The sequence below is a fragment of the Phragmitibacter flavus genome (assembly GCF_005780165.1).
GTDB lineage: Bacteria > Verrucomicrobiota > Verrucomicrobiia > Verrucomicrobiales > Verrucomicrobiaceae > Phragmitibacter > Phragmitibacter flavus.
Window position 1 is genome coordinate 1 of record NZ_VAUV01000017.1, and the last position, 115343, is coordinate 115343.

At 56.6% G+C, this 115343-nt stretch carries 101 protein-coding genes (1 of these 101 running past the window's edge); 45 read left to right on the plus strand and 56 right to left on the minus strand.

All coding sequences use genetic code 11. The annotated features are described in order from the left end of the window. Nucleotides 1-182: 182 nt before the first annotated feature. The 4 genes from FEM03_RS19745 to hisG form a co-directional block, all read right to left on the minus strand. Nucleotides 183-1619 (minus strand): alkaline phosphatase D family protein, encoded by a 1437-nt coding sequence (locus FEM03_RS19745; protein ID WP_138088031.1) that lies wholly within the window; start codon nt 1617-1619, stop codon nt 183-185. A gap of 58 nt (nt 1620-1677) precedes the next feature. Then, complete coding sequence (locus tag FEM03_RS19750; protein ID WP_138088032.1) at nt 1678-4176, minus strand: MFS transporter; 2499 nt, start codon at nt 4174-4176, stop codon at nt 1678-1680. 214 nt (nt 4177-4390) lie between these two features. Next, complete coding sequence (locus tag FEM03_RS25855; protein WP_009965996.1) at nt 4391-4495, minus strand: AURKAIP1/COX24 domain-containing protein; 105 nt, start codon at nt 4493-4495, stop codon at nt 4391-4393. A 70-nt stretch (nt 4496-4565) separates the two neighbouring features. Next, on the minus strand, nt 4566-5453 hold the full coding sequence (hisG, locus tag FEM03_RS19760) for an ATP phosphoribosyltransferase (RefSeq protein WP_138088033.1): 888 nt from the start codon (nt 5451-5453) through the stop codon (nt 4566-4568). A gap of 217 nt (nt 5454-5670) precedes the next feature. Between hisG and tkt the strand changes: the two genes are divergently transcribed. Both tkt and FEM03_RS19770 read left to right on the plus strand, forming a co-directional pair. Beyond that, entirely contained in the window at nt 5671-7647 is a 1977-nt protein-coding gene (gene tkt, locus FEM03_RS19765; protein WP_138088034.1) for a transketolase, read from the plus strand. A gap of 94 nt (nt 7648-7741) precedes the next feature. After that, on the plus strand, nt 7742-8644 hold the full coding sequence (locus tag FEM03_RS19770) for a hypothetical protein (protein WP_138088035.1): 903 nt from the start codon (nt 7742-7744) through the stop codon (nt 8642-8644). Nucleotides 8645-8679: 35 nt separating this feature from the next. On the opposite strand, the gene FEM03_RS19775 is transcribed toward FEM03_RS19770, so the two are convergent. The 5 genes from FEM03_RS19775 to FEM03_RS19795 all read right to left on the minus strand — a co-directional run bounded on the left by FEM03_RS19775 (nt 8680) and on the right by FEM03_RS19795 (nt 14723). After that, nucleotides 8680-9711: a metal-dependent hydrolase gene (locus FEM03_RS19775; protein WP_138088036.1), complete on the minus strand. Its 1032-nt coding sequence runs from the start codon at nt 9709-9711 to the stop codon at nt 8680-8682. Nucleotides 9712-9791: 80 nt separating this feature from the next. Further along, nucleotides 9792-10193 carry a VOC family protein gene (locus tag FEM03_RS19780; RefSeq protein ID WP_138088037.1) on the minus strand — a complete coding sequence of 134 codons (402 nt, stop codon included), beginning with the start codon at nt 10191-10193 and terminating at the stop codon, nt 9792-9794. A gap of 5 nt (nt 10194-10198) precedes the next feature. Then, nucleotides 10199-13129, minus strand: coding sequence for a M16 family metallopeptidase (locus FEM03_RS19785; protein ID WP_138088038.1), 2931 nt, complete (start codon nt 13127-13129; stop codon nt 10199-10201). 36 nt (nt 13130-13165) lie between these two features. Continuing rightward, nucleotides 13166-13750: an LURP-one-related family protein gene (locus tag FEM03_RS19790; RefSeq protein ID WP_138088039.1), complete on the minus strand. Its 585-nt coding sequence runs from the start codon at nt 13748-13750 to the stop codon at nt 13166-13168. Between the two features lie 100 nt (nt 13751-13850). After that, entirely contained in the window at nt 13851-14723 is an 873-nt protein-coding gene (locus FEM03_RS19795) for an alpha/beta hydrolase (RefSeq protein ID WP_138088040.1), read from the minus strand. A 242-nt stretch (nt 14724-14965) separates the two neighbouring features. Here FEM03_RS19795 and FEM03_RS19800 point away from each other — a divergent pair, with 242 nt between their 5' ends. After that, complete coding sequence (locus FEM03_RS19800) at nt 14966-15949, plus strand: ThuA domain-containing protein (protein ID WP_138088041.1); 984 nt, start codon at nt 14966-14968, stop codon at nt 15947-15949. A 189-nt stretch (nt 15950-16138) separates the two neighbouring features. Here FEM03_RS19800 and FEM03_RS24550 read toward each other — a convergent pair whose 3' ends face one another. Continuing rightward, on the minus strand, nt 16139-16780 hold the full coding sequence (locus tag FEM03_RS24550) for a DcrB/PsbP domain-containing protein (protein WP_166443015.1): 642 nt from the start codon (nt 16778-16780) through the stop codon (nt 16139-16141). Nucleotides 16781-16798: 18 nt separating this feature from the next. Between FEM03_RS24550 and dusB the strand changes: the two genes are divergently transcribed. Further along, nucleotides 16799-17839: a tRNA dihydrouridine synthase DusB gene (dusB, locus tag FEM03_RS19810; RefSeq protein WP_138088042.1), complete on the plus strand. Its 1041-nt coding sequence runs from the start codon at nt 16799-16801 to the stop codon at nt 17837-17839. 12 nt (nt 17840-17851) lie between these two features. Here the strand turns inward: dusB and FEM03_RS19815 are convergent, their stop codons facing one another. After that, a complete protein-coding gene (locus FEM03_RS19815) occupies nt 17852-18394 on the minus strand; it encodes a hypothetical protein (RefSeq protein WP_138088043.1) in 543 nt (180 codons plus the stop codon). Between the two features lie 97 nt (nt 18395-18491). Between FEM03_RS19815 and FEM03_RS19820 the strand changes: the two genes are divergently transcribed. The 4 genes from FEM03_RS19820 (at nt 18492) to FEM03_RS19835 (ending at nt 23707) form a co-directional block, all read left to right on the plus strand. Next, nucleotides 18492-19733, plus strand: a complete 1242-nt coding sequence (locus FEM03_RS19820; RefSeq protein WP_138088044.1) for a M48 family metallopeptidase — start codon at nt 18492-18494, stop codon at nt 19731-19733. A gap of 55 nt (nt 19734-19788) precedes the next feature. Next, nucleotides 19789-21042 (plus strand): hypothetical protein, encoded by a 1254-nt coding sequence (locus FEM03_RS19825; protein WP_138088045.1) that lies wholly within the window; start codon nt 19789-19791, stop codon nt 21040-21042. A 98-nt stretch (nt 21043-21140) separates the two neighbouring features. After that, the gene (rpoN, locus tag FEM03_RS19830) at nt 21141-22544 is read left to right on the plus strand and encodes an RNA polymerase factor sigma-54 (RefSeq protein ID WP_138088046.1); all 1404 of its coding nucleotides are present in this window, start codon (nt 21141-21143) and stop codon (nt 22542-22544) included. Between the two features lie 104 nt (nt 22545-22648). Then, the gene (locus FEM03_RS19835) at nt 22649-23707 is read left to right on the plus strand and encodes an Mrp/NBP35 family ATP-binding protein (protein WP_138088047.1); all 1059 of its coding nucleotides are present in this window, start codon (nt 22649-22651) and stop codon (nt 23705-23707) included. A gap of 76 nt (nt 23708-23783) precedes the next feature. On the opposite strand, the gene FEM03_RS19840 is transcribed toward FEM03_RS19835, so the two are convergent. Continuing rightward, the gene (locus FEM03_RS19840; protein WP_138088048.1) at nt 23784-24380 is read right to left on the minus strand and encodes a J domain-containing protein; all 597 of its coding nucleotides are present in this window, start codon (nt 24378-24380) and stop codon (nt 23784-23786) included. 103 nt (nt 24381-24483) lie between these two features. On the opposite strand from FEM03_RS19840, the gene FEM03_RS19845 reads away from it, so the two are divergent. The 7 genes from FEM03_RS19845 (at nt 24484) to FEM03_RS19875 (ending at nt 31667) form a co-directional block, all read left to right on the plus strand. Beyond that, a complete protein-coding gene (locus tag FEM03_RS19845; RefSeq protein ID WP_138088049.1) occupies nt 24484-25494 on the plus strand; it encodes a DUF6807 domain-containing protein in 1011 nt (336 codons plus the stop codon). 199 nt (nt 25495-25693) lie between these two features. Then, a complete protein-coding gene (locus FEM03_RS19850; protein WP_138088050.1) occupies nt 25694-26239 on the plus strand; it encodes a hypothetical protein in 546 nt (181 codons plus the stop codon). 74 nt (nt 26240-26313) lie between these two features. Beyond that, a complete protein-coding gene (locus FEM03_RS19855) occupies nt 26314-27630 on the plus strand; it encodes an efflux RND transporter periplasmic adaptor subunit (protein WP_138088051.1) in 1317 nt (438 codons plus the stop codon). Next, the gene (locus FEM03_RS19860) at nt 27627-28334 is read left to right on the plus strand and encodes an ABC transporter ATP-binding protein (RefSeq protein ID WP_138088052.1); all 708 of its coding nucleotides are present in this window, start codon (nt 27627-27629) and stop codon (nt 28332-28334) included. Before FEM03_RS19855 ends, FEM03_RS19860 begins: the two co-directional genes overlap by 4 nt. Before the next feature lie 16 nt (nt 28335-28350). After that, a complete protein-coding gene (locus tag FEM03_RS19865) occupies nt 28351-29565 on the plus strand; it encodes an ABC transporter permease (RefSeq protein ID WP_138088053.1) in 1215 nt (404 codons plus the stop codon). A 24-nt stretch (nt 29566-29589) separates the two neighbouring features. Continuing rightward, nucleotides 29590-30240 carry a response regulator transcription factor gene (locus tag FEM03_RS19870; protein WP_138088054.1) on the plus strand — a complete coding sequence of 217 codons (651 nt, stop codon included), beginning with the start codon at nt 29590-29592 and terminating at the stop codon, nt 30238-30240. Continuing rightward, nucleotides 30237-31667, plus strand: a complete 1431-nt coding sequence (locus FEM03_RS19875; protein ID WP_138088055.1) for a sensor histidine kinase — start codon at nt 30237-30239, stop codon at nt 31665-31667. The genes FEM03_RS19870 and FEM03_RS19875 overlap by 4 nt, the downstream gene beginning before the upstream one ends. A gap of 228 nt (nt 31668-31895) precedes the next feature. Here FEM03_RS19875 and FEM03_RS19880 read toward each other — a convergent pair whose 3' ends face one another. Beyond that, nucleotides 31896-32462: a GNAT family N-acetyltransferase gene (locus FEM03_RS19880; protein WP_240772849.1), complete on the minus strand. Its 567-nt coding sequence runs from the start codon at nt 32460-32462 to the stop codon at nt 31896-31898. Between the two features lie 132 nt (nt 32463-32594). Then, complete coding sequence (locus FEM03_RS19885; protein WP_425501966.1) at nt 32595-35069, minus strand: Amuc_1098 family type IV pilus outer membrane protein; 2475 nt, start codon at nt 35067-35069, stop codon at nt 32595-32597. A 148-nt stretch (nt 35070-35217) separates the two neighbouring features. On the opposite strand from FEM03_RS19885, the gene FEM03_RS19890 reads away from it, so the two are divergent. The 3 genes from FEM03_RS19890 to FEM03_RS19900 all read left to right on the plus strand — a co-directional run bounded on the left by FEM03_RS19890 (nt 35218) and on the right by FEM03_RS19900 (nt 38656). Next, the gene (locus tag FEM03_RS19890) at nt 35218-36045 is read left to right on the plus strand and encodes a response regulator transcription factor (protein ID WP_240772851.1); all 828 of its coding nucleotides are present in this window, start codon (nt 35218-35220) and stop codon (nt 36043-36045) included. Further along, the gene (locus FEM03_RS19895) at nt 36042-37502 is read left to right on the plus strand and encodes a sensor histidine kinase (protein WP_138088057.1); all 1461 of its coding nucleotides are present in this window, start codon (nt 36042-36044) and stop codon (nt 37500-37502) included. The genes FEM03_RS19890 and FEM03_RS19895 overlap by 4 nt, the downstream gene beginning before the upstream one ends. A 275-nt stretch (nt 37503-37777) precedes the next feature. Beyond that, entirely contained in the window at nt 37778-38656 is an 879-nt protein-coding gene (locus FEM03_RS19900; RefSeq protein WP_138088058.1) for a PEP-CTERM sorting domain-containing protein, read from the plus strand. Nucleotides 38657-38898: 242 nt separating this feature from the next. Here the strand turns inward: FEM03_RS19900 and FEM03_RS19905 are convergent, their stop codons facing one another. Genes FEM03_RS19905 through FEM03_RS19920 form a run of 4 tightly spaced genes read right to left on the minus strand, consistent with a single transcriptional unit; the run spans nt 38899 to nt 44015 of the window. Continuing rightward, nucleotides 38899-41886 carry a hypothetical protein gene (locus FEM03_RS19905; RefSeq protein WP_138088059.1) on the minus strand — a complete coding sequence of 996 codons (2988 nt, stop codon included), beginning with the start codon at nt 41884-41886 and terminating at the stop codon, nt 38899-38901. Next, nucleotides 41883-42842 carry a PulJ/GspJ family protein gene (locus FEM03_RS19910; protein ID WP_166443016.1) on the minus strand — a complete coding sequence of 320 codons (960 nt, stop codon included), beginning with the start codon at nt 42840-42842 and terminating at the stop codon, nt 41883-41885. The genes FEM03_RS19905 and FEM03_RS19910 overlap by 4 nt, the downstream gene beginning before the upstream one ends. Then, a complete protein-coding gene (locus FEM03_RS19915) occupies nt 42820-43344 on the minus strand; it encodes a hypothetical protein (RefSeq protein ID WP_206171087.1) in 525 nt (174 codons plus the stop codon). The genes FEM03_RS19910 and FEM03_RS19915 overlap by 23 nt, the downstream gene beginning before the upstream one ends. After that, a complete protein-coding gene (locus FEM03_RS19920) occupies nt 43344-44015 on the minus strand; it encodes a pilus assembly FimT family protein (RefSeq protein ID WP_138088062.1) in 672 nt (223 codons plus the stop codon). Before FEM03_RS19920 ends, FEM03_RS19915 begins: the two co-directional genes overlap by 1 nt. Nucleotides 44016-44307: 292 nt before the next feature. Between FEM03_RS19920 and FEM03_RS19925 the strand changes: the two genes are divergently transcribed. After that, a complete protein-coding gene (locus FEM03_RS19925; RefSeq protein ID WP_138088063.1) occupies nt 44308-45606 on the plus strand; it encodes a LysM peptidoglycan-binding domain-containing protein in 1299 nt (432 codons plus the stop codon). A gap of 78 nt (nt 45607-45684) precedes the next feature. Here FEM03_RS19925 and FEM03_RS19930 read toward each other — a convergent pair whose 3' ends face one another. Continuing rightward, nucleotides 45685-46887, minus strand: coding sequence for an alginate lyase family protein (locus FEM03_RS19930; RefSeq protein ID WP_166443017.1), 1203 nt, complete (start codon nt 46885-46887; stop codon nt 45685-45687). A gap of 251 nt (nt 46888-47138) precedes the next feature. Here FEM03_RS19930 and FEM03_RS19935 point away from each other — a divergent pair, with 251 nt between their 5' ends. From FEM03_RS19935 to FEM03_RS19960, 6 genes are all read left to right on the plus strand, one after another. Continuing rightward, the gene (locus FEM03_RS19935) at nt 47139-47621 is read left to right on the plus strand and encodes an MSMEG_0572/Sll0783 family nitrogen starvation response protein (protein ID WP_138088065.1); all 483 of its coding nucleotides are present in this window, start codon (nt 47139-47141) and stop codon (nt 47619-47621) included. Between the two features lie 126 nt (nt 47622-47747). Continuing rightward, complete coding sequence (locus tag FEM03_RS19940; protein WP_138088066.1) at nt 47748-48773, plus strand: Nit6803 family nitrilase; 1026 nt, start codon at nt 47748-47750, stop codon at nt 48771-48773. Beyond that, entirely contained in the window at nt 48709-49854 is a 1146-nt protein-coding gene (locus FEM03_RS19945) for an MSMEG_0568 family radical SAM protein (RefSeq protein ID WP_138088067.1), read from the plus strand. The genes FEM03_RS19940 and FEM03_RS19945 overlap by 65 nt, the downstream gene beginning before the upstream one ends. A gap of 130 nt (nt 49855-49984) precedes the next feature. Further along, nucleotides 49985-50260: an MSMEG_0570 family nitrogen starvation response protein gene (locus tag FEM03_RS19950; protein ID WP_138088068.1), complete on the plus strand. Its 276-nt coding sequence runs from the start codon at nt 49985-49987 to the stop codon at nt 50258-50260. A gap of 75 nt (nt 50261-50335) precedes the next feature. Continuing rightward, nucleotides 50336-51724, plus strand: coding sequence for an MSMEG_0569 family flavin-dependent oxidoreductase (locus FEM03_RS19955; protein WP_138088142.1), 1389 nt, complete (start codon nt 50336-50338; stop codon nt 51722-51724). Between the two features lie 209 nt (nt 51725-51933). Beyond that, nucleotides 51934-52500: an MSMEG_0567/Sll0786 family nitrogen starvation N-acetyltransferase gene (locus FEM03_RS19960; protein WP_138088069.1), complete on the plus strand. Its 567-nt coding sequence runs from the start codon at nt 51934-51936 to the stop codon at nt 52498-52500. A 335-nt stretch (nt 52501-52835) separates the two neighbouring features. Here FEM03_RS19960 and FEM03_RS19965 read toward each other — a convergent pair whose 3' ends face one another. Genes FEM03_RS19965 through FEM03_RS19975 form a run of 3 tightly spaced genes read right to left on the minus strand, consistent with a single transcriptional unit; the run spans nt 52836 to nt 54238 of the window. Then, nucleotides 52836-53078, minus strand: a complete 243-nt coding sequence (locus FEM03_RS19965) for a hypothetical protein (protein WP_138088070.1) — start codon at nt 53076-53078, stop codon at nt 52836-52838. A gap of 30 nt (nt 53079-53108) precedes the next feature. Further along, nucleotides 53109-53648: an STAS domain-containing protein gene (locus tag FEM03_RS19970; protein ID WP_138088071.1), complete on the minus strand. Its 540-nt coding sequence runs from the start codon at nt 53646-53648 to the stop codon at nt 53109-53111. Nucleotides 53649-53677: 29 nt separating this feature from the next. Then, a complete protein-coding gene (locus tag FEM03_RS19975; RefSeq protein WP_166443018.1) occupies nt 53678-54238 on the minus strand; it encodes an ATP-binding protein in 561 nt (186 codons plus the stop codon). Between the two features lie 160 nt (nt 54239-54398). Here FEM03_RS19975 and FEM03_RS19980 point away from each other — a divergent pair, with 160 nt between their 5' ends. The 3 genes from FEM03_RS19980 (at nt 54399) to FEM03_RS19990 (ending at nt 55446) form a co-directional block, all read left to right on the plus strand. Next, nucleotides 54399-54776, plus strand: coding sequence for a VOC family protein (locus FEM03_RS19980; RefSeq protein ID WP_138088073.1), 378 nt, complete (start codon nt 54399-54401; stop codon nt 54774-54776). A 48-nt stretch (nt 54777-54824) separates the two neighbouring features. After that, nucleotides 54825-55106, plus strand: a complete 282-nt coding sequence (locus FEM03_RS19985) for a BrnT family toxin (protein ID WP_138088074.1) — start codon at nt 54825-54827, stop codon at nt 55104-55106. 70 nt (nt 55107-55176) lie between these two features. Next, entirely contained in the window at nt 55177-55446 is a 270-nt protein-coding gene (locus FEM03_RS19990) for a CopG family antitoxin (RefSeq protein WP_138088075.1), read from the plus strand. Nucleotides 55447-55515: 69 nt separating this feature from the next. Here FEM03_RS19990 and FEM03_RS25700 read toward each other — a convergent pair whose 3' ends face one another. The 3 genes from FEM03_RS25700 to FEM03_RS20005 form a co-directional block, all read right to left on the minus strand. Further along, the gene (locus tag FEM03_RS25700) at nt 55516-58236 is read right to left on the minus strand and encodes a PVC-type heme-binding CxxCH protein (RefSeq protein ID WP_166443019.1); all 2721 of its coding nucleotides are present in this window, start codon (nt 58234-58236) and stop codon (nt 55516-55518) included. A gap of 124 nt (nt 58237-58360) precedes the next feature. After that, complete coding sequence (locus tag FEM03_RS20000; protein ID WP_138088077.1) at nt 58361-59179, minus strand: metallophosphoesterase family protein; 819 nt, start codon at nt 59177-59179, stop codon at nt 58361-58363. A gap of 2 nt (nt 59180-59181) precedes the next feature. After that, a complete protein-coding gene (locus FEM03_RS20005; RefSeq protein WP_166443020.1) occupies nt 59182-60153 on the minus strand; it encodes a diacylglycerol/lipid kinase family protein in 972 nt (323 codons plus the stop codon). A gap of 72 nt (nt 60154-60225) precedes the next feature. Here FEM03_RS20005 and FEM03_RS20010 point away from each other — a divergent pair, with 72 nt between their 5' ends. After that, a complete protein-coding gene (locus FEM03_RS20010) occupies nt 60226-60789 on the plus strand; it encodes a hypothetical protein (RefSeq protein WP_138088079.1) in 564 nt (187 codons plus the stop codon). A 101-nt stretch (nt 60790-60890) separates the two neighbouring features. Here the strand turns inward: FEM03_RS20010 and FEM03_RS20015 are convergent, their stop codons facing one another. The 3 genes from FEM03_RS20015 to FEM03_RS20025 all read right to left on the minus strand — a co-directional run bounded on the left by FEM03_RS20015 (nt 60891) and on the right by FEM03_RS20025 (nt 65368). Beyond that, nucleotides 60891-62156, minus strand: a complete 1266-nt coding sequence (locus FEM03_RS20015; protein WP_138088080.1) for a DUF1552 domain-containing protein — start codon at nt 62154-62156, stop codon at nt 60891-60893. A gap of 25 nt (nt 62157-62181) precedes the next feature. After that, nucleotides 62182-64647, minus strand: coding sequence for a DUF1592 domain-containing protein (locus FEM03_RS20020; protein ID WP_166443021.1), 2466 nt, complete (start codon nt 64645-64647; stop codon nt 62182-62184). 379 nt (nt 64648-65026) lie between these two features. Beyond that, complete coding sequence (locus FEM03_RS20025) at nt 65027-65368, minus strand: DUF2917 domain-containing protein (protein WP_138088082.1); 342 nt, start codon at nt 65366-65368, stop codon at nt 65027-65029. Nucleotides 65369-65516: 148 nt separating this feature from the next. Between FEM03_RS20025 and FEM03_RS20030 the strand changes: the two genes are divergently transcribed. The 6 genes from FEM03_RS20030 to FEM03_RS20055 all read left to right on the plus strand — a co-directional run bounded on the left by FEM03_RS20030 (nt 65517) and on the right by FEM03_RS20055 (nt 72527). Beyond that, nucleotides 65517-66971, plus strand: a complete 1455-nt coding sequence (locus FEM03_RS20030) for an aminotransferase-like domain-containing protein (protein ID WP_138088083.1) — start codon at nt 65517-65519, stop codon at nt 66969-66971. A 600-nt stretch (nt 66972-67571) separates the two neighbouring features. Then, nucleotides 67572-67988 (plus strand): hypothetical protein, encoded by a 417-nt coding sequence (locus tag FEM03_RS20035; protein ID WP_138088084.1) that lies wholly within the window; start codon nt 67572-67574, stop codon nt 67986-67988. A 33-nt stretch (nt 67989-68021) separates the two neighbouring features. Beyond that, complete coding sequence (locus FEM03_RS20040; protein ID WP_138088085.1) at nt 68022-68399, plus strand: N-6 DNA methylase; 378 nt, start codon at nt 68022-68024, stop codon at nt 68397-68399. 25 nt (nt 68400-68424) lie between these two features. Continuing rightward, nucleotides 68425-69414, plus strand: coding sequence for a HamA C-terminal domain-containing protein (locus tag FEM03_RS20045; RefSeq protein ID WP_138088086.1), 990 nt, complete (start codon nt 68425-68427; stop codon nt 69412-69414). Beyond that, complete coding sequence (locus tag FEM03_RS20050) at nt 69398-71962, plus strand: DEAD/DEAH box helicase (RefSeq protein WP_138088087.1); 2565 nt, start codon at nt 69398-69400, stop codon at nt 71960-71962. The genes FEM03_RS20045 and FEM03_RS20050 overlap by 17 nt, the downstream gene beginning before the upstream one ends. Nucleotides 71963-72287: 325 nt before the next feature. Then, nucleotides 72288-72527, plus strand: coding sequence for a hypothetical protein (locus tag FEM03_RS20055; protein ID WP_138088088.1), 240 nt, complete (start codon nt 72288-72290; stop codon nt 72525-72527). 304 nt (nt 72528-72831) lie between these two features. On the opposite strand, the gene FEM03_RS20060 is transcribed toward FEM03_RS20055, so the two are convergent. The 6 genes from FEM03_RS20060 to FEM03_RS20085 form a co-directional block, all read right to left on the minus strand. Continuing rightward, on the minus strand, nt 72832-73233 hold the full coding sequence (locus FEM03_RS20060) for a DUF1398 domain-containing protein (protein ID WP_138088089.1): 402 nt from the start codon (nt 73231-73233) through the stop codon (nt 72832-72834). Between the two features lie 111 nt (nt 73234-73344). Beyond that, nucleotides 73345-74196 (minus strand): RNA polymerase sigma factor, encoded by an 852-nt coding sequence (locus FEM03_RS20065; RefSeq protein ID WP_138088090.1) that lies wholly within the window; start codon nt 74194-74196, stop codon nt 73345-73347. Between the two features lie 3 nt (nt 74197-74199). Next, nucleotides 74200-74988, minus strand: a complete 789-nt coding sequence (locus tag FEM03_RS20070; RefSeq protein WP_138088091.1) for a hypothetical protein — start codon at nt 74986-74988, stop codon at nt 74200-74202. Nucleotides 74989-75000: 12 nt separating this feature from the next. Continuing rightward, on the minus strand, nt 75001-76128 hold the full coding sequence (lpxB, locus tag FEM03_RS20075) for a lipid-A-disaccharide synthase (RefSeq protein WP_138088092.1): 1128 nt from the start codon (nt 76126-76128) through the stop codon (nt 75001-75003). Then, nucleotides 76125-77087 (minus strand): Gfo/Idh/MocA family protein, encoded by a 963-nt coding sequence (locus FEM03_RS20080; protein WP_138088093.1) that lies wholly within the window; start codon nt 77085-77087, stop codon nt 76125-76127. The genes lpxB and FEM03_RS20080 overlap by 4 nt, the downstream gene beginning before the upstream one ends. A 73-nt stretch (nt 77088-77160) precedes the next feature. Beyond that, nucleotides 77161-77925, minus strand: a complete 765-nt coding sequence (locus FEM03_RS20085) for an ion transporter (protein WP_138088094.1) — start codon at nt 77923-77925, stop codon at nt 77161-77163. Nucleotides 77926-78070: 145 nt separating this feature from the next. On the opposite strand from FEM03_RS20085, the gene FEM03_RS20090 reads away from it, so the two are divergent. Genes FEM03_RS20090 through FEM03_RS20100 form a run of 3 tightly spaced genes read left to right on the plus strand, consistent with a single transcriptional unit; the run spans nt 78071 to nt 80931 of the window. Continuing rightward, a complete protein-coding gene (locus FEM03_RS20090) occupies nt 78071-79405 on the plus strand; it encodes a WD40 repeat domain-containing protein (RefSeq protein WP_138088095.1) in 1335 nt (444 codons plus the stop codon). Nucleotides 79406-79453: 48 nt separating this feature from the next. After that, nucleotides 79454-80254: a fumarylacetoacetate hydrolase family protein gene (locus tag FEM03_RS20095; protein WP_138088096.1), complete on the plus strand. Its 801-nt coding sequence runs from the start codon at nt 79454-79456 to the stop codon at nt 80252-80254. Between the two features lie 11 nt (nt 80255-80265). Next, on the plus strand, nt 80266-80931 hold the full coding sequence (locus FEM03_RS20100) for a phytanoyl-CoA dioxygenase family protein (RefSeq protein WP_138088097.1): 666 nt from the start codon (nt 80266-80268) through the stop codon (nt 80929-80931). Here the strand turns inward: FEM03_RS20100 and FEM03_RS20105 are convergent. Continuing rightward, a complete protein-coding gene (locus tag FEM03_RS20105; protein ID WP_138088098.1) occupies nt 80928-81293 on the minus strand; it encodes a VOC family protein in 366 nt (121 codons plus the stop codon). The two genes, FEM03_RS20100 and FEM03_RS20105, sit on opposite strands and share 4 nt — an antisense overlap. A gap of 21 nt (nt 81294-81314) precedes the next feature. Then, a complete protein-coding gene (locus tag FEM03_RS20110; RefSeq protein WP_138088099.1) occupies nt 81315-84032 on the minus strand; it encodes a PVC-type heme-binding CxxCH protein in 2718 nt (905 codons plus the stop codon). A 113-nt stretch (nt 84033-84145) separates the two neighbouring features. Between FEM03_RS20110 and FEM03_RS20115 the strand changes: the two genes are divergently transcribed. After that, nucleotides 84146-84676, plus strand: a complete 531-nt coding sequence (locus FEM03_RS20115) for a hypothetical protein (RefSeq protein WP_138088100.1) — start codon at nt 84146-84148, stop codon at nt 84674-84676. Here the strand turns inward: FEM03_RS20115 and FEM03_RS20120 are convergent, their stop codons facing one another. Further along, nucleotides 84677-85087 (minus strand): arsenate reductase family protein, encoded by a 411-nt coding sequence (locus tag FEM03_RS20120; RefSeq protein ID WP_240772853.1) that lies wholly within the window; start codon nt 85085-85087, stop codon nt 84677-84679. Between the two features lie 61 nt (nt 85088-85148). Here FEM03_RS20120 and FEM03_RS20125 point away from each other — a divergent pair, with 61 nt between their 5' ends. Together FEM03_RS20125 and araD are read left to right on the plus strand one after the other, a co-directional pair. Continuing rightward, complete coding sequence (locus tag FEM03_RS20125; RefSeq protein ID WP_138088101.1) at nt 85149-86834, plus strand: ribulokinase; 1686 nt, start codon at nt 85149-85151, stop codon at nt 86832-86834. A 105-nt stretch (nt 86835-86939) separates the two neighbouring features. Continuing rightward, nucleotides 86940-87653 carry an L-ribulose-5-phosphate 4-epimerase AraD gene (gene araD, locus FEM03_RS20130; RefSeq protein WP_138088102.1) on the plus strand — a complete coding sequence of 238 codons (714 nt, stop codon included), beginning with the start codon at nt 86940-86942 and terminating at the stop codon, nt 87651-87653. Between the two features lie 201 nt (nt 87654-87854). Here araD and recR read toward each other — a convergent pair whose 3' ends face one another. From recR to FEM03_RS20155, 5 genes are all read right to left on the minus strand, one after another. Continuing rightward, nucleotides 87855-88466 carry a recombination mediator RecR gene (gene recR / locus FEM03_RS20135; protein WP_138088103.1) on the minus strand — a complete coding sequence of 204 codons (612 nt, stop codon included), beginning with the start codon at nt 88464-88466 and terminating at the stop codon, nt 87855-87857. 18 nt (nt 88467-88484) lie between these two features. After that, nucleotides 88485-89789 (minus strand): adenylate/guanylate cyclase domain-containing protein, encoded by a 1305-nt coding sequence (locus FEM03_RS20140; protein ID WP_138088104.1) that lies wholly within the window; start codon nt 89787-89789, stop codon nt 88485-88487. Nucleotides 89790-89791: 2 nt separating this feature from the next. Further along, nucleotides 89792-91450, minus strand: a complete 1659-nt coding sequence (locus tag FEM03_RS20145; RefSeq protein WP_138088105.1) for an AAA family ATPase — start codon at nt 91448-91450, stop codon at nt 89792-89794. A 138-nt stretch (nt 91451-91588) separates the two neighbouring features. Next, entirely contained in the window at nt 91589-92053 is a 465-nt protein-coding gene (locus FEM03_RS20150) for a hypothetical protein (RefSeq protein WP_138088106.1), read from the minus strand. 99 nt (nt 92054-92152) lie between these two features. Then, nucleotides 92153-94057, minus strand: a complete 1905-nt coding sequence (locus FEM03_RS20155; protein ID WP_138088107.1) for an ABC-F family ATP-binding cassette domain-containing protein — start codon at nt 94055-94057, stop codon at nt 92153-92155. 123 nt (nt 94058-94180) lie between these two features. Here FEM03_RS20155 and FEM03_RS20160 point away from each other — a divergent pair, with 123 nt between their 5' ends. Together FEM03_RS20160 and FEM03_RS20165 are read left to right on the plus strand one after the other, a co-directional pair. Further along, entirely contained in the window at nt 94181-94408 is a 228-nt protein-coding gene (locus tag FEM03_RS20160; protein WP_166443023.1) for an addiction module protein, read from the plus strand. A gap of 3 nt (nt 94409-94411) precedes the next feature. Continuing rightward, nucleotides 94412-94726 (plus strand): type II toxin-antitoxin system RelE/ParE family toxin, encoded by a 315-nt coding sequence (locus tag FEM03_RS20165; RefSeq protein WP_138088109.1) that lies wholly within the window; start codon nt 94412-94414, stop codon nt 94724-94726. Nucleotides 94727-94746: 20 nt separating this feature from the next. On the opposite strand, the gene FEM03_RS20170 is transcribed toward FEM03_RS20165, so the two are convergent. After that, the gene (locus FEM03_RS20170) at nt 94747-97146 is read right to left on the minus strand and encodes a serine/threonine-protein kinase (RefSeq protein ID WP_138088110.1); all 2400 of its coding nucleotides are present in this window, start codon (nt 97144-97146) and stop codon (nt 94747-94749) included. Nucleotides 97147-97643: 497 nt separating this feature from the next. On the opposite strand from FEM03_RS20170, the gene FEM03_RS20175 reads away from it, so the two are divergent. Beyond that, a complete protein-coding gene (locus FEM03_RS20175) occupies nt 97644-98552 on the plus strand; it encodes an RluA family pseudouridine synthase (RefSeq protein WP_138088111.1) in 909 nt (302 codons plus the stop codon). Nucleotides 98553-98641: 89 nt separating this feature from the next. Here the strand turns inward: FEM03_RS20175 and FEM03_RS20180 are convergent, their stop codons facing one another. After that, nucleotides 98642-101734, minus strand: a complete 3093-nt coding sequence (locus FEM03_RS20180; RefSeq protein ID WP_138088112.1) for a galactosyltransferase-related protein — start codon at nt 101732-101734, stop codon at nt 98642-98644. A 336-nt stretch (nt 101735-102070) separates the two neighbouring features. On the opposite strand from FEM03_RS20180, the gene FEM03_RS20185 reads away from it, so the two are divergent. Next, on the plus strand, nt 102071-102517 hold the full coding sequence (locus tag FEM03_RS20185; RefSeq protein WP_138088113.1) for a universal stress protein: 447 nt from the start codon (nt 102071-102073) through the stop codon (nt 102515-102517). A 67-nt stretch (nt 102518-102584) separates the two neighbouring features. Here FEM03_RS20185 and FEM03_RS20190 read toward each other — a convergent pair whose 3' ends face one another. From FEM03_RS20190 to rsmH, 12 genes are all read right to left on the minus strand, one after another. Continuing rightward, complete coding sequence (locus tag FEM03_RS20190; RefSeq protein WP_138088114.1) at nt 102585-103355, minus strand: hypothetical protein; 771 nt, start codon at nt 103353-103355, stop codon at nt 102585-102587. Nucleotides 103356-103396: 41 nt separating this feature from the next. Continuing rightward, nucleotides 103397-104110, minus strand: coding sequence for a hypothetical protein (locus tag FEM03_RS20195; protein ID WP_166443024.1), 714 nt, complete (start codon nt 104108-104110; stop codon nt 103397-103399). Nucleotides 104111-104220: 110 nt separating this feature from the next. Continuing rightward, on the minus strand, nt 104221-105348 hold the full coding sequence (murG, locus tag FEM03_RS20200) for an undecaprenyldiphospho-muramoylpentapeptide beta-N-acetylglucosaminyltransferase (RefSeq protein ID WP_166443025.1): 1128 nt from the start codon (nt 105346-105348) through the stop codon (nt 104221-104223). Further along, a complete protein-coding gene (locus FEM03_RS20205; protein ID WP_138088117.1) occupies nt 105335-106510 on the minus strand; it encodes an FtsW/RodA/SpoVE family cell cycle protein in 1176 nt (391 codons plus the stop codon). Before FEM03_RS20205 ends, murG begins: the two co-directional genes overlap by 14 nt. A 48-nt stretch (nt 106511-106558) precedes the next feature. After that, a complete protein-coding gene (locus FEM03_RS20210) occupies nt 106559-107293 on the minus strand; it encodes a LysM peptidoglycan-binding domain-containing protein (RefSeq protein WP_166443026.1) in 735 nt (244 codons plus the stop codon). Between the two features lie 146 nt (nt 107294-107439). Then, nucleotides 107440-108813 (minus strand): UDP-N-acetylmuramoyl-L-alanine--D-glutamate ligase, encoded by a 1374-nt coding sequence (gene murD / locus FEM03_RS20215; RefSeq protein ID WP_138088119.1) that lies wholly within the window; start codon nt 108811-108813, stop codon nt 107440-107442. Between the two features lies 1 nt (nt 108814). Further along, nucleotides 108815-110065: a phospho-N-acetylmuramoyl-pentapeptide-transferase gene (mraY, locus tag FEM03_RS20220; protein WP_138088120.1), complete on the minus strand. Its 1251-nt coding sequence runs from the start codon at nt 110063-110065 to the stop codon at nt 108815-108817. After that, nucleotides 110062-111447 (minus strand): UDP-N-acetylmuramoyl-tripeptide--D-alanyl-D-alanine ligase, encoded by a 1386-nt coding sequence (locus FEM03_RS20225; RefSeq protein WP_138088121.1) that lies wholly within the window; start codon nt 111445-111447, stop codon nt 110062-110064. Before FEM03_RS20225 ends, mraY begins: the two co-directional genes overlap by 4 nt. Continuing rightward, nucleotides 111444-112973 carry a UDP-N-acetylmuramoyl-L-alanyl-D-glutamate--2,6-diaminopimelate ligase gene (locus FEM03_RS20230; RefSeq protein ID WP_138088122.1) on the minus strand — a complete coding sequence of 510 codons (1530 nt, stop codon included), beginning with the start codon at nt 112971-112973 and terminating at the stop codon, nt 111444-111446. The genes FEM03_RS20225 and FEM03_RS20230 overlap by 4 nt, the downstream gene beginning before the upstream one ends. Beyond that, nucleotides 112970-114907: a peptidoglycan D,D-transpeptidase FtsI family protein gene (locus FEM03_RS20235; RefSeq protein ID WP_138088123.1), complete on the minus strand. Its 1938-nt coding sequence runs from the start codon at nt 114905-114907 to the stop codon at nt 112970-112972. Before FEM03_RS20235 ends, FEM03_RS20230 begins: the two co-directional genes overlap by 4 nt. Nucleotides 114908-114916: 9 nt before the next feature. Next, nucleotides 114917-115267, minus strand: coding sequence for a hypothetical protein (locus FEM03_RS20240; RefSeq protein ID WP_138088124.1), 351 nt, complete (start codon nt 115265-115267; stop codon nt 114917-114919). Next, nucleotides 115264-115343: the 3' portion of a 16S rRNA (cytosine(1402)-N(4))-methyltransferase RsmH gene (gene rsmH, locus FEM03_RS20245; protein ID WP_240772854.1), read on the minus strand. The gene runs 1000 nt beyond the window's last position; only the last 80 of its 1080 coding nucleotides appear in the window; its start codon lies beyond the right edge, outside the window; the stop codon is at nt 115264-115266. Before rsmH ends, FEM03_RS20240 begins: the two co-directional genes overlap by 4 nt.

Consider the following 115343-nt stretch of genomic DNA (forward strand, 5'->3'; position numbering starts at 1 on the left):
CATCCAAGTTTTCAGGAAGAAAGTGCCGCAGCACCTCCCACTCATCCTCGACCAAAGTTCGCGGTTGCATCAGCCAACATAGCCAGCTCAATGCATACTTCAACCTTTAGGTATATGCTTATGGGCTTGCAGCCTGTGGGTGAGACAGGCTTGTAGCCTGTCGCTTCATCGTCCCGGTCCCCTCACCCCTCCCCCCGCGCCGCCAAAATTTCCCGCACGAACGGCGATCTCTCCATCACCGTCTTCTCGCCCCTAACTACCTCAGGCGGAAGCTCCCTCGATTCAATTAGTCCCTCGCTGGCCTCCCAAATTTCGTAACTGACCTTTGCTGGCTGCATCGAGGCATCCACATCGAGCACCATCCACATCTTCCCATCGTAGCGAACGGTGAATGTCTCCGCATTCACCACCGCCTTTCCATTCCGCTCATTCGGACTCCCCAACGGTCCCGCCGTAAACTCCGGCCAGCGGTTTCGAATATGATACCCTCCGGAAAAATGCCGGTCGCCAGACACGAATACCACCCCTTCAATCTTCTCCGCCTCCAGCCAGTCAAAAAACGGCTCCCTCTCGTGCTTGAAACTCGTCCAGCTGTCCTTGTGTCCATTTGACTGCCACTCACTCCCACTCGCCAGCACCTTCACCGCCGCCTTGCTCGCCTTCAGCCTCGTTTTCAACCACGCCAGTTGCGTTGCTCCCAGCATCGTCTTGTCCGGTCCATCCTCCATCCTGTTTGGACTCCGATGCCAACGCACATCCAACATAAAAAACTCCACCCCTGAGCGCTCAAACGCATAATAAATCGCCGGATCTTCCGCCTCCTCCACCCTCACCGGATTCCGCCAATACTCTCGAAACGCCTGCAACGACTGTTCCTTGCCCTCGGCGGTCGAATCACTGTCGTTCGGCCCATAATCGTGATCATCCCAGATCGCATAAATCGGACACCGCGCCGTCAGCTCCCGGAATCCTGCCAACTGCCGGTGCGCCGTGTAATACAATCTCAATCGTTCCAGATCCGTGCTGTCCGCATAATGATTGTCCCCCAGCATCAACAGCAAATCAAAATCCGCCCGCGCCGACATCTCTCCAAAAGTCGCCGCTGAATCCACCGGCATCCGCCCTGCGCAAGAACTAAAAGCGATCCGCAACTTTCCTCGTTCCCCCTCCGGCAATGCCGTGACAAAACTCGCTGCAGGCAAAGCACTCACCTCCCGACCATCAAAAAGCACCCTATAAAAATACCGCGTCGAAGCTTTCAATCCCTTCACACACACACCTGACGTGAATGCCGTCGACTCATCAATCAAACCTCCCTCGACCTCAATCGCTCCAACAAAATCCGCATTCTCACTCACCAATACCTTCCACGAAGCTCCCTTCGACGCCCTCACCCAGATCCACGCCTCCGAAGCGCCCAAATGACCCAACATCGGCCCCGCAACAAGACAAGGCGGTCCCTCAATCTTCACCAACGGCGGGATCTCCGGCTTCGGTTTCTTCGCCGCCACCGCAATCGGATTCACCTTTTCCTTCTTCGGTTCCTTCCCCTGCGCTGACCCCACCGCCATCGGCAATGCCGAACCCGCCACCAAAAATCCCCGTCGTGTCATGCTCATGCCTAAACCAACACACCAACCACCTCACCTCTTTCACCGCCCCTCATTCCTTTATCCCTCATCCTTCATCCTTCATCCTTTCAAAAAAACCCTCATCATCCAGGCGCATCCCCATTACCTTCACTCTCATCTCCCCATTCACATCCCCTCCAAGCCCACCTACGAAAACCCCGTCACTCTCCACCTTCACACTCAACCCATTCAACACATGGCCAAAACCACCCGGCCTCCAGCCATGCATCAAATCCTCTTCCCCCTTCGGCATCGGCGGATGCGGAACCGACAGCGACAATAAGGTCCCCGATTCCGCATCAAACATCGCCGGCAACACCCCTTCACCCGCCTCGACTTCCCCACCCACCTTCATCGACCCCAGCACTCGCGCCCCTAAAAAATCGCCCGCCTTCAACCCTCCGGCCTCATCTACCACCAACACTTCATCCGCATTCAACCCACCCATCCCCGCCAAACCCCAAACCACCCTCAACCGCTTCATCTCCGCCAGCGCCACCCCAAACGTCTGCCCCATCACATGCTCACGCGGGAACCCGCAGACCACCGTTTCAATCCCGTTCAGCAACGACGTGTCAATGATCCGCAACGCATTCACCCACGCCACGCGATCCACTCCAGGCAAGGGCTTCCTCCTCGACACCCGCTGCGCAAACGCCTGCTGACCCAAAGCCGACAATTCCTCCCGCATCCTCAGCGGATTCACCTCACCCGCCTCAATCAGCTCCCCAAACCAAACCCCAATTCCATGCCGAAACCGCTTCGGCATCTTTTTGAAAAACTTCCCACCATCAAAAGAAAACAAACTGCCCCACAACCCGTCCAACCACACCGGCTGCACCTTCGCCCCACCACCCACCCGCGCCATCAGCTCAAACCCCTTGTAGAGTTCATTCACAAACCCCGTGCGCGTCAACTGACCCTCAGCAAACAACACCACGGCCTGACCCGCCTTCAACGCCTCTGAGACCGTGCGGATCGCCTCACGCGGCTTCGTCGAAGAAATCGGCACCGTGCCAAAAATCTTCAGCCCCCAGGTAATCGCTTTAATGTGATACAGCGTGTCCAGCATCACAAACCGCACATCGCGTCGGCACGCCAGACCAATCATCAGCGCATCCGCATAACTCACATGATTCGGCACCACCAACACCCCGCCCTCCAGTGGCAACCGATCTGGATTCACCGCCCTCACCCGGTAACAAAGCCGGATCACCCAGCTCGCCACCAAGTGTAAAAACCGCCGCGGTAGAATCCGCATGATATACATCGCCGCCAAAAACGTCAGCGGCGCCAGCACCAAAATCTGCGTCGTCGCCGAAAGCCCCATCATCATCATCGGCTTCACCACCAAAAGGTTCACCACGATCGCCGCCACACAATCCATCAAATTCAAAGACGCCATCACCCGCGCCCGCTCCTCCGGCTTCGCCCGGTCCTGCACAAATGCATACAAGGGTGCCATAAAACATCCCCCCGCCACCCCAATCAAAATCAGGCCGCCATGCAACAGCAGGCTCACCTCGGAGAACCCGCCCACCACCATCAACGAAGCCGACAACACCAAGCCGGACAACGGCACCAATCCCAGCTCAATCCGCTTCCGTGAAATCAACCCCGCCAGCAAACTCCCCACCACAATCCCCACCCCCAGCATCGCTGGCATCATCGCCATCGCCCCCGACGCCGCCGCCTTGTCCAACGGATGCAATTCATGACTCAACGTCACCAAAATGCTTCCCAACGCATTCGACAAAAACCAAAAATACGACCCCCCCAACGCCGCCAGCATGATTGGCCGATCCTTGAAAATCAGCTTCAAATTCACCACATGCTCCCACCAGATCGAACGATCAAACTTCAACTCCCGCCGCTCCGGCGTGCGCTGAATCCATAACGACATCATCATCGGAATCAATGACAGCCCCGTCATCATCAACATCGGCCACCACACCGCCGACCACGCATCATCGCCCGACTCCAGCCGATGTTTAAACCACGTCGGACCCGCCCACATTCCCGCCAGTGTCCCCGCCAGATTCAGCATCTGCATCATCCCACTGCCACTCCCCAACCGGCGCGAACCAATCAACTCCTTCAAAATCCCAAACTTCGCCGGACTAAAAAAAGCCGATTGCGTCGCCACCAAAAAGAAACACCCCAAACTCAGCCATAACGTCCACTGCGTCTCCCCCACCGACAGCGCCCCGAGGAAAAACACAAATCCCACCGTCTGCATCCCCAGCGTCCAGAACATCATCCGCTGCTTTGAATACCGGTCACTCATCCACCCCGCCACGGGCGAGAAAATGATATACGGAATCGAAAAAATAATTCCCAAATAGACCTGCATCGAATCCCCGATATCCGTCCCCAACGCCACCGCCCCGGCGAACGCCACCATCAGCATCTTCACAAAATTGTCCGTGAACGCCGTCGCCCCCTGCGTCACCAGCATCGTCACATACGACAACTGGTTCCTCGGCGGCAGCTTCTCCGCCTCATCCAGAACCTTCGAATCAAAAGCATCAGCCGACGAAATCATGCAGCGCCATCCATACACCTTCCCCCATCTTCACCAACCGATTTTTCTCTCCTATGCCCACGGATATTCGCCCTCGAAAAGCAGATCCGGTTCACGGCCCCAAACACAAACACACCAAGCGCGTCGACTGCTGTCGACACGCTTGGGAAAGCCTGGAAATGGAGCGTTGCGAGCTTTGCATCGACCGATCTCCACCGGTCGCGAGCCGCGCGGGCTAGCTCTTGTAACGCAAACGTTTTTTGTGGCGATTCGCCTTCATGCGTTTTTTGCGTTTATGTTTGTTGATTTTCGTCTTACGACGCTTCTTGAGCGAGCCCATGTTTGTTGGTTTTCTGTTTTGCTTTGTTTCGGTTTAGGGAAATTGGGAAATTCGGAATTAGACAACGCGGTCAGTGCACCACCTTGTTCAATGGATATTCAATAATGCCCTCGGCACCCAGTGCCTTGAGCTCGGGGATGATCTCACGCACCACCGACTCATCGATGATCGTTTCAACCGCCACCCAGCCACCACCGGCCAGATGTGAAATCGTCGGTCTGCGCAACGATGGCAACTGATGCAGCATCGCCTCCAGCTTGTGCTCTGGCAGGTTGAGCTTCAAGCCCACTTTGTAACGTGCCTCAAGCGCCCCATTCAAAAGCAACGCCAGTCGCTCCATCTTCTTGCGCTTCCAGGGATCAAGGTAAGCCGCCTTGCTGCTGACAAACTGGGGATAGCTCTCCATCAACGTGTCCACAATGCGCAGCTTGTTCGCCCGCAGCGAGGATCCCGTCTCAGTGATGTCGACAATCGCATCTACCAACTCCGGCACCTTCACTTCGGTCGCACCCCAGGAGAACTCGATGTCCGCCTGCACGCCGTGCTTTTCCAAATAGGTCTTCGTCAATCCCATCGCTTCAGTCGCGATGCGTTTGCCCTGCAAATCCTGCACCGTCTTGATCGGCGAATCTTCCGGCACCACCAACACCCAGCGCGTTGGCAACGAGGTCGCCTTGCTGTAACGCAGATCCGCCACCACTTCCACATCGGCCCCATTCTCCGCAATCCAGTCGCGCCCGGTGATCCCGCAGTCCAAAAATCCGAGATCCACATAACGACCAATCTCCTGCGCACGCAGCAAACGGATCTCCAGCTCCTTGTCATCCACACTCGGCCGATACGACCGCGAATGCGCAATAATGTTGTAACCCGCCCGGTTAAACAAATCCATCGTCGGCTCCTGCAAACTGCCTTTGGGCAGTCCGATGCGGAGAAGTTGGGTGGATTTGTCTGACATGTTGGGTCGGTGAAAGGGGGCAGGCAGCCTACACACGCTCCCGTGCTTGGCCAGCAGAAATTTACAAGAATTTTCATTCAACCCATGAATGAGATGACGAACGTCTCATGCATTCCCAGTTGCATCCGCCCTCCCCTCCAGTATGTAACAGGCCGCGTTTTTGCGGACAAACCCCCGCGTTCCAGGCCACTTACTTATCCGAACTTTCCAACACTCAATGAACAAAGCCATCCTTGCCCAAGCCGCCAACGAAGCCCGTGGTCTCGCCATGGACGCCGTCCACAAAAGCAACTCCGGTCACCTCGGTCTCCCGCTCGGAGCCGCTGAAGTCGGCGCTGTCCTGTTCGGTGAATCCCTCGTCTTCGACCCCGCCAAACCCAAATGGCTCAACCGCGACCGCTTCATCCTCAGCGCCGGCCACGGCTCCATGTTCATCTACTCCTGGTTGCACCTCAGCGGTTACGACCTCTCCATCGAAGAGGTTTCCAATTTCCGCCAGCTTCACAGCAAGACCCCGGGGCACCCCGAATCTTTCGAAACCGTCGGTGTCGAATGCACCACCGGCCCTCTCGGACAAGGCGTCGGCAACGCCGTCGGCTTCGCCCTCTCCGGCAAACGCGCCGCAGCGAAATACAACACCGCCGACCACACCATCTTCAACCACCACATCGTCGCCCTCGCCGGTGACGGCTGCTTGCAGGAAGGTGTCGCCCGTGAAGCCGCCGCCTTCGCCGCTCACAACGGACTCGACAACCTCATCCTCATTTTCGACTCCAACGACGTCACCCTCGACGCCATGGCCAAGGTCACCCAGAGCGAAAACACCGCCGCCATGTGGACCGCCCTCGGCTGGGACGTCATCACCGTCGACGGACACGACATCGACGCCGTGAAAGACGCCATCGAAGTTTCCAAAAACTCCGACAACGGCAAACCCAAGTTCATCATCGCCCGCACCCTCATCGGCAAAGGCATCCCCGAAGTCGCTGGCACTGCCAAAGGCCACGGTGAAGGCGGAGCCAAGTTTGTCGACGCCGCCAAGAAAGGCCTCGGTCTTCCCGAAGGCAGCCACTTCTACGTTAGCGACGAAGTGAAAGCTTATTTCTCCGACCTCAAAGCCAAACGCGCCGAAGCCCAAGCCACCTGGCAATCCACCTTCGACGCCTGGGCCGCCGCCAATCCGGAGCTCAAAGCCGAACTCGACGCCTCACAACAACCTCTCGACGCCGACACCCTTCTTAAACTCATCCCCGAGTCCCCTGCCGATGGCAAAGCCGCCACTCGCAACAGCGGCGGCGAGATCCTCAATCACATCGCCAAGTCGGTTCCACAAATCATCACCGGCAGCGCCGATCTCTTCGGCTCCACCAAAAACTACATCAAGGACGGCGGCGATTTCTCCGCCGAAAACCCACTCGGCCGCAACATCTGGTTCGGCATTCGCGAGCACGCCATGGGCGCCATCTGCAACGGCATTGCTTATGACGGACTGTTCCTCGGCAGCGGTGCCACCTTCCTCGTGTTTGCCGACTACTGCCGCCCGAGCATCCGCCTCGCCGCGCTAAGCAAACTCCCCGTCACCTACATCTTCACCCACGACTCCGTTGGTGTCGGTGAAGACGGCCCCACCCACCAGCCCGTCGAAACCGTCAGCGGTCTGCGCATCATCCCCAACCTCGACGTCATCCGCCCCGGCGACTCCGAAGAAGCCGCCGCCGCCTTTGCCGCCGCCTTCTCCCGCCACGACGGACCAACGCTCCTCGCCCTCACCCGTCAGGACATCCCCAACCAAGGCTCCGCCAGCGCCGACACCCGACGCCAAGGCACCCTCAAAGGCGGTTATGTCCTCATCAATGAAACCGGCGAATTGAAAACCATCCTTCTCGCCACCGGCTCAGAAGTTCAGTGGGCTGTCAACGCCGCCAAGGAACTCGGTGAAGGCGTCCGCGTCGTCTCCATGCCCTGCTTCGAGCGCTTCGACCGCCAGTCCCAGTCCTACAAAGACGAAGTCCTCCCACCGAGCGTCACCAAACGCATCGCCATCGAAGCCGGTGTCACCGCCCTCTGGTGGAAATACGTCGGCACCGAAGGCAAAATCATCGGCATCGACCGTTTCGGCATCAGTGCCCCCGGCAACACCGTCTTCAAGGAACTCGGCATCACCGCCGAATCCGTCGTCGCCGCCGCGAAGTAAGCGCTCAGATCCAACATCATGAAACTCCCATTGGTCTCGTTGACGAATGGGAGTTTTAGTTTAATCTTTGCGTCATAGAGGAGGCACCTCTGCCTTGAATGAACACACAGCAGACCAACTCTACCTCGACCTCCGCACAGGTCGCCCCACCACCATCCACCTTGACGCCTGCGGGGATGGATTACGAGCAGCTTGCACTGCCCTTAACCGACGCCGAACGCGTGGAATCCAGGCGTTATCTCGACAAATTGCATCCCGGAAACCGCTTTCGGTTGATGTTTGGGCAGCCCTTCTTGCCGGAAACGCCATCACATGGGACGTCCCACTGATCTCGCTAAAGTCTCTCGGCATTCACGCCGATCGGGATGGCATTCAATATTCTCCTGATCTCATTCGTCTTGGCACAGGTGCAGAAGCCACCGCTTGGCTGGATCAGGCGGCAAGTTGCGTCTACAAAACCTTCGATCTGCGCAGCACCGGCGCTTTGGGCAAAACCATTCACCTCGAACCGGATGAAGACAGGGAATGCCGCGTAGCAACGACGGATGCCACGCTGGAAGATACCCTGGAAAAACTCATGATCCTGCATGAAGCCGGAGCCTGTCACACCGAAATCATCGGCCTTGCCGACTCAGGCGATTTCTTATTAGTCAAACAGCCCCAATGCAAGCCCTTTAATGACTTTGACTCTGATCAAAGCGCAGCGGCAATTGCCATAAAGGCCCTCTCGGCCAAGGGTCTTTCTGCCCGGGGATTTTGGGTCTTTTGGCACAACGATCAACCTTGGTGCCTCGGAGACCTTCATAAAGGGAACATCATGCGCACCGAGGCAAACGAACCCACCATCATTGATGCCTTGGTTGGCCTGATTCCTCCTACTCTCCTCAAGCAACTGCCGATCTTGAAATTCACCGTCGATAGAGCGCGTCAATGGACGTCCACGGGGTTCCTGTCCGAGCACGATCCGTTCGCTGGTATCAACGATTACGAGCTTTAGGAGGCATCCAAACTTTTCTCCAGCCCCTAACCTACTCAAGGCCACCCTTCACCCCTGATCATCCCCCAGAACCTTTCCAAATCCCCTTCCTTGATCTCGCGGAAGTAGCTCAACCCCACCGGCGCATCGGGGGTTTGTGCGTTCAACCGAATGCCCCACAATGGCAAGACCTCATTTGGCATCGCGGCATAGCGCAGATCCCCAATCGTCTGGGTATCACTTGGATGCATACCGATCCAGCCGTCGGAAAAATGGGAAAAACGCTGCACCGCTCGCGCCTGCACGCTTCCTTCCGGCAAGCCCAATGCCTCCACCGCTTCCTGGTCGGAACGGAACATCGACTGACTCTCCCCCGCCAGCAGTTTCACGGGTCCGCTAATACCACATCGGAGCGCCACCACCCTGAACGTTTGCCCGTGCACGACCATCCCGCGCCAGACGATGATGTTGCCCATCGAAGGTTTCACCGTGGAACGATCCGGCATCGGCAATCCCTCTTTCGCCAGCCAATCCTGCAACGCTACCTCGGCCCGTGACTTTTGGACCTGGCACAGACTTAAATAGATCGCCACTCCTGCCAGAGCCACCCCTGCCGTGCGTTGACTTCCCCACACCCATGCCAGCACCGCTCCGACCAGCAATGGAAGGGTCAACACGGGATCAATCACGGAGATCCAATCCAGCGTCACCCGTTCATCTGAGAACGGCCACCACGACCTCGTGCCATAACTTGTCCACACATCACAAAAACCATGACCCAAGGCAGCCGCTAGGGCCGGAATCATCAATCGGCCAGCCTCAATCTTTTTTCCGCCGAGTCGATAACTTCCCCACACAAACACCACCGCCAGCAGCGCGATCACCGGAGCAAAAATCACGCTGTGCGTGAAATGTCGATGATACTCCAGCGAGAACAGAGGATCGGTGCTCGACCGGAAAAAAATGTCCACATCAGGTAACATGCCCGCCGACAAACCCACCAACGCCGCCGCCCTCCGCAACTCGCGTTTGCTGGTCAGCGCCACCGCACAAGCAATTCCCAACGTGGCATGAGTGATCGGATCCATACATCAACAAAAAACAAGCTCTTCCCATTTAACGGGGCGACTTGATTACGTTTGCCGTGGCATCATGCGCCAAAAATCATTTATTGTCCTCCACCCACCGGCGCCAAACGATGACAAATCTCCAATCGGTTGCCATCCGGGTCTTCGAAGAAAACCGCATAATAGCTCTTGTCTTCCCATCCCGGTCCTTCGATCTGACATCCGCCTGCCTCCACCACCACACGCGCCAGCCGATCCACCTCCTCCACGGAACCCGCCCAAAATGCCACACGGTTTTCGTTCGGCACATGCCCTGCTGATTCCGTCACGCCAAAAAATGCGCCCGGTTCTCCCGACGCATCCAATGCTTCAAACTGCAGCCATCCCTCAATTCTGGCGTCCACCGAAAAACCCAACTCCGGCAGCAAGCGCTCATAGAAAGCGCTTACCTTGGCCAGCGACGAAACCCGCAAATCAATATGATCAATGAGTCGACCGCTCATCTCGCTTACGACGAAGGCGAAGGCGCTTCCGAGGGCGCCGTGGAAGTGGACGCCGGAGCAGCTGCTGCAGCCGGAATCACTCCAATCGTGATTGCCCGCTCAGCTCCCAGAAACTCCTTGGCCAGCGCCTCCAGTTCTTCACGCTTGATCGTGGTGATGTCATTCTCCAGCGACCTGCTCCAATCAAGGCGATAAGCTTGAGCCTGCGAGTTCACCAGCACGCGTTGCAACCAATAACGGTTGTCGCGACGCATCTGCACAATCTGCTGCAACTGCGGCTCTTGCGCGCGTTTGAATTCATCATCCGTAATTCCCTTCGCCCCTATTTCTGCACCGATCTCCAGGAACATCGGTTCCACCAATGCCACCTGTTCCGGTTTCAGCGAAGCCATCGCGGTCATGTAACCAAAATCGGTGAACGTATCACTCGCATTGTGATAACTCGCCGGACTGTAGGTTTCCCCCAATTCCTCGCGAATTTTCAACCTCAAGCGATCGTCCAAAATTTGTCCAAGCAACACCAACCGACGGGTGCGTTTGATGTCCATCATGTCGGCTGTCGGCCAATACGCGAGGGCATAAGCACGGGGGATTTCCGTGGTGAAATTGAACGTCTTTTGACGCGGCTCCTTAGGGAAGGCAATCTTGCGCGCTTCGCTGTCATCCGGCCGTCCGGAAAGTCGCTTCGGCAGCGCACCGAACGTTTTGCCAATGGCCTCAAGCGTCTTCTCCTCGTCAATATCTCCGACGATGGCGATCTCCATGTAACCCTCTTTCAATGCGTCCGCCATCCACGCCTTCAACTCTGCCATCGTCCGCTGCTCCATCACGGCTCGAACCGGAAAAAGGAACCGTGGATCACTGCCTTTGATGAATCCGGTCACCTCATTCTGAATCACCCCTTCCGCCGTTTTGTTCAATTCATTGTAGACTGAATCCAGATTGCGTTTGAACTGGCGATCCGCCTCTTCCCTGAATCCGGGAGCCATCACATAAGCGCACAGCAATTCCAACTGTGATTGGAGATCCACGGGCGTCGTTTTGCCTCCCAAAACAAACGAATCATCACCCACCGCGAACTCCACGCCGACTTCCTTGCCAGCGAACAGACGACGCAATTCATCGGCGCTGTGTTTCTCCAATCCCCCGGCCTGAAACACGCCTTGAGCATACGGAATGATGCCTGGTTTGTCCGCCGATGGCTGCAGCTTGCCAGCACCAAAGTTCACCGTCATGCGGATGCTGTTTTTCTCAAACTCCGTCTTCTTCAGGTTGACCCTCACCTCGTTCTCAAACACCGCCTGCACGATGCCCAGATCTTCAACCACGTTCTTCTTCGCCACCTTGCCAGCCTCACCAAAATTCTGATAGGCAAACTCCACCTTCTCCTGCTTGGAAGGCGGCTCCACCGGCACACCTGCACTTTCCACCAAGGCGGCGGCAATGGTCTTGTCGGCTTCCGGCAACTCCAGTTTTCCACCAACGAACACCTGGATGTCTTTGGTGCTCCAGGAGTCGCGCAAAGCATCCACACAATCTTCGGCTGTCACCGCTGCGATCTCAATCTCCACCCGCTTCAAATCATCCACCGGATCAGTAAACACCTGCTTGCGGCCGAGTTGACGCACCAGGCCATTGGCAAGATCGGCATTCTTGCGGGTGTCCTTCTGCTCCGCACGCAAACGCACCGTTTTCAGATAATTCGCCGTCGCCTCCGCAAACTCTTCCGAAGTAAAACCAAACTGAACAGCCCGCCGCAGCTCACGCTCAATCAATGTCAGCGCAGGCTTCCAGTCCTCAGGCTTGCTCTTCGCATAAATCCCGTGGATCTCCACAAACTCAAACATCTCATAATTGTAACTCTGCGCCTCGATCAATGGCGTGCCCTCCTCTTTCGCCAGCAACGACAAACGCTGGTTGATCATGGCGTCCGCCAGATTTCGAATCATGTCGGCACGACGTTTGGCAATGGAATCCGCCTTCTGATCGGGCGTCCGGTGCGTCTCCATACTCAGTTCCACCGCAGGAGCTTCCATGTCCGTGTAAAGCTTCGCCACCAATCCTCGACCCGTGCTGACTTTGCCCAGACTCGGATCAGGCGAGTTGCCACGACGCGCCACGGCGTCTGCAAAATACTTGTGGATCAGTTTCTCCACCAAGGCCACATCCACGTCCCCAACCACCACCAGCACCGAGCGTTCGGGCGTATACCACTTCTCATAAAAATCCACAAACCGCTCGCGAGGCATTTTTTTAATCGTCTCCTCGATCCCAATCGGCATGCGAAACGGAATGGTGGATTCGGGCAGCGCAAACTTGTAGCCCTCCTCCATGATGCGCGATTCCACGCTGTCCCTGGCCAGCTTCTCACTCAAAATGATGCCCCGTTCGCGATCCACTTCTTCAGCGGACAGCAGCATGCCGTCCAGATCATCACGGAACAGCCGCAAACCATCCGTCAGCATCGCCTCATCCACTTTGGGAAGCTCCAATTTGTAAACCGTCTCTTTAAACGAAGTATGCGCATTGGTATCCGCCCCGAACGCCATGCCCATCCGCTGAAATGTCTCCACCATGGTCCCCGCAGGGAAATTCTTGGTGCCGTTGAACGCCATGTGCTCAAGAAAGTGCGCCATGCCCTGCTGGTCGTCCTCCTCCATCAGCGAACCGGCATCCACGTAAAGTCTCATGCTGGCACGTTCCTTCACCGGAAACTTGTTCGGCAAAATGACATACCGGAATCCGTTGTCCAAACGACCCCAAATCGCCGATTGGTCAGGCGTAAGATCGCTTTTTTCATGCGGCCAGGGAGTAGGCACCGGTGCTGGTGCCGGAGCCGTCGATGCTGGCGCCGGAGTGGCTTGGGAAAGACAGGGACCCATTGCTGCATAAACCGCAGCAATGGCAAAAACAGGCAGGACGTGGATCAATTTCATGGGGTTGCAATAAAAGCAGTGCGAACAAAGACAGCATCAGCCGCGAGAACGTTCGAGCAAAACGAACATCAATAACGAAAGAATCACCGACATTTGATCAGACTCCTCCACCGGCGCATTTTGGACAATCTCAAAACGTGACTCAAGGAAACCTCGATGTTTGATCATCGACATCACTTTTTCCTCGCCACGCAGGATGGAATAGCGCGGATTGAACAAATAACCGCTGAACAAGCCAATGATCGGAATCTCTCCAAAAATCCCATCCGCCACCTTCACCAGCGGATTGTCCTCGCGAATGGAAAACGCCACATCCCCCTGTCCGTCAAGCACCTCATAATGCGCGCTCCACAGCGACCGCATTCCTTTCCGACGCACCTTGCCCATCAAGGTCCCGTCGGGCGCATGAAACACATAACACGCGTTGAAATCGATGATCCGGTCCGCCTGAATCGTGCATAGCAACTTCGAGCGCGTCGAGTCACTGAACACCTCCACCTTCTCTCTCAGGCGAAACAGCTTCTGTTTCACATAACAAATCGTGCCGCCCTGCGCGTCCTCCACAAAAAGCTGGGGAGCCAGAGCGAGAATCTTGAAGCGCAACTGAAGGGGAAAGTTCATCGTGGGTCACAACCTGACCGGGAACGCCAGCCGCGCAAGCACCACTGGCAAAAATGGCCGAGATCAGACATCACACCGCCCTGCTGATCCAATGATCCACTCAATAAAGCTCCAAGCTTGGGTTGGCATCCGGGTCCGCCTCAACAAACCCCTCCTCCACCAGAAACGCATCCAACACATTCAACGTCGACTGGTAGACATCAAACGACACATTGAAATTGAAGAAACCGTGCCCAAGCCCTTCGTAGGTCACTATCTCACAACGGTTCTTTTTGCGCCGCATGCGTTTCGCGAAATACTCCGAAGTATCACAAGGCACCACCCGGTCGTTGGTGCCGTGAAACACCACGGTCGGCGGCAAATTCGGACCAATCGCGTTCAATAAACTGGCCTTCTTCGCCAAGTCGGGACTTGGAAAACGATCTGCTCCAAATCCTTTTTTCGTCGTGTCCAAGATCGGATTAAACAATGCCATCGCATTCGGGCTGCACGGCATCGAATCATCCTCACCCATCTCATCAAAACCTTTCAGCATCGCTGCTGAAGCGATGATGTGCGCCCCGCCACTGCCACCAGCACCGACGATCTTGCCAGGGTTCAACCCCAGCTCCAAGGCATTCAAACGCAGCCAGCGCATTGCCGAACGCGCATCTGCCATGGCATGCAGCGGAGTCGATTCATGCTTGGCACTCACCCGATACTCAAACGCCACCGCCAACATGCCGCGAGAAGCAAAATACACACAGTGCGGCGCAAACTGGCTCACCTGACCATTGTCCCAGCCACTGCTGAAGAAAAAGGCGATCACGCTCATGGGATAAGGCGGGATCTTGTCCCCCTCAGGCGTCCAGAGATACGCGGACAAATGCGTCCCGCCAATACTCTTGTAAACCTCTTCACGTGCAGTCTTGAGGAGCTCCCGATTGCGATCAATGGGAGCAGGCTTTAAATTTCTATCTTCTTCAGTGGGCATTAAATTAGCAGGCGCGATAATCGGGAGATTCACAGTGGGAGCAAATACTTTTCCACATCCCACCCCTGACAATCAAGGAGATAAATAGGAAGAATCCTCATCTGTCCGTCAATATTCCCCCAATCATTGGAGAAACATTCTCCTCGTCAGCCCAACAAAAGCTTGCAAACACTGCCGCTACAACGGCAAATTCGCTGTTAGACCGCCTCTCCAAAGCGCGTCTTGTCATTTCTCCTTCTGCCATGAAAAAACTGCTTCTTTCCACCCTCCTCCTCGTCGGATTCTCATCGTTTGCCCACGCTCAGATCACTTTTGAAGGAAAGGACGGGCCTGGAAAGGGCAAACACGTGGTGCTCCTCGCTGGCGATGAGGAATATCGCTCCGAAGAAGCCCTGCCGATGCTCGCGAAACTTCTTGCCGAGCACCATGGTTTCACGACCACAGTGCTTTTCTCGGTCAATGAAAGTGGAGAAGTCGATCCCAACAAAGGAAGCAGCCTTACCGCCCCCGAAAATCTCGACAATGCCGACCTCGTCATCATGAGCCTCCGCTTCCGCCACTGGCCCGACGAAGCCATGAAACACTTCGATGACTACTTGAAGGCAGGCAAACCGATCATTGCCCTGCGCACCAGCACCCACGCCTTCAACATCACCGACAAAACCAGCGCCTTTCACTACTACACCTGGAACACCAAAGCCGAACCCTGGCCCGGTGGTTTTGGCAAACACGTGCTTGGCGAAACCTGGGTGGCCCACCACGGTGCCCACAAGAAAGAAGCCACCCGCGGCATCATTCCCGACACCGCGAAGACCAATCCGCTCCTCAACGGCGTCAGCGACATCTTCGGCACCACTGACGTCTACACCGCCGCCCCACCCGCCGATGCCACCATCCTCGTCCTCGGCCAGGTGCTGGCCGGCATGAACCCCACTGACGCACCGGTCGAAGGCCAGAAGAACGATCCCCTTCAGCCCATCGCCTGGACCCGTGAATTTAAAAATGACGCCGGCACCACCAATCAAATCTTTACCACCACCATGGGTGCAGCGACCGACCTCACCAACGAAGGCCTGCGCCGCCTCATCGTCAACGCCGTCCTTTCCTTTACCGGCATAGAAGTCCCTTCAAAAGCCAATGTCGACGTTCCAGACACCTATCAGCCCACCATGTATGGCTTCGACAGCTTCATCAAAGGCAGAAAGCCCGCAGACTACGCCAAGTAAGCACGGTGGGTCGACGGCCTGACACGAATCTTCGCGAGACATCACCTCCTCTCGCCAGTGTCAGCACCCGATCCTCCTTTGCCCTGCAACTCCACAGGGCTTGTTCTCCACAAAAAAACGGTGCCGGAAATCCGACACCGTTTTACTAAACTAAAGATTTATTCTTGGAAGAACTAGCTTCCAGCTGGACTATTCAGCCGCAGGAGCTGGAGTCGGTGCAGGAGCCGAAGGTGCAATCGGAGCAGGTTCTGGTGCGGGTGCAGGAGCTGGTTCAATTGCGGGTGCTGGCTCAGGAGCTGGAGCTGGAGCTGGCGCGGATGCTGGAGGAGGAGTCGATGCCTCTTCAACCTTGTTGATGCCGGTTTCCAGAGCCTTGGCAGCTTCAGCAGCCGCTTTTTCAATGGCAGCCTTGGCTTCAGCAGCTTTCACTGCCGCTTCGTCCGCCGCCTGGTCAGCAGCAATTTTGGCATCGTCCATTTTCTCTTTGCCCGCTTCAATGCCTGCAGCAACAGCCTCTTTGGCAGCGTCAAGCGCTTCGCTGGTTTTTTCCTTGGCAGTCTCAACCGCCTCTGACGAAGTCTTTTCTGCCTCGTCGACAGCTTTGTCTGCCTCAGCTTTTTTCTGATCGCAAGCAGTAAGGCCTGCGGCGAGGATTCCAATAGTAAGAAGGTTAAGCAGTTTCATGGCTTTTACCATCGCAGACCACCGACCGATGGCAAGCAGCAACCGACGCTCATCGACTAAAAAAGCGCAGTGACTGAAGTTTCTGTATAAGAGCCAACCGCCCCCAAACTCTGCCAATGAGGTTGAGCAAAGCCAAAATCGTGCCATAATCTCCCACCACTTTTCATGCCCCACTGGTTCAACAACTCCTCCTCCAGCTTCCCGCTTTACCTCGCCCCCATGGCGGGTATCACCGACGTCGTGTTCCGCCAGATGTGCAAACAACTTGGCGCGGATGTCATGGTCACCGAATTTGTCTCCGCCGAAGGCATCCTCCAGGCCGACGAGCGCACCCGCAAATACACCGAATTCGACGACGGCCAGCGTCCCGTTGGCGTGCAACTTTTCGGAGCCGACGGCAACCGCATGGGTGAAGCCGCCCGCAAAATCATCGACTGGAAGCAGCCCGACTTCATCGACATCAACTTCGGTTGTCCGGTCAATAAAGTCGTCTCCAAAAACGGCGGATCATCTCTCCTTAAGGACTGCCCCCTGCTCACCAGCGTGGCCGAAGGCATCGTCAAAGCCGTCCCGATTCCGGTCACCGCCAAGATCCGCATTGGTTGGGACGAATCCTCCATCAACGCCGTCACCGTCTGCAAACTCCTTGAAGACACCGGCATCGCCGCCATCGCCATCCACGGCCGCACCCGCGCCCAGGGCTACACCGGCCTGGCAAATTGGGAAGTCATTGCCGAATGCGCCGCCGCCGTGAAAATCCCCGTTGTTGGCAACGGCGACATCGCCAGCGGACAGGACGTGGAAAAGCGCCGCAACGAAACCGGCGTCAGTGGCGTCATGATTGGCCGCGCCGCCATGCACAATCCCTGGGTGTTCCGCGAAGCCAAACACTACCTCGCGACCGGCACCCACCTTGCTCCCGTGACCGACGAAGAACGTTTCGAATTTCTTCTTCAGCACTGCCGCCTCGCCCTGAAATCCAGCCGCTACCAGGGGACCGAATTACAAACGCTGCGCTCCATGCGCACCCGTCTGATGGCCTACACCTCCGGCCTGCCCGGCGGCAAACACCTGCGCGTGCGATTCTGCAAAGTCGAAAGCCTTGCCGAACTCGAAGACATCGTCGCCGACTACCTCGCCAACCGCTGGACCGGCAACGATCACGACACCCTCACCGAATCCGCACCAGCCCTCGCCTTGAGCTGAGCAGAGCTGATCTCAAGGCGTCTTCTGTCGTTCATTGTTGATCGTTCCCGTCAACGTCACATTGCTCTGGTCATCCGTGAACTCGACCACGGTTTGCAGTTTGTCTTGCGCCTCGTCCACAAAAGACTCCTTCACCACCACCTTCGCATTTCCATTGCCGAGAAAAGCTGACATCTCCAGGCTCATCGCCGCCTCTGATGCCGACACCTCAAACCTTTGAGAATTGGACGTGTCATTGACGATCTCATGCAGCCCCTCAAACAATCCCGCCGCACTACCCGGACTAAACACCCAACGATACTGTTGTGTGGTTGTGCCGATCACCCTTGTTCCTTCCACCACAAACGATCCATCTTCAGCGACCGAGCCCGTCCAGTCCGCGCTGTATTTTTGCACATTACCATCAGCGCCTTTGAACTCCCCTTCGGCCATCCATTTGCCAATCATCAACTTGAAAAAAGCATGGTCGCCAATGTCTCCTTCCGCGGCCTCCAGCTTCCCACCAGCCACGCCAAAGAGCACCATCATCAAACCAGCCATCCATTTCGTATTCATGCCAGGATGTTATCACGTGCGTTTCTCTTTGTGGAGACAAAACCCACCTCCATCGCGTATGCTGTCCACCTTCCCCAACTTCTGAATAACTTTTCCCATGCTTGATCCCAATCCCTGGTTCTGGTTCGCCCTCATCGCCACTGTCGGTCTCTACAAACTCGAACTCCTCACCAGCCTCCTCAACCTCTCCCGACTCGGCACCCAACCACCTGAAGCCCTGCGCGACGACCTCGACGAGGACGCATGGGAAAAACTACGCGAATACATCGGAGCCCAATCCCGCGCCGACATCCTGCAACGCAGCCTTCAACTCGGTCTCTTCCTCGTCTTTTGGTGGGCCGGCGGATTTCCTTGGGTCAATCAATACGCCCAAACCCTGCACCCCCATCCCATCCTTCAAGGACTCGCCTTCATCGGCATCCTCTGGCTGGCCACCTCGCTGGTCAGCCTGCCCTTTGACGCCTGGGACACCTTCGGCATCGAAGCCCGTTTTGGCTTCAACAAAACCACCGTCCGCACCTTCATCACCGACCGACTCAAAGGCACCCTCCTTGCTTTCATCTTCGGGGCTCCGTTGCTCGCCTTCATCCTCTGGTTGTTCGACAACGTAGAAAATGCAGCCTTCTACGGATGGCTCACCCTCAGCAGCTTCACCCTGCTCATGAGTTTCATCGCGCCGCGACTGCTCATGCCGCTGTTCTTCAAGTTCGAACCCCTCAAAGACGCCAGCCTTCAACAAGCCGTCATCGACCTGGCCAAGCGCCTCAAGTTCCCTGTCGCCGAAGTCAGCGTGGTCGACGGCTCACGCCGCTCCAGCAAAGCCAACGCCTTCTTCACCGGCATGGGCAAGACCCGCCGCATCGCCCTTTTCGACACCCTCGTCGACAGCCATCCTCGCGAAGAAATCCTCGCCGTGCTGGCCCATGAAATCGGCCACTGGCAACGAGGACATGTCCCCAAACAACTTGCCCTTTCCATCCTCACCAACGCCATTCTCTTCGCCCTCCTGCACTTCGCCATTCACTCCGAGACCCTCAGCGCCGCATTTGGCATTGCACCCGCCACCACCGCGGTCAATTTTGTTTTGTTCTTCATCGTCGTCACCCCGATCACCGAACTCATCGGCGTATTCGGCTCGTGGATCAGTCGCAAAAACGAATTTGAAGCCGATGCCTACGCCCGCGATGCCATGCAGGACAGCGCCCCGCTGGCAAGCGCCCTGCATCGCCTCAACCGCGACCACATGAACCACCCCACTCCGCACCCCCTCCACATCATCCTCCACCACTCCCATCCCCCCGTGCTCGAACGTCTTGCCGCCCTGCGCGGAAATTCATGAACCCGCTCGCGGCCCACCGCCTTTGCTGTAAAAAAGTCGCGATTCCACCACCCCGATGAACCAGTCCCCGATCACCCTGCAATGCCCCCATTGCCGTGATCGGTTCATCACCCTCAAACAAGGTTCCGGTCCTCTCGAAACCTGCCCTCATTGCGCCCATGCCGCGCCTCGGGTGCAGTTTCAACCCATCGTGGCAAACCCTGAATCCACGCGCCCCCAACATCTAATCAAACTACCCGATTCGCACCCTCCGCCAGCAACTCCGACCTCGCCGCCTGCCGTCACCAACCACGCCGCCGCTGCACCATCGACCTCTTTCCCCATCCCACATGGCAGTCCCATTCTGCCGCCTCCCGAAGATCCACTCGACAATACTTCCGAAGAATATTCCCTCCCCCTCGAAGAAGCCGTCCCCCCCATCAGCATCAACGCCCTCCTCATCACCTGCATCATCGCCATCGTCCTGGGTGCCATCTGGATGCTGCGACCATCCACTCAAACCTCTCCGACCCCAACTCCAGAAATCGATCTACAGACACTTTCCTCCGCCGCAAAGATTCAATCCATCATTGCCCTCCCCAGCAATGAACCTGAAACCATTCAAGACCCATGGATCCCATCTCTGCCAACCACCGATTTGACGTCTAAAAATGATCCAACCCCCGACCGAGATCTCGCTGAAGAACCCGCACCATGGATGATGATCTCGACCATCGAAGCGGCCCGACAGCTCAATCGCGCCAACACCCTCGATCAACGCCTCCCGCTTTTCCGTCAGGCCGACAAACATCGCGATGGCATCGAGTCCTTTTTCCAAAACTCCCCAGTATTTCGCGAAGATCTCCTCCCTGAATCCACCCTAATTCATCTTCTTCCCAGTGGCCAAAAATCCCACCTTTTGAGCCTGCCCAGTGTCGGCTCATCTCACCCCACCCTCATTCTCCTCCATCGAGACACCGACTCAAAACCCACCATCGACTGGCCGCTCTTTCTCCAATCCCACGAACTTCATTACGAAGCCTTCCTCGCCGAATCAGGCTCCAACGCCCGGTGGTTTCGCTTAATCTGCAAGCTCACCCACGACTTCGAACTTCCCCCTCAACTCCAAAACCTATACCTCACCCTCCGCTCCCACGGTTCCGCCCGGCCCGAATCTTTCTCTCTTCTCGTTGCCCGCGACACCCCTGCCGGCCGCTACATCGGATCGCAAATGGTCTGGGACCAGCAATATCTTGTCGACGTTTTTGTAAAAATTGATAGCATCGGAAATAAGCGCCGCCCGTTCATCATGGAAATCAAAACTCGCTGATGCACCAAGGGAAAAAATTAAATTACCCAGGCTGGCACGTATTTTGCTTGCTTATAACTTGAAGTAGGATTTGGTAGTCTCGTTAACCACTTCCTCTTATGTCAAGCCAAGGCCTCTACCAGACCCAGTCGCAGAAACAGGTCATTGGGCCGCAAATGCAGCAAAGCCTGCAAATCCTGCAAGCCCCCGCCCTCGAACTTCAGCAACTGATCCAGTTGGAAGTCGCCATCAATCCGGTGCTCGAAGTCGAAAACAACGACGTCTCCCTCGAAACCACCGCACAGGAAGATCCCGACAACGACATCCGCGAACTCTCCCGGCTCGACGAAGAATGGCGCGAGTATTACGCCCAAAGCCGCGCCCAGACCAGCCCCCGCACCTCCGAAGACGACGAGCGCCATCGGTTCATGATGGATTCCATCGTCGCCCAAACCACCCTCCAGGAACACCTGCTCAGCCAGCTCAATCTCTCCGACACCACCGATCCCAAACTTCTCGAACTCGCCGAATTCATCATCGGCAACATCGATGACGACGGCTTCCTTCACACCCCTCTCGAAGAGCTCAGCCTTCGCCACGGCCTTCCGCTCGAAGACCTGCGCCGCGCCAAGGAAACCGTGCAATCCTTCGAACCCGCCGGTGTCGCCGCCGAAAACCTTCGCGAATGCCTCCTTTTGCAACTTGAGCGCAGCGGCCGCAAGGCAAGTCTCGCCCACCGCATCATCGATCATCACCTCGAAGACCTCGCCCACAAGCGTTACACCGTTCTTTCCAAAAAACTCGCCGCACCGCCTGATCAAATCTCCCGCGCCGTCGAAATCGTCTCATCGCTCGACCCCCGCCCCGCCCAAGGTTTCACCCAGACCCACAATCACTACGTCACCCCCGACATCCGCGTCGAACGCCACAATGGCAGCGGTTATGTCCCGGTGATGAACAATACCGACCTCCCCCAGCTGCGCATCAGCAACGCCTACAAAGATCTCCTCGCACAACCCGACACCGGTGGCGAAGCACGCAGTTACATCCGCGAAAAAATCCGTGGGGCCAAGTTTCTCATCCGCAGCATCGCGCAGCGCCAGCAAACCATCCAGCGCATCGCCGTTGAAATCCTCAATCACCAAAAGGACTTCTTCGACAAAGGCCCCAGCAATCTGAAGCCCCTCAACATGGCCACCGTCGCTGAAGCCGTCGGCGTTCACGAAACCACCGTCAGCCGCGCCATTGCCGGCAAATACATGTCCACTCCCCACGGCGTTTTCGAACTAAAATATTTCTTCACCAGTGGTGTCCGCACCGAAGGCGGCGACGATGTCAGCAACACCGCCGTCAAAAACGCCATCAGCGAAATCATCAAAAGCGAACCCCCGCAGAAACCTTATTCCGACGAACAGCTCGTCAAACAGCTCCTCGGCCGCGGCATCAAGGTCGCCCGGCGCACCGTTGCCAAATATCGCGAAGCCATGGGCGTCCTGCCGAGCCACCTGCGCAAAAGCGCCTGACCCATCCATTCAACCGTCACCTTAAGGTCGCGACGAATCGATAGATTGTTTGCGCAATCGTCAGCCTGTGGCAAGTCCACGGCGTATCCTTCCTTCCACACACGATGCCCACCGAAGACCAAATCCGCGCCGCCCTTGCCACCGTCAAATACCCTGGCTTTTCCCGGGACATTCTCTCTTTCGGCCTCGTGCAGGCCATCCGCACCAACGATTCCGATGTCCAGGTCGACATCGCCATCGCCACCCGCGATCCCAACATTCCCCGACAGGTTCATGAGCAGGCCACCGCCGCCCTCAGCGCCATCCCCGGCATTGGCGAGATCAAACTCAACTTTGACATCAAAGAACCTGCGAACTCCCCCAGCCCCCAAAACCCCGCTGCCCTCACCACCACCATTCCCGGCGTCAAACACGTCATCGCCATCGCCTCCGGCAAAGGCGGCGTCGGCAAATCCACGGTCAGCGCCAACCTCGCCCTCGCCTTGCGCGCCACCGGTGCCCGCGTTGGCCTTTGCGACTGCGATCTCTACGGCCCCAGCATTGCCCACATGTTTGGCACCGACGAGCGTCCTTACGCTACCGACGACAACCAGATCATCCCCATTCAAAAACATGGCCTGCAGCTCATGAGCATGGGCTTCCTCCTCGAAGACGACGCCCCCGTCATCGTCCGCGGCCCCATGGCCACCCGCTACATCCAGCAGTTCCTCCGTCAGTGCGCCTGGGACAATCTCGACTACCTCATTCTCGACCTCCCTCCCGGAACCGGCGACATCCAGCTCACCATCGTGCAAACCGTCGCCCTCACCGGTGCCGTCATTGTCACCACCCCGCAAGAAATCGCCCTCATCGACGCTCGCAAAGCCGTTGCCATGTTTGGGAAAGTAAACGTTCCCATTCTTGGACTCATCGAGAACATGAGCCACTTCGTCTGCCCCAACGACGGCCACATCTACCACATCTTCGGCAAAGGCGGCGGTGAACGCGAAGCCAAACGAATCGGCGCTCCCCTCCTCGGCCAGATCCCCCTCGAAATGCAAGTCCGCGAAGCTGGCGATACCGGTGCCCCCATCGCCCTCCTCGATCCTTCCGAGAACCTCGCCAGCGAAGCCTTTCGACGAGCCGCTGTCCAGCTCATTGCACTCGCCACGCAGAAAGCATAAGCCTCGGCATCCACAGCTTGAGCGTGCTATTCCATCAATAAACCCTATCGTTGAAGCGCGGTTCAAACCTGCGTCCTCAATCCACTGTCAGCAGCAGCAGGCTCTCGCGGATCTGCCCCCGCCATCTCCCAAGGTAAGCGAAGCGCGCCTGCAACGACGCCAGCTCTTTCCACGCTTCCTGTTCGCCCGTTTCCAAACGACCATCCAAATCCGCCAGCTGCGCCTCCATTTCCTCCTTCTTGCCTGCAATCTCCATTCCCAGTTGCTCCAATTCATCCCTCAATTTCAAGACCCCATCCGCCAGCAACGCTTTCACCAACGCGCTGCGAGCCCCCTCCAGCTTCACCGCCATCGCCGAAGCCTTCTGCAACATCGCCCCCAGCCGACCAAAAATCGTCATCATGCCATCGTCCAGCGGCACCGTTCTCCACGCCTTCACCTCCTCAGGTCCCGCAAGCTCCAGCAAATGTTTCAATCTCAACTCGGGAACCCGCAACGTCTCGAAAGCCTGATTCACCGCCGCCGCCGTCGCATCAGAGCCTCCATGATCCGGATGCTCTTCACGACTCAGCTTCGCATAAGCCTGCTGCAGCACCTCCTCGTCCATCGACGCAGAACGCTTCAATCCCAGCATCTGGAACCCATCCATCATCTCATTTGAATCACCGGCCATAAAAAACATTTGCGGAAAACATCGCCCTCCGCCCTCATTAGCTGAAACTGTCACCTCACTGCTGCCGTTTTTCAATAGCACAGTTAGCCGCATTCTCCTCATCATGAAGCAACAAGCCCTGTTCCTAACCACCATCCTCGCACTAGGCATCTCCGCCTTCGGCAACGAAACCCCCAAAGGCTTCTCGATCGAAGAACTGCCTGGCGACGGCGTGCGCGTCCTCCATCAGGGCAAACCTTTTGCCGAATACATCGTCAACCAGGGCAACAAACCCTTTCTCTGGCCTGTCTATGGTCCCACCGGCAAATCCATGACCCGCGACTACCCCATGAAAGAAGTCGAAGGCGAAGACAAAGACCACGTCCACCAGCGTGGCATCAGCTTTGGCCATGAAGGCGTCGGCGGTTTCGACAGCTGGGCCGAAAAAGCCACCTTCGAAGGCGGCATCAATGATCCCAAACGCGGCGAAACCAACCGCAAACGCCTCGCCGCCGTCGGCTACATCAAACATCGCGAATACACCAAACTCGCCGCCGACGAACACCACGCCAGCGTCTCCTCCATCTGCGACTACACCGATGCTGAAGGCAAAAAGCTCATGTCCGAAGAACGTCACCTCGTCTTTCGCGTCATCGACGGCAACCGCATCATCGACTTCAACCAGGACCTCATCGCGAGCAGCGGCGATGTGAAACTCGACGACAAAAAAGACGCCGGCCTCTACATCCGCGTCCCCACCAGCATGTCCGTCGACACCAAGAAAGGCGGCCGTATCATCAACGACGCCGGCCAGGTCGACAACGATGCCTGGGCCCAACCCGCCAAATGGGTCGCCTACTACGGCCCCGTTCAGGACGAAGTCGTCGGCGTCACCATCCTCAATCACCCTTCCAGCTTCCGCCATCCCACCCGCTGGCATGTGCGCAGCTACGGCCTCTTCACCGCCAATCCCTTTGCTTCCCAGCAATACGACAAATCCCTTCCCGACGCAGGACTCACCCTTAAATCCTCCGAGAAAATCAAACTCCGTCACCGCATGATCTTCCACAAAGGCGACGAGAAAGAAGCCAAGATCGCTGAAGCTTACGAGACCTACGCGAAAAAAGAGCTGTAACGCTCCGTAAAGCCACCCCCCCGTTTTTTTAAGATGCCCGGCCACCCCGCCGGGCATCTTTTTTTGTGCCCATCTTCCCCCCTCAAAAAAACTTCACAAAAATTTTCCGCCTTCACCATTTCTTAAGGTTGGTCGTGGCATTCTGCGGCGCTCACCAAAACAGAGCACCACCAAAAAAACAAACCCAGAATCCAAGATCATGAAAACCATCAGTCTCCTCAAAGTCATCACCCGCAGTGCCATTGGCCTTCTCGCCATCTCACTGCTCGCCGCCTCCACTGCCAATGCTCGCCCCGGCCCCCCCACTCAAGTTGCTCCATCCGTGACTTCATTGGAATCAGCCACCAAACGCCTTCAATCCGCAGTCGAATCCGAAACCCGCCCGCACAAAGGCCATTTCCATCCCGCCTCAGCCCAGCTCAGCAAAGCCACCCGCGAATTGTCGTCCAGCGTCCAGCAACTCCGGTCCGCCCTGCTGAAACGCGAGCCTGCACGCCGGATCAATGAGCGCGTCGCCAGCGTTCAGAGCAATTGGAATCGCGTCGAGAGAAGCAGCAAACAAACCCAACTCAGCAAACGCACCCGCGATCAACTTTCCCAAGTTCGCAGTCAGGTCAACACCGTCGCCCGCAACAAAGGTCAACTCTATGCCAGCCATAGCCATCATGGCCATGGCCATGGCCACAACAAAAACTCTTCTCCTTCCTTTGGCCAAGGCTCCCCTTCCAAAGGCCCCAAAAGATAATCCCCGGCCCTGAACATTGAACTGCGGAGAGCCCCCATCTCCGCAGTTCCCTTTTTTTCTTCAACTCAACTTTCATGAACGCCACCACCACACCCAACACCGAAAATCTCTCGGACATCATCCTCGGTGCCAACGCGCCAGCCCGTCCCTGGACCAAACTCACTGCGGCACTCATCCTCGTCGCTCTCGTGGTGACCGCATGGCTGTGGTGGAGTCATCGAACCCAAGCTCAAAACCAGGCCTCCCCCTACATCACCGAGCCCCTCAAACGCGGCGACATCAACCTCACCATCACCGCCACCGGCAACCTCGAACCCACCAATGAAGTCACCGTCGGCAGCGAACTCTCCGGCACCACATTGGCCGTCTATGTCGACACCAACGATCATGTCACCAAAGGCCAGCCGCTCGCCAAACTCGACAGCAGCAAACTCAATCAACAAACCGAAAGCAGCCGCGCCAGCCTCCGCTCCGCCCAGGCCAAAGTCGCCCAGGCCGAAGCCACCCTCAAGGAAAGCGAAGCCTCCCTCGCCCGCACCAAAAACCTGGAAAAACTCACCAGCGGCAAAGCCGTCTCCACCGCCGATGTCGATACCGCCATCGCCACTGCCGAACGCGCCAAAGCCGATCTCCTCAGTGCCAAAGCCGCCGTCGGAGAAGCCGAAGCCCAGGTCCGCATCAACGAAAGCGACCTCGAAAAAGCCATCATCAAATCGCCCATCGACGGCATCGTTCTCACCCGCAACCTCGAGCCCGGCCAGACCGTTGCCGCCAGCTTCACTGCCCCCGAACTCTTCGTCATCGCCGAAAAACTCGAACACATGAAACTCAAAGTGGCCGTCGCCGAAGCCGACATCGGTCGCGTCGCCAACCAACAAACAGCCACCTTCACCGTCGACGCCTGGCCCGACCGGTCCTATACCGCCAACGTCACCAAAGTCTCCTACGGTTCCGCCGTCACCGACAACGTCGTCACCTACGAAGCCGAACTGCAAGTCACCAACGACGACCTCAGCCTCCGCCCCGGCATGACCGCCACCGCCGACATCCGCGTCGCCGAAGCCACCCAGGCTTACCTCGTCCCCAACGCCGCCCTCCGATTCAACCCCACCACCGCCTCCGCCTCAGCCGCTCCACCAAAAAAGTCCTTCGTCCAAAACCTCATCCCAAGTCCACGCGGCGGCGGATCCCGACCCAAAACAAACGACACCCCCAACACCCGCCCGACCGCCGGCAATCATCAAATCTGGATCCTCCGCGACGGCAAACCGCAATCGCTTCCAGTCAAACTCGGCATCAGCGATGGACGCCACACCGAAGTCATCAGCGACAACATCACCGAAGGCCTGCCAGTCATCATCCAAGCCAACGCCAACGCCATCACGCCATGAACTCATCCCCGCTTATCCAGCTTCGTGGCCTCACCAAAACCTACGGCCACGGCGACGCCGCATTTCAAGCCCTTCGCGGCATCGACCTCACCATTCAAAAAGGCGATTTCGTCGCCATCATGGGCCCCAGCGGCTCCGGCAAATCCACCCTCATGAATACCCTTGGTTGCCTCGACACCCCCACCTCCGGCAGCTATCAATACGAAGGCATCCCCGTGGAAACCCTCAACGCCCACCAGCGTTCCCTCCTCCGCCGCCACGCCCTCGGTTTCGTCTTCCAGGGCTTCAACCTCCTCTCCCGCACCAGCGCGTTGGAAAACGTCGAACTCCCCATGCTCTACCGCGGTCTCGCCAGAAGCGAACGACAACATCTCGCCCGCGAAGCCCTCGCCGCCGTCGGACTCCCCACCAAGCTCCGCAACACGCCAGCCGAACTCTCCGGCGGACAACAACAACGCGTCGCCATCGCCCGCGCCATCGTCACCAATCCCAGCACCCTCTTCGCCGATGAACCCACCGGCAACCTCGACTCCAAAACCACCGAAGAGATCATGCATCTCCTCATCCGCCTCAACGAAGAACGCGGCATCACCGTGCTCATGGTCACCCACGAAGACGAAGTCGCCACCTACGCCAAACGCATCATCCGCGTCAAAGACGGCCTCATCGAATCCGACAACACTCAAGCCCGCACGGGCTCATAATTCATCCTTCATCCTTATGGTTCTCAACGCCTTCTTCATCGCCCTTCGCGAGATCCGTCGCAATCTCACCCGCGCCTTTCTCACCGTGCTTGGCGTCATCATCGGCGTCGCCGCCGTCATCACCATGGTCACCCTCGGCCAGGGCACCACCCAGGCCGTCAAAAACCAAATCTCCAGCCTCGGCACCAACCTCCTCGTGCTTCGACCCGGTGCCGGCTTCGGACCCCGCTCCTCCGCCGCTGGCGTTCCCCTGTTCACCGAACAAGACTCCCGCGCCATCTCCGAACAAATCTACGGCGTCGCCTCCATCGCCCCCGTCAGCAGCTCCTCCCTCAGCACCATCTACCGCCAAAACGCCCGCAGCACCACCGTCACCGGCACCACGCCCAACTACTTCTCCATCAACAACTGGAAACTCGCCGACGGACGCTTCTTCACCGAAGGCGACCTCCGGGGCGGCCAGGCCGTCTGCGTCATCGGCGACACCGTCCGCCAGGAACTCTTCGGCAACGAAAACCCCATCGGCCAAAAAATCCGCATCGGCAAAGCCTCCAGCGAAGTCATCGGAATCCTCTCCGCCAAAGGCCAGTCCGGCATGGGCAATCAGGACGACACCATCATCGTCCCCCTCTCCACCCTGCAACGACGCCTCGTCGGAAAAACCTCCGCCCACGACATCGCCAGCATCACCATCTCCGCCGCCGAAGACGCCAACAGCGACCAGCTCATTGCCGACATCACCTCGCTCATGCGCCAACGCCGCAACCTGCAATCGAATCAGGACAACAACTTCAGCCTCTTCGACACCCGTCAAATTGCCGACACCCTCAGCGCCTCCACGCAAATGATGACCACCCTGCTCGCCGCCGTCGCCGGCGTCAGCCTCCTCGTTGGCGGCATCGGCATCATGAACATCATGCTCGTCAGCGTCACCGAACGCACCCGTGAAATCGGCATCCGGCTAGCCATCGGCGCCCGCGCCCGCGAAGTCCTCCTCCAGTTCCTCGTCGAAGCCATCACCCTCTCCACCATCGGCGGCATCGTCGGCATCCTGCTCGCCCTCGGCCTCTGCTTCAGCCTCGCCCAACTCATCCAGGTCCCCTTTCAATTCAACCCGCAAATCAACCTCACCGCCTTCCTCTTCTCCGCCGCCGTCGGCATCCTCTTTGGCTTCACCCCCGCCCAACGCGCCGCCCGCCTTGATCCCATCGACGCCCTGCGCCATGAGTAATCAACAACCGCAACCGCACCCCTCATGAAACTCCTCGTCATCGAAGACGACCCCCTCCTCCAACGCAGCCTCGCCGCCACCCTGCGTGAAGAAAACTATGCCGTCGACACCGCCAGCGACGGCCAGGAAGGACTCGACAAAGCCACCGACCATCAATACGACGCCATCATCCTCGACGTCATGCTCCCCCGACTCGACGGCTGGGAGGTCCTCGCCCGACTCCGCCCCGGCATCACCACCCCCGTCCTCATGCTCACCGCCCGAGATGCCGTGCCCGATCGCATCAAAGGCCTCAACCAGGGTGCCGACGACTACCTCACCAAACCCTTCGATCTCGACGAACTCCTCGCCCGCCTCCGCGCCCTCATCCGTCGCGCCGCCGGCCAAACCAGCACCGCCCACACTGTCGGCAATCTTCAACTCGACACCGCCGCCAAACGCGTCACCCGCAACTCCGAAGAAATTCCCCTCACCGCCCGCGAATACGCCCTGCTCGAATACCTCGTGCTCCATCGCGGCAAAGTCGTCAGCCGCACCTCCCTCTACGAACACCTCTTCGACGAAGACGAGTTCACCCTCTCCAATCTCCTCGACGTCCACGTCTCCAACCTGCGCAAAAAACTCGGCAACGACATCATCACCACCCGTCGCGGCCACGGCTACAGCATCGAATGACCACGCTCTTCAATTCCATCCGCTGGCGTGTCCAAGCCTGGCATGCCCTCATCCTGCTGCTCGCCCTCCTCGCCTTCTGCCTAACCGCCTACAAACTCGCCTGGGACTCCCAGCTCAGCCGCATCGATCGCGACCTCGCCAGCACCGAACGCGCTCTCATCCGTTCGCTCATGCGCTCCGTGCAGCCTGAGTCACCCGGGCCAAACGCCCCCCCCATGCCCTTCAGCCAGCTCATTACCAAACTCCAGCAAGGCACCATCACCCTCCCCCCCGAAACCGCCGCCCTTTTCCAAAACAACGAACCCGGCCACGCCTTCTTCGAATTCCAGGACCAAACCGGCACCACCCTCCTTCGCTCCCAAAACTTTCCCAAAGATCATCCCCAACTGCTGCCGGTCACCGAATCAGAAATGCTCGAAGACACCCGCACCGAAAAAAACACCCGCGCTTCCTTCCGGAGTTCCAGCTCCGGCCTGCGCAGCATGGTCGGACGCGACATCACCCCCGAACTCATTGAGATGAATCGCTTCGCCTGGACCATCAGCGCTCTCGGTCTCGGCGTCTGGACCCTCGGCCTCATCGGTGGCTGGTGGCTCGCCGGTCGCGCCATCCGTCCCATCGAAACCATCAGTCGCACCGCCTCCCATATCGCCGAAGGCAACCTTCAAGAACGCATCGACACCGACGGCACCGACAGCGAACTCGACCAGCTCAGCCGCGTCCTCAACCAAACCTTCGAACGCCTCCACAATAGCTTCGAGCGCCAAAAACAATTCACCGCCGACGCCTCCCACGAGCTTCGCACCCCCGTCACCATTCTCCTCTCCGAAACCCAACGCCTGCTCAAGCGCACCGACCGCACCCCCGAAGAATATCGCGAAGCCCTCCTCACCTGCCAGCAAACCGCCCAGCGCATGCGCCACCTCATCGAAGCCCTTCTTCTTCTTTCCAAACAGGAAACCCAATCCAACGACTTCCCCAAAACCCCCTTCCAGCTCGACCAGCTCCTCACCGAAGTCGTCACTCAACTCACCCCTCTCGCCACCGAAAAAAACCTCCAGCTACAAACGCATTTCACCCCCACTCCGTGTGTCGGCGATCCCAGCATGATCCACGTGCTCGCCACCAATCTGTTGATGAACGCCATCCAGCACCACCATCATCCAAGCGGCAAAATCGACATCCATTGCGCCCCCTCCGGCCATCACGCCACCTTCGCCGTTCAAGACAACGGCCCCGGCATCCCCCCCGAACACCTCCCCCATTTGTTTGATCGCTTCTATCGCGTTGACAAAGCCCGCACCGGCAGTTCCGGCCACACCGGCCTCGGCCTTGCCATCGCCAAAACCATCGTCACCAACCACAACGGCGAAATCACCGTCACCAGCCACCCCGGCCAAGGCACCACCTTCAAAGTGCAACTCTGAACGTAACACAGACTTTCAGTCTGTGCGTGAGACGGACATCCTGTCCGTCATCAAACAGAAAGTGACACAGGCTTGAAGCCTGCGGGTGAGGCAGGCATTTTGCCTGCCGGCTCGGGACCTTCGGCGCGGAGCCGTATCTCAGGCTTCCAGCCTGCGCATTCGCCGCAGGTCAGGTTCAACAACAGCGACCGCTTCGCCCCGTTCCTACAGTCATCATTGTAGCCATCACTACCGATCCAATTGCGACCTCATCCCCCATTCCCTAGCCAGAAGCGCAAAAAACAACTCACTGGTCCAACCGCCCTTGTATGCCCGGAGCTCAAGGTGGTGAGCCTCCTGTCGGAAGCCCAGCCTCCGAAACAATGCCGCTGCGGAATCGTTCAGGGCGTCAGTCGTGGCGAAAAGACGGCGAGCCGACAGATCAGTAAACAAGTAGGATATCAAACACTCCAGCGCCTCGGTCGCATACCTCTGTCCCTGTCGGCTTGGTGCAAGGGTGATCCCGATCTCAAACTGCCGCGCCTCGTCAGCCAGACAATGCAACCCGCAGTCACCAATCAACTGACTTGTCCCCGTCTCGACGATCGCCACCTGAAACCATGTGCCCGGAACACCAATGTCTCGATCCTGCTGATCGTCGAGTAATTCAGCAGCTTCATCGGGTCCGAACGTCTCCCATGACTGGTATCTCGCCACCTCCGGCGAGGAACGATAAGCACAAAGGGCCGGTGCATCATCTCTCTGCAAACGCCTGAGGAGCAATCTAGGAGTGGTCAATGAATCGGGAAATCTCATACTCAAGGGTAAGGGAGTTGGTTGGGCGGACGTCTGAAGTCTGACACCGCGGAAACGAGACGTCCAGGGCGAAGCGAACTAGCCACATTGTCCGTCGCCGCCACCACCGTTACAGCACAACGACACTCCTACCTACGGACTCCCCAGTCCCACAGGCTCCGACAACGCCGGAAGCAATGGCGTCACCGTCGGTTGAAGCACCGATTCCACTGGCGTCGCCGTCACACTGGATTTTCGGACCGGTTGGCCAGACGGATCGACCAGTTTTGCGGTCACAAAGATCATCAGATTGCGCTTGAAGTGGTCCTCCGCCTTGCTCTGGAACAGTTGACCAAGAAACGGGAGGTCGCCGAGCACCGGCACTTTGTCTTCCACATCCTGCACGTCCTCCCTGATAAGTCCGCCCAACGCCACGGTATGGCCATCCCAAAGAGTTACCGAAGTCGTCACCTTGCGAGTAGAAAACACCGGCTGCTCAATCTTGTTCTCCGTCAACACCAGCGTCGTCGGATTCCCCAGCGCGTCGGTGGCGGTGGTTTGAATGGGGCTGCCATAGTTGATGAATCCTTCGAACTCGGTCACTTCAGGAGCCAGGTTCAGATCAATGGTGTAGCCATCTGGGCCAATCACCGGATCGACCTCCATGCGCACGCCTACCGGCCGCATCTCGAACGCGGTCGGCGTGGTGGGAGTGACCGGATAGGACGAGGAACTTCCGCCAGTGACACTTCCATCGGTCGAGGTGCTGCCGACGGTCTGTGGAATTTGCGGCGGATCAAACTCGGTCGGATAGATAAATTCGCGAATGACTTCAATGACCGCGCGCTGTCCGGAACGGCAGGTCACGCTCGGTGCACTCATCAAATCCACCCCCTTCTTCTGGCTGAGAGCGCGGATGACGACCTGGAACTGCGGATCGGTAAACACGCCAGCGAGCGAAAAAATACCGGGCGAGACACCCGCGGCGGCGGAAGCTCCAGACAACAGCCCATCAATCGAGTCCGGTGTAATCGCGGAGGAACCACTGCGATTGCCCGAAGTAACGGGATACTGACCAGTGGCGACGCCATCTTGCGAAAACGAATAATCAGAACTGGTGGCGCTGGTGGTGGATGCGTTGCCGGAGGTGCCGCCACCGCCAAAAACGCTTTCGCCACCGATGTTGAACTGACCAAGCAACCAGTCGAAGCCGAGTTCATCGGTATTCTTTTGGGTCACTTCCACAAACTTCGTGGTGATGTAAATCTGTTGGGGGATTTTTTTCCGAATGCTGTCCACATAGGCTTCAATTGCATCAAGGTTTGGCTGGGTGTTGCGCACAATCAGCTGCGAGGTTGAAGTGACAAAGTTGGCGGAGGCACCTTCCGGAAAAGGGATACCGCTCGCTTTCAACACGTCGATCGCCGTGGCACGAGATCCGATGGTTGCAGTTCCCGCGCCACCTCCACCCCCGGCAGCAGCGAACGGATCAGCAGGAGCCGCTGCCCCAGCTGCATCCCCACCAGAAGCACCGCTAAGGAAATCGGGCGGGACTAGGAACATCCGGGTATACTGCTCATCGCCTACTTCAGAAAGAGGAACCACCACAACGGCGAATTTTTCCACCTTGTATTTCATGTTGGCGAGTTCAGTGATGTAACGAAGCGCTTCGTCCATCGGCACTTCTTTCAAGTCCAGGCTGATGGTTGCAATCAAAGGTGCTGCCCCCTGACGAAGGATCAAGTTAACTCCCTTTTTGCCTGGATCGCGCTCTTCAGTATCGAAATCACGACTTTTGATGCGCAGGAATTCGATGGCTTCATCAATGCTGGCACTCGAAAAGTTCACGCTTGGGAAAATGATGCTGCGCATTTTCTGACTGTAGTAGGCCGAATCATCCGTGGTGGTTCCATAGGCACTGGCAACATCCTGAATGAGCGCTGAAGGAACCTGCTCTTCCCACGCTTGATTCACGTCGTTAAGCATTTTGGCACGACGCTGGTCACGGGCCGTCTCAAAGTAGTTCTGGCGATTCATCTCCACCTGTTCCATGCCTCGGCGCGCGGCGCTGTTGTAAGGGTCAATGCGCAGCACATCCTGGAACGTGTTGTTGGCGTTGTCGTAATCACCAAGATTCACGTAACTGTATGCCATCTGCATTAGCTTGATGACTTCACTCACGTCGGCCATGTGCGCAGGGGTCAATGCTGGCTCGTAACGTCCAGGGTCATCCAGATGCTCAAGCAACGTTTTTGCATCGGCACCTTCCGGGTGGATCGCAATCGCCTCCTGAACTAGCAAGCGGGCCTCTGCATAAGCCCCAATGGCGGCGCGCTCGCGGGCGAGGCAGACGGAGGCCTCACCAAACTTCTGTTTCACCAAGGATCGCCATGGCTCTGACATGGGTGCATCAGGCAGCCAATCCAGGGCCATCTTGTATTCAGTGAGCGCACCTTCGAAGTTTTTATCATCCATCAACTGGTCACCTCTTTCAATTGCGCTTTGGGCGTCCGCAACACGCTGTTGCCTGCGAACGATCTCACGTTCTGCCACGGCAGAAACGCCATCCGGACTGCCTGCATGGAGTGCCGAAACGAGAGTGAGTGCCACTGCTCCGAAACAAACCACCGGCTTGACCGTCCACAAACTCCCTTTCGACGAAGGTCGAGGTCGATGGTGTTGATTGTCCTGAACAGACTGTGGATCTCGGTTGATCCCGGCTGAAAGCATGGGGGGCAAACTCGGGCCGCCATCGTCGAACGCAGTGAGGAATTCCATGCGCCGACCCTATCGGACTGATCATGAAGGAAAGGTTAAGGCGCTGAAATTATCTAAAAAAATCCCGTCTTCATCTTCTCTTAATGTTGCGCGTTCTAGTCTCGTGTTGATGCAACCGAAAACCGCGCAACAACCCGGCGAGCGCGCCGTCTTGACAGGCCGAACCTTTTCAATGAAGGCGCTCGTCGTTGAGGATCAGGCGGAGCTTCTTCAAATCCTCGCCCAAACCCTGCGCGAGGATGGCTATATTGTGGATACGGCTACTGACGGGCCGAACGGATTATTCAAGGCTCTCGACATCGCCTACGATGTCATGGTGCTCGACATCATGCTGCCGCAGATGAATGGCTGGGAACTCCTCAAGAAACTGCGCGAACAAAAAAAGAACACCCCCGTCCTTCTTCTAACTGCCCGCGACACAGTCCATGACAGAATCCGCGGGCTGGATGCCGGAGCCGATGACTATCTCACAAAACCCTGCAACCTGGCGGAGTTGCTGGCCCGACTGAAAGCGCTGATCCGACGAAGTGCCACCCCTCCACGTCCAATCATCGAGATTGGGGATGTCGTGTTCAACCTGGGTCTACGCACCGTGAGCAGGCACTCCCGTGAAGTCATGCTGACTGCCCGTGAATACGCTGTGGCAGAGTATCTGGCGATCAACCGCGGAAAGGTCGTCACTCGCAGTGCTTTGAATCGGCATCTTCTTAATGAAGGAGATGAAAGCCCGTCCAACCTTGTCGCAGTGCATATTTACAATCTGCGCAAAAAACTGGGTCCCAACTTCATTCTGACCCGCCGCGGCATTGGATACCGGATACCATGAACATTTTTTGCCGATCCATCCGATGGAAACTGCAGCTTTGGCACGGCCTGGTTTTGCTGACGGTGCTTGTGTTGTTCGGGTTCGCCGCGCAATGGCTCGTATGGAAAAACACTTTGAAGCGGATTGATGCGGAGCTCAGCCTGCGCGCCTCCTTCATCGGGGCAAAAATGGCATTCCAATATGGCCTCCTCATTGAATCGCCTTTTTTTGAAGGCAACATTCCTCCCGAGCAACGATCCCTTTTTGGACAACCGAATCCTGAGTCATTCTACTACGCCATCTGGTCCGTGGATGGCACGCTATTGGAGGCCTCGGAACACGCCCCCTCCGACCTCACCAGGCCCACAGCGACTGTGCATGCTGATTCTCCAGCCCCGCGAACTCGAGAGGTCTATCGCGAATTCATCGTCAAACCATTGAGGCCAGGTCCACCACCACCGCCAGACCCAACGATGGTCTTGTCCGATTTCTCACCGCTGGAATTTTCGACTTCGCCCGATGTCATCGGCGTAGTCGGCTGCTCTCTGGACGCCGCGCATGAAGAGCTCCGTCAACTCACCCTCGGCTTCACCGCCGCTGGAGGTTTCATGCTCTGTGCAGGTCTCACCATCGGATGGATGCTCACTGATCCCGTCATCGCTCCAGTCAATGAGATACGAAAAGTGGCCATTCAAGTCGCCAATGGAAACATGGCAGAGCGCATCCCGATATCTGAGCAGGACAGCGAAATGGGCGAACTCGCCAGCGTATTGAACGACACCTTCACCCGGTTGAAATCGGCCTTCGACAGGCAGGCGAGATTCACTGCCGACGCCTCGCACGAGCTGAGAACCCCCATTTTTATCGTTCTTTCCCAGGCGCAATCCGCATTGATGCAAGAGCGCTCCTCGGCCGAATACCGCCGTGGCTTCGAAATCACCCAGACCGTGGCCAAACAAATGTGGACTCTTGTTGACTCGCTTCTGCTGCTTGCACGTCAGGATGCTGGCGAACTTTCTCAAAGCGTCGAAGTTTGCCAACTTGAGACCATTCTGACCGAGGTGATGAGCTTGATGGAACCGCTCGCACAATCGAAACAGGTCACCCTCCATCTGCAATGGGAGTCCGCCGCAGTTCTGGCCGGACCACATCATCTCAAACAGATTCTCACCAATCTTCTGTCCAACGCCATCGACTACAACCAACCGGGCGGCGATGTCCGGGTATCCCTTTGCGTTTCAGAAAAAATGGCAGTTCTCATAGTGGAAGACAGTGGCTCTGGCATATCTGCAACAGATCTCCCCCATATTTTCGAGCGATTTTACCGTGCCGACAACACCCCCTCTGCAGGTGAGGGTCACTCAGGACTTGGCCTCGCCATCTGCCGTGCATTGGTTGAAACTTACGGTGGCACCATTGAGGTTGAGAGCACACAGGGCTTCGGGACCAAATTCACCGTAAAGCTGCCTCTTGCCTAACAAGGGCAGCATCACTATTGATCGGCTTCTATCCTAATTGCACCCGACTTTGTCGGATCAAGACCTCACATTGCTTCCAGATCGACATGCAGGAAACAAACCGGTCGCCGTTGCGCTCTAACCGTCTCATTGTGATTACTTTAGCGTGAAGAATTAGTCACAATACCCCGCTAGTGGATGGGGGATCGAGGGCCAAGGTGAACACCAATATGAACAGTTTACATAGGCGTGGCGCAAAACCCGGATGCTCCGCCTGTAACTAAATCCAATTCAAAATGCCCAATCCACCATTCCACGAAAACAGCTCTACTTTCAGAATCCTTGCCGGGATTTCCTCTACAGAAAAAATCACCCGCTCAGGTAAAACCTTGTCCCTCTTTTCCGCACTCGCAATAGTTACTATGGGATGGATGGGCACAGCACAAGGGGCAACGGTATTGTATTTCCAAGGATTTGAGGATGTCGCGCCAACAAACGCCTGGAATTATGCCATCGGCAATTCCACTGTGACACAGGTCGGCACACTAGCCACGAGCGGCCAGGTTCCTCTAGATCAGGGTGTGTTGGCAGGAGACAAATCGCTTCAACACAGCAATCGTGTCAATGGCACTGGAGTTTTGGGGACCGTTACTTTCTCCTCAGTCGATCTGACCCAGTTTTCGGGCCTATACACCGGTCTCTACATTGAAGTGCGTTTATCCAGCACCGGCACCTCAGCGAATGGAAACGATACGGGCGATTATTTTCGCATGTTTTCCTCCATCAATGGCGCTGCATTTGAAACTGACTCCGCTGCCAATGCCGATATTTCATTGGCAGGAAGAAGCAATGCTAGGTGGGGATTCAACGCAGCGCCGCTCTCCCCAAACCCCCCAGCTACCGTCGCCGCAGGAGGCAACCTTCAGCTTCAATCTCCCCCAGTAGGAGGTGGAACCAATGACAACAACTATTCCACGTTTCGAATTAATCTCGATGATTCCGCTTCATCGATTGCCCTTCGCCTAAACTTCCTAAATGACTCGTCAGGAGAGTTCTGGAACGTCGACAACGTAGCCATCTACGGAACTTTGGTTCCAGAACCCTCCAAAATGGTCCTTGTCGTGTTCGGATTAACGGCAGCATGCATACATCGCCGCAGGTCAAAAACCTGCTGAAGAAATCTCGGCCACTGCAATCCCCCCGATACGCCGCCATTTAAGTTTCGCATTTGCTCCTGACAAGATCGGCCAGCTCATCTTGTGGCTCAATGTCTGTCAGACATGACGTCGGCATTCAGAAAACTGTTCATCTAGACTTTACGTGCATCGCCACGTAAACCCTGACCGCCTTAGAATTTCACGGGCTAACCTCTAATTCTGGCTGAGCCCATTGAGGCATTGCCGCAAAATTCTCGCCCTCACGGCATAAGATTACGAAAGTAGATTGTCCGAAACTGCACTTCGTCATCGTTTGGATTTTGGGTGTTCCGATTATTTAGATACCGTTCCACCACTGCCTGCTGTCTTTGCTCGGCCGTCACGCGCAACCTTCCATTGCGGGTCTGTTTCAGCGATTGGCCAACGGTATAAATGCTAAACACGCCACCCCGCGTCGTGATGAGACTGGCAATTTCTCTCATCAACGCCTCGGAAGCCTCGCCGCCATCGGCCACCCCTTTGATCTCACAAATCTCTCCGGGCGTGTCGTAGGCATTTCCCAAGTCTCCTCCGCCGCTTGCCGCGGTCCAGGGGTAACCATAGACCTTGCCCTTCTGGTGTTCCCCATCCGCCAGCACTTGATGATAAATGTTGGAGGCCACCTCGCTGGCTGGATGCCGCAATGCTGATGAACCCGCCACCAGCGCCACCAACCCTCGATCTCTCGCCAGATGCTCGAAAGGCAGCACATGCGAGTTCACATTAATCCGTCCCCCCACCGATGTGCCGTGCGGCTTGAGCATCTCATTGGAAGCTGCGCCAAAAGAATTCGGCACCGTGAACAAGTCCAGCAATGCCCAGTCCGGCAACACGCTGGCATCTGGATAGTTGTTGGGTTGCAACCGCAACGTCCTCCAAGGTGTGCTTCCAGAATAAGCATCGGTTCCCGTCACCACATAACCCAGTTCGCCCACCGAACTCATCAGCCCGTTGTCATTCTGAGCATCGTTCACGCCAAAGCCTTTGGGTGGCGGCATGTAGAGGCTCGCATCAGTCAACAAGCCATTCGCATCCGTATCCTGCTGCGGCTTCACATCCAGGGGCGGCCTGCCGAGCGTGGAACGAGAATTGATATTGCCCAAAGAGTTGGCACCCGCAGTGTTGGGCTGCCAGTCACTGGAGTGTCCGTTGGCACGTGGATCGTCAGTTTCCAGTGTCAGCATGGCCGACATTGGAGTCGTCGATGGATCACTGGTCCGGTAATTCAACGATCCCGATTGCGGACTCAACAGCAAACGCGGTCGTCTTCCCAGACTGGTCAATATGCCATTCAGATTGGTGGTCGAACGATACGCCGCCATTCTCACGTTGGCATTGGGCTGTTGAACGTAAGACTTGTCACGATAAAACATCTTCGTCACCACCACCCGTTTTCCCGGCATCAGCATGGTCTGGTTCGGCCCCTCACCGCCGGTCAGATCTGAGCGAAAAATACGCACGGCATCCAGCGTCCCCTGCATGTTAACAAGATTACCCCTGGGACTTGGAAAATAACAAACATGGCTGTTCGCGCTAACTCCCGTAATCCCCAACACCCACCCCATCGAACTGTTTGCGGCGGGCTGCGGCGCCAGATCAGGAACCAAATCAATCCCCTCTTCCACCCCGTAGCTTTCTGGAAGATAGAACTCTGCGGTGTAGTAACATTTATAAAGCGACTTGCCCGCAGGCCAGCCGGCAGGACGAGGTGTCGGCTGCGGCGTGGGATCTTTCTCAACATACATCCCCAACTCGGTGAAGTAGGGCGACCGGCTCACCCCTTGATAGCTATCGGTTGCCGCATAGGCATGCGTCGCGTGCAGCGTATACTTGCCATCCGGTGCCACTCCGAATCGAAGCGGCGCAATGATATCCAGCGAGGATTCTTTGGCACGAACATAGTCGATGATGTTCACAATGATCTGCGCCAGCCGGATGTCACTGTCGAGGCTGCCAGGATAATACTTGTCTTTGAAACTTACGCCGGGAGCAATTGGCCAGTTCTTTTCACTGATGTAGCGGAGCAGATCACGCACCACCGCATCAAACTTGTTGGGAACCACCTGCTGACCTGTGGGATCATTCAGCCAATCCTGCTGACCGCCCGCAAGAAAATCCAAATCGCCCGGATCGCTTTCATCCGCAGCAACGTCATCCCTCATGATATCAATGAACTTCCTCGCGTAAGATCCATCGGGATTCTTTGGCACCAGATCACGATTGGTGGTCAGCATGATGCGTTCCTCTCCAAAAAACGTCGTGTCGGGATCGTGATTGTAATGCGTCAGCTCAAACTTGTTATACGCCAGCATGTCCGACAATCCCGGAACCTCTGGCTCCAGTTGCCTCGCATCGGCAAAAGTATTGAAGTATCTTGCAGGCGAAGCCACGGTCCATTGATGCAACGCATCCGCCATGGCTTCCGTCAATCCCGTTCCACCAGGCAAACTTAGCGCCGTCAAGTTGATCCAACTTGGATGCGACTTTGGATTGCGGTTCACCAGTGAGGTGGACGACGTGTCCAGATTCCTTTTCCACGCCAGATTGTAATTGATCTTGCTGCTTTCATCGTCTGCCCAATATGCGAACCGTCCAACCAGTGGATTCGCCGCATCCGTCAGCACCGGCTCTTCGGCGAAATCGAATGACCGGTCCCCCGTGTCAGAGTTTTGACGCACGTAGACCCACTTCAGCCTCAAGGCCACCGGTTCGCCCGTGGCTGGATCCACGCGATCGGTGATCAACCGCGTCGAGACGAGGCTCTCAGATACCATCGGAGCATTGAGATCGGGCCCCTGGAAGATCGGATCACTGTAAGTTGTTGCCAACGGCGCTCCTGAAGAAAGTTCAACGCGACGTGCCAACAGCTTTTGATCCGCCGGAGGATCGTTGGGGACAATCAATGCCCCGGGTTGCGTCAGCCAGTTACGCCGCAATCGGGTATGATCCTCCACCGACTGCCCCTCCGCGCGCGCCGGATCCACCGTCTCTCTTTGCAAAGTAGCAATCACCCTCTCCATCCCCTCCCTCGCAAACAAACCCGCTTTGGTCCGGTCCAGATGACCTCCGGCCGAGGTGTGGTCGAATTTCGCCGATTCAAAATAAGCCACCACCATCAAGGTCAGCAGCGCAACAAAAAACACCGTCACCACCAACGCGGTGCCCCGACGGGAAAACAACAAAGACGGACGGTGGGAAAAATGTTTCATCGGGCGTTCTGGAGCTGAACTTGAGTGGTGTAAATGCGGATGCCCGGAAGCAATCGCTTGAGGTCTTCGCGATTTGCCGAAGCCGTTTCGAGCCGGTTGAGGAACTGCGCCGCATCCCTCGTATTCGTCTCCCGGGAGAGCTCCCTCATGTCATCTGCCACCACGGCGAGGCGGGACGCATATCTCGAATCAATTTGAGCCAGGGAAACCTGCACCGTGGCTGGAAGTCGACGCTGCTCCGTCACCGTCCCACCACCCGTCGTCGGGAACTGGCAGTTATATCCCACTCGTGAGTCATACTCCCTCGGCAGCTCAACACCGTCCAATCCAAACGACCGTATCCAAAGTCCCAGCACATATTCCGCAAACAGTCCTTTGTAACCTGCGTCCACATCTGCCGGCTTGACCACCTCATCCACCACGCTGGAACTTACCCACAAATCTGGATTGGCATCCTGATAGATAAGAAATTGCGGATTTGGTTTCAGCACGCCATCAATCTTCACCGAAGGATTCACGAAAAACCGGCACAACATCGGCACCGCGTTCTCCCACTTCACAAAATACCCCACCTGAGCGATCTCCCCGAAACTGGTTTCCCGAGCCAAAGGTGCCTGCCAGAAGATGCAATCGGCATTGCGATAGTCCGCCGATAGCCGGTCGACCGGTGGATTGATGATGAACTGAAGATTCGCCGGAGCGCCACCCGTCGATTGGGCTACCGGCAGCAACGCCCCCTGCAATTCTGTCCCGATAAAATCCGCAATCGCGCGAACATTCCTCCGCCGCTCCGCATGCCCCTCACCGTTCAACCACGCCTTGGATGTGCCGGTGAACATGATCGTAAACAACGTCATGATCACCGCCAGAATGGCCATCGCAATCATCAACTCCAACAGAGTGAAACCACGCGCATCCCCGCTTCGGACTCTTCTAATAACGGGCGATGCTGGCATGAAAGATGGATTCTCCAGGACGAAGGTTGGGATCAGCATTCGCAGAAACCGGCCAGGTGAAGTGCAGTTTCACTTCAACAAGATTGGAGACACTGCCTGCGATCCTGCGAAAACCTTCATCCTCCGACTTTTCCACCACGCATTCAAAATGCGCCTTCGGATCTGTTGCCGCCAAAGTCCCTGACAATGGCACGCCTTCCTGAGTAAAATAATACACACTGTCCTCCATCGGGCCCGGGGCAGCGGCTTCAGCCATCGCCGACCACGGCTTCGACCGTCCCAAGGCATCAAACGGCACCACATGCAGATCGCCCACCACCATGCCCGTCATTGCGGCAAGCGCCGTGTCCTCACCCGCTTCTTCACTGGTATCCATTGCCAGGCTGAGCAATCCAACCACCGAAAGCAAGGCCACCGAAGCAATGCCCAGCGCCAAAGTCACTTCCGCGAGACTAAATCCGGTGTTCGCTCCCCTTCCCCTTGCAGTCATCAACATCGACATCAGGGGCGGTTGATTTTGGCAAGCCCTGTCGCTCCAATGAGTGACACATCATAAAAATTCCCGGGCGATCCATCACTCGTGGTATTCCGATATTTCATCACTGCTCCCTGCTTGACCCCCTCCACCAGTCGGATGCGCGCCGGACTCTCCGAATCATGCAAACCTCCGTTCGGCAAAAACACCCTCAACGCACATGTGGCACTGGAAAGAGCGACCCCTTGATAGTCGAAAGGCAACGACCCCGATGCCGCATCCTCTGGAGCCAACGGCAACGGCACTCCCGCTTGAGAAACAAACGTGCAGGTGCGGCGATCCGCAAAATCCACCAACACCCCCGAAGGCAGCGCCTGCCATGGCGTGGCCTGGGTCCAGCCATTCGATGCATCGTATTCCATGATCGCCAAAGTGCGAAAATCGTCCTCCACCCCCAAATCCCCCAGCACCGCCAGCGCGGTTACCGTGTTCTTCGTCATCGCCATCTGCCTCGCCTGCGCCGCAAGATGGGTTACCAGATTTCCAGCAGCCGTCAGTCCGGTCGATCCCACCAGTGCCGCCATGGCAGGAGTCGCGATCGCGACCAGAAGTGCAATCAACGCCATTACCACAACCAACTCCAGCAACGAGAACGCTCTGGCACAAGCAGGAATAACGCGGTGGATGGTATTACGCATTTTAATGATTGGAAACTCCTCATTAACAACGAATTACCTTCAAGTCACCCCGAACGCCGCAACGATTCCGTCACTCAAGCATCGTCACTCTCTCCCTCTCGTAAGCCGGTCAATTATTTTTCAAATTGCACGCCATCGGACATCCGATTGAATAGATTGCCCGCCATTTCCGTCTCGGAAACGGGCTGCAAACCGCAAGATATGCCGGGCACCGTTCCAGCCACGACTCTTAAACATGAAAAATGTTTAAAATTCTAGTAGATTTAATTATTTAAAAATTTAAAATATCAACATGCACTCGCTCAACATCCCTATCTATTCGATCGCGGTTGCTTTCTCCCTGGCTGCATCCCTTCCCGCAGCCAGTTCCCAAACCAAAAATCCGGTCTCCAAAACGTCCGGTCCTGTTCAGCACAAGGTCGCCAAAGGCGAAACCATGTGGAGCATTGCCCAGAAACACCAGACCAGCGTCGGCGAAATCATGGAGCACAATCGTCTCCAGTCCCATGTCGTTCGCGAAGGCATGAACCTGAAAATCCCTTCCCGGGAAGCTGTCAAACCGATCACTTCGACCACCTCTAACAACACCTCTAACACCCCACGACCCACGACCCGCGAGTCCATTCACGTGGTGAAATCCGGCGAAACTTTCTGGACCATCGCCGAGAAATACAAAATCAATCCACAGGCCCTTGCGCAGGCCAATCCCAACATCAATCCCAACCGACTCCATCCCGATATGGAGGTGACCGTTCCGCCTGCCCAGATTGCCTCTTCCGCACAGAAGACCACGCCACAAACCACTGCGAAACCCACCCGCACCAATCCCACACCACCGGTCGTGGCTGCCAGCGGTGAACACATTCTTGAACAAGGAGAGACCTTCTACTCCATCAGCAAAAAGCGCGGCATCAAACTCGCCGACCTTGTCGCGGCGAATCCGACCCTCAAACCAGAACGCCTCAAACCCGGCACCAAGATCAACCTACCCGGCGGCACCGCCAACTCGACGAAACCCCAGCCCACCCTGACTTCGTCGCAAACACCCAAACCAGCGACCACCGCTCCGAAAACAACCACGGCCTCATCCAAACGTCACACCGTGGGCGAAGGAGACAGCATCGCCAGCATTGCCGAAAAACACTCCATCTCCACTGATCTGTTGTTGAAGCAAAACCGCCTCACCGAAAGCGACTCCATCTACATCGGCGACGTCCTCACCATCCCCACGACTGCATCCGGGACAACTCCCACCCAGCAGAAGACCGCTTCCACCACGACCCCAACAACAAACACGACCGCCAGCAACACTTCCAAACCCACAACGGCTACTGAAGCTCCAAGTCCTGCCACCGTGGAAACCTCTCCAGTAAAGCCCAAAGCCAATGCTCCCCTTCACGTTGCTGAAGATGGAAGCATTCGCTCCTACATCGTCAGCCACGGTGAAACCGACGAAACCATCTGCGAAGCTTTTGGCATCACCAAAAAAGAACTCTTTGAGCACAACAAGCTCAGCCAGGGCACCCAACTCCGCCCCGGCGATGAAATCATGATTCCTGCGACCACGAAGAAAACCGTCGTGTCGCGGTAATCATACAACCAACCACTCCCAACCTAAGAACCATGTTCAGCAATGACCATGGTTCTTTTTTTGTGTCGTGCCCCGACCTCATCGCGCCAGCCACCAACGCTCACGCTTGTCTGTTCCGTGTTGCTCCAACGCATTTCGATAAGACTCAATCTCTTCGTAGTCCAACGCTCGCATCATCAACGGCAGCACCTCTTTCCGATCCATCTTCTTGATCTGCTTTCCGAGTTTCCATTCCTTTTCCTCAGCCAGATAAGGCACCAACAGATCCAACGCCCCACGCAAGCTTTGCCCCTTCGGACCCCGGTGCCCCCACCAGTCCACCCCCACGGACTCCCCCATCCGTGCGAGTTGCATAAACGCGCTCAAGTTAAAGACCGAATACGACCACGACAACGTCCGCGCCAGCTCCAGCGGCTGCGTTCCATCCGCCTCAATCTGCGCATCCAGCCTTCGCGTCAGCCCAGCCCGGGACCTCGCTTCCGCCTCCTCTTTCATGCCCAGATACAAAGCCAGATGCGTCGCGATCACGTCATGATAGACCCCGTGATTGTTCTCCGCCTTCTCGTATTCCAGCCCGCTGTCGCTCGTCCGCAGCCACTGATAAAATTGCTCCAACCAACCGCTTAACGACTCTCCATCATCCAGCGTCCAGGCCTCCGAGCCCCGGATCATCGCCACTCCGTCCAACATCCCCATCATCGACTCCGCCTCAATCAGCCCCGTGCTTCGCCCATCATTCCTTCCCGGCACTGCCTGCGCATAGTTCATGTGTGGATTCATCCGCGTCCCCTCATTCAAATACCACACCCGTAAAAACTCCGCCGCCTTCGCCGCATACTTCTCCTCACGAGTAAAATAATACGCCAAACCCAGCGTCTCAACCCACTTGTTCACCCGGCTGAACCGCGACGCATCATTGTCCTCCCTCGCCCCCGGATTGCGCACTCCGTCCCTGCGAATCCACGGAAGCCCGTCCGGCTTCTTCGGGTCCGGCCACCAGTAAACCCCGATGCTGAAATAATCGTGCGGATCCCCACTGGCCGCCCGCTCCTCCTTGCCCATCACCGACTCCGTCTTCGCCTTCAATCCCCGTTCCGCCTCGCTTACCAACGCCTTCAAAGCTGGTTTCAGCGACTCGTCCCCCTCCTTCAAACGACGCGCACTTTCCATCAGCACCTTCGGCGAAATCGAAAACGTCCCCGGCTCCTGTGCCCTCAGATCTTCGCCACCCATCCTCATCACCACTAACACCAACCCCAACATCATCACAGTCAAACGCATCTCCCCTAAACGCCCCCCACCCATCAATCTTGCCCCCCACCTCCCAACCCCAAGAACCAAGAACCAAGAACCAAGAACCAAGAACCAAGAACCAAGAACCCCGAGCCCATGCAACGATGTGCACGAATCCGCCCCCCACATTCCACCTCCCCATCTTGGCATGGCATCACCGCTGCTAATTCAAACCCGACAGCGCCACTCGCGCTCATCCAAAAACTCATACAATCTAACCATCCAACCTACTCAATCCCATGCCTGAAGTCACCATCCCAGCTTACAAAGACGGCGACGTCCTCGTCGACTACGAACAAAAAGTCTTCGAAGACATCAAAGCCAACGAAGGCGAAAAAGCCCTCGTCACCTTCCACGGCGTCGCCTTCGAAGGATCCATCGGCCTCGTCAACACCCTCAACGCCACCCGCCTGCTGCGCAAAGGTTACGACACCTCCATCCTCCTTTACGGACCCGGTGTCACCCTCGGCTTCCAGCGCGGATTCCCCACCCTCGGCGACGAAGCGTTCCCCGGTCACCTTCTGGTCAACAAACGCCTCAAAACGTTTATGGACGAAGGCGGGAAAATCTACGCCTGCCGATTCTCCACCCAGGCCCTCTACGGCCAGACCGAGAAAGCCTTCATTCCCGGCATCATCCCCATCAACCCCCTCGACGTGCTCGACTGCATCCTCACCTTCCAACGTGCCAATGCCGTCATGATCCACTCCTGGAACCTTTAAAAAAGTTAAGCAACACAGCCATCCCGGCTGTGCCGTCCCGCAGGCATCCCGCCTGTGGAACGGCACCCCCTACGCCCTCCGGGTCCCTTTTAGCCTTTCGCCCTTATCCCTTAGCCTTTCTCCGATATGCCTTCCATTCGCGCCGCCGCCATCCAAATCGCGCCCGACCTCACCAGTTGCGAAGGCACGGTCGACCGCGTCTGTAAGGCTATCAGCGATGCCGCCTCGCGTGGCGTCGAAATGGCCGTCTTTCCCGAAACTTTCATCCCCTATTACCCCTACTTCTCCTTCGTCGAGCCTCCGGTCCTCCAAGGCAAAGAACATCTCCGACTCTACGAAAACGCCGTCGAAATCCCTGGCTGGGTCCCCGAAGTCCTCTCCCAACAAGCCCTCCTCCACAACATGGTCCTCTGCGTCGGCGTCAACGAACGCGACCACGGCACCCTCTACAACACCCAGCTCATCTTCGACGCCGACGGCACCCTCGCCCTCAAACGTCGCAAAATCACTCCCACCTATCACGAACGCATGATCTGGGGCCAGGGCGATGGCTCCGGACTCAAAGTCGTCAACACCCGCGTCGGCCGCGTCGGCGCCCTTGCCTGCTGGGAACACTACAACCCCCTCGCCCGCTACGCCCTCATGGCCCAGCACGAACAAATTCACTGCGCCCAATTCCCCGGCTCCCTCGTCGGACCCATTTTCGCCGACCAGATGGAACACACCATCAAACACCACGCCCTCGAATCCGGCTGCTTTGTCATCAACGCCACCGGCTGGCTCACCGACGAACAAATCGCCAGCGTCAGCACCGACCCCAAAATGCAGAAAGCCCTCCGCGGCGGCTGCTACACCGCCATCATCTCGCCCGAAGGTGTCCCCCTCTGCGACCCCATCACCCAAGGCGAAGGCATGGCCATTGCCGACCTCGACTTTGCTCTCATCACCAAACGCAAACGCATGATGGACTCCGTCGGCCACTACTCCCGACCCGAACTCCTCTCCCTCAACCTTGATCCCACCGCCCACACCCCTCTCAACACCAACCAAGGCGACCCATACGCCTGCAGCCCAGACCACCACCATCATGACGACGACAGCCAATTCCTTCCAGTCGACGCTCCTCACCCGCAAACAGCTGCTCACGTCTGAGCTCCAATCTCTCGGCATCCGCATCGCCGACGAGACCAATTCCGCCAACAGCCGACGCGGCGGTGCCGGTCCCTCCGACCACAAAGCCGTCAGCATCATGGGCACCACCCTCATGGTCCCCATCCATACCAAACCCGCCCATCAATCCCCCTTTACCGCTGATCCACCTGACGCCGTTGGCCGCTCCTTCCTTTACCGCGACGGCCAGCCAGAAGCCCCCCTGCAATTCCCCCCGCAGCCCCGCTTCTACGGCATGTCCACCCTCGACGGCATCCCTTACTGGAAGATCGCCCAGCTCCACTCCCACAACGTCCTCGCCACCACCGTCCTTCAAACCTGCATCCGCTACGGCAACACCAGCACCAAATGCCAGTTCTGCGCCATCGGTGAATCGCTCAAAGCCAACCGCACCATCGCCCGTAAAACCCCCGAACAACTAGCCGAAGTCGCCCGCGTCGCCCAGCAACTTGACGGCATCGAACAGGTCATCCTCACCACCGGCACCCCCATCGGACCCGACCGCGGTGCCTCCGTTCTCGTCGATGTCGCCGCCGCCATCAAGTCCGCCACCGGCCTCGCCATCCAGGCCCAATGCGAGCCCCCCGCCGACTTCGTCTGGTTCAAACGCCTCCAGGACGCCGGAGTCGACACCCTCGGCATGCACCTCGAAGCCTGGGACGAATCCGTCCGCGCCAAAATCATGCCCGGCAAAGCCGAAGTCCCCGTCAGCTACTACCTAAAAGCCTTCTCCGCCGCCGTCGAAGTCTTCGGACGCGGCCAGGTCAGCACCTATCTCCTCGCCGGCCTCGGCGACACCGTCGAAGGTCTCCTCGACGCCTCCCGCCAGCTCATCGCCCTCGGCGTTTATCCCTTCGTCGTCCCCTTCGTCCCCATCGGCGGCACCCAGTTGGCCAATCACCACCCTCCCACCGCCGACTTCATGCGCGCCATCCTCGAGCCCCTCGGAAACATGCTCAGCGAAGCCAACATGACCTCCGACACCGTCAAAGCCGGCTGTGCCAAATGCGCCGCCTGCTCCAGCCTCTCCACCTTCGAGAAGAAAACCGCCTGCGCCGCCTAACCACTCCAATTCAAACACTTCAACCACAGATGAACACAGATTCACACAGATAGCTCCCCAGCCTCATTCAGTAGAATTCCATCCGTGTTCATCTGTGTTCATCTGTGGTTACCCAATTCATCCTTCCATCATGCCCGAAGTCATCTTCACCGTCCAACTACCCAGCGGCGAAACCAAACGCTGTTACTCCCCCTCCAGCGTCGTCCACGACTACTTCAAAACCGGCGAGATCATGTCCGTCACCGAGTTCACCAACCGCAGCCGCAACGCTCTCACCGAAGCCTCCGAACGCGTCCGCAAAAAGTTCGGCTTCTCCTGCACCTCCGCCGCCGCCCAGCTCGACGAAATCGAACACTTCACCAGCACTCAGCCACCCAACGCCACCGTCCGCATCGTCGACATCTAGCCACTCCCTCACAAGGAAAGGCGATCTCCAGATCGCCTCCCTCCATCTCACTCCACCATGTCCAGCCGCAAGTCCATGTCCACAACCACCGATCTCCCACTTCCCACTTCCCACCTCCCACCTCCGACTTTCCACTACCCCGTCCTCATCATCGGCGGTGGCCAGGCCGGCCTCTCCATGAGCTACTGCCTCAAACAACGCGGCATCGACCACCTCATCTTCGAAAAAAACCGCATTGGAGAAGCCTGGCGCTCCCAACGTTGGGACACCTTTTGCCTCGTCACCCCCAACTGGCAATGCGACCTCCCCGGCTTCCCCTATCCCGGCAGCGACCCCAACGGCTTCATGAAAAAAGATGAGATCGTCGGCTACCTCGAATCCTACGCCAACTCCTTCCAACCACCCGTCCGCGAAGGCGTCAGCGTCAGCCGCCTCAACCGCCATCCCTCCGGAAAATTCGAAGTCCTCACCAGCATCGGCGAATTCACCGCCGACCAGGTCGTCATCGCGACCGGCGGTTATCAAATCTCCGCCCTCCCGCGCATGGCCGAGCGCCTCCCCAAAACGCTCGTGCAAATGCACTCCTCCCTCTACAAAAGCCCCGACTCCATCCCCCCCGGCGAAGTCCTCGTGGTCGGTTCTGGACAGTCCGGTTGTCAGATCGCTGAAGACCTCCACCTCGCCGGACGCAAAGTCCATCTCGCCGTCGGCGGCGCCCCCCGCACCGCCCGACGCTACCGCGGCAAAGACGTCGTCGACTGGCTCCACGACATGGGTTACTACAGCAAACCCGTCCACGAACACCCCCTCAAAGAACGCGTCCGCGCCAAGGCCAACCATTACGTTACCGGACGCGACGGCGGACGCGACATCGACCTCCGCCGCTTCGCCCTCGAAGGCATGCAACTCTACGGCCGCCTCAAAACCATCGAAGACAACGTGATGGACTTCGCCGACGACCTCCCTCAAAATCTCGACAACGCCGACAAAGTCGCTGAAAGCATCAAGGACACCATCGACAAATTCATCCTCACCAACCAAGTCGAAGCCCCCACCGAATCCCGCTACACCCCCCTCTGGCAACCCGACCCCGGCCCCCGCCAGCTCGACCTCGCCCACTCCAACATCACCACCGTCATCTGGTGCATGGGTTTCAGCACCGACTACCGCTGGATCGAACTCCCTCTCTTCGACGGCAAAGGTTACCCCGCCCATCAACGCGGCGTCACGACCATCCCCGGCATCTATTTCCTCGGACTCCCCTGGCAATACACCTGGGGTTCCGGCCGTTTCTCCGGCGTCAAACAAGACGCCCTCTTTCTTGCCGACAACATCGAAGCCCGTCACACCGCCCCTCCCACCCCCGTCGCCCAAAAACTTAACGAACTCGCTTTAGGAAACCAACCCGTGACACAGGCTTTCAGCCTGTGGGTGTCACGGGCATTCTGCCCGTGCCTTCAGTGACCAAGACCAACTTCCCGCCCCACAATCACCAATTCCCAACGACCAATTCCCAATGACCAATGACCAATGACCAATGACCAATCAAATGTCCAAACCCAAATGCTCTAACCATCACTCCACGCACGTCTCATAACCTTCGTCATTGGACCTTTCCTTGCTCATTGAGATTTGCTCATTGGTCATTCCTCCCTCTCCCCATTTTCTCCGCCATGCTCTTCGATCCCTACCCCACCTACCAACCCCGCGATTTCATCTTCAAGATCGCCACCACGGAAGACGAGATGCGCGGCTACTGGAACCTCCGACGCGAAGTCTTTTGCGAAGAACAACACGTCTTCGAAAACGACGATCGCGATGCTATCGACGACCATTCCATCCCCCTCATCTGCGCCACCCTGGTCGCCGGCATGGTCGATGAAGTCGTCGGTCTCGTCCGCATCGACGAACGCGAACCCCGCCTCTGGTATGGCAGCCGCCTTTGCGTCAAACAATCCTTCCGTCGCCTCACCCAGCTTAGCCCCGGCGTCAGCATTCGCAACCACCAACCCGTCTACAAAGGCTTCGGTGCCTTGGGTGCCGGGCTGATCTACAAAGCCGTCTCCACCGCCAACGCCATCGGCTGCGACCGCTTTCTCGCCAACGTGCAGGAGCAAAACGAAAAATTCTTCCACCGCCTCCATTGGCAACCCTTGGGCGAAACCCAATTCCACGGCCTCCGCCACATCCACATGCAAGCCGACCTAGCCCACTATCCCCCGGCCGAGATGGTGGCTTGAGCGAAAATACAGAACCTACCACTCCAATATCCGTAGCACCTTTTTCTTGATCTCGCTTCGTCTTGCTTGCAGCACCTGGGCTCGTTTACGTCCACGCTCTGACTTCAACAAATCGTGAATCCTGAGTCAATCCACCGCAGTCAATCGGTCCAATCCATCGGCCTCGTCCAATACCGTTTGAAAAGGTTTCGGCTCACGACCAGCCCGAACTGATGTGCACAAAAGACCATTGACCGTCATCAAAGGGTCGTGCCCGCAAACCGCATTCGACGAAATGATGACGAACGGGTGAACCTGTCCTTCCGGGAAAGGAAACTCCCATATCTCCCACTGTTTCATTTGGAAACACCAACCGTTGCTTTCACGATTGCCTGCGCGCTCGACAGCGAAACCGCGTTCATCAGTTCGATGTCGTCAACGTCAAGTCCAAGATCTTCAATCGTTAGCGACTTGGACGGCTTGGCTCCGGCACCCGCCTTTCTTCGAGGATATCCAACAACAGTTGCTGTCGACTTTGCTTGAATCGACCCAACTCTTGCCACCCTTGGTTTTTTATTCGCAGCTCGAACTTTTGCCATACCTATTGATACATTACGCGTCAACCACCCCTACTTCTTCCCACCATCCAAAATCCGCTGAATCACCCCAGCTGCCGCCTGCCAAATATTCCACACGGCTTTCGGCGCTGACAACACCTTCTGCAATCCGCTCGGAGGCGGGGGAGGTTCTGGCGCAGGCTCCGGCATCTTGAAAGGATCGAGATCGACACTGGGCAACGGCGCAGCACTCGCCGCTGACGCACCCGCCGCCGCGACCGCATCCGGCAACTGCTCGTGAAGCTCAAAAATCCGCAGCTCCAAAAATCCACTCACCTTCAATGCCTCTCGTGCAGCTCCACTTGGCTGCGTCACAAACACCCGGCCATGCTGCCCCTTTAAATCCTTCGCCAGCGACAGCACACTGCGCAACGCCTGACTGCTCATCATCGTCACCCCGCTCAACTCCAGCACCGGAAATCGCCGCAATGGATCTTTTGTCCATGGCGCCCGCAACAGATCATCAAAATCCGCCGCCACCGCCGTGTAATCCAGCCTTCCGGAGATGCGAAACACATCCACCAGTCCTTGTTCTTCGTGCAACACTTGCATAGTCGTTAATCGTCAGGACCCAGCCAGCCTTATGCCGCTCCGGGTCGATCCTCCTCATCAAAAGCCTCCGGCGGCAACGGCGGCGGCAGAGCCCCGCTCATCGGAGAAATGATCGCCTCGGGTTCGTGCGCAGGCTCAGGCGTCGACAAAATGACCGGTTGCTGCTCAGGCTCTGGCTCAACCTCTACCGCCACCTTCTTGACCAGCACATTCAAATTGCGTTTATCCACCTCCTGATACTCCCAGGAATCCATGCTGCGACGCGCCATGTGAATCCCCCGACCTCCCACCGGCAGCAAGCCGATGTTCCCCTTCGGCGGTTCCGGCACCATGGTCGGATCAAACAGCTCGCCGTCATCATCGAACTTCATCGTCAAAACCGCCCCATCAAAAGTCACCGTCAGCAGCATCTCCTTCGACTTCGCCCCGCTGTAACGCAGAAAATTGGACCCCAGCTCATCAATCGTGATCTCCACCGCCGTGCGCATCCGGTCATCCAGCAACTGGCAAAGATTGCTCGACTGCCACGCATCCAAACACTCGCGCAGCGACCCCACCCGCAAAATTCTCCAGGAAAAAGACTCGTTCATGGTGCAAAAAGACTGCCATGTATCAACGCTGGCAAAAAACACCGCAAGCACTTTCGCGGCCATCCTGTCCGTCTCGAACGAAAATTCCCGCCTAACCACTTGCAAGCCCCACCCCAGCATCTACGCTGTCATTTGACCAACATCACGCAATTTTCCTCACATGGTTTCCAAACTTTTGCACACCCGATACCGCGTCGAAGACCTGGAGAAAACCATCTCCTTCTACAAAGACGTCCTCGGGCTTGAGGAAGTCAGACGTCACAAATCCCCTCGCGGCTCCGAACTCGTTTTCCTCAAAGCACCCGAAAGCGAAGAACTCATCGAAATCACCCACTATCCTGCCAGCGGCCCTGTCACCGTAGGCCCCGACCTCACCCACCTCGCCTTTCAAGTAGAAGACCTCGAAGCCTTCGCCAAACACGCCGCCTCCAAGGGTTACCCCCTCAGCGACGGCCCCACGCAAAGCTCCAGCGGCGTCTTCGCCTTCATCGACGCTCCGGAAGGTTACGAAATCGAACTCATCCAGCGCAACTCCTAGGCCGCCCCAATCTCCCACCCCACACACTCATTCGCCGCTCCCCACATCATGGACTTTGACTGGATAGACCCACCCTTCGACCTCGCCAACCTTCCTCCCAAGGACATTGAGGAATCTTTCGAAGACCCCTTCGCCCTAAAATTTCTGCCCGACAGCGAAGGCGTCGACTCCCGCAACGCCCGTTATTTTTCCCTCGGCAAATCCCTCGCCGGACGCGGCATCTTCAGCGTCTTCTGGACCGACGGCAAACGCTACCGCATCATCGCCGCCCGCAACATGTCCGCCGAAGAAGAGCATTTTTATCAGCGCAAAAAGTCCGAAGAACTTTAATCAGCCCACATCTTCTCCGCATCAGGTAATCCTTCCCTTCAAGGCGCCCCATCCCACCGCCACCCATCCCATGAAAACCATCCGCACCTGGAGTGAGCTCCCCTCCTTCGAAAACGAGGACCTCGAAGCCGCTTTCTGGATCGAACATCAACTTGATGTCCGTCTCATGCAAAGCTCCATCCACCGCCCTGATGTGCGTGAATCCACCACCATCACCCTGCGCTTCGACCCCCGCATGCTCTCAAGGATCAAGCGCATCGCCCGCCGCCGCTATTTGAACTATCAGAGCATGATTAAACAATGGCTCAGCGAACGCCTCGAAAACGAACTTCGCGATTAAGCCAGTTCAGGAAGCGCCGCCGTCTCGTGCGGCTGCATTCTCCCCATCTCGACAGCGATAAAAAATCCCTCATTCCCCCACCGTTCGCCCAAACAAATACGCGAACAAATCCGCCATTTGCTCCGGCGTGATTACCCCCTCCAGTCCCGCTGGCATCAGCGACTGATCAAGGCTCTTCATCGACTTGATGTCGCGCCTCTGCACGGTGTCGAGAACTCCCCCCGGCATCCTCAACGTCACGCCGTCATCCGTCTCGCTGACCAAAATGCCTGCCAGCGTCCGGCCATCGCTCGCCTCCACCTGATACGCACTCCAACGCGCTTCCACCATCCGGTTCGGATCCAACACATCACTCAACAACGCCTCCGGCGTCTTTGCCCGCACATCCGAAATGTCCGGCCCCACCTCAAGCCCCACTCCGCCAAAGCGGTGACAGGCCATGCAAACCCCCATGAACACCTGCTTCCCTTTCTCCGCATCCCCCGGCTTCGCCAGCGCCTTCGCATAACGTTCCATCACCGCTGTCCGATCCCCATCGACCTTCCCAAATATCTTCTCCGCCAGCGCCTTGTGCTCCGCATTCGCCGAATGCAAATACCGCCACCTCGTCTCCGCCTCCACCACTGCCGCTGAAATCTCGCCTCGCTCGATCCTCCCAAAAAAGTCCATCACCATCTTCCCGCCAGTCAACTGCGTCACCACCTCACGCCTGGCCTCCGGCCCCAACGACGGCAGCAACTCATAAAGCAACGGTGCCGTCTTCTCGACCGGAAACCCCTTCAACAATCCCAGCGCCCCCTCGCGAACCGGCACCCTCTCCCCAGATGCCAGCAACACCCTCAACACTTCTTCCGCCTCCTCCCAGGCTCGTTGCCCCAGCAACGGCAAACACGCCAACCGCATCTCCAGCGAAGCATCCTTGCTCACCAAAACTTCATCCGCCAGCTTCATCAACACCACCATCTCCGCCGCCACCTTCTCATGCCCCGCAGGAGGCTTCTCCATAAACCCCTTCAAAGATCCAACCCCCAATTTCCCCCCCGACCTCGGCAACCCTTGAGCCATTCCCTGCAACAGCGCCGGCTTCCACCACAGCAACTGGCCCTTGTCCCGATCGAGCAAACTCAACAGGTTTTTCACATCATCTGCATGCGCATTCCCAACGCTGCTCACCACCAATGCCCGCACTATCTCAGCCAAATCAGGCGAATAGCCGTTTCCCTTCGACATCCCGTCATCATCAAAGAATTGCCGCAACACCCATCCCGATGACTTCACACTCGCGCTCAACACCGCCTTCAACATCCACTCGTCACCCACATTCTCAGCCAGTGCCCTGGCTCGCACCGCGATCTGCGCCTCCGTGATCTTCACCACATCATCACTTATCTCGGCGATCTCCAACATCTGAACTCTCGCCTTGTGCTCTGGGGGCCGTTTAAGCAATGGACTGACCAATATCCTGCGCGCCGTCTCCCGCTGCCACGCATTCTGATGCCCCAGCATCTTCACGAGTGCTTCTCTGTCAGTCGGCAGCGCTTCAATCTTCCGCACCTTCGCCCCCTTCGGTTTGATCCTCCAGATCCGCCCCTCGTTCTCCCCCTGCCGAATGTCGTTCTCCTTCAAAAACGACTCTGGAAAAAACCGCGCATGATCAATATACCGCCGATACATGTCGCAAACATAAAGCGCCCCATCCGGCCCCGTCGTCACATTCACCGGCCGACACCACTCATCCCGGCTCCGCAAAAATTCCTTCCGATCCCCCACTCGAGTCGCCTTCACGCTCGCTCCGTTCGGCTCTGGATGATACCTCACCACCAACTGCCCCGTCGGATCACAAACAAAAATCTCCCCGCGTAATTCCGGCATCAAATCCCCGCGATAAACCCCCAACCCACACGCCGAGGTATGCGTCCCCGCATGCGCATCTGCGGTGGTATGCGTCACCTGCAATGGATAAATTCGCGACTCCGCCCCGCTTGGTGCGATGTCCTCCCAACCCTGCGTGATCCCCGCATGCGGATTCCGCTTCACCGCATTGAAATGCATCACCGCCATCATCACCGGACTCCGATTCGAACTTGTGTAATACCTTCCCCAATCATCAAAACCCGCCCCGAACTGTCCGAATCCCGTCACCGGCTTGATCTCCCCCGTCACTGGATCCCAGCAAAAATTCGTCCTCGCCAGGTTCACCTTCTTCCCCTCCTCCTCACTCGGATAAACCTCCTTCGTATCCAGCCCGTTGTTGAAATACACCCGATTGTCCAATCCCCATCTCGGCGACGAAACCTGCAACTGCGACTGACTCGGATTGAACCCCTCGATCAACGGCCTGCGAACCTCCGCCACCCCATCGCCATCCTCATCCTTCAAAAACAAAATCTGCGTCCGCGTCGTGGCGATCAACCCCCCATCGTGCGGCAATATCCCCTGCACATGATCCAGCTTGTCCGCAAAGGTCACCGCCCGGTCATCCCTGCCATCCCCATCATCACCCATCAACTGCTGCCCCCGCGACAACGGCTCCTTCCCCTCGCCCGGCCCCAATGGATAGCCCCGCATCTCCGCCACAAAACATCGACCCTTCTCATCCCAGCACACCTCCACCGGATCCGTAACCAATGGTTCCGCCGCCACCAGTTCTACTTCATACGAACCATCGATTTCAAACGCCAACCTCGACTCCTCCACCGACCACGCCCCCTCACGACTCACCTTCACCGGCACCTCCAACGCCATCGCCAGCACAGGAACCATCACAAAAACCCATCGAAGCCATTTCATCCCCGTAATACGCAACCACCTCAAGCAACCTGTCATCACCCTGCCACCATTCCACCTCTCTCAATATTCGTGTAATTTCGTGTCCATTCGTGGTTAAAAAAACCCACTTCCACTCCATCAACCATCACTCAACCCCCGCCCAGTTCCGATTCTCATCCCGCGCAAACCGCCACTCCCTGCTGATCGCATACCCCGCTTCACCCCAGGTCCACGCCTGCACCTCCATCCAGTCCGACTTCACATCAATCACATGAAACCCATTCGGCTCCCCCTGCAACCGATGCGACGTCGCCGTTGAAGTCACCGACAACACCGCACTTCTGGAAAACATCCCCGGCAATGCCAGCGGCACCGCATAACTCATGTGAAAATGACCGCACATCATCAAATCAATCCCCGCCCGGTTCAGCGCCGTGAATAGACTGCGGCGCTTGTCCATCAAATGCCGCCTCGTCCCCTGCGGAGGTGCCGCAGGCGGATGATGCACCACCATCACCCTCAACAAATGCTCCGGCAATCCCGCCGCCCAAAGCTCGATCCGACGCAACTGCGACCTCGACACATGTCCGCGCGACCAGTCCAGATACCACCCACCGCGCCGCACCGAATTGACGCCAATCACCGCAATCTCCTCATTCTGCCAAAACGGCTCCAGCTCCTCGCTCACCACCTCCCGGTAGATCTTCCACGTCTCATTAAAACGCGCCCACAGATGATGCCCATGCGGAATGTCATGATTTCCCGGAACCACCAGCAATGGCTGCGGCAGTGAATCCAAAAAAGCCTTCCCCTCACGCAATTCCTCCTCCGTGCCACGCTGCGACAAGTCCCCGCTCATCACCATCAAATCCGGCTTCAACGCTTCCACAGCTTCACGCAGCGAATCTGGCCGACCCGACTCCACCGCCCCAAAATGCAAATCTGACAGGTGCACCAAACGCATACCTATTGCTGTCCTTCCTCCGGCATCTCCGCAACCTCATCCGCTGGCTCCACTTCAGCCTCAGGCTCCGCCAACCTTGGAGCCAGCACCCGCAGCGCCTGCGGCCTCAGAAACACCTCAAACGGCGTCGTCAGTTTTTCAATTTCGCCATCACACATCACCGCCAGACGCCGCTTACGTTTCACCGAAATTTTCAATTGCGACGCATGAAACACCGTCATCTCCTTGTCATGCCTCCAGCGCCCCATCATCCAGGCCACCAGCGATTTAACATATCCAAACCGCGTCCGGTGCCTCGACACATACACCGTCAAATGCCCTCCATCCAGACTGCGCCGACGAGGAATCAATCCCATCAAATCCTCATAGTCATTGTTCGCCAACGCCGCAAACCGGGTCCGACAGCGAAACTCCTTCTCCCCATCATGCAGCACCAGGTCCAGCGGAGGATACGTCGCCAGCAAGCGCATCACATCCCAACCCGTTTTGAACGTCTTCACCATCCAGTTGCCATGATACTCCTTCTGACCCAGCGCCATCACCGGATAAAAACCCAGCACCACCACGCAAAAATACATCCGTCCGTTCACTTCCAAAAGATCCGCCTCTCCCAACGGTGCCGTGATCAACGCTTCGGCTGCCGCTTCGAGATCCAACGGCATCCCCAAGTCACGCGCCGCCAGATTGAACGTCCCCAACGGCAACACCCCCAGCGGCTTGTCATTCCCCGCCATCACCGTCGCTGCCGAAGCCACCGTCCCATCCCCGCCACCAACGATCACCGAATCCGCATTCCCATCACGAGCCTTCTCCAACGCCCCCTGAATCTCGCGTCCCTTCAACAATTGAATCTCCGCCTCCACCCCATGCCTCTGAAAAACCTCCGCCAAAAGATCACGCGCCACCTCTGGCCCCAGCGCCAGCATCGTCCCCGATTCCCGATTCAAAATCACCACCACACGTTTGCCAATCATTACCAATAGAACGGCTGTCACCATCTGCGCGGCTCTAAAAACTGCGCCTTCCCATCTCCCGGCACCTGTGTCATGCTCGATACCACCACCAACCCTATGAAAGCCGCCTTCCTCGCCATCCTCTCCCTAGCCCTCACGCTGATTCCCCAACAAATCTCCGCCCAGGTCCCCTCCACCACGCCCCCCGCTTCCGGCGAACAGGAAAGCAACCCCGCCTTCTGGCAGGCCAAGTTCAACAACGGCGGCCACTACCTGGCCAAGATCGGCAACATCAGCAGCGCCTCCCGCCACGAATACATCGCCAACGCCGCCGCCCGTGTCGTTGAGGTCACCATCGCCGCCTCCGGTGCCGTCGTCGCCCGTTTCTATTATCTTGAACCCGTCGGCAAAGACAGCTCAATTGCCCCGGTCGTCAACACCATCAACAAGGTGCAATCCCTTGCTCAAAAAACCGCCAACAACATCTCCCCCGGCGCCGCCGACATCAAAGTCGTCAAAGACTACCCCAACACCACCCACGCCCACACCGTCGAATACGCCCTGCAATCCGAAGCCGCCCTCGACTCCCTCTTCCAAAGCCTCCTCAAAGCCATCGACCTCAACCGCGGCCGCACCTGGTTGGAAACCGGTAAATGATCCATAGAAAAAGGTAGGGAAGCGCTGCGTCGCGTCCCAAATTGAGCGGGCGGAGGCGGCGGGACAACGTAGCTCACGCCCATCCCTTCCACCAAACCCCCTCAAACCTCCAATCCCCGCATCGTCCCCGTGCTGGTCGCAAACTGCTCCTGCTCCAATCCCAACCGCTGCAAAAAGCTCAAATACAAATTCGGCAACGGATAGTTGTTCTTCCCATCAAACGCCAGATGCTGACCATGCTTGAACCCACCCCCTGCAAACAACACCGGCATGTTTTTGTTATCATGCGATGACGCATTGCCCAAATTCGAAGTCAGCAACACCATCGTGTCGTCCAACAACTCGTCCTGCTTCAGCTTGCGCAAAAACGCCCCCCACTGGTCAATCACGCCCTGTTCCACCCGTGCCAGCTGATCCAGCTTCTCATCATCCATGCCGTGATGACTCAGGCCATGGTAATTCTCCTCCACTCCCTCAATCCCCGACACCGAATTCCCCGTCACATGCAGCGTGATGAAACGCGTTGAATCCGTCGCCAGCGACAGATGCGCGATATCAAGAAAGATCCGCTGCACCTCCACCTCATTGTCACGCGGCATCTTCGTCGGAGGCTCCATGTTCACCTTGGGTTTCGGACGATTGACCCACTCCTCATTCGCCACCAACCGCTGTTCCAGATCACGCACACTGGTAAACCACGCATCCAGCTTGTCCCGATCCCCTGCGCCCAACTCCCGCTGCAAACTCTTCGCCTCCGCCCCCACCACATCCATGATGCTGCGACCACGCCGGATCAACTCCGCCTGACGCGCCTGTTCCGTCACACTGTCATTCACGAACAACTTCGTAAACAAACCCATCGCATGATGCTGCGCTGGAATCATCGACCCATTCTCCGTATAAGACGGACTCGCCTGACGCGAAGTATTCATCACCAACGATGGAAACCTCGTCTCATGCCCCAGATGTTTCGCCATCAATTGATCAATGGAAATGCTGTTGCGCGAGGTCGCCCCACTCTGATTCGGACACGCCGAAAAAATGCTCCCTTCCGCCGTGTGCCCCCCCGACACGCCAGGATGCGAGGAACCTGAAACCACCGAGAACTCCTCGCGAATGTCCTGCAACGAATTCAAATACCGCGACGGCACATACTGCCTCCCGCTCGTCTCAGGAACCAGATACGGATTGTGCAATCCTAAAGCCAGACTCACCCCCACAAATCGCTTCGCCTTCTTGACCTGTGGCACCGCCGCGAAAGCCGGAGTCATCGCATCCAGCAAAGGCAACGCCAGAGAGATGCCCGCACCACGCAACAAGGTCCGACGCGAAAGCCGACGCTGAAAGTTAAAGTTGGGAATATTCATAATTGGTCTTCAGGTTCACTTCACTTCACTTTCGCAAAAACACCTCACTCAAAATCGATTCACGAATCAACGTTCTCATGCCATAACCGGCCTCTTCCGATCCGGCCACCACCGCATCTATCGCGGACCGGTCACTCAATCGACCCGGAGCCCCCGTCGCATAAGTAATAAACTGTTGCACAAACCCCTGCGCAAGCTGCTTTCCGCGCGCGGCATAAATCCGCTTCCACCCCATAAAATCCTCAAACGCCTCACCATCCGGAGTCACCCCCGAAGGATCAATCTTCGCCCCCTTGTTGTCCCTGCCATAACCCGTGCGCCAGACGCCCACCGGATCAAAACTCTCCAACGCCAGCCCCGGCGGATCAATCGTGTAATGACAGGTCGCACAAGCCATGTTGCTGCGATGTTTCTCCAACTGATCCCGAATCGAAGTGGCCCCGCGGATATCCGGCTCAATCGCCGCCACCCCCGGCGGCGGCGGCGGCAGATGCGCCCCGAGAATCCGCTCATTCACAAACACCCCGCGAACCACTGGCGACGTGCTCGTGCCATCCGCCGTCACCTTCAAAATCGCCCCCTGCGCGACGAGCCCTCCACGCTTCTCATCGCCCCGCAAAGCCACCTTCTGCAAACCCTTGCCCGGCTCAATCTCAGGCATCCACTTTTCTTCAACCACGACCGGTTCCTTCTCGCTCACCTCGTCTTTGTTGTTGTCCTTGCCTTTGTCTTTGCCCTTCCCCTTCCCTTGCCTGCCACCCGACTTCTTCTTCGCCCCACGCTCCGGCGCTTTCGACTCCCCACCATAATAATGTCTCACCAGCCTCTCGTTCATGAAGGCAAAATCCGAGTCCACCAAATGACTCACCTGCAAATCCTCCTCCACCATCGACCTCACAAAAGCCCGAGTCTCCTGCACCATCGACTCCTGCAACACCGGATCAAACAACGGGAACAACCGCGCATCCGGATTGGTAAAATCAATCTCCTTCAACTTCAGCCACTGATCCGTAAATCCATGCACAAACCTCTTCACCTTCGCGTCCGCCAACATGCGTTCCACCTGTTCCGCCAATACCTTCTTGTCCCTCAACTTGCCCTCATCGGCCAGCCGGCTCAAGACCTCATCCGGCATGCTTACCCACAGAGCATAACTCAGCCGCGTGGCCACCGCGTGATCATCCAACTCTCCCGATCCTGGCTCCACAAAGGTCAGAAACCTCGGTGAACAAAGCACCGCCCGATAACTCGCCCGCAACGCCTCTGGAAAAGATCCCCCCTCATCCAACACCTTCAATCCAAGATCCACATACGGCTCCACCTGAGCCTCGCCCACCGGACGACGGAACGCCTTGCGCGCAAACTTCGTCACCACCTTCCTCAGTTGTTCCTCCCCATTCCCCCCCTTCTCCATAGCCCCCTTCGACTCCGCACCAAAAATCCGCCGCATCACCCCCGCCCGATCCGACACCGGATAAATGCGCTCCATGGTAACTCCACGATGCGCAATCCCATTAAAACCATCCTTCTCCAGATCCCGACCCTTAAACGAAACATTCCCGCCCGGAGCTCCCGTGTCTGGACGCTTCAAACTGCGGTCATTCGGCTTCAACTCCAGCATGTGCCCCTCCTCAATCCACGCCTCAAACACGATGTCCCGCTCCTTCGCTGTCGCCTCCACCAAACCCAGCATGTTCAGCATCGGATCATTGGAAACACAGGCCCCCGAACGCAAAGTGCCCCACACCACTCCGTTCAACGGATTGATCGCCTGCACCTGATGCAAGGTCACCCGATACCAGCCATCCTCAGGCGCAACGGTCGACTCCAGCTTTCCAAAAAATTGCAGCGTGATCGGCCACGATAAACTCCGCCCATCGCGCAGTTCCGGACTCCGATTGTTCCCCTTACCCAAATGCGCCAACTCCTTGGGCTCAAATCGTTTCTTGAACACCTCATCCCCCTCCAACGCCCGTCGAAACGCCTCATCCAGCGCCAGATCCGCCACATCCAGATACCTCGCCATCTGATGATGCGACAACTGCTGCGCCGAAGCCACCGTCTCAAAACCATGCAACCCGCCATCTTCCGGCAACAAGGTCTTCAGCGGAATATCGATCCCCAGCAAATCATGCAAGGTGTGCTCATACTCCACCCGCGTCAGCCTTCGTCCCCGCACCCGACCATTCTTCGCCACATCCGCCGCATCCAACTTCCTGAGAGGTTCGCCCACATGCGCCAAAAAATCCTTCTTCTCCTCTTCACCAAGCCGGCGTTTCTCACCCGGCGGCATCTCCCCCGCCTTCACCCGCTCAAACACCCGCATCCACTTCTTAAAACTCTCCTTGTCCGTCAGATCAAACCCCAGCGAATAGAGATCGAGATCGCCCTCCTTCATTGAATCGTCATGACAGTCGGCACAATGCTGATCCACAAAAGCCAGGATCGCCTCAGGAGTCTTTGTCACCTCAGCACCCAACCCGCCGCTCAAAAGAGCCACAACGCCAAAGCCAAACCCAAAGCTCAAATTCCTGCATCCATTCCAAATCATAAAGAAAACACCGCACCCCGTAATCCGTCCTCAAACCAAAACCATCTCCAAGAGTGCTCAAGAGTATACGTCCACCCACCCCCCAAGTTTTCACCGAACTCGCCTTACGAACCCCGCCCATCCCAAAATCAACGGTAGGGAAGCGCTGCGTCGCGTCCCAAATTAAGCCGGGCGGAGGAGGCGCGGAGCCTCAGTGGCTTCCAAAACCTTCCACCGCCGCCGCCCTCGAATTAGACGGACGCGACGCAGCGCATCCCTACCGTCTCCTCACTCCATCACTCCCCATCAACTACGAACCAAGAACCAAGAACCAAGAACTTCAAACCCCCACCACCGCATCCTCCAGCGCCTGAACCACCCATGGGCCGCTCCCAACTAACGCAAACACTTCCCCTTCATTCACCACATAATCCCCCGTCGCAGGTGAATCCGTCACCCAAACCACCCCCTCGATCACCCGCAATTCGCCTCCCGCAAAAGTCTCATCAATCGCCCAAACCCGACCACGATCCAGTCGTATCTCCATCAATCGAGGAGCCCGATTCCTCCTCGATGAACCTGTCGCACCCACCGCCTCTTGACCGCCAATGCCAGGCGCAAAAAACGCCCCCATCTGCTCAATCAGTCGTGGAAGCTGCAACAATCGGTCCGTCGTTCTCATGCACCCATCTTAAGTCCCTTCGACACCATTAAACAGACACAGCAAATCTCTTTTACACCTTATACAGATTCACACCGCCACATCTGTATAAGCCATTTATTCCTGCACCTGTATCTATTCCCCCTCATCAATTGAACGACCCTGTCCCATGCCTGCCACCGCCAGAGCCACCGCCACCAAGACCACGCTCCCCATCTACCAACAACTCGCGGGCGTGCTCGAGGAGATGATCCAAAGCAAATCCCTCCGACCCGGCGACCGCATGCCCTCCGTCCGCCAGTTCAGCCGACAACAAGGCGTCTCCATCCCCACCGCCATGAGCGCCTACGCCAGCCTCGAAACCCGCGGTCTCATCGAAGCCCGACCCAAATCCGGCTTCTTCGTCCGACTGCGCGAGTCCGACCTCGTCCGCAACCCCTGGTCGCAATCCAAAATCTCCAAGATCACCGACTTCGCCAATCTCGATCCGCTCCACTCCATCATGGCGGATCACAGCAATCCCAAGTTCGTCCCCCTCGGTGCCGGCCTGCCCAGCGCAAGCCTTCTCCCCGGACTCAAACTCGCCCGCCTCATGGGCTCCATCGCCCGCCGTTTGCCCAGCGCTGGACTCGACTACGACATCGCCCCCGGCAGTGAGATGCTGCGCCGCGAACTCGCCCGCCGATCCCTCGACTGGGGTTGTCATCTCAAAGCCGAAGACTTCATCATCACCAACGGCGGCACCGAAGCCGTCTCCCTCGCCCTGCGCGCCGTCACTGAACCCGGCGACACCGTCATCGTCGAAACCCCCACCTATTTCGGCTTCTCCAACATCCTCCGCGAACTCCGCCTCAAAGCCCTGCCCATCCCCATCGACGCCACCACCGGCATCGACATCGACGCCCTTGGCACCGCCCTCAAAACCAACCGTGTCGCCGCCGCCATCCTCATCCCCAACTTCCATAATCCCATGGGCTGCCTCATGCCCGACGACCACAAAAAAGAAGTCGCCACCCTCCTCGCCGAACAAGGCATCCCCATCATCGAAGACGACATCTACGGCGACCTCCGCCACTCCGGCGCCCGTCCCCGCTGCCTCAAAGCCTTCGATCCCGACGGCTCCGTGCTCCTCTGCAGCACCTTCTCCAAAGTCCTCGCCCCCGGCTACCGCGTCGGCTACATCGCCCCCGGACGTTATCGCGACCGCATCCACAAACTCAAAGACACCAGCACCATGGCCAACGCCACGCTGCCCACCCTCGCCGTCGCCGAATTCGTCAAACACGGCGGCTACGACCGACACCTCCGCCACCTCCAACACGCCTTCAGTCATCAAGTCCAGCGCATGAGGGAAGCCATCGTCCAAACCTTCCCCGAAAACATCGGCCTCTCCCGTCCCCAAGGCAATTTTCTTCTCTGGTGCGAACTCCCCAAACAAGTCGACTCCCTGGAACTCTTCAAACGCGCCCGCGCCGCCAACATCTCCGTCGCCCCCGGCCCCCTCTTCTCGTCCGACGGCGGTTATAAAAACTTCATCCGCATCAACTGCGGCCACCCCTGGACCCCAACCATCGAACGCTCCATCGGCATCCTCGGCCACCTAGTCCACCAACTCGCCCGTTAACCCCCCATTCAAAATACAACGGTAGGGATGCGCTACGTCGCGTCCGAAACTCCCTCCTCCGAAGCCCTCACCATGGAGCGCCGACGTCTCGTCGGCCGTCCTCCCCCCCTTCAGTCGGACCACCGATGTGTCATCGGTCAACACAGCAGCAGAGAAGCGCTACGTCGCGTCCGAAACCATTCATTCCCAACGACTCAACGGCCTCAATCAAGTCCCCAATCCCCAGGCATCTTCTTTCCTCCTCGCCTCGAAACCTTCACGCAAAAAAGAAAACCACCCGCCTTTACCAAAAACCCCTTCGCGCCCAAACGAATTCTAGTCCGATGACACATCGGCCCTCCATGGACCCCCGACGTCACGTCGGCCAATCAATCCTCTCCAGTCGCCCCCCATGGAGCGCCGACGTGTCGTCGGCAATCCAATCCTCTTTAGTCGGACCACCGATGTGTCATCGGTCACCCCCCCTCAACCCCAGCATCCCCCAAACCGGACCACCGACGTTCCGTCGGTCACCACTCCACCTCCGACTTCCGACTTCCCACCTCCGACTTCAAAAAACCAACCCCTCACATCCAAAATTCGCTCAATCACACCAGAATTTTGATCGCTTACATTCAAAAACCGTCCGCATACAGCGACAAACCGACCGCTGACAGTGAACAATCACCCGCTTACAATGGCAAATCGATCAAGTGCAGCGAAAAGTTGATCGCCTACAACAGCCAACAGGTAACTTACACTAAAAAACCGCTCACGTGCAGTCACCAAGTGACCGATTACAATAGAAAAGCACTCGCTTACATCGCAAAACCGGCCGCTCACATAAAAAATCCGATCGCGCGCAGTAAAAAACCAACCGCTTACATTCAAATTTTGTCCGCATACACGCAAAATTTGCGCTTGATTGCTCAAACCGTTCAAAATCCAAAAAAACCGTTGCACGCATCCATCACAACCTTGCATACTCTCCAACAGTTTATTTCCTATACACTATTTACCCATATCCGAATCTCCTAAACACTTCCTCATTACGTTCTTAATTTCTCCTCAATGGTTAGCCAAGCAGCTTCTCTGTTAATCCCATCTATTAGTCTCCTCTCCGCCAATGAGGGAGAGAAGTCCCACCGCTCCATCGATCTGCTCGGCCACGTTTATGACTGGAGCGGAGCGAAAAAGACTGCCGCAGGTAGCCCGAAAGGTGAGCGCGGCGGCACTCATCAATATCTCCTCACCCGCTTCACCAGTGCCGAGGGCCAGAATGGCGGTCACTTCTACCCGTCGTCTCGCATTGTGCACTACCCAGTCGAGACGCTGGCCCCCTTCGAAGGCCGCATCTACGACCCCGCCTGCGTCTCCCGCGGTATGTTCGGCAAGTCCGAGAAAGGCATCGCCCCCCCCGGCGTTAATCGGTCCGATTCCTCGCAATAAGGGAGACACCAATCTAATCAATTTTATGAACGGCCAATCCTCACCTGAGTTCTCCGCGCTTTTGACAGCTCAGCAGGACTTTTCCGTGTGTGTTAAGTGTGCCAAGGAATCGGTTGATACAGATGCCCCACGGGTAGATTATCTTTATTTGCGCTTTAAGGAAGCGACCCCTGACGAAGCTGGATTGGCCGAAATCGTCTATCATCAGATTGTAAACTACGCGATCCCGAGGAAAAAGATAAGGGAGCTTATCGAGCGCAGCCAATCGAATCCTCTGGATTTTAGTCTGCACAGCAAAATTTTCGAGGAAGCGAAGCGGGCGTTTATCAGGTATGACTCCAAGGCAACCGGACCGATGGCCAATATTCGGTATGGAGAGATCGGTGAAGTGATAGCCTTTTGCGTTGCGTCCCACTTTTTAACCGCTGGTCAGGTCGCTGCAAAAATGGCGCTGAAGACCAACGCAGAAATGCCAGTGTTCGGACTCGACGGAATTCACGTGCGCGGGGAGTCTGACGGAACCATTACCGTGTATTTTATGGAGGCCAAGGTCGTGGGGGAGGCGGAGTCGGGGGCAGAGCAATATGCTAAATCCGCCGGTGGCTTTGATAATGATCGCAAGCATAAATTGAATGAGCAGCGCATCGCACGTGATCTAAGCAACTTTGATATGTTTGAGGGCGCATTAAGGGAGGCTGCCCTGAATTATTTCGATCCCTATGGCCAAGCGAGCGAGAACGTGCGTGAACGCTTTGTTGGCGTTGTCGTCTATAGCGAACCCTTGTTTGGAACTAAAATCCCGGTAAATGATGCAACACCACTTGACGCGCATGAGAAGCATTTCGTGAAGAGCTTCGAAAGTCTCTTCGGAGGATTTAAGTCAGCTTTGGAAAAAGCATTGAAGAGCCATAGTGCCGAGCCCGGGCGTTGCCGGGCATTCTTCTTGGCAGTCCCAGACACTGGGGAATTAAAAAAGCGTTTCGCACAACAAATGGCAAATGAGCACATTCGCTGAAGAACTAGCCCTTACGGTCAAAAGGCACGAGAAGTTTTGGTTGGATGTTGAGGTTGCCTCTGCGGCTGCGATGCGTCATCTGCTTCCCGGTGTGGCGTTCAACCCCCCGCAAAAAGGGCATGATGAGCATTTGCTATGGAGACTGCTCCGGTCCGCTTCCGTTCTCTCACAAACAGCTAATGATCGTGACAAAGGTTTAGCCCAAGATCTCGCACTGTTCATTGCGGTGACCTCCGAAGATGCAAAGACCAAGGCTTATGCTTGTGATCTTTTTTCGGAGTTGGGCAATCATCCTGGGTCCCAGAGGCTGGAGCAACAACTGAGGATTGAAGATGATTTTTTACTCTCCTCGATCAGGCGAGCGGTGCTTTGCGCTTTCAATACTGTGTCGGTCGCAGAAACGCCTTATGCTTTCACGGATTTCCAATACGGATTGTGGTCGAAATTGCCCCAAATAAAAGCCGGAGCAGTGTCTGCGCCGACTTCAGCTGGCAAATCGTTTGTTGTCATTGAGCATCTTTGCCAGAGGGCGGTGAATGAAGATAAGTTCGCAGCTGTGTTCGTGGCACCAACCAGGGCGCTTCTTGGAGAGGTGCACGCGAAGATCAGCAATCGGCTTCGGGAGCACGAAGAAACCATACGAGTTTCGACCATCCCAACCCTGGACTCCGAGGATAAGGAAAAGCAGATTTTCGTTTTAACCCAGGAGCGACTTCAGGTCTTGTTAGCAATTTGGGATGGCAAGTTCGATTTGGTTATTGTGGATGAAGCGCAAGGTATTGGCGATGATTCCCGGGGCATGATTCTTCAGGAATGCCTGGAGAATATTGTGATGCGAGGCCCAAAAGCTCAGTTCCTGTTTCTTGCTCCCGGAGCGTCCGGTTTCGAGGCCTTAGCGACAGCAGTAAATCTCGCAAAGATCGACGTTGCGGAAACTGAACTTTCACCGGTCATTCAGAATCGGATAGTGGTGAGTCAGACCGTTGGAGATGAATCCAGTCTTGACGTTTCGATGCTGGCTGATGTGCGTCGAGTTAAGATTGGAACTTTGAATGCCAAGCGTGGTTTTGGAAATGGTAACACCCTTCTAGCCGCCGTTGCCCTTGAGTTGGGAAAGAGCGGAGGATCACTTGTGTATGGGACCGGGCCGGCAGATGCAGAGAAGGTTGCCAGCCAGATTGCTTCGGACATCGAACCAATCGAGAACCCCCGACTTAAAGAGCTTTCTAAGTTCGTAATACAGCATGTGCATGCCAAATATTCCCTGGCGAGTCACGTGCTAAGAGGCGTTGGCTTCCACTATGGCAAAATGCCGAGTCTGCTGAGGGAGGCACTGGAGCAGGCGTTTCAAGCTGGAGATTTAAAATACCTGGTATGCACGACCACACTTTTCCAAGGAGTAAATTTGCCTGCGAGAAACGTCTTCATCGACACACCTACCCGTGGACGTAATGATAAGCTAGATGCTGCTTCTCTTTGGAATTTCGCGGGACGCGCGGGCCGACTGGGCAAAGAGATTGTCGGTAATGTATTTTTGGTTGATTACGATAAATGGGAATCCAAACCTTTCACAGCGAAAGCAAAATTTGCTATAGCCCCATCTTTCAAGAGAGTTGTATCAGAGAACGCGATTCAGATCACCGCTTGGCTTAGTAGCGAGATTTTTGAAGAAAGCTCCGACTCGGTTGCCACGCTGGAAACGGCTGGGGGCTTGATGATGTCCCATGCAGCCCGCGGAAGCCTGCGGCAGTTTGTCAAAAGGACAATTGGAAAGTCTATTGATGCTGTGGAATCCGAGGATCTCGTCTCCGCTGCGGAGGTGGCCTTCAAGGAGTTAGACCTTCCGATTGAGGCATTGTCCATCAACTGGACGGTTAATCCATTTGGACAGGCGCGTCTATTAAAGCGTTTTCGGGAAAAGATTAAGGATGGCAAAGTTGACGATCTCATTCCAGTCCACCCTGTTCCATGGAGCATGTCTATTTATTCACGCTATGTGGGGATCTTTTCACGGCTAAATCGTGAGATTTTTGGGAAGTCAGCTTCTCGCAAATTCAATAACCGCCTTGCAAGTGATGCCTTGGCTTGGATGGGGGGTAAACCTTTGCCAGTAATAATTGGCAAAAGAATTTCTTTTGCCCAGACTCAGCGAAGTAACGTCAAAATTGACACCCAAGTGCGTGGTGTCTTCGACTTTATTGAAGATACCCTTCGCTTCAAATATGTGCAGCTTGGTCGTTGCTATGTTGATCTCCTGAAGTTCGCTCTGGAAGAAGCAGAATTGCATGACGCTGCGAAAAGCGTCTATGACTTCCCTTTGGCCTTGGAGCTAGGAGTATCCTCGATTGCGGGGCAAGCGTTCGTTGAACTCGGACTATCTAGGATCACTTCCGCGACATTGGAGGCTCTTATTCCCGATTCAAAGCCAACAGTAGATCGTGCCCGGGAGTGGATCGCAGGCCTCTCGGAAGTGGGATCCAAGCTCTCACGGGTAATCTGGGAGGAATTGCTGAGGAAGGGGCTTGTGCGATCAGAGGAGCCGATTTAGAAACGACCATTTTTAGATAGAGTCCACAGTGGGGCGGTGAACGGCTAGGCGATGACGTCTGCATCAGCCGCCGCATTAGACTCCCTCGCGGCCCGACTCGGTCTCGCTTCGCCCGAAGCGTTGCGTTGTCCATCTCACTAGCCTCACTTGGCTCCTTAGGTTCCAAGCGCCTCTGAGAGCCTCCTTGGCGCATTAGGATTAGGTCCATCGTGTCGTTCTGCGCAACTCGAATCTCCGCTCGTTCGCAATGGAAAAGGAGCGTGGGCACTCCTGCCCGCCATCCTACCAATACCGGCGAAGCCACAGAAAAGTCCCAGCGGACAGAATGTCCGCTCCACCCACACTTAACGCCACCTCACCGACCCGCAACACTAACCGGGTGACCCGGTTCCTCACCGCCCTCATCTTCCTACTTTTCTCCTTCATCGGCCCCACCAACGCCGAAAGTCCCGGCAGTTCCTCCTGGAATCCGCTGCGTCTCCACCAACAATCCCGCGCTCTTCGCACCCAACTCGACCAATTCGAAACCGACCTCCGTCAGTTCCCCGCTCCAAACGTCACCTAACAAACCCACGGTCGCATCGACTTCCATGGCCGCGCCCAACATCTGGCTTGGCTCGAACTCGACCTCGGCGAATCCACCACTCCCGAACAAATCGTCTTGTTCCCCGCCGCATCAGCGACCCCTCACCCGGCGATCCCGACAGCGGTTTCCCGTCCGAAATCACCGTTATCTCCGATTCGACATCCAAAGCATCGACCACGAAAACTCAACACCCGCTGCAAAGCATTGACCCCTGCCCTACCACCGGTCAGGGCCATGTTGTAAATCCACTCTTCCTGCTAGTCGCCCCTCAACACCCACCCCATCACCCCTTCTTCGCCCCGGGAAACCACTCCACATGTTGATCCCCCTGGCGGCCAAAGTAAGTCACCCGCTGCCCGCGCAGAAACGCAAAATACCCCTGCACTCCGCCCTGCATCGCACGAATGCTGAACTCCCGCCATGACTGCCCTTTCATCTGGCTGTCGGCGATATTCTGACGGAGCGCCGTCACATCAAAATCCTCCCCAACCGGCGGCAACCCTTCCAAGGCAATCGCTGTCTTCACGACCGCGCCATCCCCGCCGTAATACGTCTTCTGCATCGCCACGTAGTCGACATGATAAGACTCCACGCCCGCCTCAATCAGCAGGCCAACAATTTCAGGGAACGGCTTGGTGCCTTCAATGGTGGCCCTGGCGGCAATGGTGATGATCTGGGTATTCATAAAGAGAGAATTCATTTGGCGGTTGGTCTGTCGGTATTCCCGTCCGACCTTTCGGACTTCATGACTTAAGACAGGCAGACGCGCGTCCTGTGACAGTTCACCGCAAAAATCTCAACTTTTCGAAAAACTCGACGCCGCAACCAGCTCCCTCAAACGCCCCACCAGATCCGGCCCCATCAGCCATTCCTGCTCCCGATAAAGAACGGCGTGACGACGGTCCATTTCCTCCAGTTCGCCCAGCAACTCCGGCGCCCGTTGCCGAACACCATCCAACCGGTCCTTTGTGAACTGACGGTTGACCGGATCCAACCAACCCTGCTTCATAAAACCTGCCGCCTTGCGCGCGCAGCGGCAAGGGTTCGCTTCATTCACCAAACCACACTTGTCGTTCATGAACTGGTAAAGATCATGTCTCGCCCGCGAAAGCAGCTGCCGAAAGTTTGCCGATGTCACCTCCAAAGCCGCCGCCGCATTCTCGCTGCTTTCCCCCATCACTTCGCCCAAAATAAAAGCCAGCCGCTGACGTCGATCCAGGCACATCAACATGGCCGTCATGCAACCAATCCTCGCTTCCTCGACCAGCAATCCCGTCGCCACCGGCGGCACCTTCTCATCCGGCAGATCTTCATCGACCACCGCCTCCAGCGACGCCCCCATGTCGGTGAAGGTCATCGCCTTTTCCTCCATCTCCGACTTGCGAACATTCATCAAATGATTCACCGCGATCTGATGCAGCCAGGTCGAAAATTTGCTCCTTCCCTCGAAGCTGCCGAGATGAGTCACCGCCTTGATGAGAATCTCCTGCGTTGCATCTTCCGCCACATCGCGTCGCCATACCATCCGCAGCGCCAGATTAAACACCCAGGATTGATGCCTTCTCACCAACCCATCCAAAGCATCCAATTCACCCTCCTTGGCCAACGCCACCAAGTCCTCATCCGTTGCCTCAAGCGACCTGTCCACCGTTCACCTCCCGGTCGCCGCCGCCTCCACCATCCCCTGCAACTCCTTCAACTTCGGCACCACATCCCCGCCATCTGGATTAAAAACCCAACCGTCTCCCGTTTCCGCCGGAGCACTGACGACTTTGATCACCGTCCCAACCCCTTTCACAAGCTCAGCCGTGCTCTCACCACCGAGATCAAGATTCAAATGATACCTCGTTTCTTCGGTCAGCGTGGTCACCGTTCGCGTTGCTTCTTTCGCCTTGCTTTGATCTCCAAAAACCACCGCAAATCGCACCAACTGATCCTGCGGTTTTCCCGTCATGGCGTGGGCCACGCTCATCAGTGCGGCCACACAACCTGCCTTGCCTTTGTCGAACTCCGCCCCGCTTCCATCCGTCACCACCAGCAAAACACTTCTCGCCCGGCCCTTCGCCGGAAGCTCGCTATACACCACCGAACCACCATCATCCGTGGTCTTCCGACGCGTCTCATAACCCATGTTGTCCAGGCCCATGGACGACTCCACAAAACCCGCCACCGCATCCGACTTCTCCTCCGCCGTCATCGAACTCCCGCCAATGTCCTCCGTCAAAAGCCGCACATACCGCTCATAATCCGTCGCATTCACGTCCCGCTGCAACATCGCTGCGAACTCCAGCACCACAGGTGGCTTCTCTCGCTTCTTGTAATTCCACACCACAAACGAAAGCGCCCCCATCACAATCAACCCGAGCGGCAGTCCACCCACAAACAACCGCACCAAACGGCCCGATCTCGTAATCCCTGTTGGTTCTTCTGGTTCCATCATTTTCAATTTTGCTTAACACTTTTCCAACACCGCATCCGCTGCCTTATCATACGCTCCGCCTTCTCCCAACAACGCCACCGTTTGCGCCAGATCCTTCAACAAACCTTCACGCGCCGCCGCATCCTTCATCAAACGCCCCAACTCCGTCGCCACCTTCTGCGCATTAAAATCTCCCTGCACCAACTCCTTCACCACCTCACAACCCGCCAGGATGTTGATCATCCCCAAAAACTTGATCTTCACCACCGCCTTGCCCACCACAAAAGTGAACCCGTTCACCTTGTAAACCAGCACATACGGCAGCCCAAAACAAGCCGCCTCCAGCGTCGCCGTGCCACTCGCCACCGCACCCACTTCCACGCGCTGCATCAAATCATAAACGGTGCCCGTCTCGATCCATGCCTTCGCCTCCGGCCTGCCCGCCGCTTCCATCATCTCTCCCATCAACGTCGCCAGCCGTGCGTTCGCGGCACTGATCACAAACTTCACGCCCGGAATCTCCGACTCCATGCGCGTTGCCGTCTCCAGCATCACCGGCAGCAAGCGCTTCACCTCATTCGCACGACTCCCCGGAAAAAAGCCGACCAACCCCTTGTCGCGTCCTCCGGTTCCCTCACGTCGCAACGTCTTGACCCGATCCACCATCGGATGCCCCGCAAACACCGTCGGCAAGCCACTCTTCTCATACAACACCTTCTCAAACGGAAAAATGCAGATCATCAGATCCAGCAGCTTCGCCATCGTTTTGATGCGCCCTTTTTTCCACGCCCACACCTGCGGACTGATGTAATAAATCAACGGCTTCGCATATCCCTGCTCCCGCAACGCTTTCGCAAAACGCAGATTGAATCCTGGGTAATCGATCAACACCACCGCATCCGGCTGCTGCTCCGCCACCATGGCCAGAGCCTCCGCCATCTTCTGCTTGAACCAGCCATACATCTTCAGCACCTCCCACAAACCCACCACGCCCGCATCCTCCACCCAGTCCACCATCGGCTCGCCACCGATTCCGCGCATCTGCACCCCGCCGTAACCAAGGAACTCCATCTGCGGCTCGCGCTCACGCAACGACCGCATCAACCCGGAGCCATGCGTGTCGCCACTGATCTCCCCCGCCAAAAGAAACAGCTTCTTCATGGCAGCGGTGTCGGTGGTAGCGGCAATGTCATCGTCGAATTCTGCTCCATCGCCTTCATGATCAGCACCGCCAGTCGCAACGCCTCCGTGCCCTGATGCCCGCCCACCACCGGCTTGCCACCGCGGCTCGCGCAATCAATAAACGAAGCCAGCTCCAGCTTCAGCGGCTCATCCTTCTCCACCGGCACCTCCTCCCTCACAATCGCCATCCCCTCGCGTCGATACGCATGTCCCGCCTGCTCCTGATAATCCAAAGAGATATACCCTTCCGTGTGGAACACCTGGATCTTGCGCATCTTCTTGTCGCTCACCCGGCTCGCCGTCACATTCGCCACACATCCATTCGCGAACCGCAACCGCGCATTCGCAATGTCCTCCCGACGCGTCAACACCGGCACCCCGACCGCATCAATGCTCACCACCGCCGAACCACCCACCAGATGCAAAATGATCTCCAGATCATGAATCATTAGATCCAGCGTCACTCCGATGTCGATGCTCCGATTCGGGAACGGCGAAAGCCTCGTCGCCTCAATGAACCTCGGCAGCTTGATCCGATCCTCCAACTGCTGCATCACCGGATTGAACCGCTCAATGTGCCCCACCTGCAACACCAACTGCCGTGCATCCGCCAGTTCCATCAGTTCCTGCGCCTCCTGCAGCGACTCACTCAACGGTTTCTCCACCAGCACATGCTTCCCTTGCTCCAAAAGATAACCCGCCACCTCGCGATGAAACACCGTCGGCACCGCCACCGCCACCGCATCCACCAGACTCGCGAACTCCTCCAAACTCGACACCGCCTGCGCTCCATACAACGTCGCCAGCTCCTGCGCTCGCGCCTGATCCACATCATAAATGGCAGTGAGGTCCGCCGATTCCAGCTCCGCCAGCACCCGCGCATGGTTCTTGCCCATCGCCCCAACGCCCGCCACTCCTGCTCTGATCCGTTTGCTCATGTAGGGATCACCTTGCCGAAGCACCCCATCCCCCGCAAGCGAAAACCATCCTTCATCCCTCATCCCTCATCCTTCATCCTTCATCCTTCAATCTCCTCTCCCCCAGCTTCGCCTCCATTCTTTCCAGACGCTCCTTCATCTCGTCCAACCTCCCCAACACCTCCCGCAGCTCCGACTCCTCCTTGTCCGCATCCGGCTTCAGCAACGCCGATGACAAAAACGCGGTCAACGATCCAAACAATCCAATCCCCATCACCATCAATACCGACGCCACCATCCTCCCCTCCGGCGTCACTGGAAACCGGTCGCCATAACCCACCGTCGTCATCGTCACAATCGACCACCAAAACGCATCCTGCACCGTCGTGATGTTCGACCCCGGAACATCCTGCTCAAAATGCAGAATCGCCATTGCCCCAATATCCAGCACCAGGAAACAGCCCATCAACACCGTCAGCAACAAGCTCTGCGCACTGCTCTTGCGCACCACCAAAATCAAATGCCTCGCCGACCGGATTGCCCGCAAAATTCGGAACACCCTGAAAAACCGCCCCCATCGAAAAATGTCCACCGATGGAATGCTCGAAATGAAATCGATCCATCCCCACTTCAAATACGCAAGCTTGCTCGGTGCCGTCGCCAGCCGGTAAAAGAAGTCTCCCAGAAAAATCAAACACAACACGGTGTCCGTCCGGTTCAGCGCATCCCGCACATTGGCATCAAGATCCAGGACCAGCTCCGCAAACAACGCCAGGAGCAGATACACCGACAAAAACGCCAGCACCAAATCCCACGGTTTGAGTTTGTGAGTCTCCGAATTCGCTCCCGTTGCTTTCATTCCCGAACTACCAATCAGCTTTCACTCAAGTCCAGTCAATTTGCGCTTCAATGAAATCGATTTTGGTCGTCACACTTTCAAGTTGCTCCCTTGTCACCAGCCCCCATCTTGCCATTCGCAACCTCCGGCCTCGACCATCCCCTCCATGAAAGCCAAGCCCATCCGCGTCGCCATCCTGTCCCTGCTCCTCACGGTTCTTGGCATCGTTTCCATTTTCGCCGCCCCGCCTTCGCCCCCGCAATCCGCCCACCAACTGCTAGGCATCTGGAGGGCCCACTTCAACCAAGACGCCTCCACCCTGGTGATCCAACTGCGAGACGGCAGCATCTACCTCGCCACCACTGCCACCGGCGACCTTCTTCCCACCGAACCTCCCCTCAGCACCATTCGCGGCACCGTCATTCCCAACACGGATGGCTCCCAATTTGCCGTCACCACCCCCACCCACCTGCAAGTCTTCGAATCCACCACCGGCAAGGCCCTCTCCCCCGCCCTCGCCATCGAAACCATTGAAGGCAATCCCACCCTCGTCTTCTCACCCGACGGCCGCTTCCTCGCCGCCCTCGACAGCCAGCATCACGCCCACCTCTTCGACACCTCCAGTTGGAAAAAGCTCGCCACCTTTCCCCCCGCCGCCGAAGACACCTCCGCCGACCTCGAGTATCAATCTCCTCTGCTCTTCAGCAGCAACAGCCAACGCCTCTATTTTCTCAGCCACACCGGACACGTTCAGCCCATCGACACCAAAACCTGGAAACCGCACGGGCCCGTCCTTGAACATCCAAACCCCGACGGCTATATCTTCGGCCAGAGCCTCAGCCCCGATGACACCCAGTTCATCACCTTCGACGGACCCGGCGAAAACGGCCCAAAAGGCCAGCTCCAACTCTGGAACCTGACCAACTCCAACCCCATCGGCTCCCCAGTCAGCGCTCAAAACGGCATCAGTGGAACCTTTCTCGATAATCCTTTCCGCCTCATCGTGACTCCTTCACGCGGAACCGCCACCGTCCGCGAACTTCCCTCCTTCCAGACCCTCTTCTCCCTCCCCGCCCATGACGACGTCGACGGAACCAAAGTCCAGCCCACCCCAGACGGCAAATTTCTGATCACTTCAGGAAGCGACACTACCCTGCGCCTCATGGACGCCAAAACGGGAACCCAAAAATCCTCCATCGTCCTCCCTGACCGACCCAGCACCCTCCTCATCGAGCCCGACTCCAAACATCTGCTCACCGCATCCACCGAACTCATTCAAAACGATCAATCTCAAACCTGGAGCACCATCCTCACTCGCCTCTCCATTCCCGAACTCCAATCGCAAGCCACCTTTAAAATCGCCTCCTACATCGGCCTCCCCATCCTTTCTACCCAAGGCAACCACTTCATCATCATCGAAGGCAGCACCGAAGAAGAACGCCTCCTCATCCTCGACACTCAAACCTTGGCCCCCCTCCCATGGTGCGCCAATGCCAGGTAGCAATCCCGTTAATCCTGTTTAAGTTAAATTGTCTGCCACGTTCCCAACATGAAAATCATCCGCTTCCTCGATTCCCTCGACCTCATCCGCCACGGCGTCCTCCAAGAAGATGGCAGCGCCGTCCTCCTCGAAGGCGACCTCTACGGCGAATACCGCGCCTCCGAAACCCGCGCCGAAATTAAAAAACTGCTCGCCCCCATCTCTCCAGTCAGCATTCCCTGCATCGGACTCAACTACCTCAAACACGCCGCCGAAACCAACGCCCCCATCCCGCAATGGCCCGTGCTTTTTCATAAACCCATCACCGCCACCCAGTCTCCCGGCGGCCCCATCCAGATCCCCACCCATCTCGCCAGCGACCAGGTCGACTTCGAAGCCGAACTCGCCGTCGTCATCGGCAAGACCTGCAAAAACGTCAGCAAAGCCGACGCACTCTCCTACGTCCTCGGCTACACCTGCGCCAACGACATCAGCGCCCGCGACTGGCAAAAAGCCCGCGGAGGCAGCCAATGGTGCCGCGGCAAATCCTTCGACACCTTTTGCCCGCTCGGACCCCACCTCGTCACCGCCGACGAAATCCCCAATCCCAACGCCCTGCGCATTCAAACCATCCTCAACGGCGAAGTGATGCAGGACTCCAACACCGCCGACATGATCTTCGACATCCCCACGTTGATCGAGTTCCTCAGCGGCAGCACCACCCTACTTCCCGGCACCGTGATATTAACCGGCACCCCCTCCGGCGTCGGCATGGCCCGCACCCCGCAAGTCTGGCTCAAACCAGGCGACAATGTCATCATCGAAATCGAATCCATCGGCCAGCTCAGCAACCCGGTGGAGAAGGAGTAAATCGCTCAACCATGCAGCACTCAATTGATCAACACGGGTTCACCATCACCAAAGACGTGGTCGATTCGAACGCCGTCGCTGATCTGCTGCAAACCTTGGGCCCCGTCTCAGGAGCCGGTAGACGCGCCCTGCTTTCCCATCCGCAGATCTCGGCCTTTGCTCACTCATCGACCATCCTCGCCTTGGTTCGTCCCTACCTTCCGGAACCTCCAATCCCCGTCCGGGCCATCTATTTCGACAAGACCCCCGAGACCAATTGGGGGGTCACATGGCATCAAGACCTCACCCTGGCATTAAAAGAACCCATCGAAACTCCCGGCTTTGGTCCCTGGAGCATCAAGGACGGCATTCCTCACGTTCAGCCACCCGCCTTCCTCTTGACGCAAATGCTCACCCTTCGATTGCACCTCGACGAAGCCGATGAAAGCAATGGAGCGTTAAAAGTCCTTCCCGGTTCACACCAATCAGGCCGACTTTCATCCGCCGAAATCCAAGATGTTCGCACCAAGCTCATTGAAACCTTGTGCAGCGCCCGGGCAGGTGACGCGCTTTTAATGCGCCCCCTCCTGCTTCACTCATCAAGCCGCTCCATCAGCGACAAACACCGGCGCATTCTCCATATCGAATACGCCGGGTTCCATCTCCCCAACGGCCTCTCCTGGCACCAAGCCGCTTAAACTTCCTCAACCGAAGTCCCGAAAGTTAAAAGATTCCCATCCTTGTCCTTGATCTGGAAATCTCTCATTCCGTAGGGATAGGTATTCAAAGGGGAAGTCACCTCGGCACCCCGGGAAATGATCTTGGCATAATAGCCATCGACCTCATCACAGAACACATAAACCGCGCCCTTGCCCAGTCGCTCTTCCCCTTCTTCGGACGAGCACAAATGGAAAATTACCTCACCGTATTTCACTCCCGCATAATACGGCGGATCGCCATACACAAAGTCTTCGGAAAACCCGAGGACATCGATATAGAACGAAAGCGCCTCTTGCAGATCCTTGACCTGCAAAATGGGAGAAGCACATGTCGTCTGCATCGGACATTTTCCCTTCGACTTCTACTTGATCTCTTCCGACTGCAAATACGCCACGATATCCGCCAGCTTCTGCGCATCCAGTCCCATCATTTCTGCGGAAAGCATCAACGACCGGTCCATCTTCTTCATCTGCTTGATGCGCTCGCGCGGCACCGTCTGCGTCAGGCCGCCCATGCTACGGATGATCACTGGATTGCCCGTGCTCAACACCATCCCTTCGATCACCAATCCATCCTTGGTTTCAATACGTTGCCCCTCATAACCATGCGCAATGTCCGCCGAGGGCGCAATGATCGCCCCCAGCACCACTTCACTCGTTTGCGTCTTGCCAAACATGGTCAAATCCGGTCCGAAATCGATGCCCTGACTGCCCACTTTGTGGCAGCCATAACAAACCGCCACCGCCGCCATCCCGGCCTTGGCATCGCCCTTGAGCTTTTGAATGTCGGCCACCGCAGGCAAAGTCGAAGCCGTTTTCGGCGGCTCAGGCGTGACAAAACTGGTCAACGTGACCGTCGCCGGATCATACAAACCCCGCGACTTCAGCGCCGCATCAATGCCGAAGTCTTTCCAGTCATTGCCCTTGCGATTGAACAACCACCACATCGCCTCGGCCTTCCAGCGAAATCCCTCCGCCGCCGCCAGTTCGATCATCGCATCCGCCGCCTGCTGCGTAGGCACAAACGCGATCGCATCCATCATCAGCTTGTTCTGTGCCGGCGTCAGGCTCGATGCCAAAGCACGCTTCTTGAAATCGCCCACCGACTCCGGTTGATGCAAACGCCAGGCCAGCCACGCATACGGCTCCGACCACTTCAAAGCCTCCGTCCCCATCGCCTTGCTCACCGCTTGAAACATCGCCTTCTCCTTGCCAAAACAACCCGTGCCAAAAGCCTCAAGATACGAACGGTCACGACCATCAAAGCCCCTCGCCACCTTCAATAAAATATCGCGGCTCTGCTCCACCGGCACGTTCCTCATCGTCAACGCCACTTCACGACGCACCGCAGGCGAAGAATCCGACGCCATCCGCGCGGCCATGCTCACCACCTGATGCCCCGCACGACGCAACGCGCGATAAGCCACCAAGCGCTTGGACTCATCCTTCGACTCCAGCAACGGCGTCACCTTCGCAACCCCCTCATTCCCCATCTGCGCCAGCAACCACACCGCCCGCGCTGCGATGTAAGAATTCCTGTCCGACAACAACGCCGATACTGCCGGCACCGCCTTGGCCCCTTGCTCCTTCAGCTTCACAAAACCCGCATGCCGCACGTTCACCGCCGGACTCTGCAACGCCAGCAACTGACCTTCTGTGCTTTGCAAATCCACCTTCGGAACCGTTGACTTGAACCCTTTCGGCGCAATCCGGTAAATCGTGCCTGAAGTCGAATCATCGAGATCCGCATGGCCACCCACCCTTGGATCAAACCAGTCTGCCACATAGATCGCCCCATCAGGTCCCACCGTCACATCCGACGGACGGAACAATGTCTGCACCTCATGGTTCACGCTGTTGTTCCCACCGAGGAAATCCGATCCCGCGAATTTCTTTTCTTTGTTGGAAGTCAGAAAGTCAAACCTCTCCAGCTTCATCCCCGCCCCGTCAGGCTTCGGCAGATAACCAAACACCACATTGCGACCCGCTTCACAGGCCAGCAACAACCCGTTCCATTTGTCGCCCAATGCCCCGTTCTCATAATACCCCACTCCCGTCGGCGAACCGCCCCCATACACATCGCCCGCCGGCATGCTGCCCGGATCTTCCTGCCGCCACTGCGCCACCGCCGTCGGCTGACCTGGACGTTGATCATTGCGCCATGAACGTTTGCCATCCAACGACGCAAACCCCGCATTTCCATACTCCATCATCAACGAGACCCGGCATGCCGGAGGATCATCGTTGTCACTCTGATACACATCGCCGAACGACGTCACGATCTGCTCATAACTGTTGCGAAAGTTGTGCCCGATGATGTCGACCGCCGTGCCATCGGGATTCATCCGCGCCGCAAAGCCGCTGATCCACACACTGCCATCATCACTCTTCATCCCCGCGATCTCGGTATTGTCCGCCACCTGGGTGGTTCCCGGTTTGTGATTGTAAGGGCTGCCAATGGAAAACTTTTTACCTGACTTGTCCTCAAACTGCGCCCCGGTATTCCCTTGGTTCCAATACCACAACCCATCCGGACCCGCCGTCACTGAATGCAGGCTGTGGTCATGCTGACGCCCGTTAAACCCGGTCAGCAACACCTCCCGCTTGTCCACCGCAGGATCAAACTTCGCATCGCGATTCACATCCGTATAAACTAAAAGATTCGGTGGTTGCGAGACCACCACCTTGTTGTCAAACACCGCCACCCCCAGCGGAGCCTGCAATTCCGGGTCCTGCACAAAGACGGAACTTTTGTCCGCCACCCCATCTCCATCGGAATCCTCCAACACCATGATGCGATCCCCCTCAGGCCGGCGCGTGGCATGACTGCGATAATTCACCCCCTCCGCGATCCACATACGACCCTGCGCATCAAAATCCATGTTGGTCGGATTGCTGAACATGGGCGAAGCCGCCCACACCGTAACCTCAAGACCATCAGGAGCCGCAAAGAGCTCGGTCGGAACCAGCTTCGGAAGCGAAGGTGCAGATTCAGCCGCCTTTTTTTCGGAAGCCGCGACGGCAAGACCGAGTCCAAGCGATAAAATGATGGCAGAGGAGGCAGAGACGAATACTTTCATGAATTGAGCGGATGCAATTACGGCAAATCCTAGCCGATTGTTTCCGCCAACTGCAAGCAACTTGATCAAATCCGCCACCCTAAATTGTTCTAGAACACCGCCAAATCCATCTCATGCGCCACAACCCACTCGCCCTCCTCGCTTCACTCGCTCTCGCCACGCTTCTCGCCAGCTGCGCCTCCACCACAACCGCGCCCGTCGGTGCCCCGGTTACCTGGCCCAAGCAATCCTTCTCAACCGTCAAAGCCTACGCCTACCACTGCGACGCCGAACCCGGTCGCGATTTCATCCAACCCTCCGGTCGTTATCATGTCGGCATCCTCAAACCCGGCCCTGTCGAGCTTTCGCCCGATCAGGTCAAGGTCCTCCTCGCCGCCGCCACCGTTCCCCAACCCAAAAGCTGGCGAACCCCCTGTTACGTTCCCCATCACGCCTTCGTCTTCTTCGACGCCAACGGCAAACGCGTCGCCAATCTCGACATCTGCTTCACCTGCAACAAATACCGCGCCTTCCCCGGCGGAGTCGTTGAATACCCCGACATGCACCGACTCTACGCCCTCGTCCAGGAACTCGGCCTCCCCACCGGCACCGGCAAATATTTTTATCGCGACCTCTACCATCAACAAGGCGGCCAGTTGCGCTAATTAACTATCCAACACCTTCTCCCACTCCGCCTCTTTGAACCCGTTCAGGTAAACCCCCGCCTCTTCATCAATCGCGAACGGCCTTTTCACCAGATTGCCATTCTCCGCCAGCAACTGCAGCGCCTCGTCCTCACTCATCCCCGGCAGTTTGTCCTTCATTCCCATCTCGCGGTAATCCATCCCCGAGGTGTTGAACAAGGCCCGCAATTCCCCGCGCGCACTCAACATTCCCTTCAACTCAGCCACCGACGGCGGCGTCTCGCGAATCGCCCGTTCCTCGAACTCCACCCCGTTCGCCTCCAGCCACTTGATCGCATTTCGACAAGTCGAGCACCCTTTGTAAGCATACACCTTCAACATGAATCTCCTGTAGCAGCCGACGTGAGGAGGCTCAAACTTTTCATTCGCCATTCTCCCTATCGACCAAATTTCCACTTGGCATCCACCCCAACCTGTTTCTCAATCGATCATCATGCACGCACGCTACTCCCTAGGCCTCGATTTTGGCACCAACTCCTGCCGCTCCCTTCTTGTTGACATCGCCGACGGACGCGAAATCGGCACCTCCACCTTCAACTACCCCAGCGGCGACATGGGCATCCTCACCGATCCACGCGATCCCAACGTCGCCCGCCAAAATCCCCAGGACCACCTGGACGGACTCCAATCCGTCGTCCTCGGCGCTCTTCAGCAAGCCCGCGACACCGTCCCCGACTTCGACCCCTCCCAGGTCATCGGCATCGGCATCGACACCACCGGCAGCACCCCCGTTTTCGTCAACGAACAAGGCATTCCCCTCGGGCTCCTCCCTCAATTCGCCGACAACCTCAACGCCATGATCTGGCTGTGGAAAGACCACACCGCCCACGCCGAAGCTGCAGAAATCACCGCCCTCGGCAACCAGATCCGACCCAACATCATGGCCAAATGCGGCGGCATCTATTCTTCCGAATGGTTCTGGAGCAAAATCCTCCGACTCCGCCGCATCGACCCCGCCGTATTCGACGCCACCTTCAGCGTTTTGGAACACTGCGACTGGCTGCCCGCCGTCCTCATCGGCAGCACCGATCCCCTTACCGCCCCCCGCAGCGTCTGCTCCGCCGGACACAAAGCCATGTTCTCCAAAGAATGGGGCGGACTTCCCGGCAAAGAATTCCTCACCCAGCTCGATCCCGCCCTCGCCGACCTCCGCGACCGCCTTTACGACAGCGCCCAAACCGCTGATCAAAAAGCCGGCGGCCTTTGTGCCGAATGGGCCCAGCGTCTCGGCCTCCCCGAAGGCACCGCCGTCGCCGTCGGAGCCATGGATGCCCACATGGGCGCCGTCGGAGCCGGCATCAAAGATGGAGCTCTCGTCAAAATCGTCGGCACCAGCACCTGCGACATCATGGTCACTCCCAACGACAAAACCCTCGCCGACATCCCCGGCGTCTGCGGCATCGTCGACGGTTCCGTCCTCAACGGCTACTACGGCATCGAGGCCGGCCAAAGCGCCGTCGGCGACATCTTCTTGTGGTTCGTCAATCACTTCGTCCCCGAATCCTACGGCAGCACCAACAACGAAAAATTTGCCTCCATGGGCAAAGCCATCGCCGATCAAAAACCCGGTGCCAGCGGCCTCCTCGCCCTCGACTGGAACAACGGCAACCGCACCATCTTGGTCGACCCGCGCCTGACCGGACTGCTCATCGGCCAGACCCTCCACACCAAACCCCACGAAGTCTACCGCGCCTACATCGAGGCCACCGCCTTTGGAGCCCTCACCATCATCAATCGAATCGAACAATACGGCGTCCCCATCAAGGAAGTCATCAACACCGGCGGCCTCTCCATCAAAAACGAAACCATGATGCAGATCTACGCCGACGTCATCAACCGCCCCATGAAAGTCAGCCGCAGCGAACAAACCTGCGCCCTCGGAGCCGCCATCTTCGGTGCCACCGCCGCCGGAGCCGACACCGTCGCCAACCTGCAAACCCGCATGACCGCCATCCGCGAAAAAGTCTACCACCCCATTTCCGAAAACGTCGCCATCTACCAGCAACTTTACACTCTCTACAAATCCCTTCACGACGCCTTCGGCACCCCCGACTGGACCGGCAATCTCCACCACGTCATGAAACAACTCATCAACCTCCGCGCCCAGCAGAGGCAATAGAGTTGATGGTTGATAGTTGATAGTGAATGGTCTGAAAAAGGGACCGCGAAGTTTCACTTCGCTCAGACCATCAACCTTCCACCGTCTACCAATCACCTTCCCCAGATGCTCTCCACCCTCAAACAACAAGTCTGCGACGCCAACCGCGCCCTTGAAACCAGCGGTCTCGTCAAACTGACTTGGGGCAACGTCAGCGGCATCGACCGAACCTCCGGCCTATGGTGCATCAAACCCAGCGGCATCCCCTACGCCGACCTTACCCCCGATCACCTCGTCGTCCTCGATCTCGACGGCAACATCACCGATCACGGCAGCCAGTTGCGTCCATCCTCCGACACCAAAACCCATCTCCATCTCTACCAAAACTTCCCCACCATCGGCGGCATCACCCACACCCACTCCCCATACGCCACCGCCTTTGCCCAGGCCGGTCGTGAACTCCCCTGCCTAGGCACCACCCATGCCGACCATTTCTTCGGCACCGTCCCCCTCGCCCGCCCTCTCACTCCTGAAGAAATCGAAGCCGACTACGAACTCCACACCGGCGTCAGCATTGTCGAACGTTTCCGCGAACTCAACCTCAACCCCCTCGAAACCCCCGCCATCCTCCTTTCCCACCACGCCCCCTTCACTTGGGGCAAAACTCCCGCCGCCGGTCTCGACAACAGCACCGCCCTCGAAGTCTGCGCCCAGATGGCCATCCACACCCTCGCCCTCAACCCCTCGGCCACCACCATCCCCGCCCACATCCTCAACAAACACCACTCCCGCAAACACGGCCCCGACGCCTACTACGGTCAAAAAGATTGCGCAAAGTAGAAGGCTCGTCCCGAGCCTTGCCATTTCAAACATCAAGGGCCGGGACGGCCCTTCTACTTTTCCAAAGCGTCACTCTTAAGAAGCCCTCCACTCCGGCAGTTTAGCACAATAGCTACAATCAGTTGATAGTCAGCCTATATTTAGCACTGTAGCACAATATTTGTATCGAATACGTGCTAGAAACATCGATTTCTCAAGAATTTAATCCATCCTTCTCCGCCCGTTCATCGCCTGGAAGATCGTCAACTCGTCCACATGATCCAGCCCGCCCCCCGCCGGCATCCCCTGCGCCAATCGGGTGACCATAACCCCGCCCTCACGCAACACATCCGCCAGATAATTCGCCGTTACCTCCCCTTCCACATCGGCCCCCAACGCCAGAATGACCTCTGTCACTTCCAGCTCGCGAACCCGGCGCAGCAAATCATCAATCCGCAAATCCGACGGCGTCACATTGTCCAACGGCGACAACTTCCCGCCCAATACGTGATACAATCCCACGAACGCCCGGCTCCCCTCCAACCTCAGCACATCCGCTGCCGCCTCCACAACGCACATCAAATGGCGGTCGCGCTTCGGGTGATCACACAGCGGACACGGATCGCCACTCTGCAGGAAAAACCCACACTCCCCACAAATCCCCACCCGCTCCTGCAGTTCCCCCAACGCCTTCGCCAGCCCGCCCACTCTTCCCGCCCCGCGTCCCATCAACCACATCACCAAACGCTCCGCACTGCGCGGACCCAGCCCCGGCAGACTCTTCATCTGCACAATCAACTCTCGAATCGGCGCGGGATAATCAATCAATGGCATGACAACATCTCCCTCAATTCAATTCGTCGTCAAAATCCGCAAATGTCCGGCCACGCCCTCGGTGCCTTTCCCCTTGCCCGCATCGCTATCCTTCAACCCCGCTTCCGCCCGTTCCAGGAAATACTTCAACGGCGCGTCCTCGCGACCCTCCATCTGCGCCAGCTTAAAATGCTGCAACGCCTCGCCAAACGTTCCCTTGCGCAGACTCACCACCCCATGCCAAAACTCATCCCGCGCACGGGCTTCATCCTCACTTAGTTTACCCTTCTCCGCCAGCAGCTCATACACCTCGCTGATGTGATGCATGCGCGGCGCATAAACCATCTCCATCGGACGAGCCTCCATGTGATCCTTGGTCATCAAATACGTCCTCGCCCCCATCAGCACCTGACTCCCATAAACCAGATTCACCCCGCTCAATCGACGGCAAAAATCCACCGGCTCGCCCACCGCGCTGTAAAACTGAAACTCCCTAAACCCAAACAACCCCACACTGGTCTCCCCCGTCGACAACGCCACGCCAAAAACCGCCTTGCGATGCCAGCGACTTAAAATTTCCTGCTCCAAATTCACCAGCCTCAGCCGCAGTTCCAACGCCGCCCGGCAGCCCTCGACCGCATGATCATCCCCCTTTTCTATCAGTCCAAAAAACACCCGCAATCCCTGCGCATTGCAATTGTCCAGATACGCACCCCGTCCCACCAAAAACTCCGCCGCCGCCCGCAGAAAGAACGACCCCATCTTCTCCAACTCCGCCGCTTCCATCTGACTGCTCAAATCTGGAAAATTCAAAATGCTGCAATTCAGCACCGTCAGTTCCTTGCGCTGACACAAGTCCACCGCCTCCTTGTTCTCCACCAGCTGCTGAAACTTCTCCGTCGAGACCCGACCCACAAAATATCGCTGCAACCGCCGCGCCCGTTGAATGCTCGCCGTGCCTCCATAAAAAGTCCCCGCCAACCCCGCCAGCACAATCGCACCAGCCCCTGACAGCGGTTCAAACAACACCCCGCAAAACGCCAAAATCGGCGACAGCAACACCGTCAAAAACACCGCCCCCGCCATGTAAACCAGCTTCCCAAACACCCGATGCTGTTCCAGGCAAACCCACGCCGATAGAAACGCCATCACCGTGAAATACCCGTATTGCACCGGCAGCGAAAACCACAGGTCGCCCTCCCCCGGCAGCACAAATGCCTGTAGGAAAAAGCCCTCCATCTCCACCGCCGCGCGAATGAAGATCGACGTAAAATGATACCCGGCCAGCAGCAAGCCGCTCACCATCGCCCCAATCAATAAACTTGCCGACCAGCTGCGTCCCATGATCAAAGATTATCCGTTGAAGATGATGGTGCCGATGAAGATGAGGCCGAATCCCCATGCGCACGACGGTAGGAAGCCACCACCATGTCGCTCAGACAACGATCCGGCTCATCCACCGCACGACGCGGCAACACAAAAGATTTCTCGCCCGTGTTTCCCGCCACCAATTGCAGCCCAAAGGGATAATCCTTGAACAGTTTCCGACACAAATCCATCAACGCCACCCCCTCGCGAGCGCTCCGCTCCACCAATGCCTGCGTCGCCTCTGCATCGAAAGAAATGTCCATCCCGTAGTCCTCGCTGAACTGCGCCGCAAAAGCCTGCACCTCACGCGCCGCCACGCTCACCTGCACTGTCTTCGCCTTCTCCCGGCACATCTCCAGCACCCGCTGCGGTTCCCTCACCAATTCACCATCGATCAGCAACTCCTGCAGACCCAGGCTCGGCAGCTCAAACTTGAAATCGCGCAACGCCTTCTCCCAAACCGTCACCAATCCCCGCGCCCCCGTCCTTTCCCCAGCCGCCCGCTGAGCCATCTCGCGCAACGCCGAATCCTCAAACTTCGCCTGAATCCCATAAGCCAGGAACTCACGCTCAAACTGCCGAATGAGACTTCCTTCACTGCGCTTCATGATCTCAAACAAATCATCTTCCTTGAGCGAATCGCACACCACCCGCACCGGCAGCCGACCAATAAACTCCGCCTCAAAACCACACTCGATAAAATCCTGCGTGCTCGCATCCCGCAACGCCGCCGCATCCGCCTCCTCACGCAACGCAGCCCCAAACCCAATGCTCCCCTTGCTCAAGCGTTTGCCAATGATCTTCTCCAACCCACTGAACGCCCCACTCACCACAAAGAGAATGTTCTTCGTGTTCACACTCTGCTTCTTCGGTGCCTCGCCCTTGCGCATGTCGAACATCATTTGGATTTGCGAGCGCATGTCATTCGGCGAATGCAACGGCACCTCCGTCTCCTCCATCAGCTTCAGCAACGCCGTCTGCACGCCGCGACCGCTCACATCCCGCCCCAGTTTGTCCCCCTGCGTCGCGAGCTTGTCCACCTCATCCAAATAAATGATCCCGTGTTCCGCCAGCTCCACATTCCCTTCCGCCTTGCCCACCAGATCCCTTACCAAGTCGTCCACATCCGCCCCCACATACCCGGTCTCACTGAACTTCGTGGCATCCGCCTTCACAAACGGCACCCCGATCAGCTCCGCAATGTGCTTCACCAGATAAGTTTTCCCCACCCCCGTCGGCCCCACAATGATGATATTCTGCTTCGCAAACTCCAGTTTCTCCGCCGCCTTCGGATCCTTTTTCTGCAACTCACGCAACATCCGCGCGTGATTGTAATGATCGCACACCGCCGTCGCCAAAACCTTCTTCGCATCATCCTGACGGATCACAAACCGATCCAGATGCGCCTTCACATCCGCCGGTTTGTAACGGAAATTCAGCCACGCCTCATCATCTTTCGCATTCATCTCAGGCATGTTGGGGATCGGAGGTTGCACCGCAGGCGGCTCCTCTTTCCCGCCCTGGAAATTCGAAAACAGCACATTTCCGCCAAACTGATTGCGGATAAACTCCTCCAGCTTCTTCCCGATCTCCTCAGGACTCGAAGGCGGCGGCGGCTCAGGTTTTTGGTCACTCATAACAGCTACAATACGCCACAGAACCGCCCAAGGAGCAAGAAGCAGTTGCCGCGTTCATTAGCCACGCTCACCCTCAGCCCAATTTCTGCCGCAAAAGAGGACAAAGATAGCAAAGAACAACGATCCATCGTCTCCATCTTACCCCTTGGAAAAATAGAATTCGACGAGCGCGTCATCCTTAAACATTACTACCCAGCACTTGGTAAAACCTCCCGTCTCAGAAACAGAACTCTCGAAATCGCTGATAAAGAATATCTCGCCCGCCTTTGCGACCGGGGGCTGATGATTTACCTGATAAAATGTCGAAGGAAATCGCTTCTCGAACTCAGCGCGGCTCAATCCCGTGAGACTTTCGCGAAAGGCACGATCATGAAACAGACCTGCCAGAGCCACTTGAGACTCATACGGTCGCAATCCGGTTTTCCATAGAAGGTAATAAAGGTTGTATTGCGCACCCAGAGGCTGGACCGATAAAAACAAAACCAGGCCGAGTGTTGAAGCCAGTGATGCAGCAAGAAAAATTGCCAGCACAGTGGGCATGGGGGCAGCCGCCGCCTTGTGTTCTGGCTTTGTGTGGGGGTTCATCGTTGGACGCACGGTCATATTACCCAAACACAGCTGTCCGCCAACTGTAATTCCATCACCACAAAACCCGCTAAACCAGATCTATGTGTTCCCTGCGTTTCTTCGTTGCAAAATCCCTCATCCCGCCGCCAGAGCCAACTCCTCCAACTCCGCCCAGCGCACATAGAGCCTCGCCACCTCCGCTTTCCCTTCTTCCAACTTCACCACCATCCCCGGCGCTTCTGCCGAGCGAGTCACAAAAAACTCCGGATCATTCAACAACGCATCCAGCTCCGCCACCTTCTCCTCCGCTGCCAGGATGGTCTCCTCCATCCCCTCCAACTCCGCTTTCTCTTTAAAACTCAACTTCCGCGGCTTGACCACCGCCGGCGCCGCCCCTTTCCCACCCTTCGCCGTCGGCGTATTCCACCCCACCCGACTTTGCAAATCCCGTTCCTTCTTCTTCTCCAGATAATACGAATAATTCCCCGGCTGCACAAACACCCCGCCTTCTTCAAACGCCACCACCTGATCGCACACCCGATCCAAAAAATACCGGTCATGGCTCACCACCAGCACCGCTCCATCAAAATCAGCCAACGCCTCCTCCAGCATCCGCAAGCTCGGCAAATCCAGATCGTTGGTCGGCTCATCCAGAACGATGATGTTCCCACCGCGCTTCAGCACCTTCGCCAGCATCAATCGCGCGCGCTCTCCCCCTGAAAGCAAATCCACCCGCTCGTTGACCCGGTCATCCGTGAACAAAAACCGCTTCAGATAATTCCTCGCCCCCATCTTCTGCGTGCCGAACATCACCGTCTCATCCATGTCCGCCACCTCCGCCAGCACACTGCCCGTCCCCTCCAACTGCATCCTCGACTGATCAATGTAATTGAACTTCACCCGCTTGCCCACCACCGCCGTGCCCCCATCCGGCTCGCGCTCGCCCATGCAAATTCTCAACAACGTCGTCTTGCCTGCCCCATTTCTGCCCACAATCCCGGTGCATTGACCCGGCACCAGCGACAAGTTCAAATGCTTGAACAACCACCGCTCATCCGCCCCCTCGCCAACCTTTCCACCCACTCCCGTCAACTCGACGCCAATGTTCCCCATCTCCGGCGCAGGCGGCAAAAGCAAATCCAGCTCCCGCTCCTCCTGCGGCGCTGCCAAACCCTCAATCTTGTAAAATTGATCCAGCCGATGTTTCGACTTGGTCGACCGCGCCTTCACCCCGGCCCGGACCCATTCCAGTTCCTCTCGCAAAAACCGCTGCCTCCTGCGTTCCGTCTGCTCGTTGATCTGCTGACGCGTCGCCTTACTCTCCAGATAGGCCGTGTAATTCCCTGCATGCGAATACGCCCGACCGTCTGAAATCTCAATCACCCGCGTCGCGATCACATCCAGGAAATAACGGTCATGCGTCACAAAAATCACCGCCCCCGGAAACCCCAAAAGAAAAGTCTCCAGCCAGCGAATCGACTCCGCATCCAAATGGTTGGTCGGTTCATCCAGCAACAACAAATCCGGCCTTCCCACCAGCGCCCTGCACAACGCCACCCGCCGTTTTTCCCCACCCGACAACGCCGCCACCCCCGCGTCCAACGGAGGAGCATCCAGCGCGGTCACAATCGTCTTGATCCGCGACTCCAGATGCCAGCCATCCGCCGCCTCAATCGCATGCTGCAAATCCGCCAACTCGGCATCCGACCCCTCACCACTCTCATACCTCTGCATCCACCCCAACAAATCCGCCACGCCAAGCTCAATATTTTGCTGCACCGTTAGCTCCCCATCCAATTCAAACTCCTGCGGCAGATAACCCACCCGCAATCCCCTGCGCAACGACAACTCCCCTGTATCCGCCCGGTCCGTCCCTGCTAAAATTTTCAAAAGACTCGTCTTCCCGCAACCATTCCGACCCACCAATCCCACCTTTTCCCCCGGAGCCACCGCCAGCGTCACCCCCGTCAGCAAAGTCTGCTTGCCATACGACAGTGAAAGTTCGTTGGCAGAAAGAAGGGAAGGAATCACAGCACTCATGGAACCGTCAACAAACCCCAGCGCCCCACCAAAAGCAACCTCTGTCGCATCATCCAGTTCAGTCTTTACAAGCAGGACGAAAATCGGATTGTCACCCGGTCAGTTGAAACTATACTCCTTCCTGTGATCGCTGAAACCATCCCTGCCCTCGCAGCTCTCTCGCCAGACGACAAGATCCTCCTCGCGGCAGAACTCTGGCAGGACGCAGTGAGCGATGATTCAGAGGCCTCAGATCCCAATCCCGCCCTCATCGAAGCGATCCAAGAGCGGCTGGCCCATTACCGTGCCCATCCTGACGAGGTCTCCACTTGGAACGACGTTCGCAAGCGTTTGTCATCCCGAAATCAATAGCAGATGCCGCCGGAAGTTATCTGGACCCGGGGAGCGGAAGCGGATCTCATGGCAATCTATCAGGAGATCGAAGAATTCCGTTCTGGAACCGGTCACCAATTCCTCATTCTCCTGGATTCAGCACTCCATTTGCTGCGTCAATTCCCCGAAATAGCCCCATCTTTCGACCCTCCCATTCGACGCCTTCTTCTAAACACCCGAAAACACGGCCTGTTCTATACCACTGAGAGAAGGGGCATCATCATCCATGCACTCGCCGATCTTCGTGCAGACCCAAGTCTGTTAAAAGCCCGGTTGAAAAACACCCGCCGCAACTAGGACCAACAAGCGGCCTTTAATTAGAACCCCGACTGCTCCGCCAGCGCCCAGCGCTGCCTGAAATCGCGATTCTCTTCCATCAATTGGCCGGCCACCGTCGTCGCCGTCTGATCCAGCCCCTGCATCTTCGCAAACACCGCAATCAACTCCTGCCGGCGGTAATAATCCGTCGAGTCGGTCACCCCCTGCACAAAAAACTGCGCCATTGCAATCAGCGTTTCCGGCTTCAACTCCTCCGTAGGCAACAGATACTGACCCCGTTCCAGCTTGATTGTCGCCGAGGTATATCCCAACGCCGTCACCCGACCGTTCAATGGCAGACCGCTCTTCCGCGCAATCGCCCCGTCATACCCCTTCGCCAGCACGTCCTCCATCAACGTCTGCATGAACTCACGCATCTTCGACCACAGATACAGCTTGCTCTTCATCGCACTCTGCACCTCCGGCGTTTCAAAACGAATCCCCTCGAGCAACTCCACCGTCGGCGTCACATCATACCCCCGCGCCAGCGCAGGCAAGCCGTCCAACAAATCCGCAAACTGAAGCTGCTCCCGCCCCCGCAATTCCGCCAGCCTCAGCCGCTCCGTCTCCTCATTCATCTGCTTCAAGCGCGTGATCTCCGATTGATCAAACCGAATCCGCTGATTCAGATGTGCCCGCAATACGCCCTGCGTCTTCAACTTCGCCAGCGCCGACTTCGACTCATCCAGATCAAGCCGCGCCTCCAGCACCGTCGAATACGCATCGACCTTCGGTTCGCCATACTTCAAGGCAAACTCCATGTCCTGCAGATAAGGCGCGATCAGTTTTTTATACGATCCCACCCACTCTAAACCGCGCCCCGGCATGCTGTCGTTAAACAAGGTCAACATGTCCCGCGCCAACACCGGCTGGCCGAAATGCCACTGCGCCAGTCCATGCACCAGATACCCCATCACCTCCTCCGAATTCGCATCATACATCAAATCCGACGCCGCCACCTTCAGTCCCACATTGTCCCCCATCACCATTCCCAGTTGGGCAAAAAACTCCTTGAGCGACTCGTTCCCGTTCACCGCCACACCGCCCGCCGCATCCTGATAGATGTCGCGAAAATACTTCGCTGCATCTTCTTTCCTTCCTCCCACAATCGCGCACAACGCCGCATTGAACCGCGCCCAGTTCAGCGTCGGTTGCTTCGCCAGATTCGACAAAATCAGTTCATCAAACAAACGCCTCGCCTTGCCATAATCACCATCCAACAAAATGCCACGTGCCCGCAAAAACTTTTCCGCCACACTCTCTGCGCCCCCCGCCACGGTCTGCCCCGCCGCACCGGTTCCCGGATCAGTCACCACCTCCACCACCACATTCTCGGTGCCCTCAGGAGGACCCGGAGCCGGACGCAACAAGATGGCCAGCAAAGTCAAACAAACCCCAGCACCCACAATCGCATACGTCATCTGCGCCCGACGCGAACGCCTGCCCACCACCGTGTAACCCAGCAAACTCTCCGCATCCCGGAACGCCTCCACCAGCGCATCGTAACTCTGGTGACGATCCTCTGGACTCAATGCCAACATGCGATTGACCAGCTCATAGGTGCGTGGACTGAACTTCAACCCACTGTCCTCCAGCCTCACCCGGCGGCTCTTGATGACTTTGAGTTCCTGAATCGAATTGGTATTCGCCTTGTGCGGCGGCCGCCCGGTCAGGGCATGATACAAGGTCGCCCCCAAGCTATACATGTCACTGCGGAAATCTTCGCGATCCTCACGCACCTTCTCCGGCGCCACATAAAACGGCGTCGCCCAGATCTCGCCCGATTCATCCACATCCCGAGCATGAAACAGCGCCAAGCCGAAATCCACGATTTTTGGCGTTTCATCCTCCGCATACAAAATGTTCGCCGGCTTCACATCACGGTGAATCAACCCCTCACGGTAAGCCGCCCTCAATCCTTCCGCGATCGCTCTTCCCGCCCGCAAGCTTTCCAGCTCGCTCAACCGCCCCTTATCAATAATCCGCTGCTCCAGGCTGCCCCCGCTCACCAGCTCCATCGCAATATAGAAGTTGCCCTGGTCCTTGCCGACCGAATAAAGCTTCACCACATTCGGATGCGTCACCGCCGCCGTCAGTTGCGCCTCGCGCTCAAAACTCGCCATCCGCACACTGTCCTTGCTGTAGTGCCGATTCAGAATTTTCAAAGCCACATGCCGACCCAACGTCGCATCCGTTGCATCAAACACCCGGCTCATCCCCCCTTCGCCAATCTGTTTCGTCAGCGCGAAGTGATCAAAATTCAATCTCACCCTCACCGCCTCACCACAATGCGGACAAACAACCTTGCTGTAGGGCTCCAAGATGGTGACATCAATCACACCCTGGCAAGACGGACACGTGCTTAGGTATTGATCGGAGGACGGGGTTGTTGTGGTCACGGGACGCGGAAAGTAGCTGCGGAAACTGATAAGGAAAAGCTGAAAGTTAAAGGCAACATTGTCACTTAAGAGGTGGTTGGAGAAAAAAATATCTTACATCTCCTAATAAGCACAGGCCAAGCCAGCAATTCATCCACTATAAAATTAAACCCAAAACCGGAAAATTTGTTTCACGCAGCCCGTGAACTTATGGAAATTATATTTTCCCCATCGACCTTTTGGTCGATCCCACCCAAGATACAGAAGCCCAGTTCACTCTATTTCAAATAAACGACTGGGTTCTCCCATCGACGCACCCCCGCTCCCGTCCCATCGCGACGACTCACAAGCAGCCCGGCACCGGGTGCCAGGTATCGAAACCCTTGACCTTCGCGTCCTGACGGGACACCTGACCCCCGAAAATACTCCTCCCTCTCCTGAGCACCCCCACTCCCCTCTTGCGCGCAACCTCCTCTCCAGCCACCTTCCTGTTTCCGCCTTCCGACTTCATCCATCCCATGACTTTTTCCATCGACGATCCGCAATGGGTCAAACAACGACTCGACCAGTTTCTCCATCAACAACTCCCCGACCTCTCCCGCACCCGCATCCAGTCCCTCATTAAAGACGGCGAAGCCCGCCTCAACGACCTCCCCACCAAACCCAACGCCCATCTCAAGCTCGGCGACCAGATCACCCTTCACATTCCCGATCCCACCCCCGTCGCCATCATCGCCCAGGACATCCCCCTTGATGTCCTTTTTGAAGATGAACACCTCATCGTCATCAACAAACCCCCCGGCCTCGTCGTCCACCCCGCTGCAGGCAATCCCGACGGCACCCTCGTCAACGCCCTCCTCTTCCACTGCAACAACCTCAGCGGCATCGGCGGCGAACTCCGACCCGGCATCGTCCACCGCCTCGACAAAGAACCCAGCGGCTGCCTCGTCGCCGCCAAACCCGCCCTCCCCCACCCCCGCCTCACCGAAGCCTTCGGCAACCGCCAACTCACCAAAATCTACCTCGCCGCAGTCAACGGCATTCCCAAAGGCTCCAGCGGCCGCATCGAAAACCGCATTGGCCGCCATCCCGTCGACCGCAAACGCATGACCCAGGTTGAAGGCGAAAACGGCAAAGAAGCCGTCACCGAATGGCGTCTACGCTGCGTCCACAGCGGCTGCGCCCTCATCGAATGCCATCTCCTCACCGGCCGCACCCACCAACTCCGCGTCCACATGCGCGAAACCCTGCAGACCCCCATCCTCGGCGACACCATCTACGCCCAACCCCAACGTCAACTCGTCAAAGCCGCGCGTCTCCTCCTCCACGCTTGGAAACTCAGCTTCACCCACCCCATCACCAACCAGCCTCTCAACTTCGAATCCAAAATCCCCAACGAATTCGCCCCCTGGTCCAGCATCATGTAGCCCCAATTTGAAGTGCGGCGATTTTCGCCGCTTTCGCCACGCCCCGAGCTTACTCCCCTCCCATCAATCAAAAGATCGTCACGCGTTACTCAATGCTTGCCGTTCAACCTCCCCATCATGGCCAGCATCCGCACCCGCGCCATCTCCCACCGTCGATAGGACTGCCCCTTGTCCCCTCCCATGAAATGATAAACGGCAGCCCGCGGAATCTCTGACTTCGGATTCTGCGATGAAACCTGACAATGCCAATATGGAGGCAGTTCAGCAGGTGGACCGTTCTCAATCACCAACTCCGCCAACGGCAGTTGATCCAACGTCGCACTGCCGCGCAACTCCCATCGACGCCGCCAGGCAGCAAAAAATCGATGCACACCTTCTCCTTTGCGAAACAAAATGACCCCACTGTTCCAAATCGGCGTCTGACCCGGCAGCTTCCGCAAAAGCTGCGCATATCCACTCCCCGCCTCACGTTCAATCCACCCTGCATTCGCCACGCTGCCCAAGGTCGTATACTTCGGCGTCTCCTTGGCCATGTAAAGCGGGGCGGATTCGAGCAGCTTAAACACGGGCTCCAAATCCTCACACACCAGGGTATCGCAATCAATGAACAGCGTGTCCTGAAACGGACTCCACAAGTCCATCGACAACTTCGCCACCCTTGATGCAAATCCCTCCTCGGCTGGATGACAATAGATGGGCATCAACGGATTGCTGCGTTTCAACGACTCCATCGCACGCGATGCCATCTCCGCATACTGCGGTGACGCGCAAAGCACCACTCCGCGGGTGCCAATGCTTGCATCCTCACCCCAGTTTTCATACTGGCTCTGAGCGTCTCTCTCCAGAAAGAATTTCATCGCCGAGACATCACGACTGTCCAGATGTCTGCGCCGCTTGGAAATTGCATCGTTGTCGGCCAACTCCACGATGTTGTCCTCAACTTCCACCACATGATGCTTGGCCTTGAACAACGAGGAAATGAAAACATCATCGTTGTTCATCCCCACCTGACCAATCTGCGTCAGCGACAGCACCCGGCGCAATTCCTTCACCCGTCCAAACACCGCGCGCCCTTTAATCACATCACACTCGCGTGACTGGATGGAATGGGACCCTCCCGAATAACACCGACCCGGCTCGCGCAGATTCAGATCGACCCCAAACGGCCCCACCAGCGTGTCCACCTCTGCCGCCTGATCAAGATACGGCTCCCAATTTTTGATCAACAAATCGTCATCCTGCACACAGAAGAACTCCGTCTTCGACCGCGCCGCCAGCATCCATCGCAACACCAGATCATTGCCGTCCGACTTGAGATACCAACTGGTTCGGCGCACCAGCTCAACTGGCAACTCAAACCCCGGCGGCGCATTGTCCAACACCACCACCTCCGCATCTTCCGGGATGGAATCGAGGATCTTGCCCATGTTCGCCGTCCGACGGTAGTTCGTCAGCACCACTGTCAACTGTCCATTCCCGGGTCGCACCCCCAAATCATCCACCACGCCCCATGGACGATCTTGATTCGCCACCCACTCGCCACGCTCCCATTTCGCCTTGAAGAACGACTCCCACTTCGCCGCTTCCGTTCCCCGATCTTTCTCAGTCAAACCTCTCCGTTCATCCCCATGCTGGATGAACTCCGCCGTGTGCGAAGCCAGTTTCACCAGCCTGCCGCCAACACGTTTAGCCCGCTCAACCAGATCAATGTCTTCATGACCATAACCATGATGGTCTTCGTCATAACCACCCAGCCTATAAAACAACTCCCTCCGGATCACCACCCGGCCAAACCCTCCGCCATAAACCTGTTTGTCATAAACAAACGTGCAAACATCCGCCTTGCCCACTTCAGTCGCTTTCGACAACTCCCTCATGTAACCCTCGTTGAGAAAATGATCGGCATCCAGGTTAATCAAAAACTCCCCTCGACCTTGTTTGTGACAAACGTTCTTCGCATGCGCCATCCGGAACTTATCCGGCATCTCGGTCGCGGCCAATCTCAGCAGTCCCGACTGCATCGCCGATTTGAAATGATCCAGCACATAATCGCCAAGACCATCCGGCGAATGATAATCCAACAATACGATCTCACTATCTCCAAACCTGCGAATCACCTCCAGGTTCACTGGCAGTGTCTCCATCAAATGATCCAGCCGACCCATGCAAGTCACACAAAAGCTGAACTTGGGTTTTGGTCCCCCCACCGCTTCGCCAATCACAGGCGCATCCTTCCACCTGCGTTTGCTCGTTGGAGCGGACGCCGCCACCGACATCGATCCCCTTGCCTCCAATCGCTTCTTCAACGGATAGCCAAACGCCTCCCACTTGATCGCCTGTTCTCCTCCACTCGAAGCCATCGCGCCATCTGGCCTAACGCCCGAATTCCCTACTGCCAAAGCGGCTCGGTGGATCGTCTCCATCTTCACCGACATCACCTGTGGATCAGCCTGGAACAACGGACGGTTGGGGCAGTAAGCCTTGATGATCGCATTCCCGCTCAAGCTCTCTTTCCCAAGAATCCCGCGCAAACGCGCGCTTTGTTTCGTCTCCACATACCCCGCGACGAAAGTCATCAACTGGAGATCACACTCCAATGCCACCGGCTTCCAAGAGGCCAGCATCTTGCGTGCACCGACCCGGCTCACCGCATAGGCCTCAAGCCCGATTCCACCCCGCACCTCACGCCACTTCAGACCCTTTCTCGCATTCACGGAACCTTCCATCAAGGGATCCAGTTTTCGCGATTTCACCCGGTCATGCAGAAACAGCACCTCTGCATCATCCGGCGGCTCAATCACCCCACCCTGTTGCATCACCATTGCCATCGATTCACCGACACACGCATCATCTTCAAAAATGATTCCCCATGATTCGCCACTTTCCAAAAAAGCATGCAGCGCCCGCTGATGACTGAGACAAAGCGCCACCCTCACCGGATCAAGCACCTGGTCCTTCAACAGCAAACCCTCCTTCTGCAAACCCTGCAAAATCTCCGTTTTCCACACCTTGATTGAATCCGGTCCCACTTCCAAAAAATCCAGTCCATCCACCGCCGTAACCCGATGCAGATGATCCTTCCTGAACACTCCTGAAAGAGAACGATAGCATCGCGACCATCGATCCTGACTGCGATTAAGATTAATGATCCAGGCGGGGAGTTGATCGATACGCAGTTGCATAATTTGTTCGGTGCATGATTGGGGCCGATCTTCTGCATAAAAACCATCTCCCCCGAATGGCAAGAGTCGAATCTCTTTATTTTCCGACCTTGTAACAAAATCAATGAAACATGGGTAATGGGAAATGGTCCCTTGATTGCCTCACTTTCAGAACAGACAGCCGCCACCATCACCACCACTGCCGGATCCTGCAAAAAAGTTTCGCGATGCATGCAGCGCACATCCTATTTTCAGCCATGACGGTTGAGCACATGTTTAGCCAATCCTCCGGAAAGGAGTCTACCAAAAATCGCCGCATCCGTTTCAAGTGATCGACACGATTCAGAGTCAAGAGCCATGAAAACCATAGTCACCCTAGTCGACTTCAGCGATGTCGCATTCAAAGTGCTCAAGCACGCCCACGATCTCGCCCTGGCCTTCGACAGCCAAGTCATCCTTCTCCATGTGGTTCCTCAGGAACCCGTAGTGGTCGGTTTCGGAATCGCCCCCACCATCATGTCTGCCCCGAGCGAAGATCTCATCGCTGTCGACACCGAACGCCTGACGGAAATGCAGGAATCACTGGCAAAATTCGGCGTCAAAGCGACTACCCGCCAATTGCAGGGGGCCACCATCGACTCCGTCCTAGATGAGTGTGAGAAACTTGGTGCCGAACTCATCATCGTCGGCTCGCATAAACATGGCCCGCTGTATAATCTATTTGTCGGGAGCATTACTGCGGACATTCTAAAGCGCACACACTGCCCCGTATTGGTGGTGCCTCATGATGTGGATACCCAGTAGCCACTTCTCCCTCTACATGTGATTCTTTTGGGAGCTATTGGATTCCAATACAGGCCCGAAAATCAGTTCAATCAATTTCTGCCAACCGACGCGCCACTCTCGCGCGTTCGGCCAGAACTAGATTGAGTTGATTTTGAACTTTTTCGATGTCAACGTGTTTACTTGACACACGTCCTCTCATTTTCGCCAAGGTTTGCTGAGAACGAAGATCATGAAGCTCATACTCTAATTGATAGATTCGATCTTCAATTACCCTTAACTTATCCTTGGTTGCACTCAATTCAGGATGAGGTGTCTTCGGCTTGGGAGCGGCTGAATTTGTTGCGCTCGGATTACCTCCAGGTTTTGGCTTCGAGGTTCCAGCCTTCACCGTTTGCTCTAGAAGTTTGGCAATTTCAGAGGAATTTCTCGTCAACAAATGTGGGGCTGATGATATCTGAACTTTGCCGTCTGAAATCAAGAAGTTGCCTTCCGATTCTCCGATCTTCTCCACTCGAACCCCCTTGGCAATAGCCTTGATTCCTGTCTCGGTTACGAGAGAAATCCGTTCCTTTGTGAAATAAATTCCATCAGGAAGGCTAGTATCTTCAAGCCTATTTCCCGAGGCGAATGAGGGCACAGATCCAGGGGGCTTGTCCGATGATGTCAGTCCAGGCTTGTCATTGGAATCGGGGATGTCTGTTTCAGGGTCAGCATCGTTGATGGACGCTTTCTCTCCCAAAATCGTTTGATCTAACCACCTTTTTGTTTTGCGAGAATACTCATCGACCTGTTCCTTGTTATCCATGGACCAAACTATTGCGCCTGCAATGAGAAGAATGATGATGATCTTTTTCATGTTTTGAGGTTGAGATGAGATTCGAGGTGAAGATCGCTGATTTACCTCAATGCTTGGAGCTCTTTCAATATTGCCTCTCGAAAACCTTCCTGACGCCGAATTTCCGTCAGCAAAAATGCTTCTTGTGTTCCAAATTGCGAGGATTTCTTGCCCTCTTCTCGAGCAATCGCGTCGCGCTCCCTAACAGCCTTAAGTTCATTCTGGACCGATGTTAGCTTAGTCTCGATCTGACCCAAACTTGCCTCAAGTTCGGTCTTCCTTCGCAATGACTGAGCTTCCTGAATCACCTTTCCTTCGGACATCAAAGCTTCGATCTCAGTGGGATCACGTGTCAACAAGCTATCGTCAACCATTGCTTCACGAGTTCCATCTGTAATTAATTTCCGTCCATTACCCTCACCAATCGCTCTTACCCGGGCGCCCTTTTTAATCATACCCGGCAGGGGTTGAGGCTTGGCAGCAGTGCTCTCACGCAATAAAAATTCATTAGGGGGAAGTGCAAAGGTAGCTTTGTCGATGACTCCCCTGCCTTCCTCGGAAACACCTGCTCCACCTCCTTCTGGCGGACTGAGTCGATTTGCAAAATCTCCAGCTCTGGCCTCGACAAACCTGAGGGCACGGGCCGTGATGTTTTTGGCTGTTTCGGGTTCGCGAATACACCAAACGATGGGTAAGGCTAGCAATACGAGAAATAACAGCTTCTTCACAACGTTCCCATACAAAAGCTTTATCCCTTTTGTCCAGCTAAAGTTCATCAAAAAATCATCGACTCACTCGGAAATCCTGAACGTTCGCTCTCCGACGCCAGAATCAAAAGAAATCGGGATTGTCGAATTCAACTTTTTTTGACGCCAACCACTAATCTTCACTTGTCCACCAGTTGCTCAATGGCATCGGCAATTCGTTCAGCCGCGTTGGCACAGGAGATTTGTTGTGCAGCCTGACTCATCCTCTGGCTCTTTGCCGAATCGTTGAGAATTTCTCCAACAACTGCTGCTAATTTTTCCGGAGACAGTTCAAGTTCCGAAACCAATATGCCCGCCCCCGCTTTGTCAAAGATGGCGGCGTTTTTGGTTTGATGATCGTCTGCTGCGGTTGGGTAAGGCACCAGCAAACTAGGAACACCAAAATAGGCCAATTCAGCCAAAGTCGAAGCGCCTGAACGCGCCACGGCCATGTCGGCCACTCGATAAGCCAGCTCCATCCGATGACAAAACGCAGCGATATGTGAACGCAACTTGATCTCTTTGGTTTGATAAGCATCACAAACTTCCTGATAATCCCCTGGACCCGTGATGTGTAACAATTGCACCCCCAATGCATCGAGCTGATCCAATGAATGGGTCACCGCGTTGTTGACACCCCGAGCTCCCTGGCTCCCACCAATGATCAAGAGCGTTTTCAGGTTCGGATTCAATCCGAAAAATGCATAAGGATCTTCTTTGTTATCGTTCGCCGCCTGCCGGAGAGCACTGCGCACCGGAGTGCCCGTCACTTGAGTCGCCAGATGTTTGGGGAAGTAAGCCGCCGCCTCGCCAAATCCCAGCAGGATTTCGTCACAGTATCGTGAGGTCAACCGGTTCGCCTTGCCTGGAATCGCGTTGGAATCGTGGATCAGAGTCTTCACCTTGCACTGGCGACCGGCAAGGATTGGAGCAAACGATGTGAAGCCTCCCATCCCGAGCACAACGCGAATATTTTCCTTCTTAATCATCGCTTTGCACTGGCGAAGACCTTTCCAGACGCCCATCAAAAACTTTGGCATTTTGGGCGACAGCGGACTCGGCATGGCCAAATACGGAAGCTTCTCAAAACGCAATTCCGGATGCGCACTCGCTGCGAGGGCGTCGATCTTCTTTTCACTAATCAACAAGGTCACCGTATGTCGCCGCGCTCGCAATACCTCACCCACCGCGATGCCGGGATAAAGATGTCCACCCGTGCCGCCACAGGCGATCAAAACATGAAGACGAAATTGATTAGAGCGAGCCATGGCTGTGAGAAGCAGTTGACATACGACGGCGCCTGGTGAGCGGCAAGTCATTCTTCCGACCGGGCATTCCATGTCGATGGATGTTCACCAAAATCCCGATTCCGATCATTGCAAACAACAAACTCGACCCCCCCTTGCTCACAAAAGGCAAAGGCAATCCCTTGTTGGGCAGCAGTGCCGTGGTCACCCCCATGTTCATCAGTGCCTCCAGCGCCATGATGAGCGTGATTCCGAAGGCCAGCAGTTTCCCAAACCGATCCTGCGCCCGCTGCGCAATGTTGAAACCTGCGACCAGGATGGTGACAAACAGCAACACCACGAAAATGGCACCTCCGAAACCCAACTCCTCACCGACCATTGGAAAAATAAAGTCAGTATGGGCCTCGGGCAATCCCATCATCTTCTGACGACCGTTGCCCAATCCAACCCCATCTACACCCCCGCTTCCAAAAGCAATCATCGCCCGCCACTGCTGAAGACCAAGCCCATCCTTAAATTTCTCAAGGTCCATGAAGGCCATGATCCTTTCCACCCGGTTGGGCATCAATTTGACGACCCCATACAATCCCGCCAGCAATGTCGCTCCCACTGGCACCAGATAGATCCAACGGGTGCCCGCCACGAACATCATTCCCCCGCCCAATGCGCCGATCAACACCGCTGAACCAAGATCAACCTCCATGCCTACCAGCAGCAAAGGCACCACCACCACCACCCCCGGAATCAGAAATCCTGGAAGAAACTCCCGAGTCAGGGGAGCGTGCCGCGCAAACCATCCTGCCAGCACAATGACACAGGCGAGCTTCGCCATCTCCGATGGTTGAAACTGCAACATCGGCAAACCCAGCGAGCTAAGCCCGATCCAACGCGATGCACCATTCACCTCAACCCCAACGTAAGGAACAAAACACAACACCAGGGTGATCAAGGTGACCCCGAAAATCCACCAGCGGAATCGAAACAAAAAGCCATAAGGCAGCCAAGCAAAAAAAACGGCGGCAAAAAGCGACACCACCACCCACATTCCCTGTTGCCACAACATGGTGTAGGCTGCCCCACCCTTTTCTTGAACAAAGAAGCTGGTGCTCGCCAGCATGACAATGCCCAGCAAGACCAGCAGACAAACGCTGGAAATGAGAAGGTAGACACTCGCTCGGTTCATGAGGTGATCATGATCACAAGTCCCGGTTCCATCCAAAGAACCAGGAACTTATTTTGCCGGCAACTTCAACACGGTTCCTTTGCGCAATTTCCCAGGATCGGTGAACCCATTGAGCTTCATCAACTCATTCACATTCACATCATGTTTGCGAGCGATCCCGTAAAAGGTTTCCCCGTTCTGAACTTGATGAGAACGACTTGAACTCGCCACAGGTTTTGCCACCGCTGGTTTTGCAGGTGCATCCAGTTTCGGCGCAGCCTTGACCGGAACCGCCGCAGGAACCGGTTTGGCTTTTGCCACTTCCAGCCTTGGTTCGGCAGGTTTGTCCAGAGCTTTCGCAGCAACCGGCGCAGGGGCAGGCTCGACCAACTTCGAAGCTGAATTCTCCTCAGCCTTGGGAGCCATCATCACCGCAGGCGCTGCCGCACTGACGGTTCCGCCTCCCAGGCGCGGCACCAGCAATTTTCTGCCCACATACAAGGCTCCGTTTTCATTCAGGTTGTTCAACGCGGAGATCTGCTCCGTGGTTGCTCCAGTGGCTTCGGCGATGCTCTGCAGATTCTGTCCAGGCGTTACGATGTATTCGACCGTTTCCACGACTGCATTTGCATCCGTCTGACCAGCGGGGATTTCTGAACGCGGTGTTACCGAGGCATCCACCGCTATCGATTCAACCGACGGAATAACAGGCTGATCTTGCGTCGCGACATTGCTCCCCGGCTTTTCCGCAATGATGTTATACAGCACCACGGCGCCAATCAGGAACACGTGCAGCAACAGCAAAAAGGTAAAGATGCGACTGAGATTGCCGCTGCCATCCTGGATGTCGACATTGTCCGGCTCACCTTCAATGGCGGACACACGATGACGCCGCACTGGCCCCGTGCGGGGCGCTGCCGCTGGGGTATCTGGTCGTGGAATTTCGCTTTTCATGGTTTTGTTTTGGGTGGGGTTGGGATTGGAGATTCAGTCAGTCTCATCACTGCGTCGCAAAAAACGTTGCCGCGTTCAACATAGCTGCTGAACATGTCGAACGAGGAGGTGCCTGGCGAAAAAACAATGTCTTGATCAAGCGCCGCCATCTCCGTGGCCACTTGAACCGATTCAGGAACCGAAACCGCCTTGCGACAAGGCACCAAGGAAGAGAACTGATCGAACAGCTTGTCCGCAATTTCACCGATTAACACCAGCCCCGCCACCTTGGCGTGCAGCAAGCCGGCGAGCGGCGAATAATCGAGTCCTTTTTCCTTGCCGCCAATGATCAACACCACTGGCTCATCCTGAGACCGCAGACAAGTCTCCAACGCATGCAAGTTGGTGGCCTTCGAATCATTGATGTAACGTCGGCCATTCACGATGCGCACCAACTCACACCGGTGCCTCGCTGCCGCATATCCATTCAAGGCATCCAGCATCGCCGGCACTTCAAGCCCCATGCTCAAGCCCGCCGCCAGGGCCGACATTTGATTCTCAATGTTATGCCGTTCTTTCAATGGGAAATCATTGACGCTGGCGATGACCTCTCCATTCAGCCAAACGTCCGTTCCCTTTAATTGGAAATCTGAATCCGCACCTTCATCCGTGCTGAAAGTCACCACCTTCGGCACCAAATCGCCCAGCCGTTCGCCCTTGCGCACAATGGCCACATCGTCCGCCGTCATGTTGTCAAAGATATGTCGTTTCGCGACAAAGTAAGTGTCCTCATCCGGATAACGATCCAAGTGATCCGCCGCGAAATTCAGCCACAACGCCACTTGGGGATGGAAATCAACGATCGTCTCCAACTGAAATGAACTTACCTCAAGCGTCAGCACATCATATGGCTCTTCACTGAGCGCAACCTCGCTCAACGCAAGTCCATAATTGCCGCAGGCAATGGTGCGTTTGCCACAGCCTTCAAAGATCCGTTCCAACAACTCGGTCGTCGTGGTCTTGCCATTGGTGCCGGTGATGGCGACCACCGGAATGTGTCGCAACTCCCGCCACGCAAATTCCATCTCACCAATCAAAGGCACACCGCCATCGGTGAAGATCTTCGGCAAAGGCCACCCCGCATCGAGACCGGGGCTGATCACAACCATCGAGAATCGAATCTCTCCACATGCATGGCGCGCTTCGTCCAACCCAATTTTTAAGCTGATCCCTTCGCTCTCGAAACTCTTCACCGCCTTCTGCAAAGACGCCGGATCACCATCATCAAACACCACCACCTCCGCACCGAGACGACGCGCCAGTCGAGCCGCGCCAAGACCGCTTCGGCCGGCGCCAAGAATGGCGTAGTGATGTCCGCTCAGTTTTTTCACATCAACGAATTTTTAAAGAGGCAAGGCCGATGAAGGCCATGATCAACGACAACATCCAAAAACGCACCACCACCTGGCTCTCCGGCCAGCCGCCCAGCTCGAAGTGATGGTGAATCGGCGACATCCGGAAAATGCGCTTGCCGGTTAGTTTAAAACTGATCACCTGCATGATCACTGATCCAGCCTCCATCACAAACACCCCGCCAACCACGACAAGCAAGAGCTCCTGTTTGCTGCCAATTGCCAGCGTCGCAATCGCCCCGCCAATGGCCAGCGAACCGGTATCTCCCATGAACATTTTTGCAGGCTGACAGTTGAACCACAAAAATCCAAAACACGCTCCCACCAACCCCATCGCCACAATCGTCAGCTCGTCCGCATAAGGAAAATACGGAATGATCAAAAACTTCGCATATTGAATGTTGCTGCCAAGATAACACAACATTGCATAAGCCAGCCCCGTGCTGATGGAACACCCGGTCGCCAGTCCATCTAGTCCGTCGGTTAAATTTACTGCATTTGACGCCCCAACGATGATCAGCGCAAAAAACGCAACCGCAAACAGGCCCATGTCGGCAATCACCGGATCCTTAAACGCCGGAAGGAAAAGGCTCCGGTAGGAAACCGGCGTGCGCGTGTCCTGGGTCACCATTCCCTTCGTCGTCGTGGTCGTCGTCGCCCCAAGAACAGCCTCAGCTCCTTGGGTCGTCTTCACAACAGTATCCACCTGTTCGGTTTTCCCCGTGACCATGGCGCCGTCGGGAATCGCATAGGCAAACAAGCTACCCGCAATGATCGCCACCACAAACTGCCATCCCAGCTTCATCCGCGCACTCACACCCTTCGAATTCTTCTTCGCCACCTTCTCGTAATCATCAAGAAATCCCAGCAACCCCAGTAGAATGGTGGTGCCCAGAACAATCCACACCGCCACATTCGCCCAGTCCACCCAAAGCAACACCGACAAACAAAAGGTCACCAGGATCAACACGCCGCCCATCGTCGGCGTCCCCGCCTTCTTGCCATGCAGATCAAACAGCTTCTGCACCTCTTCCTTGGATCGAACCGGCTGTCCCACTTTCAGGGAAATCAGCTTGCGGATCACCCAGTCGCCGAACAACAGGGAGAGCAAAAACGCCGTCAGAAACGCCCCGCCAGCACGCAGCGTGTGATAGTGCAGCACGTGAAGCGGACGGAACAGAAAACTGTCGCCGTCCATTAAAAGTCGTAGTTCGCTCAACCAGTAAATCATGATGTTTCAAAAATGCTTAGAACCTGCTCCATGCCAGCAGCACGACTCCCTTTCAACAAAACAACGTCGTCACTTTTCAACCAACCCCGCAAATAGGCAGCACACTCCCCGTGCGACGCAAAATGCTCCCGCGCCAAATCTCCCCGCACTTTCCCTGCCGCCAGGCCCATCGACTCCGCTTCATCCCCACCCACCGTGCAAAGCAAATCAATCCCCGATCCGGCCGCAAACTCCCCGATCTCGATGTGCGCACTTTCCGCATGCACCCCCAGTTCACCCATCCGTCCCAATACCGCCACCCGACGCCCAGACGAAGAAAACTCCGCCAGCGTCTTCAGACCCGCGCGCATGGAATCCGGATTCGCATTGTAGGAATCATCCAGAAAAGTAATCCCCTCCACCACCTTCACCTGCAATCGACCCTTGCTCAGCTTGACGCTTCCCAGCGCTTCTGCAATCTGCGTTGGACTCACCCCCTGATGCCACGCGCAAGCCGCCGCCAGCGCTGCATTGCCCACCATGTGCGCCCCCACCACCGGCAGCGCCACCTCCACTGTTTCCTGACCTGCAAAATCCAACAAGAATCGCGCACCCTTGGCATCCGTCCCCAATAATGTCGCCTTCACATCCCCGGTCCCCACTCCAGCCGTCAATACCTGCGCCTTGCTCCTCGCTCGCAACGAAGGCGTCATGTCATCGTTCGCATTCAAGATCACCATGCCGCCTGGGGAAATCGCCTCGACCAGCATCCCCTTTTCCTTCGCGATCCCCTCACGTGAGCCCATGTATTCAATGTGCGCAATGCCAATGTTGGTGATCACCGCGACATCAGGAGCCGCGATGTTTGCCAGCACTTCAATCTCCCCGAAATGGTTCATCCCCATCTCCACCACCACCGCTTCCGTGCCCGGCTCCATCGCCAGCAAAGTCAACGGCACGCCAATGTGATTGTTCAAATTGCCCAAGGTCGCCGCTGTCCGATACTTGCAACCAAGCAACGTGGACAACAGGTCCTTGGTGCTCGTCTTGCCATTGCTGCCCGTTACTCCGATCACCAACGGATCCAACAAGCGCCGGTAAGCCTTGGCAAGCGACTGCAATCCCACCAAAGTATCCGCCACCTTGATCAGCCCGCCCTTCCAATCTCCTTCGCCAAGGTCATCAGGCACCCGACTCACCAGCATCGCCGCCACTCCTGAAGCTGCCACTTGCGACAAAAAATCATGCGCATCAAAACGTTCACCCGCCAACGCCACAAACAAATCTCCCGGACCCGTCTTGCGTGAGTCCGTCGACACCTTCCGACACAACGACGAACCCTCCCCCTGCAGAAGTCCCCCGCCGCAAAAATCTGCCACCTGCTGTAAACTCAATTCCATCATCGCAGTCCGTCTCTCTGGTCACGAAGCTCCCGGGCCTCCAAACGTTTTTCGCCCTTGATCCTGATCTCGCGCTCCACCAAGCGCTTGGCGATCTTGCGGTCATCAAACGGATGTTTCACGCCCATGATGTCCTGATAAGGCTCATGTCCCTTGCCGGCAATCACCACAATGTCCCCGGCCTTCGCCCCCTTGATCGCAGTATGAATCGCCTCTTCGCGATCCTCAATCAACACATGGCTCGTCTTGGCAAAACCCTTCTGCGCATCCTGCATGATCAACTGCGGATCCTCCATGCGTGGATTGTCGCTCGTCAGAATGCAGACATCACTATACTCCTCCGCCGCCCGCGCCATCAATGGCCGCTTGATCCGATCCCGATTGCCACCGCAACCAAACACCGTGATCAACCGCTGCGGTTTCAGTCCTCTCGCCGATGCCAATGCATTCAACACGCCATCCGGTGTATGCGCATAATCCACAAAAACGTGGAATCCATGATTGTCCGGAGTCACCCGTTCCATCCGACCCGGCACCTGCGGAGCCTGTTGCATCGCCTTCACCGAGTCGCGGAAGTTACAACCCAAAGCATGCGCGGTCGCCAGCGCTGCCAGTGAGTTGTAAACATTGAACTGCCCGATCAAAGGAATCCGAGCCAGGAGCGATCTGCCTTTGAACTCCAATTCAAAAGTCGTGCCGGTCAGTTCATAGCGCGGGTTAACTGCCCGATAGGTTGAGTTAGCTCCCAAACCATAAGTCACCAGCCCTTCATGATTCTTGAACTTGTCCACCAGCCGGCGTCCCCAGACGTCATCCGAATTCACAATCAACTTGCCCTTCGGATTCGCTGCGGCCATGTCGAAAAGCTTCATCTTGGCAATGAAATAATCCTCCATCGTCCCATGAAAATCGAGGTGATCCTGGGTGAGATTGGTGAACACCGCCGCATCGACTTTGACCCCCGACATCCGGTGCAATTCCAACGCATGCGACGACGCCTCCATCGCCACCGCGCGACACCCATTGTCGACCATCTGCTTCAGCAAACCCTGCAATTCAGGCGCTTCCGGCGTGGTGTGCGTTGGCGTCTTCAACTCCCCACCCACATCATAAACCACCGTGCCGAGCAAACCGCAGCGGAGATGGGCATGATTCAACAAATGATGCAGCAGGAAAGCCGTTGTCGTCTTGCCATTGGTGCCGGTAATTGCCCCCACCAACAATTGTTTGGCCGGATCGCCACTTACCACCCGAGCCAGTTCCCCCATCGCAAAACGCGAGTCCCGCACATGCACCCATGGAGTGGAACCTTCTGCTGGAGGTGCCGTCTCTGCCACAATCGCCGAAGCACCCGCCTTCAAAGCCTTTTCAATAAAATCATGCCCGTCCACCTTCTCACCACGCAACGCCACGAATACCGCGCCAGGACCAGCCTTGCGGGAATCATAAATCACCGAGGTAATCTCGGTATCCAGTATGCCACTGGCCACCGGTCTATCGAGCACCGCTATCAAATCACGTAACTTCATGGTGTATCTGTATCTCCTTTTACCAAACTGCGCCCTGAAAGCGGACCCCGATGGGCCACCGCCATGGCATGCAAACTTTGCTGCATCAACTGCGAAAAAATCGGTGCGGCAAGCCTGCCCCCGGCAAGGTCTTCAGCATCCCCCTTGGGATCGTCCACGACAATGATTGCACAAAGCTGTGGATTGTCCGCTGGCGCAAAACCGGCAAACGAAACGCAATAGTGTCCCGGTTCATATCCTGGACGTCCGTCATCCCGACGACGCTGCGAAGTCCCCGTCTTCCCTGCCACGGCAAAACCTTCCACGGCTGCACGTTTGCCGGTGCCCTTTTTCGAATTCACCACCTCTTCCATCGCCCGACGCATCACCGCTGCCGCCTTTTCCGAACATACCCTATTCACCACTTCCGGTTGTAGTTGCTGAACGACTTTGCCGTCTTCATCCCTCACCTCACGCACCATCTGCGGTTTCATCAACGTTCCACCGTTTGCAATCGCACCTACCGCCATCACCATCTGCAACGGCGTCACCGTCACCGCATGACCAATCGCCATGCGCGAGAAGGTCAGTGAATCCCAATTTCGCCGACTCTGCACCAACCCACTCACCTCCCCCGTCAAACCAATGCCCGTCTTCTTCCCAAAGCCGAACCGCTGCGTGTAATCCAAAAAGCTTTCCTCGCCCAACTTGCGCGCCATCAAGTAAGCCGCGCGATTGCTCGATTGAGCGAACGCCTCTGCCGTCGTCACCTCGCCATGCACATGATCCCGCAACTTCGCCGCCTTCAATGCCGGTGAATTCGGATCAATGTTCAAGCTCTCTTCCATGTAAGTCAGCTTGCGATCAAACGCGCCAGTAAAGCCAACGATTTTGAACACCGATCCCGGCTCATACTCCGCGCCCACCGCAAGGTTCAGCATCGTGCCCTCCATCGTGTCACGCTGAAAGTGCGGACGATTCGCCATCGCCAAAATCGCGCCGGTATGGGGATCTGCAATCACCGCCACAATGCGTTTTGGAGAATGCCGCAACACCGCCTCCTCCAACACTTCCTCCACGATGTCTTGAAGATGCATGTCAATGGTCAGCCACACTTCATGACCATGCTTCGGAAGCTTGGTCTCGCCACGAAATGCCGTGATTTCACGACCGCGGCGATCACGCTCAATCCATTGAAACCCATCTTCTCCCTTGAGTGTTTTGTGCATCACCGCCTCCACCCCTTCACGCCCCACCTGCGCATCGATCCCGCTCACCGCCGAGCCCGATTGCTGGGTCGCGCTGTTATAATTCACATATCCAAGCACATGCGTCAGCCGCTCCGCACAAGGATAAAAACGCTTCACCGTTGGCCGCAACGAAACTGCCACCATGCCATTCTCCTCCAACAACGATTGCCATTTTTTGGCATCCTCCTCCGTCAATCCCTTCAACAAAGCGAACTCCGTCGCCTTTTCGCCAGAAAGCAATTTTTCCATTTCCACCATGCGTGACCCAAGATTGCCCTCATGCCCATACATCCCGCTCGCCAGCACGACTGCGACATGACGCCGATACTCTTCCAAGATTTGTTCACGGGTCATGCTCTTGCTCACCTCCCGCACCGACCTCTTCTGCAACCTTGCCAGTCGCGCCCGCACATCGTTAAAGTCACGCATCATCAACGTGCTTACCCACAAATCATGCACCAGCTTGTCATGCGCCAGCAACTCGCCTCCACTGTCACGAATCGCCCCACGCATCGAAGGCAACACCCGCTTCAGCTTCAACATGCCCTCCGACCTCGCCGCCCATTTTTCGTGTTCCACCACCTGCACCTGATGCAGCCGCCAGCCAATCGTTACAAACCCGGCCAGCAACAACACCAGCAAAACGATCATGCGTTTGCGCATGTCGCCACATTTTTCGGTGCTGGTGTCTTCAGGTGGCTTCATACGCGTTGGTCAAGGTGAAGCCCCATCATGGGTTTCTACACGCACAATATTTTCCGGCAAAATCGACTTCAACATCGTGCGGTTTTGGATCAACCGATCCGTCAAATTTTTGCGTGTCAGTGACTCCTCAATTTTCATGTCCAGACTACGCATTTTTTCCTCCAGCGACCTCATCTCCTGTTCCACAGCCGTCTGCTGACGTCCAATTGCATGGGTTTTGTTCCGCACCAAAATGTGCGTCAACCCCACTCCACCGATCATCACCACCAGCAGCAAAATCAAAATTCCTAACGCCGAACGCGGATGTCTCGCCGGTGCCGGTGCCGGAGATTTGTAGGCGCGAATTTCAGAATACTTCATGAGCCGATCCTTTCCGCCACACGAAGCCGCGCACTGCGCGACCTCGCATTGATCTTCACCTCATCCTCCGCCGCCT

What these genes read in the sequence shown, in the direction of transcription:
- FEM03_RS19745 (WP_138088031.1), bottom strand. Translation starts at nt 1,619, where the DNA reads ATGAGCATGACACGACGGGGATTTTTGGTGGCGGGTTCGGCATTGCCG.
- FEM03_RS19750 (WP_138088032.1), bottom strand. Translation starts at nt 4,176, where the DNA reads ATGATTTCGTCGGCTGATGCTTTTGATTCGAAGGTTCTGGATGAGGCG.
- FEM03_RS25855 (WP_009965996.1), bottom strand. Translation starts at nt 4,495, where the DNA reads ATGGGCTCGCTCAAGAAGCGTCGTAAGACGAAAATCAACAAACATAAA.
- hisG (WP_138088033.1), bottom strand. Translation starts at nt 5,453, where the DNA reads ATGTCAGACAAATCCACCCAACTTCTCCGCATCGGACTGCCCAAAGGC.
- tkt (WP_138088034.1), top strand. Translation starts at nt 5,671, where the DNA reads ATGAACAAAGCCATCCTTGCCCAAGCCGCCAACGAAGCCCGTGGTCTC.
- FEM03_RS19775 (WP_138088036.1), bottom strand. Translation starts at nt 9,711, where the DNA reads ATGGATCCGATCACTCATGCCACGTTGGGAATTGCTTGTGCGGTGGCG.
- FEM03_RS19780 (WP_138088037.1), bottom strand. Translation starts at nt 10,193, where the DNA reads ATGAGCGGTCGACTCATTGATCATATTGATTTGCGGGTTTCGTCGCTG.
- FEM03_RS19785 (WP_138088038.1), bottom strand. Translation starts at nt 13,129, where the DNA reads ATGAAATTGATCCACGTCCTGCCTGTTTTTGCCATTGCTGCGGTTTAT.
- FEM03_RS19790 (WP_138088039.1), bottom strand. Translation starts at nt 13,750, where the DNA reads ATGAACTTTCCCCTTCAGTTGCGCTTCAAGATTCTCGCTCTGGCTCCC.
- FEM03_RS19795 (WP_138088040.1), bottom strand. Translation starts at nt 14,723, where the DNA reads ATGCCCACTGAAGAAGATAGAAATTTAAAGCCTGCTCCCATTGATCGC.
- FEM03_RS19800 (WP_138088041.1), top strand. Translation starts at nt 14,966, where the DNA reads ATGAAAAAACTGCTTCTTTCCACCCTCCTCCTCGTCGGATTCTCATCG.
- FEM03_RS24550 (WP_166443015.1), bottom strand. Translation starts at nt 16,780, where the DNA reads ATGGCACGATTTTGGCTTTGCTCAACCTCATTGGCAGAGTTTGGGGGC.
- dusB (WP_138088042.1), top strand. Translation starts at nt 16,799, where the DNA reads ATGCCCCACTGGTTCAACAACTCCTCCTCCAGCTTCCCGCTTTACCTC.
- FEM03_RS19815 (WP_138088043.1), bottom strand. Translation starts at nt 18,394, where the DNA reads ATGAATACGAAATGGATGGCTGGTTTGATGATGGTGCTCTTTGGCGTG.
- FEM03_RS19820 (WP_138088044.1), top strand. Translation starts at nt 18,492, where the DNA reads ATGCTTGATCCCAATCCCTGGTTCTGGTTCGCCCTCATCGCCACTGTC.
- FEM03_RS19825 (WP_138088045.1), top strand. Translation starts at nt 19,789, where the DNA reads ATGAACCAGTCCCCGATCACCCTGCAATGCCCCCATTGCCGTGATCGG.
- rpoN (WP_138088046.1), top strand. Translation starts at nt 21,141, where the DNA reads ATGTCAAGCCAAGGCCTCTACCAGACCCAGTCGCAGAAACAGGTCATT.
- FEM03_RS19835 (WP_138088047.1), top strand. Translation starts at nt 22,649, where the DNA reads ATGCCCACCGAAGACCAAATCCGCGCCGCCCTTGCCACCGTCAAATAC.
- FEM03_RS19840 (WP_138088048.1), bottom strand. Translation starts at nt 24,380, where the DNA reads ATGGCCGGTGATTCAAATGAGATGATGGATGGGTTCCAGATGCTGGGA.
- FEM03_RS19845 (WP_138088049.1), top strand. Translation starts at nt 24,484, where the DNA reads ATGAAGCAACAAGCCCTGTTCCTAACCACCATCCTCGCACTAGGCATC.
- FEM03_RS19850 (WP_138088050.1), top strand. Translation starts at nt 25,694, where the DNA reads ATGAAAACCATCAGTCTCCTCAAAGTCATCACCCGCAGTGCCATTGGC.
- FEM03_RS19855 (WP_138088051.1), top strand. Translation starts at nt 26,314, where the DNA reads ATGAACGCCACCACCACACCCAACACCGAAAATCTCTCGGACATCATC.
- FEM03_RS19860 (WP_138088052.1), top strand. Translation starts at nt 27,627, where the DNA reads ATGAACTCATCCCCGCTTATCCAGCTTCGTGGCCTCACCAAAACCTAC.
- FEM03_RS19865 (WP_138088053.1), top strand. Translation starts at nt 28,351, where the DNA reads ATGGTTCTCAACGCCTTCTTCATCGCCCTTCGCGAGATCCGTCGCAAT.
- FEM03_RS19870 (WP_138088054.1), top strand. Translation starts at nt 29,590, where the DNA reads ATGAAACTCCTCGTCATCGAAGACGACCCCCTCCTCCAACGCAGCCTC.
- FEM03_RS19875 (WP_138088055.1), top strand. Translation starts at nt 30,237, where the DNA reads ATGACCACGCTCTTCAATTCCATCCGCTGGCGTGTCCAAGCCTGGCAT.
- FEM03_RS19880 (WP_240772849.1), bottom strand. Translation starts at nt 32,462, where the DNA reads ATGAGATTTCCCGATTCATTGACCACTCCTAGATTGCTCCTCAGGCGT.
- FEM03_RS19890 (WP_240772851.1), top strand. Translation starts at nt 35,218, where the DNA reads ATGCGCCGACCCTATCGGACTGATCATGAAGGAAAGGTTAAGGCGCTG.
- FEM03_RS19895 (WP_138088057.1), top strand. Translation starts at nt 36,042, where the DNA reads ATGAACATTTTTTGCCGATCCATCCGATGGAAACTGCAGCTTTGGCAC.
- FEM03_RS19900 (WP_138088058.1), top strand. Translation starts at nt 37,778, where the DNA reads ATGCCCAATCCACCATTCCACGAAAACAGCTCTACTTTCAGAATCCTT.
- FEM03_RS19905 (WP_138088059.1), bottom strand. Translation starts at nt 41,886, where the DNA reads ATGAAACATTTTTCCCACCGTCCGTCTTTGTTGTTTTCCCGTCGGGGC.
- FEM03_RS19910 (WP_166443016.1), bottom strand. Translation starts at nt 42,842, where the DNA reads ATGCCAGCATCGCCCGTTATTAGAAGAGTCCGAAGCGGGGATGCGCGT.
- FEM03_RS19915 (WP_206171087.1), bottom strand. Translation starts at nt 43,344, where the DNA reads ATGTCGATGTTGATGACTGCAAGGGGAAGGGGAGCGAACACCGGATTT.
- FEM03_RS19920 (WP_138088062.1), bottom strand. Translation starts at nt 44,015, where the DNA reads ATGCGTAATACCATCCACCGCGTTATTCCTGCTTGTGCCAGAGCGTTC.
- FEM03_RS19925 (WP_138088063.1), top strand. Translation starts at nt 44,308, where the DNA reads ATGCACTCGCTCAACATCCCTATCTATTCGATCGCGGTTGCTTTCTCC.
- FEM03_RS19930 (WP_166443017.1), bottom strand. Translation starts at nt 46,887, where the DNA reads ATGCGTTTGACTGTGATGATGTTGGGGTTGGTGTTAGTGGTGATGAGG.
- FEM03_RS19935 (WP_138088065.1), top strand. Translation starts at nt 47,139, where the DNA reads ATGCCTGAAGTCACCATCCCAGCTTACAAAGACGGCGACGTCCTCGTC.
- FEM03_RS19940 (WP_138088066.1), top strand. Translation starts at nt 47,748, where the DNA reads ATGCCTTCCATTCGCGCCGCCGCCATCCAAATCGCGCCCGACCTCACC.
- FEM03_RS19945 (WP_138088067.1), top strand. Translation starts at nt 48,709, where the DNA reads ATGACGACGACAGCCAATTCCTTCCAGTCGACGCTCCTCACCCGCAAA.
- FEM03_RS19950 (WP_138088068.1), top strand. Translation starts at nt 49,985, where the DNA reads ATGCCCGAAGTCATCTTCACCGTCCAACTACCCAGCGGCGAAACCAAA.
- FEM03_RS19955 (WP_138088142.1), top strand. Translation starts at nt 50,336, where the DNA reads ATGTCCACAACCACCGATCTCCCACTTCCCACTTCCCACCTCCCACCT.
- FEM03_RS19960 (WP_138088069.1), top strand. Translation starts at nt 51,934, where the DNA reads ATGCTCTTCGATCCCTACCCCACCTACCAACCCCGCGATTTCATCTTC.
- FEM03_RS19965 (WP_138088070.1), bottom strand. Translation starts at nt 53,078, where the DNA reads ATGGCAAAAGTTCGAGCTGCGAATAAAAAACCAAGGGTGGCAAGAGTT.
- FEM03_RS19970 (WP_138088071.1), bottom strand. Translation starts at nt 53,648, where the DNA reads ATGCAAGTGTTGCACGAAGAACAAGGACTGGTGGATGTGTTTCGCATC.
- FEM03_RS19975 (WP_166443018.1), bottom strand. Translation starts at nt 54,238, where the DNA reads ATGAACGAGTCTTTTTCCTGGAGAATTTTGCGGGTGGGGTCGCTGCGC.
- FEM03_RS19980 (WP_138088073.1), top strand. Translation starts at nt 54,399, where the DNA reads ATGGTTTCCAAACTTTTGCACACCCGATACCGCGTCGAAGACCTGGAG.
- FEM03_RS19985 (WP_138088074.1), top strand. Translation starts at nt 54,825, where the DNA reads ATGGACTTTGACTGGATAGACCCACCCTTCGACCTCGCCAACCTTCCT.
- FEM03_RS19990 (WP_138088075.1), top strand. Translation starts at nt 55,177, where the DNA reads ATGAAAACCATCCGCACCTGGAGTGAGCTCCCCTCCTTCGAAAACGAG.
- FEM03_RS25700 (WP_166443019.1), bottom strand. Translation starts at nt 58,236, where the DNA reads ATGAAATGGCTTCGATGGGTTTTTGTGATGGTTCCTGTGCTGGCGATG.
- FEM03_RS20000 (WP_138088077.1), bottom strand. Translation starts at nt 59,179, where the DNA reads ATGCGTTTGGTGCACCTGTCAGATTTGCATTTTGGGGCGGTGGAGTCG.
- FEM03_RS20005 (WP_166443020.1), bottom strand. Translation starts at nt 60,153, where the DNA reads ATGATTGGCAAACGTGTGGTGGTGATTTTGAATCGGGAATCGGGGACG.
- FEM03_RS20010 (WP_138088079.1), top strand. Translation starts at nt 60,226, where the DNA reads ATGCTCGATACCACCACCAACCCTATGAAAGCCGCCTTCCTCGCCATC.
- FEM03_RS20015 (WP_138088080.1), bottom strand. Translation starts at nt 62,156, where the DNA reads ATGAATATTCCCAACTTTAACTTTCAGCGTCGGCTTTCGCGTCGGACC.
- FEM03_RS20025 (WP_138088082.1), bottom strand. Translation starts at nt 65,368, where the DNA reads ATGAGAACGACGGACCGATTGTTGCAGCTTCCACGACTGATTGAGCAG.
- FEM03_RS20030 (WP_138088083.1), top strand. Translation starts at nt 65,517, where the DNA reads ATGCCTGCCACCGCCAGAGCCACCGCCACCAAGACCACGCTCCCCATC.
- FEM03_RS20040 (WP_138088085.1), top strand. Translation starts at nt 68,022, where the DNA reads ATGGTTAGCCAAGCAGCTTCTCTGTTAATCCCATCTATTAGTCTCCTC.
- FEM03_RS20045 (WP_138088086.1), top strand. Translation starts at nt 68,425, where the DNA reads ATGAACGGCCAATCCTCACCTGAGTTCTCCGCGCTTTTGACAGCTCAG.
- FEM03_RS20050 (WP_138088087.1), top strand. Translation starts at nt 69,398, where the DNA reads ATGAGCACATTCGCTGAAGAACTAGCCCTTACGGTCAAAAGGCACGAG.
- FEM03_RS20055 (WP_138088088.1), top strand. Translation starts at nt 72,288, where the DNA reads ATGTCCGCTCCACCCACACTTAACGCCACCTCACCGACCCGCAACACT.
- FEM03_RS20060 (WP_138088089.1), bottom strand. Translation starts at nt 73,233, where the DNA reads ATGAATACCCAGATCATCACCATTGCCGCCAGGGCCACCATTGAAGGC.
- FEM03_RS20070 (WP_138088091.1), bottom strand. Translation starts at nt 74,988, where the DNA reads ATGATGGAACCAGAAGAACCAACAGGGATTACGAGATCGGGCCGTTTG.
- lpxB (WP_138088092.1), bottom strand. Translation starts at nt 76,128, where the DNA reads ATGAAGAAGCTGTTTCTTTTGGCGGGGGAGATCAGTGGCGACACGCAT.
- FEM03_RS20080 (WP_138088093.1), bottom strand. Translation starts at nt 77,087, where the DNA reads ATGAGCAAACGGATCAGAGCAGGAGTGGCGGGCGTTGGGGCGATGGGC.
- FEM03_RS20085 (WP_138088094.1), bottom strand. Translation starts at nt 77,925, where the DNA reads ATGAAAGCAACGGGAGCGAATTCGGAGACTCACAAACTCAAACCGTGG.
- FEM03_RS20090 (WP_138088095.1), top strand. Translation starts at nt 78,071, where the DNA reads ATGAAAGCCAAGCCCATCCGCGTCGCCATCCTGTCCCTGCTCCTCACG.
- FEM03_RS20095 (WP_138088096.1), top strand. Translation starts at nt 79,454, where the DNA reads ATGAAAATCATCCGCTTCCTCGATTCCCTCGACCTCATCCGCCACGGC.
- FEM03_RS20100 (WP_138088097.1), top strand. Translation starts at nt 80,266, where the DNA reads ATGCAGCACTCAATTGATCAACACGGGTTCACCATCACCAAAGACGTG.
- FEM03_RS20105 (WP_138088098.1), bottom strand. Translation starts at nt 81,293, where the DNA reads ATGCAGACGACATGTGCTTCTCCCATTTTGCAGGTCAAGGATCTGCAA.
- FEM03_RS20110 (WP_138088099.1), bottom strand. Translation starts at nt 84,032, where the DNA reads ATGAAAGTATTCGTCTCTGCCTCCTCTGCCATCATTTTATCGCTTGGA.
- FEM03_RS20115 (WP_138088100.1), top strand. Translation starts at nt 84,146, where the DNA reads ATGCGCCACAACCCACTCGCCCTCCTCGCTTCACTCGCTCTCGCCACG.
- FEM03_RS20120 (WP_240772853.1), bottom strand. Translation starts at nt 85,087, where the DNA reads ATGGCGAATGAAAAGTTTGAGCCTCCTCACGTCGGCTGCTACAGGAGA.
- FEM03_RS20125 (WP_138088101.1), top strand. Translation starts at nt 85,149, where the DNA reads ATGCACGCACGCTACTCCCTAGGCCTCGATTTTGGCACCAACTCCTGC.
- araD (WP_138088102.1), top strand. Translation starts at nt 86,940, where the DNA reads ATGCTCTCCACCCTCAAACAACAAGTCTGCGACGCCAACCGCGCCCTT.
- recR (WP_138088103.1), bottom strand. Translation starts at nt 88,466, where the DNA reads ATGCCATTGATTGATTATCCCGCGCCGATTCGAGAGTTGATTGTGCAG.
- FEM03_RS20140 (WP_138088104.1), bottom strand. Translation starts at nt 89,789, where the DNA reads ATGGGACGCAGCTGGTCGGCAAGTTTATTGATTGGGGCGATGGTGAGC.
- FEM03_RS20145 (WP_138088105.1), bottom strand. Translation starts at nt 91,450, where the DNA reads ATGAGTGACCAAAAACCTGAGCCGCCGCCGCCTTCGAGTCCTGAGGAG.
- FEM03_RS20150 (WP_138088106.1), bottom strand. Translation starts at nt 92,053, where the DNA reads ATGACCGTGCGTCCAACGATGAACCCCCACACAAAGCCAGAACACAAG.
- FEM03_RS20155 (WP_138088107.1), bottom strand. Translation starts at nt 94,057, where the DNA reads ATGAGTGCTGTGATTCCTTCCCTTCTTTCTGCCAACGAACTTTCACTG.
- FEM03_RS20165 (WP_138088109.1), top strand. Translation starts at nt 94,412, where the DNA reads ATGCCGCCGGAAGTTATCTGGACCCGGGGAGCGGAAGCGGATCTCATG.
- FEM03_RS20175 (WP_138088111.1), top strand. Translation starts at nt 97,644, where the DNA reads ATGACTTTTTCCATCGACGATCCGCAATGGGTCAAACAACGACTCGAC.
- FEM03_RS20180 (WP_138088112.1), bottom strand. Translation starts at nt 101,734, where the DNA reads ATGCAACTGCGTATCGATCAACTCCCCGCCTGGATCATTAATCTTAAT.
- FEM03_RS20185 (WP_138088113.1), top strand. Translation starts at nt 102,071, where the DNA reads ATGAAAACCATAGTCACCCTAGTCGACTTCAGCGATGTCGCATTCAAA.
- FEM03_RS20190 (WP_138088114.1), bottom strand. Translation starts at nt 103,355, where the DNA reads ATGAAAAAGATCATCATCATTCTTCTCATTGCAGGCGCAATAGTTTGG.
- FEM03_RS20195 (WP_166443024.1), bottom strand. Translation starts at nt 104,110, where the DNA reads ATGAACTTTAGCTGGACAAAAGGGATAAAGCTTTTGTATGGGAACGTT.
- murG (WP_166443025.1), bottom strand. Translation starts at nt 105,348, where the DNA reads ATGGCTCGCTCTAATCAATTTCGTCTTCATGTTTTGATCGCCTGTGGC.
- FEM03_RS20205 (WP_138088117.1), bottom strand. Translation starts at nt 106,510, where the DNA reads ATGAACCGAGCGAGTGTCTACCTTCTCATTTCCAGCGTTTGTCTGCTG.
- mraY (WP_138088120.1), bottom strand. Translation starts at nt 110,065, where the DNA reads ATGATTTACTGGTTGAGCGAACTACGACTTTTAATGGACGGCGACAGT.
- FEM03_RS20225 (WP_138088121.1), bottom strand. Translation starts at nt 111,447, where the DNA reads ATGATGGAATTGAGTTTACAGCAGGTGGCAGATTTTTGCGGCGGGGGA.
- FEM03_RS20230 (WP_138088122.1), bottom strand. Translation starts at nt 112,973, where the DNA reads ATGAAGTTACGTGATTTGATAGCGGTGCTCGATAGACCGGTGGCCAGT.
- FEM03_RS20235 (WP_138088123.1), bottom strand. Translation starts at nt 114,907, where the DNA reads ATGAAGCCACCTGAAGACACCAGCACCGAAAAATGTGGCGACATGCGC.
- FEM03_RS20240 (WP_138088124.1), bottom strand. Translation starts at nt 115,267, where the DNA reads ATGAAGTATTCTGAAATTCGCGCCTACAAATCTCCGGCACCGGCACCG.